Source organism: Pelagibius marinus (assembly GCF_014925385.1).
GTDB classification, from domain to species: domain Bacteria; phylum Pseudomonadota; class Alphaproteobacteria; order Kiloniellales; family Kiloniellaceae; genus Pelagibius; species Pelagibius marinus.
The window spans coordinates 224,395-319,896 of record NZ_JACSDK010000016.1; the positions used below are offsets into that span (position 1 = coordinate 224,395).

Consider the following 95,502-nt stretch of genomic DNA (forward strand, 5'->3'; position numbering starts at 1 on the left):
CCGGTGAAGCCCAGCTTCTCGGTGGTGGTCGCCTTCACGCTGACCCGGTCGGCCGGCAGATCCAGCAGCTCGGCCACCCGCGCCACCATGGCGTCGCGGTGCGGACCGACCTTGGGCCGCTCGCAGACCAGCGTCACGTCGAGATGCAGGATGCGCCCGCCGCGCGCCGTCACCAGATCGCGGGCGTGGCGGATGAACTTGCCGGAATCAGCGCCCTTCCACTGCGGGTCGCTGGGCGGGAAGTGGCTGCCGATGTCGCCGGCGCCGAGCGCGCCCAGGATGGCGTCGGTCAGGGCATGCAGCCCGACGTCGGCGTCCGAATGGCCGGCCAGGCCGGCGTCATGGTCGATGCGGACGCCGCAGAGCATCACGTGGTCGCCCGGCCCGAAGGCGTGCACGTCGAAGCCCTGGCCCACGCGGGTCTCCGCCCCCCCTTGTCCTGGGGCGCCGCGCAGCCAGCGCTCCGCCGTGCGCAGGTCGTCCTGAGATGTCACCTTGAAATTCTCCCGGCTGCCTTCCACCAACGCCACTTCGATCCCGGCGCGCTCGGCCACCGCCGCGTCGTCGGTCAGTTCCTCGCCGGCCGCCGCACGGTGCGCGGCCAGGATCTCCGCATAGCGGAAACCCTGCGGCGTCTGCGCGCCCCACAGACCAGCGCGGTCCTGGGTGCCCGCGATATGATCGTCCTGGCCCCGCTTCAAGGTGTCGACCACCGGCAGGGCGGCGATGGCGCCGGGGACCTTGTCCAGGGCGGCCAGCACGCGGTCGACGACCGGCGCCGAGACGAAGGGCCGGGCGCCGTCGTGTATCAGCACCCGCGCGGGCGCGCGCTCTGCCAGGCTCTCCAGTCCGCGCAAGACCGATTCCTGCCGGCTGGCGCCGCCGGCCACCGGCTCGGCCAAGTTCAGTCCTGCCGCCGCGGCGTCATAGAGGTCGCGGTCGTCGGGGTGGATCACCGCCCGGACCCGGCCGATCGCCGGGTGCGCGGCAAAGGCCTGCAGGGTGTGGCGCAGCAGCGGGACTCCGGCCAGGCTCGCGTATTGCTTCGGCAGGCTGCCGCCGAACCGCTGGCCGCGGCCGGCGGCGACGATCAGCGCATCCGCCGTCTTCCCGGAAGGGCTAGTCAAATTGCGGGACTCCGCGTGTCTTGCTGTGTTCTCGTTGCGCCGACCCTAGTGTCCTCTGGTGGCGCGGCCAAGAGGTGATATATAGGGGCTCATGAATAGCATGGTTTTGTCGCTCTCCGCCCTGGCTTCACTGCTGCCCGCCACGCTGCTGCCCTTCGTGCGGCACGCGGCGCGCGCTGACGCGGTCTTTTGGCTGCTGCTGGGCGCGGCGCTTGCCGGGACCTCGGCGCTCAGCATCGTTTCCCTGGGCGCGCAGTGGCAGACGGGCCTGGCGGCGGCGCTCTGGCTCGCCGTGGCGGCGGCCCTGGGCCTCTTCGGTCTGCTGGTCATCCTCAGCCGGGAGGCGGCGCGCCTGGCGCCGCTGTTGCTGCCTTACCTGCTGATCCTCGGCGCCCTGGCGACCGCCTTCGGGCTGCTGGCCGGCCCGGAGCCCCTGGCCGCGCGCCTGGACGGCTGGCTGATCGCCCACATCGCCGTCTCGGTGACCACCTACGCGCTCTGCACCCTGGCCGCCGTGGCCAGTTCCGCTGTCTTCGTACAGGAGCGCGCGCTGAAGCGCCGCGCCCCCAATGCCTTCACCCGCATGCTGCCCTCGGTGGCCGACGCGGAGCGCCTGGAGGTGCGCCTGCTGGGCGCCGGCGAGGCCATCCTGGGTCTCGGCATCGCGACCGGCATCTCCGAGCTCTACGTGACTTCCGGCGCGCTCTTCACCTTCAGTCACAAGACCCTGTTCTCCCTCCTGGCCTTCCTGGTCATCGGCGGGCTGCTGCTGCTCCACTACCGCAGCGGCCTGCGCGGCCGGCGGGCCGCCCGCATCGTGCTGGTCGGCTACCTGCTGCTGACCCTGGCCTATCTCGGGGTCAAGTTCGTCACCGATATTCTGCTGGCCTGACCCCCTGCGGCAGCTCCGATCCCGGACGGATACCGCCAATGCGGGCCAAGTCCCGGGGTTGCTCAACCCGCTGTAGGGGGTTCCGTCCCACTTGCCCGTTTTTCGAGCAACTCGGGGCGGGTTTGTACGCGGTCGGCTAATCCTTCGTGACAACGCCTATTTTTTGTGCATCAATCGGCCGCCGAAAAAGGGGTTGGGTACCAATACACAGGCAAACCTCCAACGTGCGCGCGACGGCTGCTCACGAAAGAGGCTCTGTGGTCGCACCTTGGGTTGAATGAGGGATCTGATGAGCATCGTCGTTGGCAAGCTGGAGCTGGAGGCGCCGGTCATCCTGGCGCCGATGTCCGGTGTCACCGACCAGCCGTTCCGCCGCCTGGTGCGGCAGTTCGGCGCCGGGCTGGTGGTCTCCGAGATGATCGCCAGCAACGCCATGATCCGGCAGATGCAGGAGTCCGTGAAGGAGTCCCGCAAGATGTCCGGCGACTGCGCGGCGGAATACCCGCTTTCGGTACAGCTCGCCGGCAGCGACCCGGATACCATGGCCGAAGCGGCGAAGCTCAACGCCGACCGCGGCGCCGCCATCATCGACATCAATTTCGGCTGCCCGGCCAAGAAGGTCACCAACAAGGCCTGCGGCTCGGCCATCATGCAGGACGAGCTGCTGGCGGGGCGGATCATGGCCGCGGTGGTCGCGGCGGTGGACCTGCCGGTCACTGTGAAGATGCGCACCGGCTGGAACCTGGAAAACCGCAACGCGCCGCGGATCGCCCGCATCGCCGAGGACTGCGGCGTGCAGATGCTGAGCGTGCACGGCCGCACCCGCTGCCAGAAGTATGCCGGCGAGGCGGACTGGTCCTTCGTGCGCCGGGTGACGGAAGCGGTCGCCCTGCCGGTGGTGGTCAACGGCGACATCGTCACCGTGGAGGACGCGGCCGAGGCCCTGGAGCGCTCCGGCGCCGACGGCGTGATGATCGGCCGCGGCGCCTATGGCCGCCCCTGGTTCCTGCGCCAGGTGATGGACTACCTGCACGACGGCACGCGGCGGCCCGACCCGGCGCCGGCGCAGCGCCTGCAGGTGATGCTGGAACACTATGAGGCTCTGCTCTCGCTCTACGGAAGCCGCCACGGCGTGCGCATCGCGCGCAAGCACCTGGGCTGGTACGCCAAGGGACTGGACGGCGCCGCCGAGTTCCGCGCCCGCATGAACCGGGAGGACGACCCGGAGCAGGTCAAAGGCATGATCCGCGCGCTCTTCGCGCCGATTCTGGAAGGAACGGCCCCGGCGGGGGCCGAATTGGAGATGGCAGCGGCATAGTATGGCCAAGGTATCTGATATTTTCGCACGCAAGCCCGCGCGCAACGGCACACCGGAACCCGGCTCGATCCTCTCGGCGCTTTCGGTGCCGCTCTTCGTCGTCGACGACCAGGATCAGCTCTCCTTCGTCAACCAGGCCGCCGAGCAGTTCTTCGCCTCCTCGACCACCACTCTGCTGGGCCGGCCCCTGAGTGAAATTCTGCCGGAAGACAGCCCCGCCTTCGGCCTGATCCATCAGGTGCGCGACGGCGGCTATTCGGTCTCCGAGTACGGTGTGACGCTCTCAGGGCCCAAGATCGGCTCGCACTTCGTTTCCATCGACGCCGCCACCGTCGCCGACCGTCCCGGCAGCGTCGTGGTCTCGATCCACGAGCGTTCCATCGCCCGCAAGATCGACCACCAGCTGGTCCACCGCAACGCCGCCCGCTCGGTGACCGCCATGGCCGCCATGCTGGCCCACGAGGTCAAGAACCCGCTTTCGGGCATCCGCGGCGCCGCCCAGCTGCTGGAGCAGAACGCCGATCCCGAAGATCACCAGCTGACCCGCCTGATCTGCGAGGAAGCCGACCGCATCGTCGCCCTGGTGGATCGCATGGAGATGTTCTCCGACAAGCAACCCCTGGCGCGCGAGCCGGTCAACATTCACGTGGTGCTGGAGCGGGTGCGGCGCCTGGCCGAGAACGGCTTTGCCCGCCACGTGAAGTTCATCGAGAGCTACGACCCCTCGCTGCCGCCGGTCTACGGCAACCGCGACCTGCTGATCCAGGCGATCCTGAACCTGGTCAAGAACGCCGCCGAAGCGGTGCCGAAGGAGGGCGGAGAGATCACCCTCTCGACGCGCTATCAGCAGGGTGTGCGCCTGGCCATTCCCGGCAGCGGCAGCCGGGTCGACCTGCCGCTGCAGGTGATGATCCAGGACAACGGCCCGGGCATTCCCGAGGACATCCAGCCGCACCTCTTCGATCCCTTCGTCAGCACCAAGGCGGGGGGCAGCGGCCTGGGCCTGGCGCTGGTCGCCAAGATCATCGACGACCACGGCGGCGTCATCGAGTTCGAGAGCCAGCCGCGGCGCACGCTGTTCCGCCTGATGCTGCCCATGGTGCCACGAGAAACCGGGCTGGAAGAGGAACTCACGGTGGACGGGGACCAGGTATGAGCGGCGCGACCATCCTGGTCGCCGACGACGACCGCGCGATCCGTACCGTTCTGACCCAGGCGCTGGGCCGCCAGGGCCATGTGGTCCGCACCACCGGCAACGCCGCCACCTTGTGGCAGTGGGTGAAGGAGGGCGAGGGCGATCTGGTGATCACCGACGTGGTGATGCCCGACGAGAACGGCCTGGACCTGATCCCGCGCATCAAGAAGCTGCGCCCGGCTCTCCGTATCCTGGTGATGTCGGCGCAGAACACCCTGCTGACCGCGGTCAAGGCGACCGAACGCGGCGCCTTCGAATACCTGCCCAAGCCCTTCGACCTGCGCGAGTTGATCTCGGTGGTCGACCGCGCCCTTTCGGAGCCCGCCGATTCCGAGGGCAAGGCCAAGCTCCAGGCTGACGACGGCGAGGAGCAACTGCCGCTGATCGGCCGCTCCCAGGCCATGCAGGAGATCTACCGCGTTCTCGCCCGCCTCATGCCGACCGACCTGACGGTGATGATCTACGGCGAGTCCGGCACCGGCAAGGAGCTGGTGGCCCGCGCGCTGCACGACTACGGCAAGCGCCGGCGCGGTACCTTCGTGGCGGTGAACATGGCCGCCATTCCGCGCGAGCTGATCGAGAGCGAACTCTTCGGCCACGAGAAGGGCGCCTTTACCGGCGCGACCCTGCGCTCCTCCGGCCGCTTCGAGCAGGCCACCGGCGGCACGTTGTTCCTGGACGAGATCGGCGACATGCCGCTGGAGGCGCAGACGCGGCTGCTGCGCGTGCTGCAGGAAGGCGAATACACCACGGTCGGCGGGCGCACGCCGATCCGCGCCGACGTGCGGATCATCGCCGCCACCCACCGCGACCTGCGCCAGATGGTGCGCCAGGGCCTGTTCCGCGAGGACCTCTACTACCGCCTCAGCGTGGTGCCCATCCGCCTGCCGCCACTGCGCGAGCGCAGCGAGGACATCCCCGAGCTGGTGCGCCATTTCTTCACCGAGGTGCAGGAGGAGGGCCTGGCCGCCAAGTCGCTCGACGCCGAGGCGATGGGGGCCCTGAAAACCTATCACTGGCCCGGCAACGTGCGCGAACTGGAGAACCTGGTGCGTCGCCTGGCGGTGCTCTACAGCCAGGAAACCATCGATCGCGGGGTCATTGAGAGCGAGCTGAGCGAGGGCAAGGCGGCCGAGCGGGCCGCTGCCGCGCCGCCGGCCGAGTCGCTGGGCGGTGCCGTCGAGCAACATCTGCGTGCCTATTTTGCCGCACACGAGGACGGCCTGCCGGCCTCTGGCCTCTACGACCGGATCCTGCGCGAAGTCGAACGCCCCTTGATCGAGCTATCGCTTTCAGCCACAAGGGGAAATCAGATCCGCGCGGCGAAGCTGCTGGGCCTGAACCGAAATACTTTGCGGAAAAAGATTCGGGACCTGGACATCCAGGTGATTCGCGGCCTTAAATAGCCTGTGGCAAATATACAACAGACCGGTGAGATCACTGTCCGAGAGGGCGGCGAGACCCGACCGGGCGAGGCCCCCGCGGACGAGCGGGTGGCGCGCCCGCGCTTCGGTCGTCTTCTCGACTGGTTGCGGCGTATCAGGGCGGAGCGGACGGTCGCGCTGATCCTTCTGGTCGGCGCGCTGGTGAGCGGCACCGCGACCTTCGTCGCCATGACCGGCAACCTCTCCACCACCGCCGATACCGGCCACATCCTGCTGCTGCTGCTGGCCGACCTGGTCATCATCCTTGGCCTTGCCGCCCTGATCACCCGGCGTCTGGCCATCCTTTGGATCGAGCGCAAGAAGGGACGGGCCGGCTCGCGCCTGCACGGCCGCCTGGTCGCCCTGTTCTCGGTCGTCGCCGTGGCGCCGACCATCCTGGTCGCGGCCTTCTCGGTCATCATTTTCGACCTGGGGCTGGAGTTCTGGTTCAGCGAGCGGGTTTCCACGGCCATCAAGAACTCCCGCGCCGTGGCGGCCGCCTATCTGGACGAACACCAGCAGGCGATCGCTGCCGACGCCCTGGCCATTGCCCAGGTGCTGAACCGTGGCGGCCCTTCGCTGGTCTACAACCCTACCGTCTTCAACAACGTCATGACGCGGCAGGCCAACCAGCGTTACCTGACCGAGGCGGCGGTCTACGACAGCTCCGGGCGGATGCTGGCGCGGTCCTCCAGCTTCCTTCTGGCCTTCAACCCGGAGATCCCGGAATGGGCCTTCGAACGCGCCCGCAGCGAAGGCATGGCCATCATGACCTCGGAGGAGGAGGACCGGGTGCGTGCCCTGGTCCGCCTCGACCTTTCCGCCGACGCCTATCTCTACGTCGGCAGGCTGGTCGATTCCCGGGTCATCGGCCACATGGAGAGCACCCGCTGGGCGGTGCAGCGCTATGAAGACCTGGAGGGAAACCGCTTCAGTCTGCAGATCACCTTTGCGCTGATCTTCCTGGTGGTGGCCCTGCTGTTGCTCCTGGTGGCGGTGTGGATCGGCCTGGCCTTCGCCAACCAGCTCACCGGCCCCATCGGCAGCCTGATCGCCACAGCGGAGAAAGTCGGTAAGGGCGACCTCAAGGCCCGGGTCCAGGGACCGCCGCGCCGCGACGAAATCGGCAACCTGTCCCGCGCCTTCAACAAGATGACCGGCCAGCTGGAGCGCCAGCAGGACGCCCTCCTGGAAGCAAACGAAGAACTGGACAACCGCAATCGCTTCATCGAGGCGGTGCTGGGCGGCGTCTCGGCGGGGGTCATCGGTTTGGACGAGCATGGCCGCATCAACCTGGCCAACCGGATGGCCTGCGATTTTCTCGGCAAGAAATTCCAGACCATGCGCGGCCAGACCCTGACCGAGGTCATGCCGGAGATCGACGATCTGCAGGCGCGCGCCCGGCGGCGCCCCCGCAAGCTCGCGGAGCAGCAGCTCACAATCCCCGACTCGAGCGGCTCCGAGCGGGTGCTCCTGGTGCGCATCTCCGCCGAGCTGGAACATGGCGCGATTATGGGCTTCGTCGTGACCTTCGACGAGATCACCCAGCTGCTGGCCGCGCAACGCAAAGCCGCCTGGTCGGATATTGCACGCCGCATCGCGCACGAGATCAAGAACCCGCTGACGCCGATCCAGCTTGCCGCCGAGCGGCTGAAGCGCAAGTACGTGGGCCAGATCACCAACGACCCGGACACCTTCCAGATCTGCACCGACACCATCGTGCGCCATGTCGGCGACATCGGGCGCATGGTCGACGAGTTCTCCGCCTTCGCGCGCATGCCGGCACCCGACATGCGCAAGGAAGACATCGGCAAGCTGGTGCAGGAGGCCGTCTTCCTGCAGCGCACGGCGCGCCAGGACGTGCGCTTCGACTACACCCCGCCGTCCGAAGAAATCCTGCTGGCCTGCGACGGCCGCCAGGTGGGCCAGGCCCTGACCAACCTGCTGAAGAACGCCATCGAGTCCATCGAAGGCCGGCACGGCCTGGAGGGCGAGGCGGCGCCCGCGGGCGTCATCTCGGTGACGATCCGCACCGAGGACGCGCATTGCGTCGTCGATATCTGCGACAACGGCAAAGGCCTGCCGAGGGCCGACCGCTATCGCCTGACCGAGCCTTATGTGACAACGCGCGAGCGGGGCACTGGACTCGGACTCGCAATTGTGAAGAAGATCATGGAGGATCACGGCGGCAATCTCATTCTCCGGGACCGGGAAGAAGGCGGCGCGATCGTCAGTCTCATTTTCCCCTTGCGCGAAGAAGTGGTAGATAGCGGCGCCGGGCGGCCCGAGAACGAAGCCGAAGCGCCGGATGTGAAAAGAGCTGCAGGACATGGCTGACGAAATCCTCATCGTCGACGACGAAGTCGATATCCGAATGCTGATCACCGGCATTCTGCAGGACGAGGGCTACGAAACGCGCGACGCCGGAGACAGCGACACCGCCCTGGAGCTGCTGCGCCAGAAGCGCCCGAACCTCGTCGTGCTCGACATCTGGCTGCAGAACTCGACGTTGGACGGGATGGAGATCCTGGACGTCATCAAGCGCGAGTATCCCTCCGTGCCGGTGGTGATGATCTCCGGCCACGGCAACATCGAAACCGCGGTCAACGCCATCAAGCTGGGCGCCTACGACTTCATCGAGAAACCCTTCAAGTCGGACCGCCTGCTGCTGATCGTCCAGCGCGCCATCGAGGCCGCGCGCCTGCGCAGCGAGAACGAGGAACTGCGCCTGCGCGTCGGCCTGTCGGAGGACATGATCGGAACCTCTTCCTGGTTCCACCAGGTGAGCCAGGCGATCCGCAAGGTGGCGCCGACCGGCAGCCGCGTGCTGATCACCGGCCCGGCAGGTGCCGGCAAGGAAGTGGTCGCCCGGCAGCTCCATACCTGCTCGCACCGCGCCACGTCGCCTTTCGTGGCGCTGAATTGCGCCACCATGCACCCGGATCGCCTGGAGCCGGAGCTTTTCGGCATCGAGCCGGATCCGGACGACACCGAAGGCGGTGGCAAGCTGGGCACCTTCGAGCGTGCCCACGGTGGCACCCTGTTCCTGGACGAGGTCGCGGACATGCCCTTGGAAACACAGGGCAAGATCGTTCGCGTGCTGCAGGAACAGACCTTCCAAAGGGTCGGCGGCAACACCCGCATCGCGGTGGACGTGCGGGTCATCGCCGCCACCAACCGCGATCTGCCGTCCCTGATCACCGAGGGCCAGTTTCGCGAGGATCTTTTCTATCGCCTCAACGTGGTGCCCATCGAGGTGCCGTCGCTGCGCGAGCGGCGCGAGGACATTCCCGCCCTGGTCGCCTATTTCATGGAGCGCGCGGCCGAGAGCGCCGGACTGCCGCCACGCAATCTCAGCGACGACGCCTTGGCCGCCTTGCGCGCCTATGACTGGCCGGGCAACGTGCGCCAGCTGCGCAACGTCATCGAATGGGTGCTGATCATGGCGCCGGGCCGCCCGCAGGACCCTGTGCGGCCGGACATGCTGCCGCCGGAGATCGGCGCTTCCTCGCCGGCCTCCCTGCCGGGAGAGACGGGGGAGGAGATCATGTCCCTGCCGCTGCGCGAGGCGCGCGAGGTTTTCGAACGCAAGTACCTGGAGGCGCAGGTCATGCGCTTCGGCGGCAACATTTCGCGGACTGCCACCTTTGTCGGCATGGAACGTTCTGCCCTGCACCGCAAGCTGCGCTCTCTCGGCGTCGGCACGGTGGAGCGCGCCTGAACGAGCGACAGCGGAGCCATCTAGGATATGAAAGTTATCATTTGCGGTGCCGGCCAGGTCGGCTTCAACATCGCACGCTACCTTTCGAGCGAAAACGCCGACGTGACGGTCATCGACCAATCCCGCGAGCTGATCGAGAAAATCACCGACTCCCTGGACGTGAAGGGGCTGGTCGGCTTCGCTTCGCATCCTGATGTGCTGGAGAGCGCCGGCGCCTCAGACGCGGAGATGGTCATCGCCGTGACCTACGCCGACGAGGTCAACATGGTGGCCTGCCAGATCTGTCATTCGATCTTCGAGGTGCCGACCAAGATCGCCCGCGTGCGCCACCAGAGCTATCTGGAGCCCATGTGGTCGGACCTCTTCAGCCGCGATCACATGCCGATCGACGTCATCATCTCGCCGGAAATCGAGGTCGCCCGCGCCATCGAGCGGCGCCTGCAGTTGCCGGGCGCCTTCGACGTGCAGCCGCTGGCCGACGGCAAGGTAAGCCTCATCGGCCTGCACTGCAGCGAGGAGACGCCGGTCATCAATACGCCGCTGCGCCAGTTGACGGCGCTGTTCCCGGATCTGCACATCGTGGTCATCGGCATCTCGCGCGAGGGCAAGGGCTTCGTGCCGACCCCCGACGACGACATGCGCGCCGGCGACGACGTCTACCTGGTGGCCGACACGTCGCACCTGGCGCGCACCATGGCGGCCTTCGGCCACGAGGAGAAGGAGGCCCGCCGGGTCATCATCGTCGGCGGCGGCAACATCGGCCTCAACCTGGCCCACGCGGTGGAGAAGAACCACCCGCAGGTGAACCTCAAGGTCATCGAGGTCGACAAGCGCCGCGCCGAGACCGTGGCCCAGGCCCTGCAGCGCACCGTGGTGATCCACGGCGACGCCCTGGACACGGAGATCCTGGACGAAGCCAACGCCGCCATCGCCGAGACGGTCATCGCGGTCTCCAACGATGACGAGGTCAACATTCTGACCTCCCTGCTGGCCAAGCGCTACGGCTGCAAGCGGGCGGTGACGCTGATCAACAAGACCTCCTACGGACCCCTGGTCGGCACGCTCGGCATCGATACCGTGGTCAGCCCGCGCGCCATCACGGTCTCCAAGATCCTGCAGCATGTGCGCCGCGGCCGCATCCGCTCCGTCCACTCGTTGAGCGAGGACTTCGGCGAGGTCATCGAGGCCGAGGCGCTGGAAACCTCCAGCCTGGTCGGCGTGCCGATCCGCGATGCGCGCCTGCCCGACGGCGTCATCGTCGGCGCCATCGTGCGCGGCGACGAAGTGATCATCCCGCGCGGCGATACGGTCACCCGGCCCAACGACCTGGTGGTGATATTTGCGCGCTCAGAAGCGGTGAAGAAGGTCGAGAAGCTCTTTGCCGTGAAGCTCGAGTTTTTCTAGGATCGCGACCGAGCTTTCCCGTTTCCCGGAGTCGGAAGCAGAGTCGAAAGGAGAGGCCGCGGATGCCCCGTCAAGCCTACGTCAACGGCCGCTACGTGCCCCATCGCGAAGCCGCCGTGCACATCGAGGACCGCGGCTACCAGTTCGCCGACGGCGTCTACGAGGTCGTGCCGGTCTACAGCGGCATCCTTGTGGACGAGGACCTGCATCTTGACCGCCTCGACCGCTCATTGCGCGAACTGCGTATCGGTGAACCCATGTCGCGGCCGGCGCTGAAGCTGATCTCGCGCGAGTTGATGCGCCGCAACGGGCTCTCCAACGGGTTCCTCTACATGCAGGTAACCCGCGGCGTGGCGCCGCGCGACCACAAGTTCCCCAAGGACGCCAGACCCGCGCTGGTGATGACCACGCGACAGACCAAGCCGCACAGCAAACAGCTGCTGGAGGAGGGACTGAAGGTCATCACCGTGCCGGACCAGCGCTGGGAACGCTGCGATATCAAGTCGGTCTCGCTGCTGCCGAACATCCTCGGCAAGCAGGCGGCGGTAGAAGCGGGGGCCTACGAGGCCTGGCAGGTCGACAGGAACGGCATGGTCACCGAAGGCACCTCGACCAACGCCTGGATCGTCACCCAGGACAACAAGGTCGTGACCCGTGACGCCACCCACTCGATCCTGGGCGGCATCACCCGGCACACCCTGCTGAAGCTGATCCGCGCGGAGGGCTACGACCTGGAGGAACGGCCCTTCTCCGTGGAGGAGGCCAAGGCCGCGAAGGAGGCCTTCCTGACCTCCAGCACCTCGCTGGTGCTGCCGATCACCTCGCTGGACGGCCAGCCCGTCGGCAACGGCCACCCCGGCATCCTGACCGGCAAGCTGCGCCAGGTTTACATCGACTACATGCAGAGCCTGAAGAAGAGCGCGTGAGCCGATGCCCTCGCTGCAACAAGCTCTGCTCGGCGCCGACTATGTCGAGATCAACATCGCCAAGGGCGTCGGTGCGCTGGCGCAGCGGTTGGCGTACAGCGACGAGGAGTTGCTCGTTTCACTCGCCAACTCGCTGAAGCTGCGCGAGCAGGAAATCGCGGACCGCAACAGCCTGACGGGCCGCTTCACGGCGCTGTTCGTCGGCAAGGACGGCGGCACGACCATCAAGTTCGACGGGATGCGCTTGAAACAGCTGCACGAACTGGCCGCATCGCGGCCGCCTCGAGACATCAACCTCAACGCCTTCTATGAAGTCAATCTGGAGTATTCCCGGATTTTGCTGAGCAAGGCACAGAAAGCGGGTGGCCGGACATGACCCTGCCGCCCCCCAAAGCTCTTCTCTTCGACTGGGACAACACCCTGGTGGACAGCTGGGCGATGATCCACCACGCCATGACGGCGACCTTCGAGGCCATGGGCCAGCAGCCCTGGACCCTGGAAGAGACCAGGCGCAATGTTCGCAAGTCCGCGCGCGACGCCTTTCCCGAGCTGTTCGGCGCGCGGGTGGACGAGGCGACGGAGGTCTTCTACCGCACCTACGAGGCCGACCACCTGAAGCAGCTCAGGGCGCTGCCCGGCGCCGAGGCCATGCTGCGCACCCTGGCCGCGGTCGAGGACCTGCTGCTGGGCGTGGTCAGCAACAAGCGCGCGCCCCTGCTGCGCCTGGAAGCGGCCGAACTGGGCTGGGACCGCTATTTCGGCCCCCTGGTCGGGGCCACGGACGCCGCCAAGGACAAGCCGGCGCGCGAAGTGGTCGACTTCGCCCTGGCCGGCAGCGGCATCGCTCCGGGCCCGGAGGTCTGGTTCGTCGGCGATACGGACATCGACGTGCTCTGCGCCCGCAATGCCGGTTGCACCGCAATCCTGGTGCGTGCCGAGCCGCCGGGGGAGGGGGAATTCGGCGACCTGCCCCTCGGCGGCCACGTCAGCGACTGCAGAACCTTCGCGCAGCTGGCCCTTTCAGCCCTTGAAAACGGCAGGGTTGAACAGCAAATAAGGGACTTCTCGTAAGAGAATCCGAGGCTCCCGCTACCCAACAGGATGGTTTTTCATTTCCCAAAAGCCGTGTTAGGAAGGGCTCTCTGGGACGCGCGCTGGAGCGCGGCGCAAGCCTATTGGGTATCTGCACCGCAGAAGGCTTTGCCGGAAGGTTTGCTAGGGCCAGAATAAGAACAGACGACCGTCATTAAGAACAAGAACAAGGTGCGAAAATGGCCGCTGAAAAAAATCAAAGTGTCCAGGACGTATTTCTCAATCACATTCGGAAAAACAAAGTCCCTGTGACTGTCTTTCTGGTCAACGGCGTGAAGCTACAGGGTATCGTGACTTGGTTTGACAATTTTTCTGTTCTCCTGCGGCGCGACGCCCACTCGCAGCTGGTGTACAAGCACGCCATCTCGACCGTGATGCCGGCGACCCCGGTCCAGCTCTTCGATCCGACCAAAGAAGAAGAGGCCGCCGAGGGCTGATCCCAGGACGGTCGGGACCCCCGAAGGGCGTGCATGAGACTGCACCTGCCGGCAAGACAGCCCAGAAGATGCAGGGCCTGAATGAAAGGGGCGGCGCCCGGCGCCGCCAATCCCGATGACCGACCGTGCCTTCGTTGTGCACCCCGACATGATGCAGCCCGGGCTGCGCGCGCCCGCCGCGCGGCTGGAGGAGGCCGTCGGCCTCACCGCGGCCATCGACCTGGAGGTGGTGGCCAGCGAGGTGGTGCCGGTCAAGCAGGTGCGTCCCAACACCCTGATCGGCGGCGGCGCGGTGGAGCGCCTGGCCGGTGACATCCGCCTGCTGGAGGTTGCCGTAGTGGTGGTCGACGCGGCGCTGACGCCGGTCCAGCAGCGCAACCTGGAGCGCGCCTGGGACTGCAAGGTGATCGACCGCACCGGCCTGATCCTTGAGATCTTCGGCGAGCGGGCGCGCACCAAGGAAGGCAAGCTGCAGGTCGAACTGGCGGCCCAGACATATCAAAAGTCCCGCCTGGTGCGCTCCTGGACCCACCTGGAGCGCCAGCGCGGCGGCGCCGGCTTCATGGGCGGTCCGGGCGAAAGCCAGCTGGAGATCGACCGCCGCCTGATCACCGAGCGCATCAGCCGCCTGAAGAAGGAACTGAGCCAGGTGCAGCGCACCCGCAGCCTGCACCGCGGTGCCCGGCAGCGCGTGCCCTATCCGGTGGTCGCCCTGGTCGGCTACACCAACGCCGGCAAATCGACCCTCTTCAACCGCCTGACCGAAGCCAAGGTACTGGCCCGCGACCAACTCTTCGCGACCCTGGACCCGACCATGCGGCGGGTGGTCCTGCCCTCGGGCCAGAACATCATCCTCTCCGACACGGTGGGCTTCATCTCCGACCTGCCCACTGACCTGGTCGCGGCCTTCCGCGCCACCCTGGAGGAGGTCACCGAGGCCGATGTGGTCCTGCATGTACGCGACGTCTCCCACACCGACAGCCTGGCCCAGCAGGCCGACGTCCAGGCGGTCCTGGCGGATCTCGGCATCGACGAAAGCGCCGGCCACGTGCTCGAAGTGCTGAACAAGGCCGACCTGCTGGGGCCTGCCGAGCGCGGCCATCTGGCCCAGCGGGTTGCCGGCCAGGGCGACAGCGTGCTCTGCTCGGCCCTGACCGGCGAGGGCTGCGAGGACGTGCTGGCCTTGATCGAGCGGCTGCTGTCGGCGCAGCGCCGCCAGGTCACCGTCGCGATCAAGCTGGAAGAGGGCGCGGCCCTGGGCTGGCTTTACGACCATGGCGAGGTGGTGGCGCGGCGCGACCAGGATCTCGTCACCGAGGTCGATGTGAAGCTGGCCCCGCGGGACCTGGATCGATTTCTTAAGAAGTTCGGCTCCCGCATTGAAAACGGCGAGATTCTGGCCGCTGAAACCGCTAATGCGCCGGCCGAGGGCAGGAACCTGGCCTCCGGCGGTTGACTCTGCTTCCCCGGGCTTTTATATGCTCGTTAGCACTCGCCGCCGGTGAGTGCTAACAAATACGAACGGCGGGGGCCTCCTGGCGGGCTGTCAGAGCTTATCTTGGGTCCCGCGCCACTCCCATACACACCAGACAGGGTAGAGTTCCATGAAATTCAGGCCGCTGCATGACCGTGTCGTGGTCGAGCCGCTGGAGGAAGAAGAAAAAACCGCCGGTGGCATCATCATTCCCGACACGGCAAAAGAAAAGCCCATGCAAGGCAAGGTCCTTGCGGTCGGCCCGGGCACCCGAGGCGACGACGGCAAGCTGAATGCTCTGGACGTCAAGAAGGGCGACAAGGTCCTTTACGGCAAGTGGTCCGGAACGGAAGTCAAGTTGGACGGCAAGACCATGCTGATCATGCGCGAGTCCGACATCATGGGCGTTTTGCAATAAGGAAGAGAACCAGATATGGCTGCGAAAGACGTTAAGTTTGGCGCCGACGCCCGTACGCGGATGCTGCGTGGTGTCGACATTCTGGCCGACGCCGTGAAAGTCACCCTCGGCCCCAAGGGCCGCAACGTGGTGATCGACAAGTCCTTCGGTGCTCCGCGCACCACCAAGGACGGTGTCACGGTGGCCAAGGAGATCGAGCTCTCCGACAAGTTCGAGAACATGGGCGCGCAGATGGTGCGCGAGGTTGCTTCGAAGACCAACGACATTGCCGGTGACGGCACGACCACTGCGACCGTTCTGGCCCAGTCGATCGTGCGCGAGGGCGCCAAGGCGGTTGCCGCCGGCATGAACCCGATGGATCTGAAGCGTGGCGTGGACCTGGCCGTCGAGGCCGTGGTTGCCGAGCTGCAGAAGAAGTCGAAGAAGATTTCGACCACCGGCGAAGTCGCCCAGGTCGGCACCATCTCCGCCAACGGCGAGGCCGAAATCGGCACCATGATCGCCGAGGCGATGGAGCGGGTCGGCAAGGAAGGCGTGATCACGGTGGAAGAGGCGAAGTCCCTCGAGACCGAGCTGGACGTGGTCGAGGGCATGCAGTTCGACCGCGGCTACCTGTCGCCGTACTTCATCACCAACGCGGACAAGATGGTCTGCGAGATGGAGAACCCCTACATCCTGCTGCACGAGAAGAAGCTCTCCGGCCTGCAGCCCATGCTGCCGCTGCTGGAAGCCGTCGTGCAGTCCAGCCGTCCGCTGCTGATCATTGCCGAGGACGTCGAGGGCGAAGCCCTTGCGACCCTGGTGGTGAACAAGCTGCGCGGTGGCCTGAAGGTCGCCGCCGTGAAGGCGCCGGGCTTCGGCGACCGCCGCAAGGCCATGCTTGAGGACATCGCGATCCTCACCGGCGGCCAGGTGATCTCCGAGGATCTCGGCATCAAGCTCGAGACCGCGAGCCTCGACATGCTGGGTTCGGCCAAGCGCGTGGTCATCACCAAGGAAGAGACCACCGTCATCGACGGCGCCGGCAAGAAGAAGGAAATCGCGGGCCGCTGCACGCAGATCCGGGCCCAGGCCGAGGAGACCACCTCGGACTACGACCGTGAGAAGCTGCAGGAGCGTCTGGCGAAGCTGGCCGGCGGTGTCGCCGTCCTGCGCGTCGGCGGCGCCACCGAGGTCGAGGTGAAGGAGCGTAAGGATCGCGTCGAAGACGCGATGAACGCCACCCGCGCCGCGGTCGAGGAAGGCATCGTCATCGGCGGCGGTACGGCTCTGCTGAACGCTGCCAAGGTGCTCGCCAAGCTGGAAGGCGTCAACGACGACCAGCGTGTCGGCGTCGAGATCGTCGCCCGCGCGCTGCAGGCGCCGATCCGCCAGATCGCCGAGAACGCGGGCCACGAGGGCTCGATCGTCGTCGGCAAGATCCAGGACGCCAAGGACGCGGCCCTGGGCTTCGACGCCCAGAACGGCAAGTACGTGAACATGTTCAAGGCCGGCATCATCGACCCGACCAAGGTCGTGCGTACCGCGCTGCAGGACGCGGCGTCCATCGCCGGCCTGCTGATCACGACCGAAGCCATGGTCGCCGACGCCCCCGAGAAGAAGGACGCCGGTGCGCCGGCTCCCGACATGGGTGGCATGGGCGGCATGGGTGGCATGGGCTTCTAAGCAGCCCTTTCACCCAGGCAGTACGATCAAGGGCCGCGGTTCCGCCGCGGCCCTTTTTCCTTTCCCGTCCGCAGGTTATCTTCCAGCTCCCCGCCAACGATTCGCTGCCCCGGAGCCCCATTGATCGATATCGCCAGAGTTTCCGCCGTCATTGAGGAAATCGCAGCGACGGACGTGCTGCCGCGCTTTCAGGCGCTTGCGGCGCACGAGATCGAGGAGAAGATCGCCGGCGAGTTGGTCACCGTCGTCGACGTGGCCGTGGAGAAACTGCTGACGGCCCGGCTGAGGGATCTGCTGCCCGGCTCCCTGGTGGTCGGGGAGGAGGCCGTCCACCTCGACCCCGCGCTGATGTCGCAGGTCACGGCCGACGCCCCGGTATGGATCATCGATCCCATCGACGGCACCCGCAACTTCGCCCACGGCCGCGAGGTCTTCGCCATCATGGTGGCACTGGTCAACAACGGCGAGAACGAGGCCGCCTGGATCCTGGAGCCGGTCAGCGGCCGCTTCGGGGTCGCCGAGCGCGGCAGCGGCGCCTGGATGGGCGAGCGGCGCCTGCAGGTGGCCGCGCCTGACACGCCGGCCCGCATGACCGGCAGCCTGCACGCTTCCAGCTATGCACCCAAAGAACTGGCGCGCCTGGTTGATCAGCGCCGCAATCGGGTGCAGGCCGTGAAGTCCCTGCGTTGCGCCGGGGCGGAATATCTGCGTCTGGCCGCGGGCGAGATCCATTTCTCGCTCTTCACCCGCCTGATGCCCTGGGACCACGTGCCCGGCACCCTGCTGCACCAGGAAGCCGGCGGCACCGCCCTCTGCTTCGACGGCACGCCCTACACGGCCGGACGCTATAACGACCTGGGCCTGCTCATGGCCCCGGACAGGGCAAGCTGGGACGCCCTGCACGAAACCTTGCTGGCCGGCTGAACAGCACAGGACAGCGCTGTCCTCTGGCCTCACCCACTGAGAAAAACTGGCTCTGGAAGTAGACCAATGAACCGCCTAGGGTGCGGCAGAGCGCCGGGCGGCCAACGCCGTTCCGGCGCGCCTGCGTTATGAATCAAGGCCGGTGGGATACCAGGCTGATAAGACGGAGAGGAAAAGTCAGATGCTGGTCGGCGTGCCAAAGGAAGTGAAGAACCACGAATACCGGGTGGGCCTGGTGCCCGCTTCGGTACGCGAGCTGGTTCACCACGGCCACAAGGTGATGGTCGAGGCCAACGCGGGTGAGGGGATCGGCTTCACCGATGCGGACTACCAGGCCGCCGGCGCCGAGATCGCGCCTGACGCGGACAGCGTCTTCGCCAAGGCAGAGATGATCGTCAAGGTGAAGGAGCCGCAGCCGGCCGAGTATTCCCGCCTGCGCGAGGGCCAATTGCTCTTCACCTACCTGCACCTGGCGCCGGACCTGCCGCAGACCCAGGGGTTGATCGATTCCGGCTGCATCGCCGTGGCCTACGAGACCGTGACCAACGCCCGTGGCGGCCTGCCGCTGCTGGCGCCGATGAGCGAGGTCGCCGGGCGCATGTCGGTGCAGGTCGGCGCCCACTGCCTGGAGAAGGAGCAGGGGGGCTCCGGCATGCTGCTGGGCGGCGTCCCCGGCGTCGCAGCCGCGAAGGTGGTGATCATCGGCGGTGGCGTCTCGGGCACCAACGCGGCGCGCATGGCCATGGGCATGGAGGCCCATGTCACGGTGATCGACCGCTCCCTGGAGCGTCTTTATGAATTGGACCTGCAGTTCGGCCCCATGCTGAACACCATCTATTCCACCGTCGACGCCATTGAGCGCCATGTCATCGGCGCGGACCTGGTGATCGGCGCCGTGCTGGTGCCGGGCGCCGCGGCGCCGAAGCTGGTGACCCGGGACATGGTGCGCCAGATGCGCCCGGGCTCGGCCCTCGTCGATATCGCCATCGACCAGGGCGGCTGCTTCGAGACGTCGCACGGCACCACCCATTCGGATCCCACCTACATCGAGGAGGGCGCGGTTCACTACTGCGTGACCAATATGCCCGGCGCGGTCGCCCGTACCTCCACATTCGCCCTCAACAACGCCACGCTGCCCTTTACCCTGGCGCTGGCGAACAAGGGCTACCGCAAGGCCCTGGCCGACGACCCGCACCTCAAGGAGGGGCTCAACGTGGCCGGTGGCAAGGTCACCTACAAGGCGGTGGCGGACGCCCACGGCATGGACTACGTGCCGGCCGAGGAGGCCCTGGGGCTCTAGGCCGCCAGGCGCAAGCAGGGGGCCCGCCGCTGGCCTCACGAATCACCGCTAATTGGGTCTAGCTGCCCCTTTCCCGGGAGCGCTAGACTACATGATAAGGTTCCGTAGCAACCCGAAAAACCTAGGAAAGCCAGGCCGATGAACGTCATTCCGCCGATTCCGAATTCGCTCGAGCAGCACTGGATGCCCTTTACGGCCAACCGACATTTCAAGGCCAACCCGCGCATTCTGACCGGCGCCGAGGGCATGTACTTCACCACCGACCACGGCGATCAGGTGATCGACGGATCGGCCGGCCTGTTCTGCGTCGCCGCCGGCCACGGCCGCCGCGAGATCGCGGAAGCGGTGAACGAGGCGCTGACCAAGATGGACTACGTGCCGCCGTTCCAGTTCGGCCATCCGGCCTCCTTCGAGGTGGCGCGGCGTATCGCGGCGGTGACGCCGGGCGACCTGGACCATATCTTCTTCTCCAACTCCGGCTCCGAGGCGGTGGAAACGGCGCTGAAGATCGCGCTGGCCTATCACAAGGCCAAGGGCGAGGGGCAGCGCCTGCGCCTTGTCGGGCGCGAGCGCGCCTACCACGGCGTCAACTTCGGCGGCCTGACCGTCGCCGGCATGGTCAACAACAAGAAGGCCTTCGGCCTGGGCCTGCCGGGCGCCTGCCACCTGCGCCACACCCAGCTGCCCGAGCACAAGTTCGTCGTCGGCCAACCCGAGACCGGCGCCGACCTGGCCGACGACCTGCAACGTTTCGTCGACCTGCATGGGGCCGACTCCATCGCCTGCTGCATCGTCGAGCCGATTGCGGGCTCGACCGGCGTCCTGGTACCGCCCAAGGGTTACCTGCAGCGCCTGCGCGAAATCTGCGATGAACACGGCATCCTGCTGATCTTCGACGAGGTAATCTGCGGCTTCGGGCGCACCGGCAAGCAGTTCGGCGCCGACAGCTTCGGCGTCATGCCGGATATGGTGACCATGGCAAAGGCGCTGACCAACGGCGTGGTGCCCATGGGCGCGGTGGCGGTCAACGAGAAGGTCCACCAGACCCTCATGGACGCGGCCCCGGAGAACGCCATCGAGCTGTTCCACGGCTACACCTATTCCGGCTGCCCGGTCGCTTCGGCTGCGGCGATCGCCACCCGCAACATCTTCGAAGAGGAGCAGTTGGTGGAGCGGGCGGCCCAGATGTCGCCGAAGTTCCTCGACGCGCTGTTCTCCCTGCAGGACCTCGCGGTGGTCACAGACATTCGCGGCTACGGGATGATCGGCGGCGTCGACCTGGCGCCGAAGGGCAAGCCCGGCGTCCGCGGACTGGAGGTGATGCAGGAACTCTATGACGCCGGTTGCATGGTGAAGATGACCGGCGACTGCGCCCTGGTCTCGCCGCCGCTGGTGGCCGAGGACCAGCACATCGACGAGATCTTCTCCAAGCTGCGCGGCGTGCTCGCCAAGCACTGATCTCTGCGCCACAGCGCAGGAGAACGGCCCCTGCCGGGCGCAGGGGCCGTTTTCATATCGCCCCGGTCACCGACCCGGCCGTGGCGCGGCATTGATTTCCCCAGCCTGATCGACCATCGTTTGCGGCGATAAATCCGCTGGGGGAACGAGACCATGTCCAACGTAGACGACGCCCGCGCCGAGCTGACCGATCCGTCGACGCTGCGCGTCGGAATCAACCTCGGGAACATCCTGCTGGTCACGGGCAAGAGCGCCGACGGCGCGCCGCAAGGCGTGGCGCCCGACCTGGCCGCGGAGGCGGCCCGACGGCTGGGTGTCGAGGTCTCCTACCACACCTATCCCATGCCGGGCGAACTGGCCGACGCGCTGGAACGCGACGAGTGGGACATCGGCCTCATCGCCGTGGAGCCGAAGCGGGCCGAGACCATCGCCTTCTGCGACCCCTACGTCGAGATCGAAGGCAGCTACCTGGTGCCGCCGGACTCGCCCCTGCAAACCATCGCCGACGTGGACCAGCCGGGCGTGCGCATCGCCGTGGCCAACCGCGCCGCCTACGACCTCTACCTCAGCCGGACCCTGAAGCACGCGGAATTGTGCCGCTCTACGGGTCTAGGCGGGGCCTTCCAGCTCTTCGTCGACGAAAAGCTGGATGCCCTGGCCGGCCTCAAGCCCGCGCTGTTGGAGAATGCCGGAAAAGTCCCGGGTTCCCGCGTGCTGGAAGGCAACTTCTCCACCGTCGGCCAGGCCATCGGCACCAAACCGCGGAATACCGCCCTGAAAGCCTTCCTCGACGCCTTCACGGCCGATGCGAAGGCAAGCGGCCTGGTGGCCGGACTCATCGACAAGCACGGCGTCACCGGCAAGCTGCAGGTGGCAGGCTAGGGCGGCTATTCCGCGGCGGCGGCTATCGCCTCCGCTTCCCGCTCCGCCTTGGCCGCGGCCGCCTTGGCGGCCCATTCCCGCCGCTGCTCGCGCCGCTGCGCGATCTCGATGGCCAAGGCGCCGATCAGGGTGACCGCGATGATCAGAACCGCCAGAGCCGCGAGGTCGGGCTGTGTGCCCATGCGCACCTTGCCGGCCAGCACCGTGGTCAAGGTGCTCTCCGCCTGGATGGTGAAGACGGTGGTGTTGTAGTTCTCGAAGGAAGTCAGAAAGGCGAGGCCCATGGCCGAGAAGATCGCCGGGCGCAGGAAGGGGATCAGCACCTTCCAGAAGACCTGTACGTGGGTCGCGCCGAGGTCCAGGGCCGCTTCCTCCTGCGTGCGGTCGAAGCGCTGCAGCCGGGCCAGGAAGACCAGCATGGTATAGGCCGAAATGAAGGTCGACTGGCCGACGATGGTGAGGAACATGCCGCTGTAGTAGAAGCTCTCGTATTCCGCCTCCATGAAGGTGCCGAGCTTGTCCCAGAACACCAGGGTTGAGATGCCGAGGATGACGCCGGGCATCAGCACCGGCGAGACCACCACGGTGTAGTAGACCGTCTGCAACCGCTTGTGTACCTGGGTCATGACGATGGCCGCCGCCAGGCCGATCGGCACCGAAAGCGCCATGACGCCGATGCCGATCCAGATCGAGTTCACGAAGCCCTCAATCATCAGGTCGTCTTCGAACAGCGACGGGAACCAGCGCAGGGTGAAGCCTTCCCAGGGAACGACCTGCGGGAACTCCACATCGTTGAAGGCCGCTGCGCCCATCATGAAGAGCGGCGCGAAGAGGAACAGGAAGAACAGAAGGATATAGAAGGAGACCATCAGCTTCTGGATGCCCTGGGAGCTCATCGCGCGATCTCCCCCAGGCTGACCTTGAAGACCTTCATGACCGTCAGGACGAAGACCAGGCAGGCGAGCAGCAGCACGATGGCGTAGGCCGAGCCCTGGGCCCAGTTGCCGCCGGTATTGAACCACTGATAGATGATCTGCGTGAACCACAGGCTGGACGGGCCGCCGAGGATCTGCGGGGCGGCGAGGGCGCCGGCCGAAAGCATGAAGACCAGGGTGCAGCCGGAAGCAATGCCCGGCTTGGCGTGCGGCATGACCACGCGCCAGTGGATGCGCCACCAGGGCGAACCGAGGTCGCGCGCCGCCTCCACCTGGTTATGGTCCAGGCTCTCGATGGCGTTGTAGAGCGGGAAGACCATCAGCAGGATGTAGGCGTAGGACAGGCCCGCGTAGAGCGCCACGTCGGCGCGCAGAAAATCGATCGGCTCGTCCAGGATCCCCATGGTCTGCAGGAAAGCGTTGATGACGCCCGAGGTGCCGAAGAGGATGCGGAAGGCGAAGGCGCGCAGGATCTCGTTCACCCAGAAAGGCAGGATCAGCAGCAGGATCATGGAGCGCGCGTAACCGCCCTTGGCGACCTGGGCGATGTAGTAGGCGATGGGGTAGCAGAGCGCGAAGTCCAGCAGCGTGACGAAGATCGAGGCAATGATGGTGCGCAGGAAGACCGTCAGGTGCAGATAGTTGAAAAGCTCCTCGTCGCCGGGCCGCCCGAACAGCAGGTACTCATAGTTGCTGAGCGTGTAGACGTCTTTCGGCCCGCCGATCTGGTTGGGCAGCAGATCGTGGCGGAAGGAGAAGTTCAACATGTAGGCCTGCGGCAGGACGATCATCATGACCACCCAGAAGAAGACCGCCAGCAGCAGGTAGGTCGAGATCACCGCGCCGTTGCGCTGAAAGAAATCACGCATCGGCCGTCAGCCCCCCGCCGCAGCGCAGAGGGAAACGGAGCTGGGGGAAGCGCTATTCATCGGCCACATCCCCCACCGGCAGCACCAATGCCCGCTCGGCCTTGAAGGCGACCCGGGCCGACTCGCCCTCCTGGTACTGCGGCAGGTCCCCGGAGTTGGTCATCGACATGACGATGTCCTTGGCCCCTTCGCCGCGCAGGAAGACCGAGAAGAATGAGCCCTCGAACTCGCTGTGCAGCACCTGGCTTTCAATGACGTTCTCGGCGTCACCGTTGGCGAAGGACATGGACTCGGGCCTGACGAACAGCATTGCCGACTGCCCGGGCTGCATGCCGCGCACGTTGCGGCCGCGCAGCCGCCCGAAGGCGGTGTCAACCAGCGCGTCGCTGCCCTCGGTGCCGACCACCTTGCCGTGGAAAGGGTTGTTCTCGCCCACGAAGGAGGCGACGAAGGCGGTCTGGGAATTCTCGTAGACCTCGGTGCCGGTGCCGACCTGCTGGATGATGCCCTGGCTCATGACGGCGATGCGGTCCGACATGGTCAGTGCCTCGCCCTGGTCGTGGGTGATGTAGATGAAGGTGATGCCGACCCGCTGCTGGATGGCGCGCAGCTCCGTGCGCATGTGCTGGCGCAGCTTCAGGTCCAGGGCCGAGAGCGGCTCGTCGAGCAGCAGCACGGCAGGCTCCACCGCCAGGGCGCGGGCGATGGCCACGCGCTGCTTCTGGCCGCCGGACAGCTCGCTGACCTTCTTGTTGCCCTGGTCGCCCAGGGCGATGAGGTCCAGCAACTCGTCGGCCCGCTTGCGGCGTTCGGCCTTGCCGACACCGCGCACCTCCAGACCGAAGGCGATGTTGTCGGCCACCGACATCAGCGGAAAGAGCGCCAGGTTCTGAAAGATCAGCGCCGTCGGGCGCTTGTTCGGGCCGATGCCCTTCATGTTCTTGCCGCCGATCCGCACCTCACCCTCGGTCGGCTCCAGAAAGCCGGAGATGGCGCGCAGGATCGTCGTCTTGCCGCAGCCCGAGGGGCCGAGGAAGCTGAAGAACTCACCGTCTTCGATTTTCAGATTTGCGTCTTTAACTGCCGTGAATTCGCCGAAGCGAATTGTCATGTGATCGAGCTCGACATCCGCGCTCATTCCAGCCCGTCCCCCTGAATCACTTAGCCCGTGTATTGCCCCTTGCCTCTGCCGCAAGGAAGCCGCCTCGCCTGCGCGTCTCTTGGCCGGACGCTGTCGTCTGGATCCTCCCTTACGGGAAGCGGGTCCCGGCCGCCAGGCCGGGACCCGTAAACATTACACTCGTAACCCGTTCCGAAGATCAGGCCGCAACGAACTTATCGCGGTACTCGGCACGGATCTCGGTGTACCAGGGCTCCGACGGCGGCCACCACCAGAGGCGGTCGAGGGCATCGTCCGGATAGGCCTCGCTGAAGGCCTTCTTGCTCTCCGGCGACAGGTGGTTCTCGGCGCCGATGGCAACCGGGTTGTAGCCTGTCTCGTTGGCGATCAGGCCGTTCACCTCTGCGTCGTAGACGTAGTTGATGTACTCGTAGATCTCGTCGATGTTCTTCGCGCCGATCGGCATCGCAAGACCATCAAGCCAGGTAAGCGCGCCTTCCTGCGGCGCCATGTAGGTCACCGGCTTGCCTTCCTTCTTCAGGCGCAGCGGCGGGCCGTCCCAGGTCTGGCCCAGAACCACGTCGTTCTGCATGAAGCCATTGATCTGCGCGTCGGCGTCGTTCCAGAACTGCTTCAGCCAGGGCTTGTGCTCCACCGCGAACTTGGTGATCTCGTCCCAGATTTTCCGCATGGTCGCCTCGTCCTTGTAGGCGTCGAGCATGCGGTTGGAGGGCATCTTGCCCGAAGAGTCGAGGTAGAGGCCGATGCCCAGCATCATGGAGTGCGGGCGGCCCATGACCTTGCCCTTCAACTCAGGCAGCCAGAGGTCACCGTAGGACAGGTTCGCATAGTCCTGCTCCCACTTGTCGGTGCGCCAGGCCAGGGCCTCGGTGCCCCAGTGGTAGGGCAGGTGGTGGTTGCCGCCGTCCCAGGTCCAGCCGTCGGTCGAACCCTTGAGCAGGCCGGGGACGATCTTGGACGTGTCGATGCGGCTCATGTCGAAGGGCTGCAGCAGGCCCAAAGGCTTCCACTCGCCGGCGCGGTCGACGGTCGGACCGACCAGGTCGAAGCCGCGGCCCTTGGTGGCGCGCATCTTGTTCAACAGCTCTTCGTTGGAGCCGTAAGGCGTATGCTTGATCTTGATGCCCGTCTTCTTCTCAAAGCCTTCCAGGAAGGACTTCGGGAGGTAGTCGGACCAGTTCATGACGACCAGTTCACCGGAGGAGGCAAGCGACTCCCGGCTTACGATCGCGGGTGCGACGGCGGCGATGGCGCCGCCGGCCGCCGCCTGCTTTAGCAGCGTGCGGCGCGAGAAATCCCGCACCGCGCGGTGCGTCTTCTCGCTGTTGGTTGGCTTTCCGGTCCTTTTCACGCGAGTTCTCCCCAATGCGTTGACGTCGAAATGTGGTGCTCTAGGTGACAGATTTTTGTGACGGTTTTTCGGTGGAGCGGTGATGACCGCCCCGCCGGTCCACCGTTTTATTATGAGGGCCTTAGGCCCTAGGGTTAACTCTGGCAGTGGCTTAGAAAGCAAGTCAAGGCCAACTCCAGATCGTGGATGGTGCCAGAAGTGTACGAATGGGGAATCAGGACCTGCCGCGTCATCCTCTTCGCAGTTGCAGCGATAGCTTGCGCGGCGGCTGGCCGAGGCGCCGCGGCCGAGCGCGACCTGACTCGCGCCGTCTACGACTACGCGGTGACCAGCTACTGCGGCACCCTGACGCCCGAGGTAGAGGCGGGTTTCAAGATTGAGCTCGCGGCCCTGACCGTGCGCGCCGGCCTGGACAAGGAAGCCGCCCGGCGCCTGCGGATCCGGGGCTGGGTCGAGGCCGACCGGGAATGGCGCAACCGTGGCCTGGGCGGCCAGCGCGCCTGGTGCCGGGAGGAGGGGCTGCCCGCGGCCCGCCACTTCCGCGCGATCGCAATCGGCGTGAAACAACCGTGAAGTTTCCCCCAAGCCGGGCTTGAGGCGGACCCGGGGGCCTCCTAATCTACCGCCACTCAGTGAGCTTGCGGGCCTGTGCCCGGTTTGGGAGGCCGCGTCCCGGCGCGGGTAAACTTTGCGCGACTTTATCTTTCCGGTCCGCCACGACGGCGACGTGGGCCTGCAGGCACAGCTCCGCCGCCAGCTGATCGACGCGATTCTCGACGGCCGCCTGTCGGGCAGCGACCCCCTGCCGTCCTGCCGCCGCCTGGCGCATTCCCTTGGGGTGTCGCGCAACACCGTCGTCCTGGCCTATCAGGCCCTGGCCGACGAGGGGCTGCTGATATCACGCGAGCGCATCGGCTACTTCGTCAACACCGACATGGTGTTCCAGCAGATCGACGGACAAGCCGCCTCTCCCGAGATCGAGCGCAGCAGCGAGGTCGACTGGTTCAACCGCCTGCGGCTCAGGCCGTCGGAACAGCATCACGTGGTCAAGCCGCGCAACTGGCGCCGCTATCCCTATCCCTTCATCTACGGACAGCCGGACCCCAAGCTGTTCCCGGTCTCGACCTGGCGCATGTGCTCGCGCCAGGCCCTGGGCGTGGAGGCGATCCAGAGCTGGACCGAGGACAATTTCAACGACGACGACCCGCGCCTCATCGAGGAAATCCGCACCCGAGTCCTGCCGCGCCGCGGCATCAAGGCCCAGCCGCAGGAGATCCTCGTCACCCTGGGGGCCCAAAACGCCCTGTTCCTCATCGCCGAGCTGCTGGCCGGGCAGGGCAAGGTGGTCGCCGTCGAGAACCCCGGCTACGTCGACACCCGCAACATCTTCGCCATCAGCGGCACCGAGTTGCGGCCCATCCCGGTGGACCACGACGGCATGGTCGTCGATCAGCGCCTGGACGGCTGCACCTGCGCCTACGTGACGCCCAGCCACCAGTCGCCGACCACGGTGACGCTGCCGCTGGAGCGCCGCATGGCCCTGATGGAGAGGGCGCAGCGCCAGGACTTCCTCATCATCGAGGACGATTACGAGGCGGAGGCCAACTTCCTGCACGCCCCGACCACGGCCCTGAAGGCCATGGACCGCAGCGGGCGGGTGATCTACGTCGGCAGCTTCTCCAAGTATCTGGGCCCGGGCCTGCGCATGGGCTACATGGTCGGCGCCGAGGAGTTCATCCTCGAGGCGCGCATGCTGCGCCGCCTGATGCTGCGCCACCCGGCGACCAACAACCAACGCACCCTGGCGCTGTTCATCGCCGGCGGCCATTACGACGCCCTGGTGCACCGCCTGCAGCGCGACTTCCGCACCCGTTGGGAGCTCATGGGCGACGCCCTGGAGCGCTACCTGCCCGAGTTCACGCGACGGCCGTCCTACGGCGGCACCAGCTTCTGGCTGGAGGGCCCCAAGAGCCTGGACACCGACATCCTGGCGCGCGAGGCGCTGCAGGAAGGCATCGTCATCGAGCCGGGCTCGGCCCACTTCCTCTCCAAGAAGCCGCCGCGCAACTTCATGCGCCTCGGCTTTTCCTCCATAGAGCCCGAACAGATCGGTCCGGGCCTCCAGGCGCTCAGCCGGCTGGTGGCGGGGTCGATGCAGAAGCGGGAGTAACGGACGCGGGAAGGGCGCTCAGGCTTGGCCTCTCAGCCGTTCATCACCTTGTCGATCTGCGCCTGATCGAGGGTGTCCATGTTGCCGTTGATGATCGAGGAGGCGACGTCGACGAAGCTCTGCAGCTTGCGCGTCACGCCCAGGATCCCGGCCTGCAGCGGGCCTTCCTCGCCCGCCTCCACCAGGGCCTTGATCCGGGGCAGGGCCTCCAGCACCAGTCGGTCCATCTGTTCGATGGTGGCGTCGAAGGCCTGGCGGTAGTTCTGCGGCGCGTTCTCATAAGCCAGGATCGCCAGCTCGGCATCGGAAAAGCAGCTGTCGCGGAAGTGGTCGGCATAGCTCTTGGGCTGCCAGGTGATCGCATCCTCGTAGCACTCCGGCATCGAGGGGATCATCTCCAGCAGCATGATGATCTCGTTGAAGTGGTTCAGGTAGTCGGTCGCCAGCAGGGTGTTGCCGTTGATGTTCTTGCCGCGCACGAGCAAGCGATAGGTGCCGGTGAATCCGGCCCCTTTGCCGTCCGGCTTCCTGCCGTCGGCGGCATCGCCCGCGGCGTCGCCCGGCTGACTGTCGTCGGCGGCCGCCACGGCCTGAGCTGACGATGAAACCATACGTTGATCCTCAAGCGCCGGATAAACACCGACACTATCCGCTTCTCGAGACCCGCTATTCAAGCAGGCGGTCGTTTATGTTTCCTTTCTAAACGGCAAATTCACATCGAAAACAGGCCGATAGGGTGACCAAAATGGCGGAGATCTGTATATCTAAAAGAATTTGACTAAAACCTTAGGCGTCAGATGAATAAATCAGCTGAGGAATACTCAGAGATGTTTGTATAGAACAAGGTGATTTCGTCGCCCTCCGCAATATCCGCTATCGCTTCAAGGACCGCCCACAATCCGACCTCATCTTCCTCCCAGTGCACGACAGCATTGGGACTCTCGGAATGGTTGCAGAATGTGAGCTGCCCAAAGACCACGAGGGCGTCATGGTCGCCCGGCGCACCGAAATGCTGGGGATCGGCGAAGTAGTAGGCGAAGAAGGCGCTCTGGTCGAACAGGGCCCGGTCCTTGGCCCCCAGGCGCACCGCCGGCGCGCGCTCCAGGCGGCTGCCGGCGGCGATGGGCCGCTCCGCCAGCAGGCCGCGGCCCTTTCCCGGCACCTGCGCCAACCTGAACATCTCCGCGCGTCCCCTCTGATTCCAGCAAGGACGCATGGTTGCATAGGCCCCCGCTATTTCAAATGGTGGGAACATAGACGGAAGGCTGGGGTGAAACGCAAAGCGGCGCGGAATCGGGCCGCGCCGCTGTGCTGAAGAAGAGGGGCCGACGCCGCTTGCGGCCGCCGGCCCCGGAACGTCCGGTCAGAAGATCAGAACAGATGCCCTTCGAGCGCCTGCCAGGTGGCGCGGGTGATGTCCTGACGGGTCATGCCGCGGGCCTCGAGCTGGCTGTTGGAGAGACCGGAAAGCCGACTGTAGACGTGATAGGCGCTCATGGCAGCGGCCAGCGCCGTGGTAATACGAGCAAACCACTGAGCCAAGCTGTCAATGGTCTGGAAGGACGATGGCTTTGTTGCGGATGCAAACATCTGTCTTCTCTCAATTTGCTGACGTAGGCGTACGTTCTATGATCGTTATGAATTATATATATAATCCGTGGTATACCAGAGCAAGCTGAAAATGGTGCAACGCAATATCTTTTCTGCAAATCTGATATGCCACAGACGCATAAGTGGTCATACCAATTGCCCGACCGTCGGGTTGCCCGCCACCAGAGGTCTCGCCGCCGTACCGCTTGCAGGCCTTTGCCGCTCTCAAGTAGGCTCCGCCCGCACTTCACCGGAGCAGCCGACTCGGCCGCGCCGGAGTCCCTAGAAACCAGCAAGCAGGCGAGATCGATCGAGATGACCAAGGTTGCCTTCCTCGGGCTTGGAGTCATGGGCTTTCCCATGGCCGGACACCTGGCCGCGGCCGGCCATGATGTGACCGTTTACAACCGCACCGCCGCCAAGGCGGAGGCCTGGGCGGCCAAGCACGGCGGGGCCGCGGCCGCGACACCGCGCCAGGCGGCCGAGGGGGCGGAGATCGTTTTCTCCTGTGTCGGCAACGACGACGACCTGCGCGACATCGTCCTGGGCCCGGACGGCGCCTTCGCCGGCATGGCCAGCGGCACCATCCTGGTCGATAACACCACCGCTTCGGCGGAGGTCGTCCGCGAGCTGGGCGCCGCTGGGCAGGAACAGGGCATCGCTTTCATCGACGCGCCGGTCTCCGGCGGACAGGCCGGGGCCGAGAACGGTCAGCTCACCGTGATGTGCGGCGGCGAGGCGGCCGCCTTCGAGCGGGCAAAGCCGGTCATCGACGCCTTCGCCCGGGCGGTCACCCTGATGGGCCCGGCCGGCGCCGGCCAGCTCACCAAGATGGTCAACCAGATCTGCATCGCCGGGCTGCTGCAAGGCCTCGCCGAAGGCATGAACTTCGGCCTCAAGGCCGGCCTCGACATGGATAAGGTCATCGACGTCATCGGTAAGGGCGCCGCCCAGTCCTGGCAGATGGACAACCGCGCCGCCACCATGTGCAAGGGCGAGTTCGACTTCGGCTTCGCCGTGGACTGGATGCGCAAGGACCTGGGGATCTGCCTGGCCGAAGCCAAGAACAACGGGGCACGCCTGCCGATCACGGCGCTGGTCGACCAGCTCTATGCCCAGGTCCAGGCCCGCGGCGGCAGGCGCTGGGACACCTCCAGCCTCATGCACCTGCTGGTCAACGATTGAAGTGCAGACCTGCCAGGCGAAGGCTGGGAGGCCTGGATGCCGTTAGATAGCTTCGTCTTCGTGGCCTGCGTCTCGGGCGTCTTCGCCACGATCGTTCTCGACCTCTGGCAGCGGGTGCTCTTTGTCATCTCCGGCATCCCGCCGACCAACTGGGCACTGATCGGGCGCTGGTTCGCGCATCTGCCACGCGGGCGTTTCATTCACCGGCCGATCGGCGAGAGCGCGGCCGTGCCGGGCGAACTGGCCCTCGGCTGGGTGATGCACTACCTGGTGGGCCTCATCTATGGCTTCGTCTACGTCGGTCTCATGACCTACGGATTCGACCGGTTACCGTCAGTCTCAAACGGTGCAGCCTTTGGCGCGGCCTCGGTGGTGATCCCCTGGTTCATCCTGCAGCCGGGCCTCGGCATCGGCGTCATGGGGCGCTTGGCGCCCAATCCCTTGGTACCCCGCCTCAATGCCCTGGTCTCACACATCATCTACGGCATCGCGCTCTGCGCAGGGAGCTGGCTGGCCGGAATCCTGGTGTGGCCTATGGGGCACAACTAGATCTTCGCCTCGTCTTTCTTCGCCGCCAGCCACAGCTCTTACAGGGCCTCCAGGCTCTGGTCCCCGGCCTTCTCGCCGTGCCCGGCCGGGTCGCCCTCCCTGGCGCGGACGCTGACACATTGCCGTAAATGGTCGATCATGCGGCTCTGCAGCGATCGCGGCTGTGACCGGGCCGTGCGAAGTGACGGGCGGCGCGGGAGAACCCGAAGGCGCGAAAGGGCGGTTCATGTTTCAAGTTTTGTCCGGGGTCTGGGCTCTTCTGCTCGGCATCGTGTTGATCATGCTGGGCAATGGCATGCATTTCACCCTCATCGGCCTGCGCGGCGGGATCGAGGGTTTTTCCGCCGCGGAGCTGGCCGTCGTCACCTCGGGCTATTTCATGGGCTTCCTGTCAGGCGCCCGTCTGACCCCGTTGCTTATCCGGCGGGTGGGGCACGTGCGCGTCTTTGCGGCGCTGGGCAGCTTCATGTCCGCGGGGCTGATCGCGTTCACGCTGCTGGCCGAACCCTGGGCCTGGACGCTGCTGCGGGTGCTGGTGGGCTTCTGTATGTCGGGTATCTATGTCGCCGCCGAAAGCTGGCTGAACGACGCCGCCACCAACGAGACGCGAGGCAAGGTGCTGTCGGCCTACATGATCGCGCAGACGCTGGGAATCATCGGGGCGCAGGGGCTGCTGACGATGGGCGATGCGGGGACCGCCGCGCTCTTCATCGGGGCCTCGATCCTGGTATCGATTTCCTTCGCGCCGATCCTGCTGTCCGTCACCACGGCCCCGGCGGTCGAAGTCGCACGCCCGATGTCCTTGCGGAACCTCTTCGCGAGCTCGCCGCTCGGCACCGTGGGAATCTTTCTGCTGGGCAGCGTATACGCGACACAATCGGGCATGGGCGCGGTTTTCGGCACGCAGATCGGTCTGTCAGCGGCGCAGATCGCGCTGTTCGTCGCGATGTTGTTCGCCGGGGCGCTGGTACTGCAATTCCCTATCGGATGGCTTTCGGACCGCGTGGACCGGCGCAAGCTGATCTTCGGGGCAGCTGTAGTCGGCGCGGCATCCTGTGGCCTGGGTTGGATCACCGGTGGCGGCCTGTGGCCATTGATGGCGGTCGCCTTTTTCGCCGGCGGCGTAACGACGCCGCTTTACGCCCTCTTTCTCGCCTACACCAACGATTTTCTTTCGGTCGAGGATATGCCGGCCGCGTCCGGAGGGCTCGTGTTCACATTCGGACTGGGCGCCATCGTGGGCCCGCTGATTACCGGCTGGGCGATGCAGGGGCTTGGACCTTTCGCGTTCTGGCTGGTGCTCGGCGCGACCTTCGGTGCCATGGCGCTCTATGCGCTCTACCGCATGACGCAGCGCTCGGCCCTCCCGGTGGACGAGACCGAAAGCTACCTGGGTGTGCTGCCCACCGCGTCGCCCTTTACGGTGGAGGCGGCGGGTGCCTGGGCTGCCGAACAGGCCGAGGCCGAACGCGATGACGACGCGCAGTCCTGATCGCAGTGGCCTGCCCGGGCGGCCCGCTGATGGAAGTCTGCCGGTGCCTCTGAAGCGGACACCGGCTGGACTGGGGTTATGAGTACAGGCCCTAGGACGCGCTCTCCGCGCGCTTGGCGGCCTGCCAGAGCTCTTCCAGGGCCTCCAGGCTCTGGTCCTCGGCCTTCTCGCCGCGTCCGGCCAGGTCGGCCTCCATGGCGCGGAAGCGGCGCTCGAACTTGGCGTTGGTCCGGCGCAGGGCTGACTCGGGATCTACCTTCAGGTGGCGGGCCAGGTTGACCGCGACGAACAGCAGGTCGCCGACCTCGTCCTCCAGACGGTCCGGGTCGCCGCCGGCGGCGATCTCCGAGCGGATTTCGCCGACTTCCTCGTCCAGCTTGTCGAAAACCTGGCCGACCTCGGGCCAGTCGAAGCGCACCCGGGCGGCGCGCTTCTGCAGTTTCTCGGCGCGCAGCAGGGCGGGCAGGGCGGCCGTCACCCCGTCCAGGGCGCTCAAGGTTTCACCGTTGTCCCCGGCCTTGGACCGCCGCTCGGCCTCCTTCTGGGCCTCCCAGGTGACCTTCACGTCGTCGGGTGTGTCTGCGTCGTGGTCGCCGAAGACATGGGGATGGCGGCTGACCATCTTGTCGCTGATCGCCTCGGCCACGTCGTCGAAAGCGAAGTGCCCGGCCTCCTCGGCCATGCGGGCGTGGAAGACCACCTGCAGCAGCAGATCGCCCAGCTCGTCGCGCAGGGCCGCCATGTCATTCTGCTCGATGGCGTCGGCGACCTCGTAGGCCTCTTCGATGGTGTAGGGGGCGATGGTCGCGAAGTTCTGCTCCAGATCCCAGGGGCAGCCGCCCTCGGGATCGCGCAGCCGCGCCATGACGGCGAGCAGGCGGTCGATGGGGCGGGGCGGGGACGCATTCGGCGGGAAGGAATCGTCTTCGGTCATGCCCCGCAGATTAGCGCAGATCGCCAGCGGGAAAAGCCCCGCGAGGCCGCAGCCTCCGCAACGTTGGGTAGTTAATGAAAAGCAAACGTTTTCTGCGTTAAGGATGAAGGCATGGGGGAGAACCAAGTGCTTGCCGAAGCGGCGAGGGAAGACATCTTTTTCAGCGGCGTTTCACGCGCCTTCTATACCTACTGGGAGAGCCTGGCCGCGCGCTGTGGCGGCGTGCCCCGGCGCGACGACTTCGACCCCGCGGCCATTCCCGCCCTTCTGCCGCACATCTTCATAGTGGAAAAGATCAAGGAAACCGGTCGCTTCTTCTTCCGGCTGTCGGGCACCGGCATCCGGGAGATCATGGGCTCCGAGAACACCAACCATTTCCTCGACGAACTGCTGCACGGGGAAGATCTGGATGCCGTGGGCGAAATATTCGACCAGGTACTGACCCAGGGGGTCTGCGTGCGCTCCATCGAAGGCCTGACCTACAGCGACCGCAGCTATCTGCGCGTCGAGATCGTCCGTCTGCCGCTGAGCAGGGGCGAGGGAGAGCGGCGCCTGGTGGTCGGCTGCCTGTCGCGCATCGAAAACGGCGCGAGCAGCGGCACACTGGCCACAGTGAAAGACAAGCAGGTGCTGCGCATCGAAAACGACGTGCTGCCCCGCCTGGCCTTCTGAGGCAGCGTCCCGCGCCCCATTATGCCGCTGGAATCAGAAAAGCGGCAGCCCGGGGGCTGCCGCTCCATCTTGAACCTGTCCAGCCGGATCAGCCCGCGGGGCTGACACAATAGCTGTTGTAGGTGTTGGCTTCGCTCCACTCCTCGACCTCGTCGTGATCGTCGAGATGGATCGAGAACTGGCACATTGCCGAGAAGTTGCCGTCGTAGCAGTCCATGGGCAGGTTCTGCGTCACCAGCACCTGGCCGTTGGCCGGCACGTTGACGATGATCTGCGCGGGCGCCGCACCGGCGGTGGGGAAGCTGGGCGTCCACTGGAAGCTGCCGCTGTCGCTGCCACCGGCATTGCGGACCCAGAACTTGATCTGGTTCGGCGTGCCGCCGGTCGGCTTCTTCACGCAGTAGCTGTGCTCGGGGAAACCTTCGGGCAGGCCGACGGCATTGTTGTAGTAGGGGATGACCACCAGGTTCGCCAGCTGGCTCGGGGTGTCCGGGCCGCCCTGGGCGGTGCCGGTGGCGATCTTCTTCACCGGGTCGCCGGCGCGCCGGGCCTGCAGGCGGCGCTCACGGGTCGGGCGAGACGGCTTCACGGGCTTCAGTCGCAGAGGCTCAACCTGGCTATCCTGCACCTGCGCCGGCAGGCGGTGCGAGTGCTCGTTGCGTTCCTGGGCCACGCAGCCGAGGCCGATGGTGCTGCTGATGGTGGTAGCGGCAAAAGCCGCGAGGGCGATCTTCGTGATAGGGCTCTTGCGCATTGGTTTGATCCTTTCGGCGAACTCCGATAAGCCTCGGAGCGTGTTGTGTTACCCGGTCAGTCGCGCCACATGGTTCAACGGTTCACCCAAACTGGTTGATTAGGTCTATGTCCCTAGTTTCCCCGTCGCCGGCGCCTCCAGGCACCGGCCCCCGCGCCATCGTTTTCGATCTGGACGGCACGCTGGTCGACAGTGTCCCGGACCTGCACGCTGCCACCGCGACTTTCCTGGCCGAACGCGGCCATGCGCCGCTGGATCTGGCGACCGTCATCGGCTTCGTGGGCAATGGCGTGCCGGTGCTGCTGGAGCGGGTGCTGCGCGCCGTGGGGGAGGCGGCCGACGCCGAGAGCCTGCAAGCCGCCCTGCCGCGCTTCAACGAAATCTACGGGGCCGCGCCCGCGGCCCTGTCGAAGCTCTATCCGGGGGTCGCCGAAGCGCTGGCGGCGCTAGCCGCCGACGGCCATGCGCTGGGCGTCTGCACCAACAAGCCGGAAGGGCCGGCGCGCCGGATCATCGAGGAAATGGGCATCGCCGGCTTCATCGCAGCCCTGACCGGCGGGGACAGCCTGGCGGTGCGCAAGCCCGACCCGGCGCCCCTGCGCCATACCGCGGGCCTGCTGCAGGCCGAGCTGACCTCCGTCGTCTACGTGGGCGACAGCGAGGTGGACGCCGCCACCGCAGCTGCGGCCGGCGTGCCCTTCGTGCTGTTCACCGAGGGCTATCGCAAGAGCCCGGTGGCGGAGATCACCCATCAGGCAATCTTCGATGACTTTGCCGTGCTGCCGGACCTGGTGGCGGCGCTGTCCCGCGACCTGGCGTCATGAGACCGCGCAAAAAGAACCGCCGGCGGCCCTTCCCGGGCCCCGGCGGGGGGGTGGGTTTAACTGACAGGGAGGGGATCTGTCGCTTAGCCACGCGGCTGCAGGCGCAGCTTGCGCGGTTTCGGGTCCGGATCGGGCTGACCCGGCTTGACCTTGAGGTTGCCGCCGACCGGCTTGCCGGCGATGAAGCCGTCACCGTCGCAATCCAGCTTCACGTTGATCTTGGAACCGAAGGTGTTGCTCTCGTTGCTCTCGGCGACCTGCTTGTTGACGTCCATGACCAGCTTCACGGCGTTCATGCCTTCCTTAAGGTCCATCTGCCAGGTCTCGAAGGGACGCCACGAGCCCGCCGCCAGGTAGCCGGCGGCGAAGTTATCGGTATTCACCAGGGTGTTGCCGCGATAGACCTTGGCCACGGAGGCGCCGGCGTCCGTCAGGCCCTTGTTGCCGGGCTGGTAGTCCATCTGCACGAAGCGGCACATGTCCTTCTTGGGGCCGACCTGGGTGGCGATGACCGGACCCATGTCGTCCAGCACGATGACGCCGCCTTCGGTCCACTTCTTGTTGCCGATGTAGCCGCCCGAGGTGGTGATGTCGGGCAGACCCGGCGTGAGGCCGGTCGCGCCCCGCTGCTGCACCTGGGCAGTCGCGCTGCCGGCCAGGGCCGCGAGGGAGACGGAAAGGACGCTGACCGCCACGAAACCGGCGATATTGCGCTTCATCTGGGTCTTCATACTATTTTCTCCAATATATCAATCAGTTACTGTGGCAGGGATGTCACTCCATGCACGGTAGTCGCGGCCCGCGGGGAAAAGGTTCATTGGAGAAAGCAGGAGGGCTGAGGCCCGTCAGGGCCTAGGGTGCCAGGGGCAGGCGCGCTATACTTGGCCGGCCGGGGGAATGGCGGTCGGGATCTGAAATCAGGGAGTTGCCGTATGAATGCAGGCATCGGCGCCGGATGGCGCGGCCTTTTCCGCCGGACTGCCGCGGCCGCGCTGGTCTTCACAGCCGGCGCCTGGCTGGCCGGCGCACCGCCTGCGCTCAGCGCCGAGGTGGCCGAAGTGGAGTTCCTGGTCTCGGTGTCCGACGGGGAAGGTAACCAGCGCCACATCCAGGCCGACGTGGTGCCCTATCTGCCGGACCGGGCCTGTTTCGGCTGGCGCCTGCGCCTGGCCGGGGGCCAGGCTCTGGTCCGCTACCGGGAGGTCCTGAAGCTGCCGGAAGCGCCGGCCTTCTGGACAGGTGAAGACGACAGCTACAGCCCGCACAAGTACTCGGCCGATCGCACCACGGCGACCACGGAAGAGTTTGCGGCCCCGGACAACAACGGCTGGATCTCAAGCCGCTGGTGCATCGCCGAAGGCGATCCGGTAGGGCCGCACTCCATCGACGTCTATATCGACGACAACCTCGTCAAACACTTCGCTTTCGAGGTGAAGAAGATCAGTGAATAAATTGATATTGCCTGAAAAATCCCGGCCAACAGGGCCCAGGGGACGGCGGCAGGAGAGAAAGCCCGCCGAGAGCGCCATGCCGCTCCTGAGCCCACCCGTTATTCGCATAATTTATATTATGGAAAATATAGAGTAGTTCAAAACGGCGGCCTGCTGCGGTTCCGGGATCCTCGACGTTCCCTGGGCCCCCTAGCGCTGTGTCGTGTCCCCGAAGACGTGCTCCGGGCCCGGAAAGCGCCGCCGGCGCACGTCCTCGGCGAAAGCCGCGATGGCCGCTTCCGCGTCGCGGCCCAGCTCGGCGTAGCGCTTCACGAACTTCGGCTGGAACTCCTGGAACATGCCGAGCATGTCTTCGATGACCAGCACCTGGCCGTCGCAGTTCACCGAGGCGCCGATGCCGATGGTCGGAATGTCGACCGCTTCGGTGATGCGGTCGGCCAAGGACGCCGTGACCTTTTCCAGCACCACCGAGAACGCGCCGGCCTCGGCCACGGCTTTCGCGTCGGCCAGGATGCGCTCGGCGTCGGCGCCGCGGCCCTGGACCTTGTAGCCGCCCAGGGTGTTCACCGCCTGGGGCGTCAGGCCGACGTGGGCCATGACCGGGATGCCGCGCTGGACCAGGAAGCGGATCGTCTCGGCCATCACCACGCCGCCTTCCAGCTTCACCGCCTCGCAGCCGGTCTCCGCCATGACCCGCGCGGCGCTCCGGAAGGCCTGCGCCGCGCTTTCCTCGTAGGTCCCGAACGGCAGGTCGACGACCATCAGGGCCCGCTCCAGGCCCCGGCGCACCGCCTGGCCGTGCAGGATCATCATCTCCAGGGTGACGCCCAGGGTCGACGGCAGGCCGTGCAGCACCATGCCGACGCTGTCGCCGACCAGGACCACGTCGCAGTGGCGGTCGACCAGTTGGGCGATGGAGGTCGTATAGGCGGTCAGGCAGACGATCGGCTCGCCGCCCTTGCGGCCGGCGATCTCCGGCAGCGTCACTGACTTGATATGACCCGTCCCGCTCATCCCCGCGCCCTCTCCCGTTCCGGCGGCGGCCCGTTGCCGGGCCTGAATTGCTTCTGCGGCGCTGTTTTAGAGGGCTACGGCGGGCCTGGCCAGGGCCGCGTCAGCCGGGCGGCGGCGCCCAGACGACAAAGGGCCGCGCAAAGCGCGGCCCTCTTGCCGGGCCGGGGACAAGAAAGGCCCCGGCAGATATTGGGTCAGGGGGCGGCGCCTCCGGCGGCCGCGGCCGTCCGATGATCGTTGTGCGCGGCCGGCGTCGCGGCCTCTTCGGCCTTGTCGAAGGCCTTGGCCAGCGCCAGACGCTGCGTCAGGGCGTCGCCCATGACGACCTCGGCGTCCTGAACCCGCGGATCGATACCGCGCGCCACGGCGGCGATGTCGCTGCGGCCGATGCCGATGTCGTCCAGCTCACGGTCGGTCATGGCGGAGAGCACCTCGTAGGTCCGGCGGTACTCCAGATAGGCCGACAGCCTGGCCGAGGCCGACTTGAACAGGTCCTGCAGCCCGGTGATCGCGTCGATCAGGATTTCGGCAACCGCCTGGGCGCGCAGGGCTTCGGCGCGGGCGATGGGGTCGTGAATGTTGTTGAACTGCTTCATATCCATTTTCTTCATCCTCTCAGGCCGCCCGCCAGAGGCGGCAATCCGATAAAACAGCACGCTCAGAGGCTCGATCTGGGGGGTGTGGTGCCGAGCCGGTGCCGTCGACCAGTTGAATATGGACCGCGGCGAGCCATGCGACGAGCGCATATGTTGCACCGCAGCAATGCGGTTACCTCATGGCATCATGAAGAAAAGATTAAGCCGAAACAGCGACCTACTGGTTTTCGGCAGATTCCCTGGGGGAGCCGCCGGGGCGCCGTAGTGTGCGCTGCGTTCAAGGCTTCCCCTGCCCAGCCGCCCCTGCCCGGCCGCCCCTGCCCGGCCGTGCGCCTTGCCGGGCGCCGGGCCCTGGCCTGTCTGCCTCGGGCCCCTATGCCAGATCGGTCTTGCGGCGGGCCATTAGCCGTTCAGGTTCCGCCGGAATCTCGAAGCCGAAAGGCCGGTAGAGTCCGTGGGCGTCGGCGGTGGCCAGCATCCATCGCCGGAGGCCCTGCAATTCCGGATGCGCCATGATGCAGGAAATCAGCCAGCGGCCCAGGCCGCGCCCGCGATAGGGCTCCAGGACGAAGACGTCGCACATCCAGGCAAAGGTGGCCCGGTCGCTCACCACCCGTGCATAGCCGACCTGGCCGTCGGCGCCGAAGAGCCCGAAGTTCAGGGAGCCGGCGACCGCCCGCTCGACGGTGGCGCGCGGGATGCCCACCGACCAGTAGGCGGTGCGCAAGAACGCGTGCATGACGTCCAGGTCCAAGCGCGCCGGATCGGTGGTGATTTCGAAGCCGTCCTTGGACCAGCAGTGGTTCATCTTGCCTGCTCCTCGCAGCCGCATTCCCCTACGGGCCGCCCTGGCAGCGTTGCGGAACCCACCAGCCTGAAGGGCAAGGCGTGGCGTGCGGCTGATCAACCCCTTTTAAGAGAGCGACAACCCCGATTACAACCACGCATTCGGGTCGCATCATCTTAAATGGCGCTTTCTCCCAAGGCGCTCTATAATCCCCGCTAATTGGAAGAAAACTCCATAATAACAATACGTTCAGGGACCCGCTTGATGTTCTACCAGTTTATGTGGAAGGCCAGAGCCCTGGCCGCCTTTGGGTTGCTCGCTTTCTTCGCCGGCAGCGCCCAGGCCGATATCGTGCGCTACGAAGCGCCGGATGCTCCCCGCGTTGCCGCCTTCAAGGAAACGCCAAAGCTGGCGCCGATGGTCGAGGCCGGAAAGTTGCCGCCGGTGACCGAGCGGCTGCCGTCCGTTCCCCGCGTCTCGATCAGCGGTCCCAACCTCTCCGTCGGCAAACCCGGCGGCGATATCCGCATGCTGGTCGGGCGCGACAAGGACGTGCGGCTGCTGATCGTCTACGGCTACGCCCGCCTGGTCGGCTACAACGAGAAGCTGGAGATTGAGCCGGACATCCTGGAATGGCTCGAGGTGGAGGACGGACGCATCTTCACCATGAAGCTGCGCGAAGGTCACCGCTGGTCGGACGGCGCGCCCTTTACCACCGAGGACTTCCGCTACTACTGGGAAGACGTCGCCAACAACGAAGAGCTCTCGCCTGTCGGGCCCGATGTCACCCTCCGGGTCGACGGGGAACTGCCGAAGGTGGAGGTGATCGACGAGACGACGATCCGCTACACCTGGTCGAAGCCCAATCCATTCCTGATCCCGGCGCTTGCCGGGGCGCGGCCGCTCGATCTCTTCGTGCCGGCGCACTACCTCAAGCAATTCCATCCGAAATACGGCGAGGCGGAGAAGATCAAGGCCGCCATCGAGGCGGCGAGCGCCCGCAACTGGGCCCAGCTGCATAACCGCATCGGCAACATGTACCGCGCCACCAATCCGGACCTGCCGACGGTGCAGCCCTGGCACAACGTGATTGCGCCGCCGTCGACGCGCTTCACCGCGGAACGCAACGCCTACTATCACCGCATCGACGCCTCCGGGCAGCAGCTTCCCTATGCGGACCGCTTCATCCTGGACGTGGTCAACGGCTCCCTGGTGCCGGCCAAGACCGCGGCGGGTGAAGCCGACCTGCAGTCTCGCAGCTTGAATTTCTCCGACTACACCTTCCTGAAGGCCGCCGAGGAGCGCAGCGGCTACGATGTGCGCCTGTGGAAGACCGTGCGCGGCTCGCAGCTCGCGCTCTATCCCAACCTCAATGTCACCGACCCGGAGTGGCGCAAGCTGAACCGCGACGCCCGCTTCCGCCGGGCGCTGTCCCTCGGCATAAACCGCAGTGAGATCAATCAGGTGATCTACTACGGCCTCTGCCTGGAGGGGAACAACTCGGTACTGCCCGACAGCCCGCTCTACGAGGCCGAATACCGCCAGGCCTATGCCGATTTCGACCCCGAACGGGCCAACGCCCTGCTGGACGAAATCGGCCTGACCGAGCGCAACGGCGACGGCGTTCGCCTGATGCCCAACGGCCGGCCCCTGGAGATCATCGTCGAGACCGCCGGCGAGAACACCGAGGAAACCGACGTGCTGGAACTGATCGGCGACTCCTGGCGTCAGATCGGCGTGAAGCTCTTCACCAAGCCGTCGCAGCGCGACGTACTGCGCAACCGCGTCTTCGCCGGCGACACGATGATGTCCATGTGGTTCGGCTACGAGAACGGCATCCCGACTCCCCTGACGAGTCCGGAGGAATTTGTACCGGTCCACCAGCAGAGCCTGCATTGGCCGATGTGGGGTCAGTACGCGGAGACCAGCGGCACCGCCGGCGAGCCTGTCGACATGGAAAAGCCCAAGCGCCTGCTGGAGCTCTACGGCCAGTGGACTTCAGCCAAGTCGGTCCCGGAGAAGGTCGCGGCCTGGGAGGAGATCCTGAAGATCCACGCCGAGGAGATTTACACCATCGGACTCATCGCCGAGGTGCCGCAGCCCATCGTGGTGGCCAAGGCCCTGCGCAACGTGCCGGAAAAAGGCATCTACAACTGGGATCCCGGTGCGCAGTTCGGCATGTACCGCCCGGAGCGCTTCTGGTTCGACAGGTAAAGCGATGTGCAGAACAGTCGCTCGAGCTGCGGCATTCTCCGCTGCTGTCGGGCTGGCAATGGGGTCGCTGCTCGGTCCGGCCAGTGCCCAAGAATGCGATAGCCCAATGCCTTTTGATACAGCCGCTGAAGCGATGAAGAACCTGACCGCCGATCCCCTGGCAATTGGGTCCGTTCAACGTGGGTGGGCTCTGTTTGAGAGGCGCGAGGGCGAGCGCGTCGAATTCTGGACTTTCACCCCGAAAGACCACCCGGCATTTCCAAGCGTCGCCAGGAGAATGGGATGCCGAAATGCCGACGGGTCTTGGAGTGTTAGGACAAATCTGCTCTGCGGATCGACGAAGACTGCCTGCGACGCATTGCTGCAGGAGTACATGCTGCTCGACGAGCAAATGAAGAACAGCATCCAGAAGGAGCACGGGTCTGGCACATAGCCCTTCCTTTGCGAGAGTCTAGGCAGTTCGACCGACCGCCGTGCAGTCCGACCACGCCCGTTACCTCCCGAACTTCTCCGCCGCCGTCGCGCTGTCCACCACCGGCACGACCTCGAAGTCGGCCAGGTCGGCCCAGACCTCGATCCAGGGATCGAGGTCTGCCCTGCGCTCGCACTCCATGATCTGAAAGCAGCGCCCGCCGCCCTCTTCCACCCAGCTGTCGATATAGCGCACGCCCTCGGGGATCATGCGGCCGCGCTCGGCCAGGCGCGCATAGACCGGCGCCGGGTCGCCGCCGCGAAAAGTCTCGATCACCATGAAGCGCATGGTGTCAGACCTCGATCACAAGGCCGTCGTAGCCGGGCTCGACGCCCGGTGGGCAGCGGCTCTTGAGTTCGTCGTAGTCGAGCTGCTCGTTCATGTGGGTCAGGATGGCGCGCCCGGGTTTCACCCGGGCGATCCACTCCAGGGTCTGCTCGGTGTGGGAGTGGGTGGGGTGCGGCGCGTCGCGCAGGCAATCGACGATCCAGAGCTTCACGCCGGCCAGCACCGCGAAGGCTTCCTCGTCCAGGGCCTTGGCGTCGGTCGAGTAGGCGACGTCGCCGAGGCGGAACCCGAGGGAGACATCGGGGCCGTGGTTCTGCACGAAGGACCTTATCTCGATGCCGCCGATCCTGAAGGGCCCGCCGATGACGTTGTCGCGCATCAGCGGCGGGTAGAGAGCATCGGGATCCTGGCTGGAAAGGAAGGCGTAGTCGAAGCGCGCGGTCAGCAGGGCGTGGGTGCGTGCGTCCATGTAGGCGTCGAGAGGCGCCCCGCGGCTGTAGACCAGACCGCGCAGCTCATCCAGGCCATGGGCATGGTCGGCATGGGCATGGGTGAAGAGCACGGCATCCAGCGCGGTGATGTCGTTGTCCATGATCTGGTCACGCAGGTCCGGCGAGGTGTCGATGAGGATGCGAGTGTTCCCCTCCTCGATCAGCAGCGACACGCGCCGGCGACGGTTCTTGGGGTTGGCGGGATCGGCCTTGCCCCAGGTGCCCCCCTTCTCGCGCCCGGCCAGGGGCACGCCGGCGGAACCGCCGCAGCCGAGGACCGTGACCTTCATCTCGCCCGCCTCAGGGCCGCGCGGCGCGGCTGAAGAGACGGAAGAAGTTTTCCGTCGTCTGGTCGGCGAAGTCCGCCGCCGCGACGCCACGCAGCTCGGCCAGGGCCTGCGCGGTATAGACCACGTTGGCCGGCTCGTTGGTCTTGCCGCGCTTGGGTACCGGCGTCAGGTAGGGCGCATCGGTCTCGACCAGCAGCCGGTCGAGCGGCACCTCGCGCACCGTGTCGCGCAGGCTCTCGGCCGACTTGAAGGTGACGATCCCGGCGAGCGAGATATAGAAGCCGATCTCCAGGGCCGTCCGGGCCAGCTCGGGGCCCGCGGTGAAGCAATGGATCACGCCCGGAAAGGCGCCCTTGGCGTATTCGTCCTGCAGCACGGCGACGGTGTCGTCGTCGGCGTCGCGGGCGTGCACGATGAGCGGCAGCCCGGTCTCGCGCGCCGCGGCGATGTGGCTGCGGAAGCTCACCTGCTGCGCCTCGCGCGGCGAGTGCTCGTAGTAGTAGTCCAGCCCCGTCTCGCCGATCCCGACCACCTTGTCGTGGGCCGCCAGCTCGATGAGGCGTGCGGGCGTCTCCTGGCCTTCCTTGCCCGCCTCGTGCGGGTGCACCCCGACCGAGCAGTAGACCCGCGGGAAGCGCCGGGCGATGGCCTCGATACGGTCGAACTCGCTGAGCTTGGTGCAGATCGTCACCATGGTGCCGACGCCCGCGTCCAGGGCGCGCGCCACCACCGGCTCGATCTCGCCGTCCCGTTCCAGGTAGTCGAGGTGGCAGTGGGAATCGACCAGGGGCCGTTCCGCCGTCGCGAGCGCCGCCTCCGTCATCAGGCTGGAGCCTCCTCCTCCACGAAGCGCGGAAAGACGCCTTCAGGCTTGGGCAGCGGCGTGCCGGGCTGCAAACGAGCTGCCAGGCTGGCGAAGTCGCGCGCCTCGGGCGCCACGGCCAGCTGGTCGAGCATCTTCGCCGTGGCGTCGGGCATCACCGGCTGGGTGAGCAGCGCCAGGCGGCGGATGGTCTCGGCCAGGACATAGAGCACCGTCGCCATGCGCGCCGGATCCGTCTTCTTCAGGGTCCAGGGCGCGGCATGGTCGATGTAACGATTGGCTTCGCCGACCACTTCCCAGGTCTTGGTGAGGGCGTTGTGGAACTGCTGGCGGTCCATGTCGGCGCGCAACGCCGGCAGCAGGTCGGCCGCCGCCTTCAGCAGGGCTTCGTCCTCCGCCGCCAGGTCACCGGGCTGCGGCACCTGCGCCTCGCAGTTCTTCGCGATCATGGAAAGCACGCGCTGCGACAGGTTGCCGAACTGATTGGCCAGGTCGTAGTTCATGCGCCCGACCATGGCCTTGTGCGAGAAGTCGCCGTCGTTGCCGAAGGGCACCTCGCGCAGCAGGAAGTAGCGCACCTGGTCCAGGCCGTAGCTGGCGATCAGTTCCGAAGGCACGATGACGTTGCCGAGCGACTTGGAGATCTTCTGCCCCTCGTTTGTCCACCAGCCGTGCGCATAGACGCGCTTGGGCGGCGCTATGCCGGCGGACATGAGGAAGGCCGGCCAGTAGACCGCGTGGAAGCGCAGGATGTCCTTGCCGACCATGTGAACGTCGGCGGGCCAGTAGGTTTTGAAGAGGTCGCAGTCCACGTCGGGATAGCCGACGGCGGTGATGTAGTTGGTCAGCGCGTCGAGCCAGACGTACATGATGTGGCCCGGCGCGTCGGGCACCGGGATACCCCAGGAAAAGGTCGTGCGGCTGATCGAGAGGTCCTTGAGGCCGCCCTTCACGAAACTGATGACTTCGTTGCGGCGGCTGGCCGGCAGGATGAAGTCCGGGTTTTCCTCGTAGAACTTCAGCAGGCGGTCGCCCCAGGCCGAAAGCTTGAAGAAGTAGGACTCCTCCTCGACCCATTCGCATTCGGCCCCGGAGGGCGCGACCTTGGTGCCGCCCGGGCCGTCTTCCAGCTCGCTTTCGGCGTAGTAGGCCTCGTCGCGCACCGCGTACCAGCCGGCATAGCTGCCCAGGTAGATATCGCCCGCCTCGACCAGCTTCTTCCACAGCGCCTGGCAGGCTTCTTTGTGGCGCTGCTCGGTGGTGCGGATGAAGTCGTCGTTGGTGAAGCCCCACAGAGCCGAGAGATCGCGGAAGTTCTGCGACACCTGGTCGGTGAAGCTCTGCGGGTCGATGCCGGCCGCCCCCGCCGACTTCTCGACCTTCTGGCCATGCTCGTCGGTGCCGGTCAGGAAACGCACGTCGAAGCCGTCCAGCCGCTTGAAACGCGCCAGCACGTCGCAGGCCAGCGTCGTGTAGGCGTGGCCGATGTGCGGCGAATCGTTCACGTAGTAGATCGGCGTCGTGATGTAAAAGGCCGGCTTTCCTGCCGTCATCGCGGGTCTCCAACGAGCTCGGCTGCCGCCCCCGGATCATCCGATAGGGGCCCCGACAGCAAAGGCCCGGCGCTACGCCGCGTTCTCCAGGTCCAGAAAGGCGGTCAGCACCACCTGCTTCCGATCCAGATTGGCGGCCTCCGTCCGGGCGAAAAGGCGGCTGATCTTCTCCCATAGGCCAAGCCAATGCGCAAGGGGGCGGCCCTCCAGCAGGCGCTGGGCCAGGGCCGCTTCCCCGGGTACCACCTCGGGCGCCGGGCGGCCGGTAGAGGCGGCCCGGATGAAGCGGCCCAGCCACCAGATCAGAAGCTCCATGCCGGTCTGGAAGGCCACGGGATCGCGCCCCTGCCCCCATTTCTCAGCCAGCTTGTGCAGGCGGGGGACGTCCAGGCGCGGCAGGGTTCCCAGCAGGTCGATCAGCTCCCGGTAGAGGTCCAGGCCGCCGTGGGCGGCCAGGGCCAGGGCCTTGCCGATGCTGCCGTCGGCCAGACGCGCCAGGGCCTGCTGTTCCTCCGGCGACAGCTCCGGGAAATGACCGCTCAACAGCTCGGCCACCACGTCCTCGCTGAGCGGTGCCAGGGGCAGCTGGCAGCAGCGCGAGCGGATGGTCGGCAGCAGGCTACCCGGCGCGTGGCTGACCAGCAGCAGCAGGGAGCGCGGCGGCGGCTCCTCCAGCACTTTCAGCAGGGCGTTGGCGGCGTTGCGGTTCATCTCGTCGACGGAATCGACGATGGCCACCCGCCAGCCGCCCTCGCCGGCGGTCATGCGCGCGAAGGAAAGCAGGCGCCGAACGTCCTCCACCGGGATGACCGTGCGCGGCTTGCCCTTGTCGTCGCAGCCCTTCTCCAGGGTCATGAGGTCGCTGTGGCCGGAGGCCGCAATCCGCCGGAACACGGGATCGTCTTCGGGCACATGCAGGCTCTCGGGGGCGTCCCCGAACAACCCGCCGCCCTGCGCCTCCGGCGACATCAGGAAGCGGGCGAAGCGGTAGGCAAGTGTCGCCTTGCCGACCCCGCGCGGCCCGGAGAGCAGCCAGGCGTGCGGCAAGCGTCCGGAGGCGTAGGCGCGCAGCAGCACGCTCTCGGCCGCCGCCTGCCCGCGCAGCACCGCGCTCTCGCGCGGATGCGGCCAGGCGGCTTCTTCCTTGTCGCTGTCCTTGGCTTTACTCAAGCCGCCCCCCCAATCGCTCCCGCACCACGGCCTGGACCTTCGCGGCCACCGCGTCCTCGTCGCCGGCGGCGTCGACCAGCAGGCAACGCCCCGGCTCGCGCGCCACGATATCATGGAAGCCCTGGCGCAGGCGTTCATGAAAGCCCAGGTCCATTTTCTCGTAGCGGTTCTCGTCGCCGGCCGCGGACCCGTTGCGCGCGTTGGCCCGCGCCAGCCCCTCGGCCACCGGCAAATCCAGCACCAGGGTCAGGTCGGGCCGGAAATCGCCGACCACCAGGTCGTAGAAGGCCGCCACCGTCTCGCGGCCCAGGCCCTGACCGTAGCCCTGGTAAGCCATGGTGGAATCGGCGAAACGGTCGCAGACGACCCAGGCGCCCCGTTCCAGGGCAGGACGGACGGTCTTGACCAAGTGATCGCGGCGCGCCGCGAAGTGCAGCAGGGTTTCGGTCACCGCGTCCCAGCGGCCGGTGGCGCCGGTGACCAGCAGGGCGCGGATCTCTTCGGCGCCGGGGCTGCCGCCCGGTTCCCGCGTCTCGACGACCTCCAACCCGTTTTCACGCAGCCAGGCGGCCAGACGGCGTTGCTGGGTCGACTTGCCCGCGCCCTCCCCGCCCTCCAGGGTGATGAAGCGGCCGGGGGACGCCGGGCCGTCCGCGCTCACGGGGAGCCGAGGAGCAGGAACTTGATGCTGGCCGCGATGCGTCCGAGAGGCCCGAGCTGCTCCACGTCCTCGCCGGCCTGCAGCGGCACCTCCACCGGCACGCCGCCCGGCCAGGACACGCGCAGCTTGGCGATCTCCTGGCCCGCCGGGATCGGCGCCGGGATGGGCGAATCATAGACCACCGAGACCTGCATGCCGTTGCGGTCGCTTCGCGGCAGGGTCACCGTAAGATCATCGGCGACGACCAGGGGCACCGTGTCCTCGGCGCCGAGCCAGACCGCCGCCTCGTCGACAGTGTCGCCGGACTTGAAGAGCGCATAGTTGTTGAACTCGCGGAAGCCCCAGGACATCAGTCGTTCCGACTCGTCGGCCCGCGCCTGCACGCTCGGCAGGCCGTTGACCACCAGAATAAGGCGGCGTCCGTTTTGCGCCGCCGAGGCGGTCAGGCCGTAGCCCGCGGCCTCGGTGTGGCCGGTCTTCAGGCCGTCAGCGCCGATGTTCCTGTAGAGCAGCGGATTGCGATTACCCTGGCGGATGTCGGCCCAGGTGAACTCCTTCTCGGAGTAGTAATGATAATGCTCGGGATGATCGACGATGATGCGGCGCGCCAGGGTCGCCAGGTCGCGGGCGGTGACGTAGTGGTTGTCGTCCGGCCAGCCCGTCGCGTTGACGAAGTTGCTGCCGGTCAGCCCCATCTCTTGCGCCCGGGCCGTCATCTGCTCGGCGAAGGCCTCCTCGCTGCCGGCCAGGCCCTCGGCCAGGACGATACAGGCATCGTTGCCCGATTGGATGATGACGCCGCGCAGCAGGTCCTCTACCCGCACCTGGTTGCCGACCTCGACGAACATCTTGGAGCCGCCCTTGCGCCAGGCCTTTTCGCTGACGGTCAGCTTGTCGTCCAGCGAGAGGCGGCCACTGTCGAGGCTTTCGAAGACCATATAGGCCGTCATCATCTTGCTCATCGACGACGGCGGCATGCGCTGGTCGCCGTTCTTGTTGAGCAGCACGGCCCCGGTATCGAAGTCCACCAGGAACGCCTCTTCCGCTTGTGTCTCGATGGTCGCGCCGGCAGCCGGGGCAAGGACCGGCAGACTGGCGGCGGCGGCGAAACCAAGGGTCAGGAACAGCTTTCTGAGGCGTTTCATCGGTTGACTTACTCCGGTGAACCTAAGGACGAGGCGCGGTGAAGGCCGCAGCCTAGGTCAAGATTTTGCCGAAAAGATGTCGGCGGAACAAAACACAGGTTTCTGCACACTCAATCGACCACTACCCGGGCGTCGTTGTAGCCGTTTCTGAGCAGCAGTTCCAAGGTCCGGTCGGCCTGATCGACGTTAGGCATGGGGCCCAGACGGACCCGGTAGAAATTGGTGTCGCCGACCAGCGCCTTGGCGATCTGCACGTTGCCCAGGGACGACAGCCGCGCCCGCAGCCGCACCGCGTTCGCGACCTGGCTGAAAGCGCCGGCCTGCACGAAGATCGAGGTGGGCCGCACGCGCTCCTGGGTCACCACGGGTTCCGGCATGGTCAGCGAGGCGGTGCGCAGCGGCGCGGGTTCGCTCACCCCCGCAGTCGGGGCCGCGGCGGTCTCAGTGGCGCCGGTGGGCGCCGCCGCGGGTTCGGGCGACGCCGCGCCGATCGGCGGCAGCTCTTGAACCGAAACGCTCTCCACCGGGGCCGCCTGCGGCACCGTACCGGTTACGGCCTCGCCCGCGCCGGCCTCCAGGGCCGCCTGCCGGCTCTCGATCTCGAGGATCTGCACCCGCACCTTGGCGGTGCCCTGCTTCATGAAGCCCAGCAATTCCGCCGCACGCTTCGAGAGATCGATGATGCGGCCGTGGGCGAAGGGGCCACGGTCGTTGATCCGCACCTTCACCGAACGTCCGTTCTCCAGGTTGGTCACCTGCACCATCGACGGCATCGGCAACGTCCGGTGCGCCGCCGTCATGGCGTTCTGGTCATAGACCTCGCCGTTGGCGGTCGACTTGCCGTGGAAGCCGGGCCCGTACCAGGAGGCGATGCCCGTCTCGTCGTAGGCATAGTCTTCGCGCGGGTAGTACCAGACGTTGGCGATCTGATAGGGCCGGCCGACCTTGTAGTCGCCGGGCCGCGATGGGGCCGGCTCGGGGGTCTGCAGGCGCTTGGCATTGTGCACCGCGAACTCGGTCTCCGCACAGCCGGCCAGAACACTGAGCAGGCCAAGCAGCAGGACGCCAAATGCCAGCCCTCTGGCCATCATCTTGTGCTCCGCATCAAAATCCCCACTCGATGTGGTAGTTTAGGGCGCTTTCCCTGGCGAAACAACCCGACCCCCACCGGCCGCTTGCGGGCCGGACCATCACTGTCCACCCGTGCGCCGCAGCAGGTCGATGACTTCCTTGGTCGGGTAGCCGTCGGCCGGCAGTCCCTGGGCCGCCTGGAAAGAGCGCAGGGCCTCGCGGGTCTTCGGACCGACCAGGCCGTCCGGCTTGCCGGCTTCGTAGCCCCGGGCGTTCAGGAGGGCCTGCATCTCCTCAATCGACTTCAGGCTCAACGGCTCCTCGTCGGGCAGCGAGGCCGCGCTGAGCGCCGGCGCTCCGTCGATGCGGTCGGCCAGATGACCCACCGAGAGGGCGTAGAGGATCGAGCGGTTCCACACCAGGATGGTGCGGAAGTTCTCGTAGACCAGGAAGGCGGGGCCACGCTGTCCCGCGGGCAGCACCAGCGACGCCTCGACCCCATCCACCAGCGGCAGCGGCCCGCCGTCCTGGCGGCGCAGACCGAGCGCCGCCCATTCGCCGAGCGTCTTGCGCTCACCGAGGCTGGCCAGGCTGTAGTCGAAGCTGATCGGCAGGCTCACCTGGCGTCCCCAGGTGCGGTCTCCCTTCCAGCCCTCCTGCGACAGGTAGTTCGCCGCGGAGGCAAAGATGTCCGGAAGGCTGTGCCAGATGTCGCGGTGGCCGTCGCCGTCATAGTCGACCGCGAAGTTGACGAAGGTCGAGGGAATGAACTGCAGCTGGCCCATGGCGCCGGCCCAGGAGCCGGTCATCTCGGCCACGCTGATATGCCCCTCGTCGAGAATCTGCAGGGCGTCGAGCAACTGGGCGCGGAAGAAATCGTGCCGCCGCCCCTCGTGCGCCAGGGTCGCCAGGGCGGCGATCACGGAATAGCCGCCGGTGTGCTGGCCGAAATTGCTCTCCAGGCCCCAGAAGGACACCAGGAAGCGCGGCTGGACGCCGTACTGCGCCGCCACCTTCTCCAGCAGGGCGCGGTTCTCCTCCAGCAGCTGGCGCGCCTTCGCCACCCGGCCTTCGGTGACGGCCCCACGCATGTAGCGGGTAAAGGTCAGGGTGAATTCGCGCTGGCTGCGGTCGCGTTCGATGACCTCCGGCAGGGGCTCCACCCCGGCCAGGGCCGTCTCCACCGTCTCCGCCCGGATGCCGCGGCGGATCGCCTCCTGCTTCAGGCCGGCAAGCCAGGTGTCGAAGTCGCCGCGCTCGCCCTGCGCAACCTGCTTCCCGCCCGTGGCCGGCGCCGGATTTTCGGCGGCATCGCCCTGGGCGCAGGCGGCCAGCGGCGCCATCGAGGCGACTGCCAGAACAAAAGTTCCCGCGCGCAGGATCCGGTTCAAGAAACTCACTTGCTGATCTCCCACGCTGCGAAAAGTCTCCTGGCGCCGAGGGTCGTTAGGAAAGCGGACATCTCTGTCGGGCACTTGTGCCACAAGGCCGTTAACCTTGGCAATCCGCAGTAAAGCTTCGGTAAAGGCCGGGCTCTCCCCCTGCGGAATCCGTCGCGCCCGCCGTGCTGCGGGCGCCCTTCACCCGCCGCGCGGTCACCATGACTCCGCAGGCGGGTTTCGTCGTCTTCAGGGTACTGTGTATCTGTCGAGTCGCGCGTCGACGGGACAGGTCAGTCCTCGGTCGCTTCGATGGTCACGGTGTCGCCGGCCAGGACAAAGACCACGGAGCCGTCCGAGGCCTTGTAGGTCCACTTCTCGATCGGCCCGAACTTCGAGACATCGCTGGGTTCGCCGAGCGCGTCTTCAAGCTCGGCTCGGCTGCTCACCCCTTTTGCCTTCTTCAGCAGGTCCGCCTTGCTGGGCGCAAAGCAGGCCGCCAGCAGCAGCAGGGAGAAAAGGGCGACGGTGGTCCGGATGAATCGCATGATTCGTAGTTCCATTGGCCAAAGGTGGTCCTATCTAGCTCCCGCTCCCCGAAACGGCAAGCCGGGGCGCTTGCGCGGCTTCTTGGGGAACGGAAAGAAAAAGCCCCGCCGGGGAGGGCGGGGCTTTTGAGAGGTCGATGCAATCAATTTCAGGAGACGGTCGATGAACCGTGATTTGAGTATTGCGCCCGCATGGTAAACAAAAGGTTAACGAAAGCTCGAATTTCGGTAAAACTTTCACTTCGTCCGGTGATAGACGCGGCAGTCCGTCGTTCCCTGCCCCCGGAACAGGTAAACCACTTGATTCTCTGCCATTTTTACCCGATCAACGAGACTGCCGTGGCCGCCGACAGCGGCTCCGTAGGTGCGCCCATCGACGATTCCGACGAGAAATTGGTCGCGTTTTTGGCGAAAAAGGCGGCGGTTGCACGCGCGGCTGAGGTCCCTGTTCAGGACCCAGGTCTCCTGCAGCGCGCCCTCGTCGCGCACGATAATGTGAGAACCGGCGCGCGCCTGCTTTGTGCGGTCCAGAATCGACGAGGACCCGCCGCTCATGGCCTCGCCGGGGCTGCGATAATGGCTGGGATGGGTCGACAGCAGCTCGTTCGCTCCCGCTGCGGGAGCGCCGGCAAGCCCTGTCGAGGCCAGCAAAACGAAGAAAAAGAACCACTTACCCATGGCTACCTACCAGGCCGCGGCAACAGACGGCTCATCCTGAGCCGACCCGAGACTAACGCCATTCCGCTAGCCTCGCGTTAAGAGCCATGCTTAAGGCACGTTAACCCTGGGTGAAACCCGTCGCCCCTCAATCACGTAGAAAATGAAGAGACGGCGATCAATGGGCCCTGTCGATCACCGCAGGGAGATGGAGACATTATGCTGGACCTGGAAGCCCCACCGCTAAGCCGCCCGGAACACCGGGCATCCCCCTTACCCCAGGTGGCGGTGACGGCTGTCGCCAGTGCCGTGCCGCCCTACGTCCTGCGCCAGGCAGACGTGGTGCGCCGGGTGCGAGGCCTGTTCGGCGACCGGCGTCTCGACATCGAGCGCCTGCTCCCTGCCTTCGGCAACGCCGGCATCGAGACCCGCCACTCCTGCGTGCCGATCGAGTGGTACCTGACGCCGAGCGACTGGAAGACGCGCAACGACCTCTTCATCGACAACGCGGTCACGCTGCTGGCCTCGGCCGCCGAGACCTGCCTGGCCCAGGCTGGCGTGCCGCTGGAGGCGGTGGACGGTCTTGTCGTCGTCTCCACCACCGGCGTCGCCACGCCCAGCCTGGACGCCCGGCTGATGGAGAAGCTGGCTTTCCGGCGCGACGTCATGCGCCTGCCAATTTTCGGCCTCGGTTGCGCCGGCGGGGTACTGGGACTGTCGCGGGCCAAGGCCCTGGCCCAGACACGCCCGGGCGGCAAGGTGCTCTGCCTGGTGGTAGAGCTCTGCGGCCTCACCTTCCGCGCCAACGATCCTTCCAAGAGCAACGTCATCGCCACCGCCCTCTTCGGCGACGGCGCGGCGGCGGTGCTGCTGGAAGCCGCCAAGCCGGGCGGCGCCGCCGCGGGCAGCCTGCGTCTCGGCGCCGGCGGCGAGCACACCTGGCCGAACTCCCTGGACGTCATGGGCTGGGAGATGGAAAACGACGGCCTGGGCGTCTTGTTCTCCCGCGATATCCCCGCCCTGATCCGCGAGCGGATGCGGCCCGCCGCGGAGACCTTCCTGGCGCGCCAGGGCCTCAGCCACGTCGACATTGACGGCTACATCTGCCATCCCGGCGGCGCCAAGGTGATCGGCGCCCTGGAAGAAGTCTTCGGCCTGCCCGAAGGCGGCCTCACCGAGGCGCGCTCGGTCCTGCGCGACTACGGCAACATGTCGGCGGTCACCGTTCTCTTCGTGCTGGAGCGCATGCGCAAGGCGGGCCTCAAGGGCCGCTACCTCATGACCGCCCTGGGCCCCGGCTTCACCGCCGGCTTCCAGATCCTGGAGGCCTGAGGCCCGTGAGCGTGCTGTGGATCGTCCTGCTGCTGGTGGCCGCGCAGCGCCTGGCCGAACTCGCCTACGCCCGCCGCAACACCCGCCGCCTGAAGGCCGAAGGCGCGTACGAAAGCGGCGCCGGGCACTATCCCTTCCTGGTGGCGGTACACCTGCTGTGGCTGGTCTCCCTGGCGGTTTTCGTGCCGGCCGAGCAGGCGCCGAACTGGGCGCTGCTGGGCGTCTTTCTGCTGCTGCAGGGGCTCAGGGTCTGGGTGCTGGCGAGCCTCGGGCGCTATTGGACCACAAGGGTCATCACCCTGCCCGACGCGCCGCTGGTGCGGCGCGGGCCTTACCGCTTCCTCAGGCATCCCAACTACCTGGTGGTGGCCGGCGAGATCGCCGTGCTGCCGCTGGCCTTCGGCGCCTGGGAGATCGCGGTGATCTTCTCCCTCGCCAACGCCGCCGTCCTCGCCTGGCGCATCCGCTGCGAGGAGCGCGCGCTCAGCGGACGCCCGCTCCCCCAGTGACCCGGGCGTAGACCTCCCCCAGGAGGCCGCGCGGCAGGAAGATCATGCAGAGCACGAAGAGCAGCCCGAGGCCGAGCAGCCAGGCCGGGCCCAGCAGGTCGCCCAGGGCGTTCTCCGCCAGGCGCACCACGATGGCGCCGAGGAAGGCGGTGATAAGCGCGCGGCGCCCGCCGAGCGCCACCCAAATCAGCACTTCGGTCGACAGACTGAAGCCGATGAGCGGCGGCGAGACGAAGCCGAACTGGCCGGCGAAGAGCGCGCCCGCGAAGCCGGCGACCGCGGCCGAGAGCGTGAAGACGGCAAGCTTCACCGAGCGGGTGTCGTGGCCCAGGAAACCGGTGCGCGCCTCATCGGCGCCCACCGCCCGCAGCACCACGCCGCGCCGCGAGCGCACCAGGGCCTCCAGCAGGATATAGACGGCGAGCGCCGCGATCAGCGTGCCGTAGAACAGCGGCAGGGGATCGTAGAGTTCGTAGACCAAGCCGAAGGCGCCGAGGTTCACCGGCGGCACGCTCATCAGGCCGTTCATGCCGCCGGCATAGCCCCAGCGGGTCATGATGCGCTCGGCCACCACCGCCACCGCCAGCATGACGATGGCGAGCTGCGCGCCCTGCAAACCGCGCCCGTAGAAGAGGAAGCGCCCGAGGACGTTGGCGACAACGGCCGGGACGGCGAGGGCCAGGGCCACGCCGAGGTAGCTGGAGGTCCAGCTCTCGAGCCAGCCCGGCAGCATGCCCAGGGTCGTCAGGCTCATGGCGTAGGCGCCGAGGCCGAAGAAGACGGCGTGGCCGAAGGACAGCAGGCCGCACTGCCCCCAGATGAGCGCCAGGCTCATGGCGAAGATGCCGTAGGTCAGGTACTGGGCGATCTGCCCCACCTGCCAGGCGCCCATGAAGAGCGGCAGCGCCGCCAGGCCGCCCCAGACGGCGAGGTCGACGGCGCTGCGCCGGTCTTTCAGCAGGGCCTTCACTTCCGCCCGCCCCCCAGGATACCGGTAGGGAAGATCCGGATGGCGATGACCGCCATGGTGAAGACCACCACCTGGGCCAGGACCGGCGACCAGAGGCTGGCGGTGACGCTGTCGGTCGCGCCGATCAGGCCGGCGCCCAGCACCGGCCCGCCCAGATGCCCGGCCCCGCCGACGAGGATCGAAAGGAAGGCGGGAATGAGGAAGCCGAGGCCCATCTGCGGGTCGACGCTCATGATCGGCGCCATGACGGCACCGGCGAGGCCGGCGAGCGCCGCGCCGTAAGCGAAGGTCGCGCGGTCGAAAGCGCGGGTCGAGAGGCCGAGACAGGCCGCGGTATCGCGGTTGGCGATCACCGCCCGCGCGGCAAGGCCGAAACGGGTGCGGAAGAAGAGATAGAAGGTTCCAGCGACAACAAAAAGCGCCACGCCCATGATGAAGAGGCGGTAGGCCGGATAGGACGAGCCGAGCAGGTCGAGCTGCGCCGTGAAAGGCGCCGTCGTCGACTGCGCGCCGGGGCCGAACAGCAGGATGACACCCTGCTTGATGATGATGGAGAGGCCCCAGGTGGCAAGGATGGTGTCGAGGAAGCGGTGATAGATGTGCCGGATGACGAGCTCTTCCATCAGCAGGCCGACGCCGCCGACCAGCAGCGGCGCGGCGACAAGTCCGACCCAATAGGAGACGCCGGCCTGCTGCAGCATCACCAGGGTGTAGGCGCCGAGCAGGAAGAGCTCGCCGTGCGCCATGTTGATGACGCGCATGAGGCCGAAGACGATGACCAGGCCCATGGCCACCAGCACGATGACCAGCACGTAGTTGGCGGCGTCGAGCAGCAGGAGAAGCGCCTGGTCCATCTTCCCCCGCCCCTCAGATTGCCAGGTGCTTGTGGAGGACGGCCGGGTCGCGGCGCAGCGCCTCGCTGGAGGCCTCGGCGACGATGCCGCCGTTCTCGATGAAGAGGCAGCGCGTGGCGACGCGCAGCGCCAGGTCGACGTTCTGCTCCACGGTGATGAGGGTCAGCCCCTGCTCCGCCGCCTCGCGCTTCAGCGCCGCGGCAACTTCGAGAACGATGGAGGGCTGCAACCCTTCGGAAGGTTCGTCGAGCAGCAGCAGGCGCGGCTTGCCGGCAAGCGCGCGGCCGATGGCCAGTTGCTGCTGCTGGCCGCCGGAAAGCGTGCCGCCGCGCTGCTGGCGGCGCTCCTTCAGGATGGGAAAGCGCCCGTAGATCGCTTCCGGCACCGCGGCGCCCAAACCGCCGCGCCCCATGGCGCCGAGCAGCAGGTTCTCTTCGACGCTCAGCTCGGCGAAGATCTCGCGGCCCTGGGGCACGAAGGCCATGCCGGCGCGGGCGACCTGCTCCGGCCGCCTGCCGTCCAGGCGCTGCCCGGCGAAACGGATCTCCCCCCTGGCCGCCGGCAAGAGGCCCATGAGGGTCTTCAGCAGGGTCGTCTTGCCCATGCCGTTGCGCCCCAACAGGGCGACGCTCTCGCCCTCGGCCACCTCCAAGTCAATGCCGCGCAGCACCCGGCTGCCGCCGTAGCCGCTTTCCAGACCGCGCACCTGTAACATGGTCAGGCGCTCTCCAGGTCCGGCGCGCCGAGGTAGACCTCGCGCACCAGGGGATCGGCCTGCAGTTCCTCGTAGCTGCCGCGCCGCTCAATGCGCCCGCGCACCATGAGCGCCACCGGGCAGCCGAGATCGCGCACGAAGCCCATGTCGTGCTCGATGACCAGCACGGCGCAGCCGACTCGGGCGTGCAGATCACGGATCAGGGCCACGGTGGCGGCGGTCTCGGCCGCGGTCATGCCGTTGGTCGGCTCGTCGAGCAGCAGCAGGCGCGGCCGCCGCGCCAGCACCATGGCGATCTCCAGCCACTGCTTCTCGCCGTGCGCCAGGCTGCCGGCGGGCAGGCCGCGCTTGTCGGCAAGCCGAGCGAGGTCGAGCAGTTCCTGCAGGCGCGCTTCACCCTCGTCGTCGCTGCCAACTAGGGCGACCGTCAGGTTCTCGGCCACCGGCAGGTCGGGATAGATGCCCGGCACCTGGAACTTGCGCAGGATGCCCAGGCGCGCGATCTCGTAGGGCTCTTTCCCGCGCAGATCCTCTCCGGCGAAGCGCAGGCTGCCGCTGTCGGCCTTCAGGGCTCCCGTCACCAGATTGAACAGGGTGGTCTTGCCACAGCCGTTGGGGCCGATGAGGCAGAGCATCTCGCCCTCCCCCAGACTGAGCGACAGGCCCGCGGCGGCGCGGAGGCCGCCGAAATCCTTTTCGACCTCGGCGACTTCCAAAAGGACGGCCATAGAACGTAAATCAGCCGGCCAGGACGACGTCGCCGACGATTTCCGCGCCGCGCGAGGCCATGAAGTAGAGTCCCATATGGTGGGTGAGGTCCTGCGGATGCGCCGCCGTCTCCGGCAGGCCGAGGCCGGCCGCTACATCCTTCGGCAGGTCGTAGGTGGCGCAGGCCCCGGCGTGGACGGAGATGTCCTTCAGGCTGGGCATGAGGTCGTGGTTGCGCGCCGACAAGAGCGTGAGGACAAAGTCCATCACGCAGATATCGGTGCAGATGCCGACCACCAGGAGACGCGCGAGCTTGTTGACGTTGACCCAGTCGACCACGGCGTTGCTGCCGTCCTCCCGGATCGCGCCGACGAAGCCGTTGATGCAGTCCTTGCGCACCAGGGTGGCCTTGCCGTCCTGCTCCAACCACTTCAACTCCGGCACCAACTCCTCCTCGCCGGTGCCGGCCTCGCAGTGCGGCGGATAGGGCGGCTCCGGCTTGCCCGGCACGTGGGTGTCGAGGAAGGCCAGAACCGGCCAGCCACGCTCCGAAAAGGCGCGGGCCAGGCGGTCGGTCTCCGAGACCATGGCGGTCACCTGCGGGTTCTCCACCGGCGGCGCCAGGTTCCCGGCGCCCACGGTGGCAAAGCCGTTGACCTCGTCGACGATCACCAGCCCGACAGCTTCGTCGTCCAGCTTCAGGCTCACCGGGGCCACCGGCAGAGCGGCAGCCACCTGGCGTGTCAGGAGAGGAATATCGGCGCTGTCCGGCATGTCAGCCTCCTTTGGACGGCAAATCCAGTCGGCAGTCTAGCTGTCACCCGCCTAGCTGCAACCGGCCTCGGGCGCGATGCGGCCGAGGTCCTCGACGGTCACCAGCCCGCTGCCCTCGGTCTTGGCGAGGAACATCGGCAGGGTGACGTGATGGTCGGCGCTGCCGATGCTGACCGGACCGGTCGGCGTCGACACGGTCAGGCCCTCCAGGCCGTCGACCACGGCCTCGGGCCCCACCTCGCCCTTGCGCTGCAGGGCGTCGCGCAGCGCGTTTATGGCGTTGTAGTGGGTCATGACGTAGTGGGAGATCGGCACCTCTTCGCCGGCCTGGGCCCGGATGCGGGCCACGAAGTCCGTCACCCCCGGCTGCGCGCCGGAAGCGACGAAGGGCACCGTCACCCACATGTTCTGGCCGCCGCCCGGCCCGAAGGCGCCGAGATAGGTCTCCGCGAAGCCGAGGAAGGCCACCGTCACCTTGTCGAAGAGGCCGAAGGCCTCGGCCTGCTTGATGAAGGTGATGCCGTCGCCGCCGGGCAGCGCGAAGAGCAGCACCTTGGCGCCGCTGTCGGCGATGCGGCGGATGACCGGCGCGAACTCCTTCACGCCCCAGGGCGTGAACTCGACCCCGGCAACCTCGCCGCCGACCTGCTGGCCGATGATGCCCTTGGCCGCCTCGAACATCTGCTGCGGCCAGACGTAGTCGGCCCCGAACATGTAGGTGCTGCCGCCGAAGGTCTCGTGCATGTAGGGCAGCAGCTTGGCCAGCTCCTGGTTCGGCACGGTGTTGAAGGAGAAGATGTAGCGGCTGCAGGCGCCGCCCTCGTAGTTGGTGGCATAGAGCAGCGGCACCTTGGAGCGGTTCACCGTCGCCGCCATGGCATCGCGCGAGGACGAGAGGATCGGCCCGGTCAGCGCCACGGCGCCGTCGCGCCCGATCAGGGTGCGCGCCTTCTCCACCGAGGTCTTGGGATCGGTCTTGTTGTCCTCGTAGAGGATCTCCAGCGGCCGGCCCAGGATGCCGCCGGCGTCGTTGATCTCCTTCATCGCCAGGTCGAGGCCCAGCTTGGCCTGGTTGCCGAAGAGCTCAAGCCCGCCCGAGAAGGGCAGCACCGCGCCGACCCGGATGGGATCGGCCGCCAGAACCCGCGTGGCCAGGCCGGGCAGCGCCCCCGCCCCTGCCGCGGCAGCGGCCGCCGCCGCGCCGGAAGCCAGAAGTCGACGCCGAGAAACCTTATTCATGACCGTACCCCCTGCATTGCCTCGAGTTGCCTTGTAGCGTGTTGTTGTGGCGGAGAGTTTGGCGCGGTTCGTGTTGCGCCGCAACACCCTGGCGGTTCACGGGGACCACATACCTGCAATTGGGGGTTTGCAGCAGGCGGCGGCTTTGCTAACTCTCCGCCGTCTTCCGGGCTCTTCGGGCTCTTCCGGGCCCCTGGGAGGGGTGGCCGAGTGGTTTAAGGCACCAGTCTTGAAAACTGGCATGGGTGGAAGCCCATCGTGGGTTCGAATCCCACCCCCTCCGCCACCCCTGCAGCGACGCCATTTGTTATCAAAGATTTACGCCTGCTTTTGGCTAACCCTTCAGCAAGGTTAGCCATTTTTCTTCGACTTTCGTTCTCTGACCGCGTGGTGCGAGGCGGTGCGGGTAATAGCTGCCTCTGCTAAGCGCGCTTGGTCCGCAGCTGCAGTGTAGCGCGCGACTTCTTTGTCGGTGCGATGCCCCGTCACCGCCTTGATCTCCTGATTGGAGCATCCGGCTTCTGCCAGGCGGCGCGCCGCCGCCTTTCGCAGACCATGCGCGGTGCACCCGCGAAGCCCTGCCTCGTCGCACCGTGCACGGAACCAATTGCCGAAGCCTGCGGCCGTGAAGGGCTTGCCATACTCGGTCACCAGAAATGTCAGGTGATCTCGCGGCGCCTTCGCCAGGACTGCGCGCAGCTGCGCATGCATTTCGATGGACAGCCGCACTCCCGTCTTCTGTTGGCAGACGGCGATGGTCCGGCCGCTCACATGCTGCCAGCCCAGCGTCACGACGTCCGACCTTCGCTGACCCAGGTATAGCAACAGCGCAAGCGCCAGACGCGCTTTGCTGCCGATTGGATGGCGCCTCTCGAATCGCGCGATCTCTTCTTCGCTCCAAGTGTGGAAGCCGTCGCCGGTGATCTTGAAGCCTTTCAATTTGTGGGTTGGATCATCCGTTCGCAAACCCATGTCGACGGCAAACGCCATCAAGATCTTTATACGGTCGAGCAGGTTGTTCGCCGCAGCTGGTGTCGCGCTCATCTTACCGATGACGGCCGCGATATGATGCCGCTCCAACGTCGCCACTCGCTTGTCGCCGTGATGTGCTCGGAACCTCTCCAGGATACCCTTGTAGGTCACTTGGGTGCTCGGCCTTAACCCCAGGAACTGCGGCGATCCATAGTACATGGCAATGAGGGCTGAGATCGTGCCGGCCTTGGTACGGCGTGCGCCAGGCTCGACGGCAGGCGCGGCCCGACGGTCGAGGCAGGCTTGGTATTCCTCCATAAAGGCTGCCGACCAGGCCGTTGCCTTGAAATAATACGTCGCTTGACCCTTGCGGCGGAAGCGAACGCGCACCTTGCCGTGGCGGTCTCTGAATTCGCTGCAATACTTCGGCAGGCGCCGGCGCCTTATTCCAGAACGCTGTCCCATTCGTTTTGGCTCTCCCCGTACCCTTCGATTGTCGCTGGCGCGCCGGCAATAACCACGATCTTGCCATCGCAATCAATTTCAATGCGAGCCACAACTAGGCCAGCCTTCCGCGCCCCTTTCAGGGCACGGCTTACGTCAGCTTCGCGAAAGGTAGCGCGGCGGTTCATATCGGGCGCCATCCAGAATGGGATTGGCAGCGCTGAACTACAGCGACAGCCGCACTCAGATCAGTGGACGGCTCGTTCAATGCGAAATGTTGCCGCCTCTGTAGAACATCCTGTTCTCCATGCATCCTGCACTACTACCTCCAGGACAAAAATCTTGGCGGAGAACTACCGTCTGGGCTTTCTATGTCCGTAGTCAGGCACGCTGGCTGACTGAATTCACTTCAATTGCAGAGGGATCGGTTCCATCCAAGAAAGTCTGTGATCAGTTCCGGATCGCCTTTCAGCAGGGTAGGTTCTACCCCTTAATGAGAAGTTTACAGAATACCATATTTGGTGCCCATAACCGAATTCAAATGCCATATATTGTGTCAGCAACACCGCTGGCTGACTAATTCGGAACGTTGAACCACCGGAGTCATACACAAAGAATCAAATACTTAGAAAGCCCGTGTACTCTTAGGTTCTTTGGCCAATTGGCCTTAAAAGCACATCAGATAATATGCAATTATATGCTTGTTGCATATTATCTGATTGACAGCAATCGTTCATTTGAACATGATCTGATATGCAATCAAGGCCCTCTTGCCCATGAGATGATAGGCAATGAACGTTAAGGACACAGCGAGAAAACAGTATGTGCGGATCGTAGACCGCGCTGCCGCGCAGCTTCGCAATTGCCACCGGCCCCAGGACGGATGGCTTGCCTTGCTGCGCCGGGCGCTTGGGATGTCAGGTGCCAACGTTGCTGCCCGCATGGGCGTCAGCCGAAATGCGGTGTACCAGGCGGAGCGAAACGAACGCGAGGGTGCGATCACAATCGCTCAGATGCGGAAGATCGCCGAGGCCATGGGCGCTGAGTTCGTCTACGCGGTCATACCTAAAAAAGGCAGCGTCGAGGACGTAATCCGCACCCAGGCACAGCGCAAGGCGGAGGCCCGCGTACGGCGAGCTAGCTCCCACATGGCGCTTGAAAGTCAGTCTCTACCAAGCGAACAGACAAGAGGACGGATTGAAGATCTCGCCGAGAAGCTGGTTCGCGATATGCCGCCCGACTTCTGGGAAGTCAAATGACCTTCCAAGAACCTGCCGGCGCAACCCCCCTAGATCCCGATGAGCGGCAAGGTCTCAAATACGATCACATCACAACGCGCGGCGAACTCGACGAGTTAGAGCAGGCAAATATCGAACAGGGACTCGCCTGGGCCTCGAGGCGGCGCAGGCGCGACGTGTTCGATGATGCCTTCATTCGCAGGCTGCACAAGGAACTATTCGGCGATGTTTGGACGTGGGCCGGCGAGTACCGGCAAACTGAGAAGAACATCGGCATTGACCCTCTCCAGATTCCTGAACAGATGCGGGTACTGCTCGGAAATGCACGCTATTGGGCTGAGAACGGTATCTTTTCGCCGCTCGAAGCAGCCGCGCGTTTCCACCATAGGATGGTACAAATACACCCATTTCCAAATGGCAATGGCCGCCATGCCCGCATTGCCGCCGATATCATGCTTGAAGAAGTTTATGAACATCCGCCAGTCGAATGGGCCAACGGTTTTGATCTTCAAGCGGATAATGAACGGCGGCAGGCCTATATCGCCGCATTGCGGGCAGCCGACGGCGAAGATTTCGCACCCTTGCTTTCGTTCGTAGGAACGGTGGAACCCACTAGCTAACGCCTAACATGGACAAAATTGCGGCTGACCCAAATTTCAGCCGCATCAGGTTCCAAAATCTGGCACACGGATCGCCAGCTCATCTTCGATATTGCGCATCAACGCCAGCGAGGCCGCGCAGCGCATGGCTGTCATAGAAGCGACGCGCTATCTGGAAAAGGAGGCGGCCTGGTCCCGGCATGGGCAGGGTGGAAGGTACCGGAATCAGGCCGCCGGGCACCTAACGGCCCAGTTCGATAATTATACCAGCCGTGAGCTGGCGCCGCAGCTTCACGGGCACTCCCCCGGACAGCCACGGCGAATCTTCGGCGTCGAGGCATGGCGGGGGCGCTAGATGCTCGACTTGGTGCATTCTTGGCACCCCAGCTCCCGGCGCGAACCAAGAACCCTAAGGTCTGAAAGTTGGTGCACCCGGTAGGATTCGAACCCGCGGCCCCGTGCTTAGAAGGCCCATGTAAACGGCAGTTTTCTGCGACATTTCAGAATGCTGCCGTGGCGGAAGATGCGCAGAGATGCTGGGCGTGCCACGACGGAGTCTGAAAGAAAAAATGCCACTCATCCGTCATGATCCCTCGCGCGGAGGGCCTGAGGCCTGGTGATGCCGGCTGCGCGGGGGCGCCCTCGGTCCCGCTGCGCTCGTGCCTCGCTTCGCTCCTGCGGGGTCACCGGGAACCCCGCTCCGCCGATCGCCGCTTCCCGCCGCGTGAGGGCGCGGCTCCTGGCAGGCTCCCTTTTCTGGTTGGCTAAGCTCTATTGATGGAGCGCGGTCGCCGATGGCGGCCGCGCCGGTCTTTCAGGGCTGAGGGGGAAGAGGGATTCCGCCCCCCCTTCCCTCGCAAGGGCAATCAGCCGGGCCCGTGTCCTCGCCTGCGGCTGCGGGCCGCGCCACCCCGGCAGATTCCCCTTGCCCCCATCCCCTCCGCTGTTCGCCACGAGGCAGGGGTTGATGCGCGGCATCAACCCCCTTCGGGGATTGAACGACAACGGAGGACAGCGACATGGCGAAACTGACCAAGCGCCAGACCCGCAATCACGAGCAGGCCTGCGCCCTGCTGGAGAAGGACGAACTGACATTCGATGAGAAATGGTTCGTTCTGGGGAACTGGCATGAGGGCGCCAGTCATCTGAACACCGCCGCCGGGGCCTTCTTTACCCCTGTGGATCTCGCCTGCGACTTCAAGCTTGAGATCTGCGGCTCGAAGGTCGTCGACCTCTGCGCCGGCATCGGCGTCTTGAGCTTCATGCATTACCAGCGCCAGGCGCACGAACGGCGGCCCGAGATCACTACAGGCCAGACGCTAGCCTCGAACGTGGTGAAGCTAAAGCCGGCGAGTTAGACGGATATCGCCGCGGCTAGGGTAGCTTCCGAAATTCATTCAAGTAAGCCTGTCGTATTGTCAGATCCTTCCCGAGAGCAGAGCTAGGTACATCAACTCCTCTGAGCAGATATATCTCAGAGTTGCGCTCACGCGGATGGACACGGAGGCATTCCATTCCTACGGAAATATTGCAGAGCAGCTTGCCTTCTTCGCTCGAAGCAATGGCAACAACCTCAGAAAAATATATACCATCATTCGCATTTTCTCTAATGGTTTGAAAAATAGAGTCCCGAATAAGCCTTCTCGTCGCAACATTATTTTCATTAGGATTAATAACTACCGCAGGAAAGTATATACTATAATGACCGGGTGTGTTTGTTGGATTGATCATCTTTATGTGTAGCTCAGAGTCTACCAGATTGCCGGACTTAATTTCTTCAATATATTTAGCCTGCAGGGGTACGAATTGCCAACCGCCCACAATTTTATCTCGCCTCAATATTACACGCCAGAAATCAGGCACAGCCCTAAAAAAAGGTGCCCACCGAACCTCCTCTCCCATGAAATCTTCATCAACGCCCTTTATTGCGTCCTTTTCAACTAAAAATAGATCTTTTACAAATGACTCATAGGCACCGTTATATCGGCGCGATATATAGTCTGTTCCGGCAAGTCTATAGGATTTCTTTTGACTTGAAGATTCGCGCCAATTATTTGCAATTTCAAGCATTTGAGCATCAGAAAGGTCCAATATCTCCTTAATTTGATTGATATACAAATTCGGCCAGGACTCATCCTTCAGCCATCGAGTAACAGTATTCTGTGTCGTTCCAATCTCTTCGGCGAACCACTTTTTTGTGGCGCCCTTGCTCCTAATAAAATCTTCGATCATTTCAGCAAGCAACGACATGGTTATGGCCTCGGCGTTTATTTCTGCTCCTTAGCTTAGATTGATCCGCTGTTTGTGGAACATGGTGATTTTGGGGTGATTTCGCGCTCACGGCGTATCTGCGGCGATGGCCAGGCGTCGCGCTTCAAGGTGGTCAGCGGCTATACAAATGCTGTCCTCACAAGAAGGGGACAATCAACCAAGGAGCTGAGAAACGAGATGTCTACCACGATGAAGGAAACCACGTTCTTCGGACTCTTCAAAGACGGTTACGAAGCGTCAGATGGTCAAGGCCATCGCGGTGAGGGGATTACCCCTCAGCAAGCGCAGGAACGCCTAGAGCATGCTCAGGAGCTTGGGGTTGAGTGGGTCATGCCGCTCGGGACCGGTCCCAAGCTTTGAAGTGCAAGGAGAAGCGCTTAAGCGCTTCTCCTTTTGATCTTGAATCTCGCGAAGGAGCCAACACAATGAAGTGCCAGTGTGTATGGTGTGCCCGCATCTTCAATGGCCATTTCTTCAGCGTCTATTGCAGCCGTAAGTGCCGGGTACAAGCTGAAAGATCCTGATCATGCTGGGGGCCGCGCCAACGCGGCCCTCGGTTTATTCCTGTCTGGCATTGCCCACCGCCGTAGGGCGGGTCGGCTCCTCCTATTCCTCATGCATCACCGCCGCCTTCCGGCTCGATTCAGTCGACCGACAATGCATTCATCGAAGCGTTCAATGGTCGGTTCCGGGCCGAATGTCTGAACACCCACTGGTTTTTGAGCCTTGCGGATGCCCGCGAAAAACTGGAGGATTGGCGTCGATACTACAACGAAGAGAGGCCGCATGGCGCGATCGGCAACAATACCCCGATCACGCTCACGTCCCAAGATAAGCAGGGTGGAAAGCACCGGGAACAGGCCGCCGGGCTCCTAACGGCCCAGTTCGATCACTACACCAGTCGTGAGCTTCACGCGCATTGCTTCACCTTCAATGTAGCGCCGATTCAGGAATCCACCTTGGTTGCGGCAAGTATACAATGCCAAATCATAGCCGGGTCCAGCGGCGTTCCGGTGTCGCGATTTCAAGGCGGCGAGAGCCTTGGTCGTAGTCCAACTTCAACGAGATGGCGGCATCCAATCCCCGTAGGGTTGGTCAGGGTTCCAAGGGGTTCGACGGCTTCTTGGTCGATGGGATGGGTCCAGGGTAAGGGCAGCGCCGAAGCTTAGTTGAAGAGCCTACTTCTCATCGTCGGAGGCTGAGATGCGTGACAAGGAGACAGTTGCTCCAGCCGTTGAATAAGCGACCATGCCTTGAGAAGGTCGCCACTCCGAATCGAATCTGTCCAAATGGAAACAATGATCCTGGTTTGCTCCAGGCACAAATGTCGGGTCCACAAGGCGATCAAGTTTGTACACCAGTTGTGTGAAGCCGTCGGCGAGCGCCTTTAAGTCTTCAACGTCGAATGGTCTACCCTCAGGCGCAAGACACTCCCCATCGCGCGTGCAAAACGCTTTCCCGGATCTTTCATCGACAGCCCAGACGCCGTGAATCACGTCATCGCGGCGATCGTAGTGTTTCTTCCAAGCTCCCAGAAGGCTGTCATATGTGCGCACGATTTCTCGGGTTTCTCCCTCTTCATGCTTGGCAATCGCCCATGACTTGACCGCGCGCCTTACAGCCTTTGTGACGGCATCGCGCCCCCCCTGCAGCACTAGCGTTTTGACTCTACTAATTGCTTCCTCATAGCTCATTCCATCCGTAGCGCGCTTAATCGTCACTGCGAAGAGATGCTCACACTGACCGTAGCGGGCAGCTACCTCGCCCAACGCCAAGAACAGTTCGTCAGGAAGTTGGAGGAGCTCAACAGCGGGCCTATCAGTGTCAGACAACGTGCGGGTCTCCACTACTGATTGTTAGATCACATCTATGTTGCCTGAAACCTTACCAAATCTCCCGTCCGCCCTCGCCTCTTTCCTCGACATCTCAGCAAAGTATCTGGTTTTGATGGTGCGCCCAGCAGGATCTGGACCTGCGACCCCATGCTTTGAAGGTCCATGTAGTCGGCCGTTTTCTGCGACATTTCAGAATACCGCCGTGCGGGAAGATGCGCACAAATGCTGGGAATGCCGCGAAGGAGTCTGAAAGGAAAAATGCCGCTTATCCGTCATGATGCCTCGCGCGGAGGGCCTGCGGCCTGGTGATGCCGGCTGCGCAGGGGCGCCCTCGGTCCCGCTACGCTCCTGCGGGGCCGCCGGAAACCCCGCTCCGCCGTACGCCGCTTCCCGCCGCATGAGGGCGCGGCTCCTGGCAGGCTTCCTTTTCTGGATCACTAGATGGCGCGCGGTCGCTAGCGGCGGCCGCGCCGGTCTTGCGGTGCTGAGGGGGATGGGGGACTCCGACCCCCCTTCCCTCGCAAGGACAATCAGCCGGGGCCGTGTCCTCGCCTGCGGCTGCGGGCCGCACCACCCCGGCAGATTCCCCTTGCCCCCATCCCCTCCGCTGTTCGCCACGAGGCAGGGGTTGATGCGCGGCATCAACCCCCTTCGGGGATTGAACGACAACGGAGGACAGCGACATGGCGAAACTGACCAAGCGCCAGACCCGCAATCACGAGCAGGCCTGCGCCCTGCTGGAGAAGGACGAACTGACATTCGATGAGAAATGGTTCGTTCTGGGGAACTGGCATGAGGGCGCCAGTCATCTGAACACCGCCGCCGGGGCCTTCTTTACCCCTGTGGATCTCGCCTGCGACTTCAAGCTTGAGATCTGCGGCTCGAAGGTCATCGACCTCTGCGCCGGGATCGGCGTCTTGAGCTTCATGCACTACCACCGCCAGGCCCACGACCGGCGGCCGGAGATCACCTGCATCGACATCAATCCGTCCTATGTCGAGGTCGGCAAGAAGGTGCTCCCCGAGGCGAGGTGGATATGCGGCGATATCTTCGAGGTCTGCCGCGACCTCGGAGGCTTCGATGTGGCCATCGCCAACCCGCCCTTTGGCCGCGGCCTCAAGGCACCGGCGGCGCCCCGTTACCGTGGCCCTGACTTCGAGTTCAAGGTCATCGACCTGGCCTCCGACCTAGCGACCTTCGGCGCCTTCATCGTGCCCCAGAAATCGGCGGGTTTCGTGTTCTCCGGTGCCCCCTACTACGAGCGCCGGGAGAGCGAGGAATACCGCCGCTTTGCCCGCCAGACAGGCCTTCACCTGGAAGCCGGCTGTGGCATCGACACGACTGTTCACCAGGACAGCTGGCGCGGCGTTTCTCCCCGTTGCGAAGTCGTCTGCTGCGAGTTCCCCGATCGCGCGCCCGTGCCGGCTACTCCGCCGACGACCTTCCCCGCCCCGGGCGCCGAGCAAAAGAGCCTCCTTTGAGGCTCGCCCGGCACGGCGGCGACAGCAATGGGGCCTTACCCGAATCCCGCTACGGCCTCATTGCTGTTGATTGCTGGGGCTCGCAACCCTCGATGCTAACACTCGCTTGCAGCGCCCGTTTGACTACGATTGCAGTCGTCTAAATCTGATAATTGAGGCAAAACGGACCAGCGTGTCGGGCGCATCCACTTCGGCATCGTGCCACAACCGGACTGCTATGACCCGAAATGCCGGCCCCTTCTCCAACAACAGGCCACCGACCTTCGCCGGGCATTTCGATCTCCCTGCCAAATTCAGTGCGGTCACCGTCGTCATGTCCACTTAAAGCAGCATTGTATCGTCCACCACGAACTCCTGCCACGGAGTACAGCCTTGGTCGCCAGCTAAGGCCATTCGGAAGCCTGCGCATAGCGCCACGATCCTGTCTAATGAGAAAGGCCAAGACCTCATGGTGCGACCCGCACTGCGACCTGTCGACCGAAGCGCACCACACATATGTGCCGATCGGTTCCGGCAGAGCAGACGCCATAATGGAGAGCAGGCGTCATGCTGGAGAAGGGCGACTTGGAGGGCTAGACGACACGGAATTGGATACGGCTGGCGGTCAAGGCACTGCAGGCCGAATCCTCTGAAGACGAATCAATAAATTATGCCGGCGATTTCGGAGTAGTACCTCTTGTCGCCTGGACTCCTCAGAAGGATGAGCATGTAATGGAAGTACCTTGACTGATTAGCTGACAAAGGTCGCTTCAGTGCAAGAGAAGCCAGACGGCAGCCTTCACCGCGGTAGGCGAGTGACAGTTCGGCGTGTCCGTCATCGGTGCCGATATTGACCGCGAACACGTGCGACACTCGATGTACTGGGCTTGGTGCAGATGGCCGGCCCGTAGACATTGCCGTCATCGAAATTGCTGGTAGTCCGGTGCGCTCCGCAGAGGGGCGGATGGTGTTGCCTACTGTCGAAGCACCGACAGTGGAACCGGGAGGATGCGGAAATGAACTGTAGAAAGAACGTGAAGTCGCTGGGCGCCGCGGAGAAAGCCGCCCTCGTCCAAGCCTTCCTTGATCTGAAGAACCCATCCAAGGCCCCGAGCCAAGTTCCCGCAGCACAGGCCCGTGGCGCGACCAGTCGTTACGACGATTATGTCTGGCTCCACACGATCGTCGATACAGGAGCCCATCGCAGACCTGGATTTCTTGCTTGGCACCGCAAGTATATCGAGCTGCTCGAAAAGGACCTGCAGACCGTGTCCGGCAACGCCACGCTCGCCCTGCCCTACTGGGACTGGGCGGACGCGGCGAGCAACCCGTTCACGACTGACTTACTGGGTGGGGAGGGAGACGGGGCCGACAATCGAGTCACCACAGGCGCCTTCGCATACGCTGAAGGGAACTGGACCCTCAACGTTCCGCCCGAAGACGCCGCGAGCGTCCAACCCTATCTACAGCGCGATTCCCCCTTCACCCCCAATTCCGGCGTCGCCGTGCTACCGACCCCACAGCAGGTGTTGGACATGCTCGCCGTCACGCCGCAGGACATGACGCCATGGGACGACTCACCCAGCACCAACGGCTTTCGTAACCAGCTGGAAGGCTGGTTCGGTGCACCGCCGGTCCGCTTCCACAATGCCGGTCACGTTTATGTCGGCGGCTCCATGCTGCCCGACAGCTCGCCGAACGATCCTGTGTTCTTCCTTCATCACGCCAACGTCGACAGGCTCTGGGCGGTCTGGCAGCAGAAGCACGCGCCAGCGCTAGGCCAGATCGCGCCATACGTGCCGGGAGCCGGAGAGTCGGCCTCGCTCGCGGGCCATCGGCTGGGCGACAACATGGCGGTGTTCGGCGCATTTTTTGGCGCCAACTACATTGTCGACAGCGTCCTCGATCACAAGGCCGGCGGCTACATGTACGATACGGACATCCCGTCCGTCACCCTCGATACGCCAAGCGTCGACTTTGGCAACGTGCCCGCCGGCGCCACGACATATCACGCTGTTCGCTTCCGCGTTGAGACGGCGCGGCAAGTCCGGTTTCACATCACCGGCGGGCCATCCGGCAACTTCTCGCAGACGCCGGTCACTACCTTCACTGCGGAGCCCGTTTGCGGGGAGCCGTTCGTCTATGGATATGTCTTCGTCGCCTACACGGCGCCGAATGTAGGCGGGCCACCGGATAGCAGCTCCGTAACGATTGAGGCTTATATCACCGACACGCAGGGCTATTACGTGCCCAATCCCGGCGACGATCTCTCTCTGCTGACCGTGACGGTCGATCTTCTGGCAACACCGGTGCCGGTGCAGAAGACTGCCGTCGCCCTTGTGCTCGATCGCTCCGGCAGCATGGCGGACACGGCCACCACCAGCTCGACTGGCACGCACACGACCAAGGCTGGGCTACTGAAGGATGCGGTCTCGGTCTTCGCCGCTCTGATGCGGCCGGAGGACGGCGTCGGCGTCGTCGGATACGACGATTTGGTCGACCGGCTGCTCGACGTTGCAAAAATGGGTCCCTATTCCCCCGTCGCCGCCGGGTCCGGCCGTGCCGGGATCGATTCCATCCTCGCGGGCGTCAGCCTCGACCCGCGCGGCCTGACCGGCATTGGCGCCGCCATTCTGGAGGCGAACGACGTGCTTGCAGATGGCCAAGCGGCGGCGAGTGCACTCTCGCCACCCGATCCCTACGACGTGCTGGCGATGGTCGTCATGACCGACGGCAACGAAAACCAGTCGCCGACCATCGACAACGTATCCGGCTCGATTTCGGCCAACACATTCGCGGTCGGTCTTGGAACCGCCGGCAATGTCAGCGAGGTCGCGCTGGAGATGATCACCAAGAATAACAACGGCGACTTGCTCATCACTGGTGACATGAGCAGCGCAGTGCAGGAGTTCTTCCTGACCAAACTGTTCATTCAGGTGCTCGCCGGGGTCACCAACCAGGACATCATCCTCGATCCGCGCGCGAACCTTCTGCTGAGTTCCAAGCATCGCATGCCGTTCGATGTAACGGACGCCGACATCGAAATCGACGTCATCGGGCTGAGCCATTACCCGGCGCTCCTGGACTTCGCTCTGGAGACGCCCGACGGAACGATCATTCAGCGCGCCGACGCGGTATCGGCGGTGAACATCACCTATGTCGAGGATCGCCGGACGGCCTTCTATCGGATCAAGCTGCCGGCCCTGCCGGCCGATGCGCAGGGAAGCCACGCCGGACGCTGGCATGCGCTGATGCGATTTGACGAGAAGCGCCTTAAGGAACTTCTGGAGAAGGAGAAGCGATCGGACATCATTGAGTTCCTGCGCTCGAAGCGTCAGTCTCTCGCGTACCAGCTGATCGTGCAGACACGGTCGAACCTGCACATGAGCGCAAGCGTGCAGCAGAGCCACCACGAGCCCGGCGCCACGCTCGAGTTTCGTGCCGCGCTGGTGGAATATAATCAGCCGGTCGACCACCGCGCACAGGTGAGAGGCGAGTTGACTCGTCCGGACGGGAGCGTCACAACTCTTTCGTTTGCGGAATACGAGCCTGGCCGTTTTCGCGCGTCCACGGTGGCGAGCGTCGTAGGTGTCTACACGACGCGGATCATCGCGAGCGGTCGCACGTTGTTCGGCCGGGCATTCACGCGAGAGCAGCTCATCTCGGCCGCCGTCCACCTGGGAGCGGACTCGCCACGCGGTCCTTCGGACGGTGGCACCGGTGGCAGTTTCGACGAACGCCTGTGCAAGCTTCTGGAGTGCATCATGAACAAAGCCATCCAGCCGGAATTCGCGGTCAGGCTCAACGAACTTGGCATCAATCTTGATGCCCTGCGGGTTTGCATCAAGGAGTATTGCGCGGCGAAAGAACGAACCGCCATGCGAGAGCCGGGCGCTCCTGCGGGCGAGCGTACGACAAAGGGCTCCCCGATCGCCCCTTCAGCAACAGACCGGGCCCTCTTTGAGCGCCTCGACAAGATCGAAAACCTCTTTTCGCGGATGGCCTTCGATCGCGAGTCGGAGAGCACCGCATTGGCGATGGCGCAGATGCCGGAGAGTAAAGGAGAAGTGGCGAGTGCCGCCGACCAGGCGATCGTTCATATTCCGAGCGAAGGCTTCTATACGACGCCTATGGCAGGGGCCTCCAAGCGGTCATCGAAGAAGAAATAGCATCCCCACGACCGATCAAAACTAGGTCTTAGCGGAAATCCCGCTCAGGCCTACTTTGCATCTGGAAGCAGAGTGGAAGCAGGAGGCTGGCGTGTTACTGCTGCTGGTCATTTAAGTGAGATAGCCGAGTTGCTCGAGCGCGAGCTTGAGCGAGTACGTCCCCGTTCTGCCGACGCCCGCGCCGATCACCCTGATCGTCATCCGCTTCCTCTCCATTGCAGTTGCGCCCGGTTCCACAGCGGCCGGGTGCGTGATCACCCTGGCAGACCCGCCCTGCGGAGGCCCTCAGACCATCCCGCGAAGTCCTCTGGCCGCCAGGAGGCAAACCAATCTGACAGGTTAGACAGCCTTAAGGCGGGGGCCTGCTCCCTTAGGTGGCCGATCACCAGGGCAGCCTCGGCGTCCCGTCCGGAAATAGCGGCGCTGGCCGCCGCCACGCCCACGGCGATCGGGAAATTCGGCAGTTCGCGCATCGCACCGCTGGCCAGCGCATGCGCCTCCTCCTCGTGGCCGGCGAGGAAATGGCCCAGCACGACCACCGCCTGCATGGCGAAGGTCTGGGCGGCCGGGGGGTTAAGGCGCATCGCCGGCCACGCCTGCTCCACAGCCGTGTCCGGCTCGCCGCAGATCGCCTTGGCGAACCCGCCGCCCCGAGCGCCACTGCATCGTCCCGGCCCGGCTCGCCGCGAGCCGCGCGAGCCGGCGGGCCTCGGCCGCCTCGGCCTGGGGATCCGTTAGCCAACCGAACCCCTTGCGCTGGGCATAGCAGCGCGCCGCCATGCCCAGTGCGGCACCGAAATCGGGATCGAGCTCGAAGGCGCGTGAGAAGCTCCCCAGCGCCTCGCGGTTCGCAGTGCGGTCGAAGCGATGGAACACCACCATGCCGCGCAGGTAACCCAACCACGTCCGCCGCAAGAATCGCAGCGAGCTTCCTGTTTCCGGGCGTGAAAGTCCCTCCGAAGTGGACGCGTACACACCGTTCCGCAAACACGGCAATCATTTTCGCTGCGAACAAGGCGCGCTGCGCAGCGGTCGCTCTGACGAGGACCGCGTCGGGTCAAAAGCTGAGCTTTACATGGCTTCTATCGAAGTCGGTTAGGAGCACCAGAGGCGACATTCGCTGTAGTCGGCCCCTCCTCTCCTCCCCTGGGCCAAATCCAGTGTCTGGAGGCAGGCATCGAACCCTTACAGTCGACAAGAGACGAGAGAACTGGTCCCAGTCCCCTAGGCTGCCGGGCTGCGAACCGCGGGACCTGCAAGGCCAGGAAGGACAGGACCCGTCGGGTGGCGACGCCATCCGCCTCAGAAGCCGCATCCTCGCCGTAGTCTCTCGGGGCTTCTCTGCTGGCCGCCCGCGCCAAACGGCCTCTCCATGGCCTGATCTGACCGAAGGACGGCTGCGCCTCGATCGCCTCTGCCGCAATGGCGCCGGTTACCTTTCTTCCCCTGCCGCCCCCCACCCCACGCGACAGATCGCTTGGGGACCCCGAGGGTGCCGGCATTCCTCGCGCAGCAAGAAAGCTCTCCCGCCTGCCATCCTCCGCTGCGCTGCGGTCGCAAGCGATGCGTCGGCGATCGCCTCCGGCCTCCCGATCGCCATCGAGGCCGCAATGGTGCGGTCTCACCACAGCAGATCAAGGAGACTTAAATCATGGCTACCATCGGCACCTTCAAGAAGGCTGGCACCGAGTTCACCGGCGAGATCGTTACCCTCAGCCTGCAGACCCGTAACGTCCGCATCGTCCCCGACGCCAAGGCGAACGGCGAGAACGCCCCCAGCCACCGGATCTACGTCGGCCGCGCCGAGATCGGCGCCGCCTGGTCCAAGCGCTCGAACGAGGGCCGCGACTACCTGGGCCTCAAGCTCGACGACCCGAGCTTCACCGCCCCGATCTACGCCAACCTCTTCGACGACGAGGACGGCGACGGCTTCACCCTCATCTGGTCCCGCCCGAACCGCCGCGGCGGCGAGTGAGACCGGTGCAAGGCCCCGCCCGGCTCAGCCGGGCGGGGCCTTTCGTGTTCGGTCTGCCCCAAGACTGCCCTCAACAACACCCAGGGTAAGGGTGGGGTCGGGTGTTCAATTCACCCCGGCGGCACCATTTATCCCACTGAAATCACTATAAAAATCGGCGCCACCTCAATGCGGCGCTCTGCGCCGAAATGCGGAACACCGCACGAACATGCACGAAAAACCCGGGGAAAACCCGGGGAGGATGTTTGCTGGGTGTTCTGGATAAACGGTCAGAGCACGAGGGGCCGACTCATGGATTGGAAACTCCCGGGCCCTTGGTCCAAACCAGATAGACAGGTGGCAGATTTGACCAGAGACATGGGTACCAGACTTCACAGTGGCTGCAGGAGAGCGGCCACGCCCACAGCCATGCTGCCAGCTGGGACATGACCTTCAGCGCGCCCAAGTCGGTCTCTGTGCTCTGGGCACTTTCTGAGCTGAAAGAGCGCGCCGTCATCGACGCCACGCAGTGTACGGCTGTCATGGAAGCGATCCGCCATCTGGAAAAGGAGGCGGCCTGCTCCCGACGAGGTCAGGGTGGCAGATGCCGGGAGCAGGCCGCCGGGCCCCTATCGGCCCAGTTCGATCACTATACCAGCCGTAAACTCGACCCGCAGCTTCGCACGCACTGCTTCATCTTCAATATGGCGCCGCAGAAGGATGGTTCGTGAGGTGCCATTGTCAGCAAGTAGCTGTACAAGGCTGAGAAGGAAGTTGGCGCAGTCTATGAACTGTGCTCGCGCATGAGCTGGAGCAGCAGAGACACAGGCTGGAGCGCAAAGGCAACAACTTCCGTGTTGCAGCCATTCCAAAACACATCGAACGAGCATTCTCGAAGCGCCGTCAGGCCATCGAAAAAGCTACCAGCACACATGGCCACAACACCGAATGAGGCATGGAGGTGGCGACACCGTGCACACGCCGGGCCAAGGCAAACGCCAAACTGAGTGGTCTCTTGAACACCTGGTGATCCGAAGCCAGTGCTATGCACTTTCAGTTATCCGCCACCGTCTCGCGACATCATCGCGCAGCGCCTGCACAACAACGGCAGGAACGCCAATCGGGTCCGCCACCCTTAATGCAGCCCGAAAACAGTGTTCCCTCGCACCGGAGCGGAGTACCAACAAGAGCGATCACTTCGGAGAGTGCAGCGCGCCGTGGCGCGCGGGTGAATCGGCTTCTGCAGAGCTTATGCCAGCCCGCAGGCTCAGCTGGTATGAAGCTGAAGCTCCGTAATAAGGATCGCGACGATGAAAGAGATTGATCGCATTGCCTATGGGCAATGCTGAATTGCACCCAGAAATCCTTCTTCCATGGTGCGTTCAATCTCCACGCGAAAGACACTTTTTTTGAAAGATCGACAGCGCTTGTACTCTCGGCACTTCCAAGCAATAACGATTGAACACATTGGTAGAAAGAGGTCAATAGATGGCTAAATCAAGCTCAAAGATTGATGAGAAGGCGCTGACAAAAGGCGAACTTCGCAAGCTGAATGCACTCCGGAAATCGATTGGCGACAAGCTCGCGGAAGAAGCTTTTTCCAAGTGGTATGCCCAACAAGGCAAGGGAAATGAGGCGGAAGATCCCAATATTGAGATGCTCGAAAAGGCGCTCAATCCTCTCATCAAGAAGCTGAAAATTCCGCGTGGTGGCGCCTATGCCGTTCGCCGGGGCCGCGGCCGTTTCATCGTCGAGCCAGTAAAGCTCAAGGACTAGGTCGTGCACTCATGAACGATGATGTGCCTATGACCGCTTTCGGCAGAACATCGGACATCTGCCTGCCGGCCTTGGATGTCCCTGGTGTGCCAGGAGAAGACATTGCGCTGCGTCAAGCTCAGCTCAGAATTGCCGCCGGCAACCCAGCGGGAATTTCAGTCAGAAATTGCACCATGCCGCATCGCTACGACAAGATCCTGGGCGCTCTGGTCCTTCAGTTGCACCCCGGTCAGACCGCGCTTCAGGGCTGCCTCAATGAGCCACGCCAGCTTGGACGCGGCCACAGAATAGCCGAGACCGCCCGGCCGGATGTTGGAGACGCAGTTGCGCTCCGCGTCGTTGCGGCCTATTCGCGGCTCGAAGGTGAGGTAGGCACCGAGACTGTCCGGCGACGACAGCCCCGGCCGCTCGCCGATGAGCACCAGCACAAGCCGCGCCTCCAGGGCCCCGCCGATCTCGTCGCCCAGGGCCACACGCCCGCCGCCGGCAACGGCGACCGGCGCCAGGGACAGACCCATCTGTCGCAGCTGCGGCAGCAGGGCTTCGAGCAACGGCACGACATTGGTCTCGATGGCGGTCGACGACAGTCCGTCGGCGATCACGATCGAGAGGTCGGCGCCCGTCTGGCCAAGATTGCGGACCGCCCGGGCGCTCGCCTCGTCCAGCCGCCGGCCGAGGTCGGGACGACGCAGGTAGACGTCGCGGCGCGTCGCGGGCGTGGCGACGCAGACCGCGGCCAGGCCGAGGCCGGCCAGCTTTGCCGCCAGCGCCTCGCCATCGAAGGGCGTGTGCACCGCATCGCGCGCCTGGGCATGGGCCATGGCTATTTTCAATACCTCGGCGGTCAGCAGGCCCGAGCCGCTGCGGCCCAGCGCGATGCGCGCCGGCGTCAGCCGGCTCAGGTACTTCCAATCCTTCTGCAGAGCGGGGGTTTCCTTGCGCCGGGTCATTCAGCCAGCTCCATCGGCAGCAGCGGCAGCAAGGCGCTGTGCGGCCGAAGCTGCCCATCATGCCCGGTGATGCCCATGCGCTGGAGCCAGGCCTCGAACTCGGGCGCCCGTTTCACGCCCAGCACCTCGCGGATGTAGAGCTGGTCATGGAATGACGTGGACTGGTAGTTCAGCATCACGTCGTCCGCCCCCGGCACGCCGATGATGAAGGTGACCCCGGCAGCGGCCAGCAGGGTGAGCAGCGTGTCCATGTCGTCCTGGTCCGCCTCGGCGTGGTTGGTGTAGCAGATGTCGCAGCCGATCGGCAGGCCGAGCAGCTTGCCGCAGAAGTGATCTTCCAGTCCGGCGCGGATGATCTGTTTGCCGTCGTAGAGGTACTCCGGCCCGATGAAGCCGACCACCGTGTTGACCAGCAACGGATCGAAGGCACGGGCGAGCGCATAGGCGCGCGCCTCGATGGTCTGCTGGTCGACGCCATGATGGGCGGAGGCCGAGAGCGCCGATCCCTGCCCGGTCTCGAAGTACATGACATTGTCGCCGAGTGTGCCCCGCTTCAGCGAGAGAGCCGCTTCCCGGCCCTCGGCCAGTACCGCCAGGTCTATGCCGAAAGAGCGGTTGGCCGCCTCGGTGCCGGCGATCGACTGGAACACCAGGTCAATCGGCAGACCCTTCTCGATGAGCTCGATGGAGGTGGTCACATGGGTCAGGACGCAGGACTGCGTCGGAATGTCGAAGCGGCCGATGATGTCGTCGAAAAGCAGCGCCAGTTCTGCCATGGCGGCGGTCGAGTCGGAGGCCGGGTTGATGCCGATGACCGCGTCCCCGCAGCCGTACATCAGGCCGTCGACCACCGAGGCAGCCACCCCACGCGCATCGTCGGTGGGGTGGTTGGGCTGCAGGCGCACCGCCATGGTGCCGGGCAGGCCGATGGTGTTGCGGAAGCGGGTCACCACCACACACTTCCTGGCGACCAGGATGAGGTCCTGGTTGCGCATCAGCTTGGACACCGCGGCCGCCATCTCCGGCGTGATGCCCGCGGCCAGCGCCGACAACATCTCCGTCGAGGTCTCCTCGCCGAGCAGAAAGTCGCGGAACTCCCCGACCGTCATGTGGGAAACCGGCGCGAAGGCTTTCGCATCGTGGCTGTCGAGGATGAGCCGGGTGACCTCGTCGGTCTCGTAGGGCACAAGCGCTTCCGACAGGAAGGCCTTCAGCGGCACGTCCGCCAGGCACATCTTCGCGGCGACGTTCTCCTCGGCCGAGCCGGCGGCGATGCCGGCCAGCATGTCGCCGGAGCGCGGCGGCGTGGCCTTGGCCATCAGGTCCTTCAGATCCCGGAACACCCAGGTCTGGCGGCCGGAAGAGTTGCGGTAAGCCATCGGCGGTCCTCTCAATAACCGACTTTCTGTCCGGCCCAGCGCCGGCCAGTCCCACCAAGAGAATTTCCCCGATTGCAGGTCCGCCTCTGGAGGTGTCTCGGCCTCCGGTGCCACCCGTCCGTGCGCCTGCTTATGATTTCCGCGGCGAACCTCGCTGAGATCCGCAGGCTGTTGGCGATTACCTAAGCATCCGGCGGATTTCCTTGGCAAGCGCCTCCTAGGCGAAGCGCAGCGGCGAGCAGGCCGGCGGTGCCGGCGTGTTGCTTCGTCCATCCACGATCGCACTCACCAGGCGGGCGGTCACCGGCGCCAGCGTCAGGCCGAGATGGCCATGACCGAAGGCGAGGATGATGTCGCGGCCGCCGCGCGACGAACCAATCACCGGCAGGGAATCCGGCATCGAAGGTCGGAAGCCGAGCCAGCTCCGCTGCGGCGCGCCGAGCCCGGGGAAGAACTCTTCGGCGCCTTGCCTCAGCAGATCGATACGGCGCGGATTGGGCGGCGCTTTCAGACCCCCCAGCTCGACGGTCCCCACGACCCGCAGCCGCCCCCTCAGCGGCACGAAGTAGAAGCCGCGCCCGACCCGGCAGACGGGGCGCGATACCGGCGGCGTCTCCATGTCGTACTCGATGTGGTAGCCGCGCTCGGTGTCCAGCGGCACACGGTCGCCGGCCTGCACGGCGAGATGCCGGGAATGCGCGCCGGCGGCAATGACCACGGTCTTGGCCACGACCTCGGTCTTGCCCCCTTCCGCTGTGTCCGCCGTCACATGGACGCCGCCGTTCCGGCGTTCCAGGGCGCTCGCCGCGGCGGCCAGGATCTCCACCCCGGCGGCCGTCGCCGCAGCGGTCAACCGCTCCATGACGCGGGTCGGATCGGCGAGGCTGGCCGCCTGGGGAAAGAAGACGGCGCCTCCCTCCATTGCCGGCAGGCCGGGTTCGAGGGCCGCCACTTCCGACGGCGCCAACCGCTCCAGCGCAACACCGAGGTCATGCCGCAAGGCGGTGTCCCAGGCCGCCGCGCGCAGGGCCGAAGCCGTCTCGTAGAGATAGAGGCAGCCGTCCCGGCGCAGGAGGTCCGCGGCGCCGATGGCAGTCGTCAGTTCCTCCCAGAGCGGGACCGCATCCGCCAGCAGCTCGGCAATCGCTGCCGCGTTGCGATGCATCCGGCCCGGCGGCGATTGCCAGGCGAAACGCAGCAGCCAAGGCGCCAAGGCCGGCAGGGCGGCGGTGCGGATCGACAGCGGGCTCGCGCGGTCGAACAGCAGGGCCGGCAGGCTGCGCAGCACCGCCGGCGTTCCCACCGGCAGTACGGCGTAGGTGGCGATGGTGGCGGCGTTGCCGTAGGAGGCGCCCGCCCCCGGCACGTTCGGTTCGATGATCAGAACCTCTCGGCCGTCTGCCGCGAGACGCAGGGCGGCAGCCAGTCCGACCACGCCGCCGCCGATAACGGCGACCTCAGTCGAGCGCCGCCGGGGGACGGCGCCAGGGGATGCGGAATCAGACCTTTGCATCGACGTGGAGGTGTCCGTCGACGAGGAGGCTGTGGAGGATTTCGAGGGCGCGGCGCAGTTCCTCGCGCGAGCGGGCGGCCCCGGCATTGATGCGCACCGCATGGGGCAACAGGTCGCGGCCTATGGCGAAGGCCTCGCCGGGCAGCACGCCGACACCGGCGCGCTGGGCGGCGCTGGCGAAGGCGTTGCCGTGCCAGGGCTCCGGCAGAGACAGCCAGGCGTGGGTGGAGGTCGGACTGGCGGTCAACTCGTAGCCGGCCAGCACCTCGGCGATGATCGCCTGGCGCAGGCGCAGCTCCGCCTTCTGCTCGGCGATGACGCTGTCGACGGAGCCGTCCTCGATCATTCGCGTCGCCACCAGGTTGGTCAGCGCGCCGGTGCTCCAGCAGTTGATGCGCAGCATGGCGGCGATGTCGTCCAGCAGCCGCGGCGGCGCGACCACCGCCCCCAGCCGCAGGCCGGGGGCAACGCACTTGGAGAAACCGCTGACGTGGATGGTGATGTCGGGATCGCTGGAAACGAAGGTCGGGGGCGGGTCGTCGGCCAGCGGCCGGTAGACGTCGTCCTCTATGATCGTCACGGCGTGACGCCGGGCGATCTCCGCAATGGCGCGGCGGCGCCCGGCATCCAGGGTGATGGCCGTGGGATTGTGCAGGTTGGGCACCAGGAAGACCGCGCGCGGCGCCTGGGTGGCGCAGACGGCTTCGAAGACATCCGGACGCATGCCGCCGGCGTCCATGGCGACGGCCTTCAGGGGCAATTCCAGCGAGCGGCAGAGCGCGCCGATCCCCTGATAGGTGACGGCGTCGGCAAGGACCGTCTCACCGGGTCGAGCGATGGCTCCCAGCACGCAGGCAAGGCCGTGCTGCGCGCCGTTAGTCACCATGACCCGCGCCGGCTCGGCCGCACCGACCGCCGGGGCCAGCCACTGGGCCAGCGCCTCGCGGGCCCAGTCCGGCCCCTCCGGCGCGTGGAAATCCTGCAGGGCGGAGTAACGGGGATCGGCGGGCAGCTGCGGCAGCAGCTTGGCGAGCACGCCCAGGTAGGCGGGCGTGGCCGGGCGGTTCACCGAGAGATCGGTGAAGCCGGGCGCTTCGCTGGGCGACGACTTGAAGCTGGCCGTCGTCGCGGGGCGCGCGACAATCGAGCCGCGCCCGGGCCGGCTTTCCACCAGGCCACGCTGCTGCAACGTCGCGAAGGCCCGCGTCACCGTCGTGAGGTTGACGCCGGCCATCCGTGCGATGTCGCGCTGCGGCGGCAGACGGTCGCCGGGCACCAGCTCGCCGGAGGCGATTTTGCCGGCGATCACCTCGGCCAGCTGCTGGTAGATCGGCAGATCGCCCTGACTGATCTCGATGCGCTGGAACATGTCTGCGGCCGCCGCTCCTCGTTGTGCCCCGGCGCTTGTGCCACAAGCGGTCCGGCAAGGCAACCCGATTGTCTGACCATTGATCCTGATCCAATGACCGCCGATCGCTCTAATCCGGATATTGCGCAATAATATTTCAAAAAGTCGACAGAATTTTTGTGTTGCCAGATCCGATAGTCGATTTGTATGGTCATATAAGTGATAATAATCAAATTTGTCTGACATACAAATGTCAGGCCCCGAACAGGACGAGGAGAACAACGATGAATGCATCCAAGACAACCGGCCGGCGCGCCCTGCGGCGGATTTCGGCGGCCCTGGTGTCGGCGACCCTGGCCTCGACGCTGCTGCTGGCCGGCGCGGCCCAGGCCGAGACCCTGCGCCTTTCGACCCTGAAGCAGCCCGGCTCGGACGGCGCCAAGGCCGCCGAGAAGTTCGCCAAGCTGGTGGAAGAGCGCACCGACGGCCGCATCACGATCAAGGTCTATCCTGCCAGCCAGCTGGGCGACTGGACCGAGGTCTACGAGCAGGTCCAGCAGGGCGCCGTCGACATGGCCATGCAGCCGCTGGCCACCTCCGACGACAAGCGGCTCGCCATCACCTGGTTCCCCTACGCCTTCACCAACTACGACACGGCCAAGCAGTCGCTCTCTCCGGGCGGCGCGGTCTTCGGCATCGTCAGCGAAGCGATCTCCGAGAAGGGCCTGACGCCGCTCGGCGTCTACGGCGAGGGCATGGGCGGCGCCGGCTTCGCCAAGGCGGTCCAGGACCCCGCCAATGTGCAGCTGGATCGCAACCTGAAGGTCCGCGTGTGGCCGGGCGGCACCACGCACCGCGTGCTGCTGGAACGCTTCGGCTACAACACGGCGACACTGCCTTGGGCCGAACTCTACACCGGCATGCAGACCGGCGTGGTCGATGGCCAGATCGGCGGCACCGCGGGCATGGCCCTTGAGTCCTTCAAGGACATCACCAAGACCTGGGTGCAGTACAACGACCACTTCGAAGGTGACTGGTTCATCATCAACTCCGAGCGCTACGCCGGCCTCTCGGAAGCGGACCGGAAGGTCTTCCTGGACGCAGCGCAGCAGGTGAGCGCCGAGCGCTTCGAGCAGGTCAAGGCGGCCGACGCCAAGCATCTGGATACCATGCGCGCGGCCGGCATCGAGGTCGTCACCTTCGACGACGCGACCCTGGAACAGCTCGCCGCCGTGGCACGGCAGGACGTCTGGCCGAAGATCGCCGACGAACTGGGTGAGGAAACGCTCGCCAAGCTCAAGTCCTCCCTGGGCATGTAGTGGGCGACGACTCCGGGCCGGCCTCCAGAACCTTCCCGGGGGCCGGCCCGGCTTCTTCCCCTCCGCCCTTTCGGGAGACCTCCAATGCCCCAAGACGAGCCCCATGCGGGCGTGGCCGAAAGCGTCGCGGCCTCCGGCAGCTATCATCCCGACGGCGTGAACACGCCGTTCTTCCTGAGCGGCCCGGCGCTGAAACTGTGGAACGCCAAGCTGCGCTTGCAGCGCTTCCTGCTCCTCCTCTGCGGCGCTTCGCTGACGCTGCTGGTCACCGTTCAGGTCTTCACCCGCTACGTCCTCGGGATCTCGCTCTTCGGCATCGAGGAACTGGTCAGCTTCGTGGCCGTCTACCTCTACTTCATCGGCGCCTCCCATGGCGCCTGGGAGCGCGGACATATCTCAGCGAGCCTGGTCGAGCTGGTTCTGCCGCCGGGCAAGGCCCATGAGGCGGTCGCCGCCTTCAGCAGCCTCGTCACCCTGGTGCTTTCGGGCTGGATGGCGGTCTGGGCGTGGCAGTACCTGGCCTTCACCCTGAAGCGCGGCAGCATGTCGCTCGAAACGGGGATTCCCATGGCCTGGATCCACGGCATCATGCCGCTCTGCCTGTCCCTCATGACCCTCTACTTCGCCGCCGAGGTGCTGCAGCACTGGCACCGCCTGCGGACCGGGAGCGACAGATGAACGTCCTGGTCGTCATCGATGCTGCCGTCCTGACCCTACTGCTGATCATCGGTGTTCCCGTCCCGATCTGCTTCGCCGGGGCCGTGCTGGTGCTCATGCTGTTCGGAGACTTCGGCAGCGCTACCTTCCTGATCGGCGCAGGCTACGGCAAGCTGTCCTCCATCGTGCTGGCGGCCATCCCACTGTTCATCCTCGCCGGCGGGATCATGAGTCACGGAGGCATTGCCGCGCGGCTGGTCGACCTGGCCGACAGTTTCTTCGGCCGGGCGCGCGGCGGCCTCGGCATCGTGGTGATCATCGCAACGGCCATCTTCGGCGCCATTTCCGGCATGGCCTCCTCGGCGGTGGCCGCGATCGGCACCATCATGATCCCGCGCATGGAAGAGCGCGGTTACGACCGCGCCTACGCCACCGCGCTGGTCTCGGCCTCCGCGGTTCTGGCCCTGATGATCCCGCCCAGCGCCTCGATGATTCTTTATGGCTGGGTGACGGGCACTTCCATCCTGGCCTGCTTCCTGGCGCCGGTGATACCCGGCCTCCTGCTCTGCTGCTTCCTCGCCTTCTGGAACTTCGTGCTCACCCGCCGCATGCCCCTGGTCATGCCGGAAAAGACGACGGCGCGCCACTTCGGCCGCGAGGTGATGCAGCGGACCCGGCGCGCCGGCTTCGGCCTGGCCATGCCGCTCATCATCCTCGGTTTCATCTACGGCGGCGTTACCACGCCGACGGAGGCCGCTGCCGTCGCCGTGGTCTACGCCATCCCGGTCAGCATCTACCTCTACCGCGACATCAACTGGCGGGAGACCGGTGAAGTTTTGTGGCGCGCCGGACAGACCACCGGCGTGCTGATGGTCCTGATCTTCTTCGCCGCCATGCTGGGGCGCGTCTGGACGCTGGAGAACGTGCCGCAGCAGATCCTCGACAGCTTCCTGACGGTCAGCGAGGACCCGGCCGTTCTGCTGCTGCTGGCCAACCTCTTCCTGATGATCGTCGGCATGTTCATGGAGGACGTCAGCGGCATCCTGCTGGCCGCGCCGCTGCTGATGCCGGTCATGTCCCTAGCCGGGGTCGACCCGGTCCACTTCTCGGCCATCGTGGCGACAAATCTGGGTATGGGGCTGATCACGCCGCCGACGGCGCCGATCCTCTATTTCGCGGCCCTGATAGGCAAGGTGCCGCTGGCGCGGATGCTCACGCCGACGCTGGTCTTCGTCTTTCTGGCCTACCTCCCGGTCGTCCTGCTCACGACCTTCATCCCTGCCCTGTCGATGACCCTGCCGAGGCTGATTCTCGGCCTGCCGTAACCTGCCGGACCGTAACGATTTCAGGAGCAACCATGTCCATCCAGCGCTTTCCTCACGACTCAACTGCGGCCGGCGGCGGGCCGCCCTATTCCAAGGCCGTGCGCGCTGGTGATCTTTACTTCCTGGCCGGCCAGGTCGGCGTCGATGCGCTGGGGCGGCTCGCCGAAGGCGGCATCGCCGCCGAGGCCCGCCAGACGATCGAGAACATCGACGCGGTGCTCGCCTCCCTGGGCCTCGGCCTGGAGGACGTGGTGAAGGCCACCGTCTGGCTGACCGATCCCGCCGATTTTGATACCTTCAACGCCGTCTATCGCACCTACTTCGGGGCAGAGCTGCCCGCGCGCGCCTGTGTGCGCGCTGAGCTGATGGGTCCCTACCGCGTCGAAATCGAAGTTATCGCAGCAGCCCGCCAGGAGAAGTGAGCCGGCGCGCCGACCAAGGCTGCTACGATAACTGGTGGCGACCTGTGCAACGTCTCTTCTGGGTCAGAACCCGAATTCGAGCTGGAAGCGGAAGACGTCAGGTACTGGTTACTAAGCTGAATAAGCCAGCAGTCGTCGCCGTTGGATGTGCTCGCCGCATGTTGGATTCGGCGGCAGGGTTTAAACCCGCGCAGTCTGCGCGCAGGCTGTTCGCCCATGTCCGGCCTCAATGCCAAAAACCTTCTCCCGGAATGCTTTATTCGCGCCCTTAGCCTTCAAGTTTATGAGCCTGACGGTCGCGTCCCCTTCCATCAAGCGGTCCGGCTGACAGTCTTGCCACCCTCTCCTCCGCCAAGTCACCGCATGCCAGCATTGCTGGCGAGCTTGGCGAGGTGCTTGTGGCAGGCGGCTTCGACCAGCTTGTGGAGGCGCCGCGTGCGCCCGCCACCATATCGCTGCACGTACACAAGATTTGTTGGACGAAAGACCGGCAGGCGGCGACCAGGCCGCTCCCGAAGGGTGCATTCAATAGCTTGCCTCCGGCAGACGGAGGTTGCCGGCCAAGAGAGCAGCGACAACAAGAGAAAGCCCGATGCCGCCAACGCAGGCTTCCCAGCCGAACCGTTGGAAGACCTGGCCCAGCACGGCACTGCCCACCAGCCCGCCGAGGAAGTAGCTGGCGAGGTAGAGGCCGCTTGCAGCAGCGCGGTCGGCGGTGGCGGCGCGGCCGACGAAGCCGGTTGCGACTGCCTGGGCGAAAAAGGTGCCGACCCCAACCAACGCGAGGCCGGCCATGACCGCCTCCAGGCGCGGCAGCAACAGAAGCGGAAGCCCGAGGCCGGCGATCGCGAGGGCGGCCCAGAACGTCGGCCGTGCGCCGAAGCGCAGGGCCAGCCGCCCCGCAAAGGGCGTGGTGAGGATCGACGGCAGAAAGACGACATAGACGAAGCCGAGGCTCATCTGGCTGATGGCGATGGGCTCGCCCACCAGCACGAAGTTCACATAGGTGAAGGTGCCGATGAAGGCGAAGAGGATGCAGAAACCGATAGCGAAGCTGGCGCTTAGCGCGCGATTGCGCAGGTGCACGCCCCAGACCGCGAAGGGTGAGGCGGCCGGCTGGCCCGTGGCGGCCATCGGCTGCGCCTGCTTCAGGGTAACGTAGACCAGCACGGCGCCGGCCAGATTCAGCAAGGCGAAGAAGTAGAAGTTGGCGGCCAGCCCGAAGTGGTCGGCAATTCCGGCCGAGAACAGACGCCCGATAAAATTGCTGGCGACGTTGCCGGTGATGTAGGCGGCAAAGGCGCTAGCCGAGTCGGCCATGCTGCACCGCTCGGCCAAGTAGGCGAGCGTCAAGGTGAAGGCGGCCGCCATGCAGAGCCCCTGGGCCACGCGCAGCGCGGCAAAGGTCGCCAGGTCGGGCGCAGAGGCAAGAAGCACCGTCGGGATGGCGAGGACCACCAGGCTGAGCACGACCCCGCGGCGACGGTCGATGCGGCGGCTGAACAGGGCGACGACAAGCCCGGCAACCGCCATGCCGAAAGTGCTGGCGTTCACCGCCACGCCCATCCCCGCTGGGCTCACACCGTAGGCCCGCGCCAGCGATGGCAGGATCGCCTGGGTCGCGAAGAGGTCGACCACGGTGAGAAAGGCGGCAAGGCCGATGACCAGCAGACGCAGGGAGACCGCGGCGCTGCGGCGGCTTTCGGCGATCATCTCGGGATGGGCATGCATGACGGCAGGGCCTCTCGCAGGCAGGGCGACACGGTGTGTGGCGCCCCCGGAAGGGAGGCGTCACACCCCGGTCGGACAAGCTGGGATCACATGACGTGTTCGTCTTTGGCTTCGGTGTGGAAGAGATCGGCGGAGATCAGGACAGCGGCCTCCTTGCCGGTGTTCTTCCACCAGTGGGTCAGGCCGATGGACTCCATCGCCGCCTCGCCCGCCTTGTGGACAATCGGCACCGAACACCTGCTGCTGTACTCGGTGACCGTGCCGGAGATGATGTAGATCAGGGCGGGACGGTCACCGTGGGCATGCATCGGCACCACGCCGCCCGGCTGCACCTCCAGGCGGCGCAGGCGGAACAGGCGGTCGTTCAGCTTCACCGCTTCCTCGGAGAGGTCGATGGAGGTGAGCACCGTGTCGGTCACGCCGGCCGGCATGGTGGCGGCATCCTTCAGGGGATTGTCGGCGACCTTGTCGGCGGGGCAGCCGCCGGCGTTGGCGGGCGGCGCGGGCCGCATCCCCCCGCCCGCCGCAAAACCCGCGGAGGTCTTCCGGGCAGGAAACTCATTCATCTTTGCAGCTCCTTATCTGATGGCAGGGCACCGCGGCATCCTCCGCCGCAATGTCGACAGCGAGGATGGGGCCTGGGACTTGCGAAGAGAAATGCCGCCTGGCTGTGGTTTCCATAGCCCCCGCTTATCGCCCCCGGCCGGCGAAGAAAAGGCCCCGCTGCGGACGGGCAGCGGGACCAGTCGGGGAGGCAAGGCGGGAACAATCAAAGGTAGGAGTCGCGGATTTCGATCGAGGACTCGACACCGAGCTTGCCGAAGGCCTCGGCCAGCCAGGTCTCGGCATGGGCCCGGCCGACGTCGCGCAGATGGGTCAGGAACTCCCAGTCCGGGTTCAGCTTGCTGGAGACGCTGAGGTCACGCATGAACTCCTCGGCGGCGATGGCGTGGATGCGCATACGTTTTAGCGACCCGTCGCAGATCCTGCCCTCGTCGATCAACCGGGTGACGAAGGCGACGGCGCGCATCTCGCGCATCAACGAGGAGTTGAAGCTGATTTCATTGATACGATTGAGGATGTCGCGCGCGCTACGCGGCACGCCGCTGCGGCCGATGGGGTTGATGTGCACGATGACGACATCGGCGCTGTCGCAGTGATAGATCAGCGGATAGATCGCTGGATTGCCCATGTAGCCACCGTCCCAATAGTGCTCGCCGTCGATCTCCACCGCCTGGAACATGAACGGCAGGCAGGCCGAGGCCAGCACGGCATCGACGGTGATCTCCGGATTGGTGAAGATCTTGACCTTGCCGCTGCAGACATTGGTGGCGGAGAGGAACAGCTTCATCGCGCAGTCGCTGTGCAACCGTTCGAAATCGACGGTCTCCGCCAGCGCCTCTCGCAGCGGATTGACGTTGAACGGGTTGAACTCGTAGGGCGAGAACAGCCGCGTCATGAGGTCGAAGGCCAGGAAGGCGGGTGAGCTCTCCAGGGCGTGATTGTGCGTCAGGCGGTCCCAGGGCGTCGGCTGCAGCGGGCTGAACAGCGAGCTGTGGCTGATGCGGCGCCAGAAGTTGGTCAGCGCCGTCTTGGCGCCCTCGCGCCCGCCCTCGGTAAGGCCGTAGGCGAGAACGGCCGCGTTCATGGCACCGGCGCTGCAGGCGCTGATGCCTTCAAAGGCAATGCGCTCGTCCTCCAGCAGGCGGTCCAGCACACCCCAGGCAAAGGCGCCGTGGGCGCCGCCCCCCTGAAGGGCCAGGTTGACACTCTTCACCTCGGCCGAGGCGGACTTTGGTGATCTGGAGGCGGCGCCCGAGGCGGTACTGCGGTAGCGGGTGGCGGTGACCATGGCTCTTCTCCCGGTTTCAGTGGGCGGTCCAGCCGCCGTCGACCGGCAGTGCCGCACCGGTAATCGACTGCGCCGCCGGCCCGCAGAGGAAAGCGACCAGCGCACCGATATCGTCGACCGTGGCAAAGCGCTTGTCCGGCTGCTGGGCCAGCAGCACGTCGCGGACGACCTGGTCGCGGGAAATACCATGCGACTTGGCCTGATCCTCGATCTGCTTTTCCACCAGGGGCGTCCAGACGTAACCCGGGCATATCGCGTTGCAGGTGACGCCGCACTCGGCGCCCTCAAGCGCGACCACCTTGGTCAGGCCGACAAGCCCGTGCTTGGCCGCCACATAAGCCGCCTTGAAGGGCGAGGCAATGAGGCCATGCGCGGAAGCCACATTCACGATACGGCCCCAGCGGCGTTCCTTCATGCCGGCGAAGACGGCGCGAATGGCATGGAAGGAGGAACTGAGGTCGATCGCCAGCACGGCGTCCCACTTTTCCGGCGGAAAGGATTCGATCGGCGAAACATGCTGAATGCCGGCGTTGTTCACCAGGATATCGACCTGGCCGAACTCTCCGGCCGCAGTCTCGATCATCTCGGCGATCTTTTCGGGCTGGCTCATGTCGGTGCCGGAATAGAGCACCTCGACGCCATAGTCGCGGGAAATCTCACTGCGCAGCGCCTCGATCTCCCGGGCCGCGCCGAAGCCGTTGATCACGACGTTCGCGCCTTCGGCCGCGAGCGCCTGGGCAATGCCCAGGCCGATGCCGCTTGTCGAGCCCGTGACGATGGCGGTCTTGCCGGCCAGCACCGAGAGGCTATGCGGTACAGCGGATGCGGTGGTGTTCAACATGGGAAGCTGGCTCTCCTGAGGTCGGGGGTCTCTGTCGGATCCAAGGATGGCGGGGTGGACGCAAGACCGGAAATGCCGTCTCGGCAACGATTCCATGTGGCGAGCCTATGGTGACCCGGCATACCTCGGGAGCTGCTACCCCAGCGGGTTTCAGGCAATTTGATTTCACCCTGGAATTGCCGGCCGCCAAAGCCCTGGAGCCGCCGCGGTAGCCGCCGCCCTGTGCCTTGTCTTTGCCTCCTATCCTGGAGGTCCTTTGGTGTGATCGTGATAGTTGCGGAGGCCCCGAGCCGGGTATCTAATGTGGCGATGCGGCAGGACTATTGGAGGGTGATTCGGTGGAACTCCAGCAGGTGCGCTACTTCGTGACCCTTTGCAAGACGCTGAATTTCACCCGCGCGGCAGAGCTCTGCAACGTGACCCAGCCGTCCCTTACCCGGGCCATCCAGGCACTGGAGGCCGAGTTCGGCGGCCCCCTGCTGCACCGGGAGCGCAATAAGACCCATCTGACCGACCTGGGGCAGATCGTCCGCCCCTATCTGGAGGGCCTGCTGGATCAGGCCTCGGCGGTGAAGAATCGCGCTAAGGAATTCACCCAGATGAAGGACGTCTCCCTGTCGCTCGGTCTGATGTGCACCATCGGTCCGCACCGCCTGATCGGCCTGATGCGCAACTACCGTGAACGCTATCCCGGTGTCGAACTCACCCTGCGGGACGCGACCGCCGAGACGCTTCACCACATGTTGGACGAGGGCGAGATCGACGTCGCCCTGCTTGCCTTCCCGGGAGAGACGCCGGACCGCTTCCACGCGCTGCCGCTTTACGTGGAGCGTTTCGTTATCGCCTTCGCGCCGGGCCACGAGTTCGAAAGCCTGAATGCGGTACGCCTCCGCGACCTGCACCAGAAACTCTACCTCAGCCGGGTGAACTGCGAGTTCGGCGACCAGATGCTGGAACTCTACGCGCAGAGGGGCATAGAGCCGATCCGGCCCTACCGCAGCGAAAGAGACGACTGGATCATCAGCATGGCCGCCGCCGGCCTGGGCTTTTCCTTCATTCCGGAGTTCTCGGTGACGGTTCCGGGGGTCAAGACCCGGCCGCTGGTCGATCCGGAGGTTGCTCGCACGGTTTCCCTGGCGACCGTGCGCGGCCGCCCGCACTCACCGGCCGTGGGCGCCTTCGTGCGCGAAGCCCGGACGACGCAGTGGGACGAAACCACCGTTCACTAGTTCGGCTGCCTTGAAATCGCTGCCCCGCGCGGCGCCGTGATTTCAGAAGCCGGGCCGGATTCCTCCCCCTCCACCTCGCCGCCCGTGATCAGCCGCGCGCCGCGCTGGAAGGTGACGTAGTTCCACAGCCAGGTCAGAGCCACGACGAAACGGTTGCGCAGCCCGATCAGGAAGTAGACGTGGACGAGGCTCCACAGCAGCCAGGCGAAGAAGCCGCTGAATTGCAGCCGGCCGAAGTCCGCCACCGCGGCCTTGCGGCCAATGGTCGCCAGATTGCCGAAGTCGCGATAGCGGAAAGGCGCCGGGGGCTTCACGCCTTCGACCCGCGCCCGGATCCGGTCTGCGACATGGCGCCCCATCTGCTTGGCCACCGGCGCAACGCCCGGCAGGACCCTGCCCGTCGCATCGACGGCGGCGGCAGTATCGCCAATGACGAAGACCTCCGGCCATCCCGGCAGCGAAAAGTCGGCTGAAACCTTTACCCGGCCGGCGCGGTCACAATCCGCGCCCAGCCACTTCGCCGCCGGCGAAGCCATGACGCCCGCGGCCCAGATCACGTTGCGCGCCTCGATGCGCGCGTCGCCGACGGCGACACCGGCCGCATCGCAGCGGCTGACCGCCGAACCGAGACACACCTCGACGCCGAGGCTTTCAAGGGCACCTTTCGCTTTGGCGGCGAGCGACTCCGGGAAGGCCGGAAGCAGCCGCGGCCCCGCCTCGATCAGGACGATGCGGGTGGTCGCGGGGTCGATCACGCGGAAGTCCCGGGCCAGGGCGCGTCTGGCCAGCTCGGCGATGGCCCCGGCCATCTCGACGCCGGTGGGCCCGCCGCCGACCACGACGAAAGTCAGGAGGCGCGCCCGTTCTTCGGCATCGCAGCCTTCCGCCTCCGCACGCTCGAAGGCCATGAGGATGCGCTCGCGGATGTGGGTCGCGTCGGCGATCTTCTTCAGGCCGGGCGCCACCTCCTCCCATTCCGGGTGGGCGAAATAGGCATGGCGGGCGCCGGTCGCCAGGATCAGGAAATCGTAGCCGACCCGGCGTTGGCCGATCAGGACCTCGCGGCGTTCCCTATCTATTCCGGTGACCCGGCCCAACTGCACGGCGGCGTTGTCCTGGCCGCGCAGGATGCCACGGATCGGCCAGGCGATATCCGCCGGCGAGAGGCCGGCCGTGGCCACCTGGTACAGCAGGGGCTGGAACAGGTGGTAGTTGCGCCGGTCGATCACTGTCACCTCGACGGGAGCTCCGGCCAGGGCCTGCGCCGCCGCAAGGCCGCCGAAGCCGGCCCCGACGATGACGACGCGCGGCACCTGCCGGCGTCCGGCGGCCTCCTTGTGTATCGGCGGCATGGCATCTTCCCAGGCTCAGCGCGCCGCCGGAGCGAACAGCCGGCGGGCGACCAGGTGGTCGAAGGAGAGCGAACCCGCTCCCTGTGTCAACACATAGGTCAGAATCGAGGCCCAGAGAAGGTGTTCGGACCAGTTATCCGGATAGACGAAAGCCTGGATGACGAAGGTGACCCCCAGCAGGGCCGCGGCGCCAAAGCGGGCACCGAAGCCGGCGACCAGCAGCACCGGACAGGCCAGCTCGGCGCTAGCGGCCAGATAGGCGGCGAGCTCCGGCGGCAGAACCGGCACCTGGTACTCGTCGGCGAAGAGCTGCACGGTCAGATCCCAGCTGGCGATCTTGGCCATGCCGGATTTCCAGAACACCAGGGCGATGCCGAAACGCAGGAGAAAGTCGAGCAGAGGCCGGGGAAAGCGCCCCAGCAGGTCACGCAGGTTCTTTGCCTGGGCGGCCAGGCCGGAACGTGGGAAAGCATGAAGATGTATCGTGCTCATGGGACGCACCTCTAAGCTTGAGTTGTCGGAAAGCGGAAATCGGCCAGAACGCCGGCGGCCAGCAGCCCGGAGAGCGTGCGACCACCGTCGAAGGAGGCATCAGCCCGGCTCGCGGCCCCCCAGGCGCACCCCAGGGGTACGCCGGCGCGCAGTGCCTGCAGGAAATCGAACTCGCAGGGCGACAGCGGGCACCAGACGACATCATCGTCGCCATCGCGATGGATCAGCAGGCGGGTGCCCCCCTCGTCGAGCCCGATGGTGGTCTCGGGATCGGCACCTGGCTGGTTGGTGCGCCAGATGCGGTCGATCGGATAGGACGAGGTGACGAGCCGGCTGGAGGGGTGCAGCGTGAGGACCACCTCCGCGAAGCAGCAATCCTGCAGCAGCGCCAGGGCCGCCGGCGGCAGGGCCGCGGCGTCGGCCGCATGGCGGGCCTCGTTCAGCGCCCACTCGAGACGAGCGACATCCGGCAGGTAGGGCAGTTCCATCAGCAGGGGCACGGCGTCCAGGTAGTGCGCGAAGCCGCCGCCGTATTCGAAGAGGCAGGGCGACGTCGGCGGCGACAGCTGAATGAATTCGCGGGCCAGGCCGGCGAAGCAGGGCTCTCCGAGCAGCCGCGCCACCACGGGATAGGTGGCGGCCAGAGCCTCACTCAGGGTGATCCGGTAGTGGTTGGCGTGGATACGCAGGCGCTGTGCCGGCGGCAGGCCGAGCGGCCGGATGGCGGTGTGAGACGCCCGGCTGTCACCCGACAAGATGGCCCGGCGCAGATCCGACTGGAGGGCGCTAAGCTGCTGCATTGCAGGGGCTCCCGAGCGCGGCGGCGTGCCTCGCATCGGCCAGCGCCGCCTCTTCAAGCAACCTCGCAAGCGCGGGCAGCCGATTGTCCCACTCCAGCAAGGCAGGCGCCTGGGGAAAGCGCGCGACGGCATGGCCGTAGAGCGCCCAGACGGACTCCGCCACCGGCGATCCGTGGTCGTCGATCAGCACGACGCGGCCACCGGCAGGATTGACCGCATGCCCGGCGAGATGGATCTCACCCACCGCCTGCGCCGGCAGCGCGTCGAGCCAGTCGCAGGGATTGCCCGCTGTATTGGCGCAGGTGACCTGCACGTTGTTGACGTCGCACAGCAGGCCGCAGCCGCTGCGCCGCGCCAGCAGGCCAAGAAACTCGGCCTCCGGAATCGTCGACGCGCTGAGGGTCAGATAGGCCGAGGGATTCTCGATCAAGATGGGCCGCTGCAGGAAGTCCTGCGCGATGGTCACGTTGCGCGCCACGATGTCGAGGCTCTCGCGGGTGTAGGGAATCGGCAGCAGATCGTTGAGATAGACGCCGCCAAAGGACGACCAGGCGAGATGTTCGGACACCAGGCAAGGCTCGATCAGCCCGATCAGGTCGCGCAGGCGCTGCAGGTGCTTTACATCGGGGCGCTCCACGCTGCCCAGAGAGAGCCCGACGCCATGCAGACTGACGGCATAGCTTTCGCGGATCCTCTCCAGGTCGCGCAGGGCCTTGCCGCCGCCCATGTAGTTCTCGGCATGGACCTCGACCCAGGCGATGTCCGGACGGGTGGCCATGACTTCCGCAAGGTGCGCGGCGCGCAGGCCGATACCGCAACGGGGGAAGACGGTATGGAAATTCCTCGGGAAGGTCATGGCGGCACCCCTCCGGTCTCGCGCGGCCGATGTCAGCCCTTCTTGGGCTGAATGCTGCCGCCGGCGATCTTGGCGCAGGAGCCGGCCGGCAGATAAATCCAGGCGTCGGCCTGGCCGTCGCGCCGGGACGTTCCGGCGCAGGAGGATGTGGCGGTCTGGCAGTCGTTGCTGCCGGCCTTGACCACACCGAAGCACTTCTCGAACTTGAAATCGGGCTTGGCTGCTGGCCCGCCCTGTGCTTCCGAAGTGAACACGGCAGGCAGGGTCGCGGCGCCGACGAGGGATGCGGCCACCACGAGAGTCGCGGTCTTCATGAGACATCTCCGTTGGTTCTGTGGTTCTCAGCAAGGACCAGCCGGCTGTCCGTTGCCGTCACTCTTGGCCCTTACCTGTATCGGGAGCATGCCTGCGGCGCCGCGCGGGCGGAAATGCGGAAAGGGCATAGGATCGATACGCCGACTGAAAGTCAGGGTAGCGCTCAACTACCCTCCGACTGCAGCACCGTCCCGGTTTGAGCCGCCGGAAATGTCCGGTGTGGGTCAAAAACCGAACTTTACATGGCACCTATCGAAGTCGGTTAGGAGCGCCAGAGGCGACATTTGCTGTAGTCTGGCCCCTTCTCACCCCGAGGAACCAAATCCAATCTCTGAAGGTGGGCACTGGAGCCTCGCGGCCGATCAGAGGCGAGAGAGCTGAATGCCGTCGCAAGGCTGCCGGGCCGCGAGCCGCGGGGCCTTCAGGGCCGGGACGGAAATGGTGCGCCGGGTAGCGATGCCAGCCTCCTCAGGAACCAGATGCTCGGTACCGTTCCTGGCTTCTCTGCTGGTTGACCGGACCAAACGGCCTCTCTCTGGCCTGATCTGGCCGAAGGACGGCTGCGCCTC

The 95,502-nt window shown here is 65.5% G+C and carries 96 protein-coding genes, 2 tRNA genes and 2 pseudogenes (1 of these 100 only partly in view); 49 read left to right on the forward strand and 51 right to left on the reverse strand.

The window, feature by feature from the left end; all coding sequences use genetic code 11:
* Positions 1 to 1,127, reverse strand: partial view of a bifunctional 2-C-methyl-D-erythritol 4-phosphate cytidylyltransferase/2-C-methyl-D-erythritol 2,4-cyclodiphosphate synthase gene (locus H7X47_RS20585; protein WP_193370627.1) — the 5' portion only. Its footprint begins 61 nt before the window's first position; only the first 1,127 of its 1,188 coding nucleotides appear in the window; the start codon lies at positions 1,125 to 1,127; the stop codon falls past the left edge of the window.
* Positions 1,128 to 1,218: 91 nt separating this feature from the next.
* On the opposite strand from H7X47_RS20585, the gene H7X47_RS20590 reads away from it, so the two are divergent.
* The 18 genes from H7X47_RS20590 (at position 1,219) to H7X47_RS20675 (ending at position 21,657) form a co-directional block, all read left to right on the forward strand.
* Entirely contained in the window at positions 1,219 to 2,019 is an 801-nt protein-coding gene (locus H7X47_RS20590) for a cytochrome C assembly family protein (protein WP_193370628.1), read from the forward strand.
* Between the two features lie 289 nt (positions 2,020 to 2,308).
* On the forward strand, positions 2,309 to 3,337 hold the full coding sequence (dusB, locus tag H7X47_RS20595) for a tRNA dihydrouridine synthase DusB (protein WP_193370629.1): 1,029 nt from the start codon (positions 2,309 to 2,311) through the stop codon (positions 3,335 to 3,337).
* A 1-nt stretch (position 3,338) separates the two neighbouring features.
* Positions 3,339 to 4,493, forward strand: a complete 1,155-nt coding sequence (gene glnL, locus H7X47_RS20600; RefSeq protein ID WP_193370630.1) for a nitrogen regulation protein NR(II) — start codon at positions 3,339 to 3,341, stop codon at positions 4,491 to 4,493.
* Entirely contained in the window at positions 4,490 to 5,938 is a 1,449-nt protein-coding gene (gene ntrC, locus H7X47_RS20605) for a nitrogen regulation protein NR(I) (protein WP_193370631.1), read from the forward strand. The genes glnL and ntrC overlap by 4 nt, the downstream gene beginning before the upstream one ends.
* Before the next feature lie 3 nt (positions 5,939 to 5,941).
* On the forward strand, positions 5,942 to 8,293 hold the full coding sequence (locus H7X47_RS20610; protein WP_319633646.1) for a sensor histidine kinase NtrY-like: 2,352 nt from the start codon (positions 5,942 to 5,944) through the stop codon (positions 8,291 to 8,293).
* Complete coding sequence (gene ntrX / locus H7X47_RS20615; protein ID WP_193370632.1) at positions 8,286 to 9,677, forward strand: nitrogen assimilation response regulator NtrX; 1,392 nt, start codon at positions 8,286 to 8,288, stop codon at positions 9,675 to 9,677. Before H7X47_RS20610 ends, ntrX begins: the two co-directional genes overlap by 8 nt.
* Positions 9,678 to 9,704: 27 nt before the next feature.
* The gene (gene trkA / locus H7X47_RS20620) at positions 9,705 to 11,081 is read left to right on the forward strand and encodes a Trk system potassium transporter TrkA (protein ID WP_193370633.1); all 1,377 of its coding nucleotides are present in this window, start codon (positions 9,705 to 9,707) and stop codon (positions 11,079 to 11,081) included.
* A 62-nt stretch (positions 11,082 to 11,143) separates the two neighbouring features.
* Entirely contained in the window at positions 11,144 to 12,007 is an 864-nt protein-coding gene (locus tag H7X47_RS20625) for a D-amino-acid transaminase (RefSeq protein WP_193370634.1), read from the forward strand.
* A 4-nt stretch (positions 12,008 to 12,011) separates the two neighbouring features.
* Complete coding sequence (locus tag H7X47_RS20630) at positions 12,012 to 12,383, forward strand: hypothetical protein (RefSeq protein ID WP_193370635.1); 372 nt, start codon at positions 12,012 to 12,014, stop codon at positions 12,381 to 12,383.
* Entirely contained in the window at positions 12,380 to 13,078 is a 699-nt protein-coding gene (locus H7X47_RS20635; protein WP_193370636.1) for an HAD family hydrolase, read from the forward strand. Before H7X47_RS20630 ends, H7X47_RS20635 begins: the two co-directional genes overlap by 4 nt.
* A 200-nt stretch (positions 13,079 to 13,278) precedes the next feature.
* Entirely contained in the window at positions 13,279 to 13,536 is a 258-nt protein-coding gene (hfq, locus tag H7X47_RS20640; RefSeq protein WP_193370637.1) for an RNA chaperone Hfq, read from the forward strand.
* A 115-nt stretch (positions 13,537 to 13,651) separates the two neighbouring features.
* Positions 13,652 to 14,992, forward strand: coding sequence for a GTPase HflX (gene hflX / locus H7X47_RS20645; protein WP_193370638.1), 1,341 nt, complete (start codon positions 13,652 to 13,654; stop codon positions 14,990 to 14,992).
* 148 nt (positions 14,993 to 15,140) lie between these two features.
* Positions 15,141 to 15,428 carry a co-chaperone GroES gene (gene groES / locus H7X47_RS20650; RefSeq protein ID WP_193370639.1) on the forward strand — a complete coding sequence of 96 codons (288 nt, stop codon included), beginning with the start codon at positions 15,141 to 15,143 and terminating at the stop codon, positions 15,426 to 15,428.
* Positions 15,429 to 15,443: 15 nt separating this feature from the next.
* Positions 15,444 to 17,093 carry a chaperonin GroEL gene (groL, locus tag H7X47_RS20655; RefSeq protein ID WP_193370640.1) on the forward strand — a complete coding sequence of 550 codons (1,650 nt, stop codon included), beginning with the start codon at positions 15,444 to 15,446 and terminating at the stop codon, positions 17,091 to 17,093.
* A 120-nt stretch (positions 17,094 to 17,213) separates the two neighbouring features.
* On the forward strand, positions 17,214 to 18,017 hold the full coding sequence (locus H7X47_RS20660; RefSeq protein ID WP_193370641.1) for an inositol monophosphatase family protein: 804 nt from the start codon (positions 17,214 to 17,216) through the stop codon (positions 18,015 to 18,017).
* A 181-nt stretch (positions 18,018 to 18,198) separates the two neighbouring features.
* Positions 18,199 to 19,317: an alanine dehydrogenase gene (ald, locus tag H7X47_RS20665; protein WP_193370642.1), complete on the forward strand. Its 1,119-nt coding sequence runs from the start codon at positions 18,199 to 18,201 to the stop codon at positions 19,315 to 19,317.
* Between the two features lie 138 nt (positions 19,318 to 19,455).
* Positions 19,456 to 20,775, forward strand: coding sequence for an omega-aminotransferase AptA (gene aptA, locus H7X47_RS20670; protein ID WP_193370643.1), 1,320 nt, complete (start codon positions 19,456 to 19,458; stop codon positions 20,773 to 20,775).
* 153 nt (positions 20,776 to 20,928) lie between these two features.
* Positions 20,929 to 21,657, forward strand: coding sequence for a transporter substrate-binding domain-containing protein (locus H7X47_RS20675; RefSeq protein WP_193370644.1), 729 nt, complete (start codon positions 20,929 to 20,931; stop codon positions 21,655 to 21,657).
* A 5-nt stretch (positions 21,658 to 21,662) separates the two neighbouring features.
* Here the strand turns inward: H7X47_RS20675 and H7X47_RS20680 are convergent, their stop codons facing one another.
* The 4 genes from H7X47_RS20680 to H7X47_RS20695 form a co-directional block, all read right to left on the reverse strand.
* On the reverse strand, positions 21,663 to 22,553 hold the full coding sequence (locus H7X47_RS20680) for an ABC transporter permease (protein WP_193370645.1): 891 nt from the start codon (positions 22,551 to 22,553) through the stop codon (positions 21,663 to 21,665).
* Positions 22,550 to 23,461 (reverse strand): ABC transporter permease, encoded by a 912-nt coding sequence (locus tag H7X47_RS20685; RefSeq protein WP_193370646.1) that lies wholly within the window; start codon positions 23,459 to 23,461, stop codon positions 22,550 to 22,552. The genes H7X47_RS20680 and H7X47_RS20685 overlap by 4 nt, the downstream gene beginning before the upstream one ends.
* A 52-nt stretch (positions 23,462 to 23,513) precedes the next feature.
* Positions 23,514 to 24,599, reverse strand: coding sequence for an ABC transporter ATP-binding protein (locus tag H7X47_RS20690; RefSeq protein ID WP_193370647.1), 1,086 nt, complete (start codon positions 24,597 to 24,599; stop codon positions 23,514 to 23,516).
* A gap of 181 nt (positions 24,600 to 24,780) precedes the next feature.
* Positions 24,781 to 25,953 (reverse strand): extracellular solute-binding protein, encoded by a 1,173-nt coding sequence (locus H7X47_RS20695; RefSeq protein WP_319633647.1) that lies wholly within the window; start codon positions 25,951 to 25,953, stop codon positions 24,781 to 24,783.
* A 198-nt stretch (positions 25,954 to 26,151) separates the two neighbouring features.
* Between H7X47_RS20695 and H7X47_RS20700 the strand changes: the two genes are divergently transcribed.
* A complete protein-coding gene (locus tag H7X47_RS20700; protein WP_193370648.1) occupies positions 26,152 to 26,526 on the forward strand; it encodes a hypothetical protein in 375 nt (124 codons plus the stop codon).
* Between the two features lie 115 nt (positions 26,527 to 26,641).
* Complete coding sequence (gene pdxR, locus H7X47_RS20705; RefSeq protein ID WP_227010654.1) at positions 26,642 to 28,123, forward strand: MocR-like pyridoxine biosynthesis transcription factor PdxR; 1,482 nt, start codon at positions 26,642 to 26,644, stop codon at positions 28,121 to 28,123.
* A gap of 32 nt (positions 28,124 to 28,155) precedes the next feature.
* Here pdxR and H7X47_RS20710 read toward each other — a convergent pair whose 3' ends face one another.
* From H7X47_RS20710 to H7X47_RS20720, 3 genes are all read right to left on the reverse strand, one after another.
* Entirely contained in the window at positions 28,156 to 28,734 is a 579-nt protein-coding gene (locus H7X47_RS20710; RefSeq protein WP_227010655.1) for a hypothetical protein, read from the reverse strand.
* Between the two features lie 182 nt (positions 28,735 to 28,916).
* The gene (locus tag H7X47_RS20715) at positions 28,917 to 29,285 is read right to left on the reverse strand and encodes an SET domain-containing protein-lysine N-methyltransferase (protein WP_319633653.1); all 369 of its coding nucleotides are present in this window, start codon (positions 29,283 to 29,285) and stop codon (positions 28,917 to 28,919) included.
* Positions 29,286 to 29,494: 209 nt separating this feature from the next.
* Positions 29,495 to 29,713 (reverse strand): hypothetical protein, encoded by a 219-nt coding sequence (locus H7X47_RS20720; RefSeq protein WP_193370650.1) that lies wholly within the window; start codon positions 29,711 to 29,713, stop codon positions 29,495 to 29,497.
* A gap of 126 nt (positions 29,714 to 29,839) precedes the next feature.
* On the opposite strand from H7X47_RS20720, the gene H7X47_RS20725 reads away from it, so the two are divergent.
* From H7X47_RS20725 to H7X47_RS20735, 3 genes are all read left to right on the forward strand, one after another.
* Positions 29,840 to 30,898: an NAD(P)-dependent oxidoreductase gene (locus tag H7X47_RS20725; protein WP_193370651.1), complete on the forward strand. Its 1,059-nt coding sequence runs from the start codon at positions 29,840 to 29,842 to the stop codon at positions 30,896 to 30,898.
* A 36-nt stretch (positions 30,899 to 30,934) separates the two neighbouring features.
* Positions 30,935 to 31,447, forward strand: coding sequence for a DUF2938 family protein (locus H7X47_RS20730; protein ID WP_193370652.1), 513 nt, complete (start codon positions 30,935 to 30,937; stop codon positions 31,445 to 31,447).
* Between the two features lie 226 nt (positions 31,448 to 31,673).
* Positions 31,674 to 32,939: an MFS transporter gene (locus tag H7X47_RS20735; RefSeq protein ID WP_193370653.1), complete on the forward strand. Its 1,266-nt coding sequence runs from the start codon at positions 31,674 to 31,676 to the stop codon at positions 32,937 to 32,939.
* Between the two features lie 91 nt (positions 32,940 to 33,030).
* Here the strand turns inward: H7X47_RS20735 and mazG are convergent, their stop codons facing one another.
* A complete protein-coding gene (gene mazG, locus H7X47_RS20740) occupies positions 33,031 to 33,873 on the reverse strand; it encodes a nucleoside triphosphate pyrophosphohydrolase (protein WP_193370654.1) in 843 nt (280 codons plus the stop codon).
* Positions 33,874 to 33,984: 111 nt separating this feature from the next.
* On the opposite strand from mazG, the gene H7X47_RS20745 reads away from it, so the two are divergent.
* The gene (locus H7X47_RS20745) at positions 33,985 to 34,545 is read left to right on the forward strand and encodes a PAS domain-containing protein (protein WP_193370655.1); all 561 of its coding nucleotides are present in this window, start codon (positions 33,985 to 33,987) and stop codon (positions 34,543 to 34,545) included.
* An 88-nt stretch (positions 34,546 to 34,633) separates the two neighbouring features.
* Here the strand turns inward: H7X47_RS20745 and H7X47_RS20750 are convergent, their stop codons facing one another.
* The gene (locus H7X47_RS20750) at positions 34,634 to 35,299 is read right to left on the reverse strand and encodes a hypothetical protein (RefSeq protein ID WP_193370656.1); all 666 of its coding nucleotides are present in this window, start codon (positions 35,297 to 35,299) and stop codon (positions 34,634 to 34,636) included.
* 107 nt (positions 35,300 to 35,406) lie between these two features.
* Between H7X47_RS20750 and gph the strand changes: the two genes are divergently transcribed.
* On the forward strand, positions 35,407 to 36,123 hold the full coding sequence (gene gph, locus H7X47_RS20755) for a phosphoglycolate phosphatase (RefSeq protein ID WP_193370657.1): 717 nt from the start codon (positions 35,407 to 35,409) through the stop codon (positions 36,121 to 36,123).
* A gap of 83 nt (positions 36,124 to 36,206) precedes the next feature.
* Here the strand turns inward: gph and H7X47_RS20760 are convergent, their stop codons facing one another.
* Positions 36,207 to 36,854: a CARDB domain-containing protein gene (locus H7X47_RS20760; RefSeq protein ID WP_193370658.1), complete on the reverse strand. Its 648-nt coding sequence runs from the start codon at positions 36,852 to 36,854 to the stop codon at positions 36,207 to 36,209.
* 201 nt (positions 36,855 to 37,055) lie between these two features.
* Here H7X47_RS20760 and H7X47_RS20765 point away from each other — a divergent pair, with 201 nt between their 5' ends.
* Positions 37,056 to 37,574 carry a PM0630 family protein gene (locus H7X47_RS20765; RefSeq protein WP_193370659.1) on the forward strand — a complete coding sequence of 173 codons (519 nt, stop codon included), beginning with the start codon at positions 37,056 to 37,058 and terminating at the stop codon, positions 37,572 to 37,574.
* 189 nt (positions 37,575 to 37,763) lie between these two features.
* Here H7X47_RS20765 and panB read toward each other — a convergent pair whose 3' ends face one another.
* The 3 genes from panB to H7X47_RS20780 all read right to left on the reverse strand — a co-directional run bounded on the left by panB (position 37,764) and on the right by H7X47_RS20780 (position 39,992).
* A complete protein-coding gene (gene panB, locus H7X47_RS20770; protein ID WP_193370660.1) occupies positions 37,764 to 38,588 on the reverse strand; it encodes a 3-methyl-2-oxobutanoate hydroxymethyltransferase in 825 nt (274 codons plus the stop codon).
* A 194-nt stretch (positions 38,589 to 38,782) separates the two neighbouring features.
* Complete coding sequence (locus H7X47_RS20775) at positions 38,783 to 39,190, reverse strand: DUF1127 domain-containing protein (RefSeq protein WP_227010657.1); 408 nt, start codon at positions 39,188 to 39,190, stop codon at positions 38,783 to 38,785.
* A 367-nt stretch (positions 39,191 to 39,557) separates the two neighbouring features.
* Entirely contained in the window at positions 39,558 to 39,992 is a 435-nt protein-coding gene (locus H7X47_RS20780; RefSeq protein WP_227010658.1) for a GNAT family N-acetyltransferase, read from the reverse strand.
* A gap of 243 nt (positions 39,993 to 40,235) precedes the next feature.
* On the opposite strand from H7X47_RS20780, the gene H7X47_RS20785 reads away from it, so the two are divergent.
* A complete protein-coding gene (locus H7X47_RS20785; RefSeq protein WP_227010659.1) occupies positions 40,236 to 42,185 on the forward strand; it encodes an ABC transporter substrate-binding protein in 1,950 nt (649 codons plus the stop codon).
* 133 nt (positions 42,186 to 42,318) lie between these two features.
* A complete protein-coding gene (locus tag H7X47_RS20790) occupies positions 42,319 to 42,618 on the forward strand; it encodes a hypothetical protein (RefSeq protein ID WP_193370662.1) in 300 nt (99 codons plus the stop codon).
* A gap of 60 nt (positions 42,619 to 42,678) precedes the next feature.
* Here H7X47_RS20790 and H7X47_RS20795 read toward each other — a convergent pair whose 3' ends face one another.
* From H7X47_RS20795 to H7X47_RS20845, 11 genes are all read right to left on the reverse strand, one after another.
* Positions 42,679 to 42,945 (reverse strand): DUF3303 domain-containing protein, encoded by a 267-nt coding sequence (locus H7X47_RS20795; RefSeq protein WP_193370663.1) that lies wholly within the window; start codon positions 42,943 to 42,945, stop codon positions 42,679 to 42,681.
* Positions 42,946 to 42,949: 4 nt separating this feature from the next.
* Complete coding sequence (locus H7X47_RS20800; protein WP_193370664.1) at positions 42,950 to 43,726, reverse strand: MBL fold metallo-hydrolase; 777 nt, start codon at positions 43,724 to 43,726, stop codon at positions 42,950 to 42,952.
* A 10-nt stretch (positions 43,727 to 43,736) separates the two neighbouring features.
* The gene (locus H7X47_RS20805) at positions 43,737 to 44,549 is read right to left on the reverse strand and encodes a TatD family hydrolase (protein ID WP_193370665.1); all 813 of its coding nucleotides are present in this window, start codon (positions 44,547 to 44,549) and stop codon (positions 43,737 to 43,739) included.
* Positions 44,549 to 46,102: a methionine--tRNA ligase gene (gene metG / locus H7X47_RS20810; RefSeq protein ID WP_193370666.1), complete on the reverse strand. Its 1,554-nt coding sequence runs from the start codon at positions 46,100 to 46,102 to the stop codon at positions 44,549 to 44,551. The genes H7X47_RS20805 and metG overlap by 1 nt, the downstream gene beginning before the upstream one ends.
* A gap of 72 nt (positions 46,103 to 46,174) precedes the next feature.
* The gene (locus H7X47_RS20815; protein WP_193370735.1) at positions 46,175 to 47,272 is read right to left on the reverse strand and encodes a DNA polymerase III subunit delta'; all 1,098 of its coding nucleotides are present in this window, start codon (positions 47,270 to 47,272) and stop codon (positions 46,175 to 46,177) included.
* Positions 47,265 to 47,933, reverse strand: coding sequence for a dTMP kinase (gene tmk, locus H7X47_RS20820; protein WP_193370667.1), 669 nt, complete (start codon positions 47,931 to 47,933; stop codon positions 47,265 to 47,267). Before tmk ends, H7X47_RS20815 begins: the two co-directional genes overlap by 8 nt.
* Positions 47,930 to 49,078 carry a D-alanyl-D-alanine carboxypeptidase family protein gene (locus H7X47_RS20825; protein WP_193370668.1) on the reverse strand — a complete coding sequence of 383 codons (1,149 nt, stop codon included), beginning with the start codon at positions 49,076 to 49,078 and terminating at the stop codon, positions 47,930 to 47,932. The genes tmk and H7X47_RS20825 overlap by 4 nt, the downstream gene beginning before the upstream one ends.
* Positions 49,079 to 49,188: 110 nt before the next feature.
* Positions 49,189 to 50,169 (reverse strand): septal ring lytic transglycosylase RlpA family protein, encoded by a 981-nt coding sequence (locus tag H7X47_RS20830; protein WP_227010660.1) that lies wholly within the window; start codon positions 50,167 to 50,169, stop codon positions 49,189 to 49,191.
* 99 nt (positions 50,170 to 50,268) lie between these two features.
* Complete coding sequence (locus H7X47_RS20835; RefSeq protein WP_319633648.1) at positions 50,269 to 51,549, reverse strand: lytic murein transglycosylase; 1,281 nt, start codon at positions 51,547 to 51,549, stop codon at positions 50,269 to 50,271.
* A 272-nt stretch (positions 51,550 to 51,821) separates the two neighbouring features.
* On the reverse strand, positions 51,822 to 52,076 hold the full coding sequence (locus H7X47_RS20840) for a hypothetical protein (RefSeq protein WP_193370669.1): 255 nt from the start codon (positions 52,074 to 52,076) through the stop codon (positions 51,822 to 51,824).
* A gap of 237 nt (positions 52,077 to 52,313) precedes the next feature.
* Entirely contained in the window at positions 52,314 to 52,754 is a 441-nt protein-coding gene (locus tag H7X47_RS20845) for a hypothetical protein (protein WP_193370670.1), read from the reverse strand.
* A gap of 198 nt (positions 52,755 to 52,952) precedes the next feature.
* On the opposite strand from H7X47_RS20845, the gene H7X47_RS20850 reads away from it, so the two are divergent.
* Positions 52,953 to 54,065, forward strand: coding sequence for a type III polyketide synthase (locus H7X47_RS20850; protein ID WP_193370671.1), 1,113 nt, complete (start codon positions 52,953 to 52,955; stop codon positions 54,063 to 54,065).
* Between the two features lie 5 nt (positions 54,066 to 54,070).
* Positions 54,071 to 54,574 carry an isoprenylcysteine carboxyl methyltransferase family protein gene (locus tag H7X47_RS20855; protein ID WP_193370672.1) on the forward strand — a complete coding sequence of 168 codons (504 nt, stop codon included), beginning with the start codon at positions 54,071 to 54,073 and terminating at the stop codon, positions 54,572 to 54,574.
* Here the strand turns inward: H7X47_RS20855 and H7X47_RS20860 are convergent.
* From H7X47_RS20860 to H7X47_RS20885, 6 genes are read right to left on the reverse strand one after another with little or no spacing between them, the layout of a single operon-like run.
* The gene (locus tag H7X47_RS20860) at positions 54,549 to 55,544 is read right to left on the reverse strand and encodes a branched-chain amino acid ABC transporter permease (RefSeq protein WP_319633649.1); all 996 of its coding nucleotides are present in this window, start codon (positions 55,542 to 55,544) and stop codon (positions 54,549 to 54,551) included. The two genes, H7X47_RS20855 and H7X47_RS20860, sit on opposite strands and share 26 nt — an antisense overlap.
* Positions 55,541 to 56,398 carry a branched-chain amino acid ABC transporter permease gene (locus tag H7X47_RS20865; protein WP_193370673.1) on the reverse strand — a complete coding sequence of 286 codons (858 nt, stop codon included), beginning with the start codon at positions 56,396 to 56,398 and terminating at the stop codon, positions 55,541 to 55,543. The genes H7X47_RS20860 and H7X47_RS20865 overlap by 4 nt, the downstream gene beginning before the upstream one ends.
* Before the next feature lie 13 nt (positions 56,399 to 56,411).
* Positions 56,412 to 57,113, reverse strand: coding sequence for an ABC transporter ATP-binding protein (locus H7X47_RS20870; protein WP_193370674.1), 702 nt, complete (start codon positions 57,111 to 57,113; stop codon positions 56,412 to 56,414).
* Between the two features lie 2 nt (positions 57,114 to 57,115).
* On the reverse strand, positions 57,116 to 57,841 hold the full coding sequence (locus tag H7X47_RS20875; RefSeq protein WP_193370675.1) for an ATP-binding cassette domain-containing protein: 726 nt from the start codon (positions 57,839 to 57,841) through the stop codon (positions 57,116 to 57,118).
* A 10-nt stretch (positions 57,842 to 57,851) separates the two neighbouring features.
* Positions 57,852 to 58,595: an isochorismatase family protein gene (locus H7X47_RS20880; protein WP_193370676.1), complete on the reverse strand. Its 744-nt coding sequence runs from the start codon at positions 58,593 to 58,595 to the stop codon at positions 57,852 to 57,854.
* A gap of 51 nt (positions 58,596 to 58,646) precedes the next feature.
* On the reverse strand, positions 58,647 to 59,834 hold the full coding sequence (locus H7X47_RS20885) for a substrate-binding protein (protein ID WP_193370677.1): 1,188 nt from the start codon (positions 59,832 to 59,834) through the stop codon (positions 58,647 to 58,649).
* A gap of 196 nt (positions 59,835 to 60,030) precedes the next feature.
* On the opposite strand from H7X47_RS20885, the gene H7X47_RS20890 reads away from it, so the two are divergent.
* Positions 60,031 to 60,120: transfer RNA gene (locus H7X47_RS20890), tRNA-Ser, on the forward strand.
* Positions 60,121 to 60,185: 65 nt separating this feature from the next.
* Here H7X47_RS20890 and H7X47_RS20895 read toward each other — a convergent pair.
* Positions 60,186 to 61,271 (reverse strand): tyrosine-type recombinase/integrase, encoded by a 1,086-nt coding sequence (locus H7X47_RS20895; RefSeq protein ID WP_227010661.1) that lies wholly within the window; start codon positions 61,269 to 61,271, stop codon positions 60,186 to 60,188.
* 770 nt (positions 61,272 to 62,041) lie between these two features.
* Here H7X47_RS20895 and H7X47_RS20900 point away from each other — a divergent pair.
* From H7X47_RS20900 to H7X47_RS20915, 4 genes and pseudogenes are all read left to right on the forward strand, one after another.
* Positions 62,042 to 62,509: a mobile mystery protein A gene (locus H7X47_RS20900; protein WP_193370678.1), complete on the forward strand. Its 468-nt coding sequence runs from the start codon at positions 62,042 to 62,044 to the stop codon at positions 62,507 to 62,509.
* Positions 62,506 to 63,108, forward strand: coding sequence for a mobile mystery protein B (locus H7X47_RS20905; protein WP_193370679.1), 603 nt, complete (start codon positions 62,506 to 62,508; stop codon positions 63,106 to 63,108). Before H7X47_RS20900 ends, H7X47_RS20905 begins: the two co-directional genes overlap by 4 nt.
* A 61-nt stretch (positions 63,109 to 63,169) precedes the next feature.
* Positions 63,170 to 63,442 (forward strand): annotated as a pseudogene (locus tag H7X47_RS26570) (relaxase domain-containing protein); the annotation flags it as partial.
* A 664-nt stretch (positions 63,443 to 64,106) separates the two neighbouring features.
* Positions 64,107 to 64,445, forward strand: a complete 339-nt coding sequence (locus tag H7X47_RS20915; RefSeq protein ID WP_193370680.1) for a class I SAM-dependent methyltransferase — start codon at positions 64,107 to 64,109, stop codon at positions 64,443 to 64,445.
* Between the two features lie 16 nt (positions 64,446 to 64,461).
* Here the strand turns inward: H7X47_RS20915 and H7X47_RS20920 are convergent, their stop codons facing one another.
* Positions 64,462 to 65,337, reverse strand: a complete 876-nt coding sequence (locus H7X47_RS20920; protein WP_193370681.1) for a hypothetical protein — start codon at positions 65,335 to 65,337, stop codon at positions 64,462 to 64,464.
* A gap of 54 nt (positions 65,338 to 65,391) precedes the next feature.
* Here H7X47_RS20920 and H7X47_RS20925 point away from each other — a divergent pair, with 54 nt between their 5' ends.
* Together H7X47_RS20925 and H7X47_RS20930 are read left to right on the forward strand one after the other, a co-directional pair.
* Positions 65,392 to 65,718: a hypothetical protein gene (locus H7X47_RS20925; protein ID WP_193370682.1), complete on the forward strand. Its 327-nt coding sequence runs from the start codon at positions 65,392 to 65,394 to the stop codon at positions 65,716 to 65,718.
* A 290-nt stretch (positions 65,719 to 66,008) separates the two neighbouring features.
* Positions 66,009 to 66,185, forward strand: a pseudogene (locus H7X47_RS20930) (integrase core domain-containing protein); the annotation flags it as partial.
* Positions 66,186 to 66,536: 351 nt separating this feature from the next.
* Here H7X47_RS20930 and H7X47_RS20935 read toward each other — a convergent pair.
* Positions 66,537 to 67,190, reverse strand: coding sequence for a hypothetical protein (locus H7X47_RS20935; RefSeq protein WP_193370683.1), 654 nt, complete (start codon positions 67,188 to 67,190; stop codon positions 66,537 to 66,539).
* A 686-nt stretch (positions 67,191 to 67,876) separates the two neighbouring features.
* Between H7X47_RS20935 and H7X47_RS20940 the strand changes: the two genes are divergently transcribed.
* A complete protein-coding gene (locus H7X47_RS20940; protein ID WP_193370684.1) occupies positions 67,877 to 68,674 on the forward strand; it encodes a methyltransferase in 798 nt (265 codons plus the stop codon).
* Positions 68,675 to 69,669: 995 nt separating this feature from the next.
* Entirely contained in the window at positions 69,670 to 72,822 is a 3,153-nt protein-coding gene (locus tag H7X47_RS20945; RefSeq protein ID WP_193370685.1) for a tyrosinase family protein, read from the forward strand.
* Between the two features lie 111 nt (positions 72,823 to 72,933).
* Here the strand turns inward: H7X47_RS20945 and H7X47_RS20950 are convergent, their stop codons facing one another.
* From H7X47_RS20950 to H7X47_RS20960, 3 genes are read right to left on the reverse strand one after another with little or no spacing between them, the layout of a single operon-like run.
* Positions 72,934 to 73,023, reverse strand: coding sequence for a sulfotransferase (locus H7X47_RS20950; RefSeq protein WP_227010663.1), 90 nt, complete (start codon positions 73,021 to 73,023; stop codon positions 72,934 to 72,936).
* Between the two features lie 53 nt (positions 73,024 to 73,076).
* Positions 73,077 to 73,406, reverse strand: a complete 330-nt coding sequence (locus tag H7X47_RS20955) for a hypothetical protein (protein WP_193370686.1) — start codon at positions 73,404 to 73,406, stop codon at positions 73,077 to 73,079.
* Complete coding sequence (locus H7X47_RS20960) at positions 73,396 to 73,722, reverse strand: hypothetical protein (protein ID WP_193370687.1); 327 nt, start codon at positions 73,720 to 73,722, stop codon at positions 73,396 to 73,398. The genes H7X47_RS20955 and H7X47_RS20960 overlap by 11 nt, the downstream gene beginning before the upstream one ends.
* 751 nt (positions 73,723 to 74,473) lie before the next feature.
* Between H7X47_RS20960 and H7X47_RS20965 the strand changes: the two genes are divergently transcribed.
* From H7X47_RS20965 to H7X47_RS20985, 5 genes are all read left to right on the forward strand, one after another.
* Positions 74,474 to 74,797 carry a DUF736 domain-containing protein gene (locus tag H7X47_RS20965; RefSeq protein WP_193370688.1) on the forward strand — a complete coding sequence of 108 codons (324 nt, stop codon included), beginning with the start codon at positions 74,474 to 74,476 and terminating at the stop codon, positions 74,795 to 74,797.
* Between the two features lie 17 nt (positions 74,798 to 74,814).
* Positions 74,815 to 74,924, forward strand: a tRNA-OTHER gene (locus H7X47_RS20970).
* 253 nt (positions 74,925 to 75,177) lie between these two features.
* Positions 75,178 to 75,507: a relaxase domain-containing protein gene (locus H7X47_RS26185; protein WP_193370734.1), complete on the forward strand. Its 330-nt coding sequence runs from the start codon at positions 75,178 to 75,180 to the stop codon at positions 75,505 to 75,507.
* 62 nt (positions 75,508 to 75,569) lie between these two features.
* Positions 75,570 to 75,728, forward strand: coding sequence for a relaxase domain-containing protein (locus tag H7X47_RS26575; RefSeq protein ID WP_193370689.1), 159 nt, complete (start codon positions 75,570 to 75,572; stop codon positions 75,726 to 75,728).
* Between the two features lie 536 nt (positions 75,729 to 76,264).
* On the forward strand, positions 76,265 to 76,552 hold the full coding sequence (locus H7X47_RS20985) for a hypothetical protein (protein WP_193370690.1): 288 nt from the start codon (positions 76,265 to 76,267) through the stop codon (positions 76,550 to 76,552).
* 155 nt (positions 76,553 to 76,707) lie between these two features.
* Here the strand turns inward: H7X47_RS20985 and eutC are convergent, their stop codons facing one another.
* The 4 genes from eutC to H7X47_RS21005 form a co-directional block, all read right to left on the reverse strand.
* Entirely contained in the window at positions 76,708 to 77,502 is a 795-nt protein-coding gene (eutC, locus tag H7X47_RS20990; RefSeq protein WP_193370691.1) for an ethanolamine ammonia-lyase subunit EutC, read from the reverse strand.
* Complete coding sequence (locus tag H7X47_RS20995; RefSeq protein WP_193370692.1) at positions 77,499 to 78,881, reverse strand: ethanolamine ammonia-lyase subunit EutB; 1,383 nt, start codon at positions 78,879 to 78,881, stop codon at positions 77,499 to 77,501. The genes eutC and H7X47_RS20995 overlap by 4 nt, the downstream gene beginning before the upstream one ends.
* Positions 78,882 to 79,098: 217 nt before the next feature.
* Positions 79,099 to 80,496: an NAD(P)/FAD-dependent oxidoreductase gene (locus H7X47_RS21000; RefSeq protein ID WP_322096521.1), complete on the reverse strand. Its 1,398-nt coding sequence runs from the start codon at positions 80,494 to 80,496 to the stop codon at positions 79,099 to 79,101.
* Positions 80,381 to 81,763, reverse strand: a complete 1,383-nt coding sequence (locus H7X47_RS21005) for an aminotransferase-like domain-containing protein (protein WP_193370694.1) — start codon at positions 81,761 to 81,763, stop codon at positions 80,381 to 80,383. Before H7X47_RS21005 ends, H7X47_RS21000 begins: the two co-directional genes overlap by 116 nt.
* A 263-nt stretch (positions 81,764 to 82,026) precedes the next feature.
* On the opposite strand from H7X47_RS21005, the gene dctP reads away from it, so the two are divergent.
* From dctP to H7X47_RS21025, 4 genes are all read left to right on the forward strand, one after another.
* Entirely contained in the window at positions 82,027 to 83,061 is a 1,035-nt protein-coding gene (dctP, locus tag H7X47_RS21010; protein ID WP_193370695.1) for a TRAP transporter substrate-binding protein DctP, read from the forward strand.
* A gap of 84 nt (positions 83,062 to 83,145) precedes the next feature.
* A complete protein-coding gene (locus tag H7X47_RS21015) occupies positions 83,146 to 83,739 on the forward strand; it encodes a TRAP transporter small permease (protein WP_193370696.1) in 594 nt (197 codons plus the stop codon).
* Complete coding sequence (locus H7X47_RS21020; protein ID WP_193370697.1) at positions 83,736 to 85,043, forward strand: TRAP transporter large permease; 1,308 nt, start codon at positions 83,736 to 83,738, stop codon at positions 85,041 to 85,043. Before H7X47_RS21015 ends, H7X47_RS21020 begins: the two co-directional genes overlap by 4 nt.
* Before the next feature lie 32 nt (positions 85,044 to 85,075).
* Complete coding sequence (locus tag H7X47_RS21025; protein WP_193370698.1) at positions 85,076 to 85,465, forward strand: RidA family protein; 390 nt, start codon at positions 85,076 to 85,078, stop codon at positions 85,463 to 85,465.
* A 525-nt stretch (positions 85,466 to 85,990) separates the two neighbouring features.
* Here H7X47_RS21025 and H7X47_RS21030 read toward each other — a convergent pair.
* From H7X47_RS21030 to H7X47_RS21045, 4 genes are all read right to left on the reverse strand, one after another.
* Positions 85,991 to 87,196, reverse strand: coding sequence for an MFS transporter (locus H7X47_RS21030; RefSeq protein ID WP_193370699.1), 1,206 nt, complete (start codon positions 87,194 to 87,196; stop codon positions 85,991 to 85,993).
* Positions 87,197 to 87,282: 86 nt separating this feature from the next.
* Positions 87,283 to 87,762: a cupin domain-containing protein gene (locus tag H7X47_RS21035; protein WP_193370700.1), complete on the reverse strand. Its 480-nt coding sequence runs from the start codon at positions 87,760 to 87,762 to the stop codon at positions 87,283 to 87,285.
* Positions 87,763 to 87,965: 203 nt separating this feature from the next.
* Positions 87,966 to 89,048, reverse strand: a complete 1,083-nt coding sequence (locus H7X47_RS21040) for a patatin-like phospholipase family protein (protein ID WP_193370701.1) — start codon at positions 89,046 to 89,048, stop codon at positions 87,966 to 87,968.
* A gap of 16 nt (positions 89,049 to 89,064) precedes the next feature.
* A complete protein-coding gene (locus H7X47_RS21045; protein WP_193370702.1) occupies positions 89,065 to 89,889 on the reverse strand; it encodes a 3-hydroxybutyrate dehydrogenase in 825 nt (274 codons plus the stop codon).
* 338 nt (positions 89,890 to 90,227) lie between these two features.
* Here H7X47_RS21045 and H7X47_RS21050 point away from each other — a divergent pair, with 338 nt between their 5' ends.
* Positions 90,228 to 91,118: a LysR family transcriptional regulator gene (locus tag H7X47_RS21050; protein WP_193370703.1), complete on the forward strand. Its 891-nt coding sequence runs from the start codon at positions 90,228 to 90,230 to the stop codon at positions 91,116 to 91,118.
* On the opposite strand, the gene H7X47_RS21055 is transcribed toward H7X47_RS21050, so the two are convergent.
* The 6 genes from H7X47_RS21055 to H7X47_RS25915 all read right to left on the reverse strand — a co-directional run.
* Positions 91,115 to 92,470, reverse strand: a complete 1,356-nt coding sequence (locus H7X47_RS21055; protein ID WP_193370704.1) for an NAD(P)/FAD-dependent oxidoreductase — start codon at positions 92,468 to 92,470, stop codon at positions 91,115 to 91,117. The genes H7X47_RS21050 and H7X47_RS21055 overlap by 4 nt on opposite strands.
* A 15-nt stretch (positions 92,471 to 92,485) precedes the next feature.
* Positions 92,486 to 92,962, reverse strand: a complete 477-nt coding sequence (locus tag H7X47_RS21060) for a DoxX family protein (protein ID WP_193370705.1) — start codon at positions 92,960 to 92,962, stop codon at positions 92,486 to 92,488.
* A gap of 11 nt (positions 92,963 to 92,973) precedes the next feature.
* The gene (locus tag H7X47_RS21065) at positions 92,974 to 93,762 is read right to left on the reverse strand and encodes an HvfC/BufC N-terminal domain-containing protein (RefSeq protein ID WP_193370706.1); all 789 of its coding nucleotides are present in this window, start codon (positions 93,760 to 93,762) and stop codon (positions 92,974 to 92,976) included.
* Positions 93,749 to 94,618: an MNIO family bufferin maturase gene (gene bufB, locus H7X47_RS21070; RefSeq protein WP_193370707.1), complete on the reverse strand. Its 870-nt coding sequence runs from the start codon at positions 94,616 to 94,618 to the stop codon at positions 93,749 to 93,751. The genes H7X47_RS21065 and bufB overlap by 14 nt, the downstream gene beginning before the upstream one ends.
* Positions 94,619 to 94,650: 32 nt before the next feature.
* Positions 94,651 to 94,932, reverse strand: a complete 282-nt coding sequence (locus H7X47_RS21075) for a BufA1 family periplasmic bufferin-type metallophore (protein WP_193370708.1) — start codon at positions 94,930 to 94,932, stop codon at positions 94,651 to 94,653.
* A 363-nt stretch (positions 94,933 to 95,295) separates the two neighbouring features.
* Positions 95,296 to 95,502: hypothetical protein (locus H7X47_RS25915; RefSeq protein WP_227010644.1), on the reverse strand; the 207-nt coding region annotated here is incomplete at its 5' end.

Bases quoted from the DNA above. Each gene is read 5' to 3' on its own strand.
- H7X47_RS20590 (WP_193370628.1), top strand. From the start codon at position 1,219: ATGAATAGCATGGTTTTGTCGCTCTCCGCCCTGGCTTCACTGCTGCCC.
- dusB (WP_193370629.1), top strand. From the start codon at position 2,309: ATGAGCATCGTCGTTGGCAAGCTGGAGCTGGAGGCGCCGGTCATCCTG.
- glnL (WP_193370630.1), top strand. From the start codon at position 3,339: ATGGCCAAGGTATCTGATATTTTCGCACGCAAGCCCGCGCGCAACGGC.
- ntrC (WP_193370631.1), top strand. From the start codon at position 4,490: ATGAGCGGCGCGACCATCCTGGTCGCCGACGACGACCGCGCGATCCGT.
- ntrX (WP_193370632.1), top strand. From the start codon at position 8,286: ATGGCTGACGAAATCCTCATCGTCGACGACGAAGTCGATATCCGAATG.
- trkA (WP_193370633.1), top strand. From the start codon at position 9,705: ATGAAAGTTATCATTTGCGGTGCCGGCCAGGTCGGCTTCAACATCGCA.
- H7X47_RS20625 (WP_193370634.1), top strand. From the start codon at position 11,144: ATGCCCCGTCAAGCCTACGTCAACGGCCGCTACGTGCCCCATCGCGAA.
- H7X47_RS20630 (WP_193370635.1), top strand. From the start codon at position 12,012: ATGCCCTCGCTGCAACAAGCTCTGCTCGGCGCCGACTATGTCGAGATC.
- H7X47_RS20635 (WP_193370636.1), top strand. From the start codon at position 12,380: ATGACCCTGCCGCCCCCCAAAGCTCTTCTCTTCGACTGGGACAACACC.
- hfq (WP_193370637.1), top strand. From the start codon at position 13,279: ATGGCCGCTGAAAAAAATCAAAGTGTCCAGGACGTATTTCTCAATCAC.
- hflX (WP_193370638.1), top strand. From the start codon at position 13,652: ATGACCGACCGTGCCTTCGTTGTGCACCCCGACATGATGCAGCCCGGG.
- groES (WP_193370639.1), top strand. From the start codon at position 15,141: ATGAAATTCAGGCCGCTGCATGACCGTGTCGTGGTCGAGCCGCTGGAG.
- groL (WP_193370640.1), top strand. From the start codon at position 15,444: ATGGCTGCGAAAGACGTTAAGTTTGGCGCCGACGCCCGTACGCGGATG.
- ald (WP_193370642.1), top strand. From the start codon at position 18,199: ATGCTGGTCGGCGTGCCAAAGGAAGTGAAGAACCACGAATACCGGGTG.
- aptA (WP_193370643.1), top strand. From the start codon at position 19,456: ATGAACGTCATTCCGCCGATTCCGAATTCGCTCGAGCAGCACTGGATG.
- H7X47_RS20675 (WP_193370644.1), top strand. From the start codon at position 20,929: ATGTCCAACGTAGACGACGCCCGCGCCGAGCTGACCGATCCGTCGACG.
- H7X47_RS20680 (WP_193370645.1), bottom strand. From the start codon at position 22,553: ATGAGCTCCCAGGGCATCCAGAAGCTGATGGTCTCCTTCTATATCCTT.
- H7X47_RS20685 (WP_193370646.1), bottom strand. From the start codon at position 23,461: ATGCGTGATTTCTTTCAGCGCAACGGCGCGGTGATCTCGACCTACCTG.
- H7X47_RS20690 (WP_193370647.1), bottom strand. From the start codon at position 24,599: ATGAGCGCGGATGTCGAGCTCGATCACATGACAATTCGCTTCGGCGAA.
- H7X47_RS20710 (WP_227010655.1), bottom strand. From the start codon at position 28,734: ATGGTTTCATCGTCAGCTCAGGCCGTGGCGGCCGCCGACGACAGTCAG.
- H7X47_RS20720 (WP_193370650.1), bottom strand. From the start codon at position 29,713: ATGTTTGCATCCGCAACAAAGCCATCGTCCTTCCAGACCATTGACAGC.
- H7X47_RS20725 (WP_193370651.1), top strand. From the start codon at position 29,840: ATGCCACAGACGCATAAGTGGTCATACCAATTGCCCGACCGTCGGGTT.
- H7X47_RS20730 (WP_193370652.1), top strand. From the start codon at position 30,935: ATGCCGTTAGATAGCTTCGTCTTCGTGGCCTGCGTCTCGGGCGTCTTC.
- H7X47_RS20735 (WP_193370653.1), top strand. From the start codon at position 31,674: ATGTTTCAAGTTTTGTCCGGGGTCTGGGCTCTTCTGCTCGGCATCGTG.
- mazG (WP_193370654.1), bottom strand. From the start codon at position 33,873: ATGACCGAAGACGATTCCTTCCCGCCGAATGCGTCCCCGCCCCGCCCC.
- H7X47_RS20745 (WP_193370655.1), top strand. From the start codon at position 33,985: ATGGGGGAGAACCAAGTGCTTGCCGAAGCGGCGAGGGAAGACATCTTT.
- H7X47_RS20750 (WP_193370656.1), bottom strand. From the start codon at position 35,299: ATGCGCAAGAGCCCTATCACGAAGATCGCCCTCGCGGCTTTTGCCGCT.
- gph (WP_193370657.1), top strand. From the start codon at position 35,407: ATGTCCCTAGTTTCCCCGTCGCCGGCGCCTCCAGGCACCGGCCCCCGC.
- H7X47_RS20760 (WP_193370658.1), bottom strand. From the start codon at position 36,854: ATGAAGACCCAGATGAAGCGCAATATCGCCGGTTTCGTGGCGGTCAGC.
- H7X47_RS20765 (WP_193370659.1), top strand. From the start codon at position 37,056: ATGAATGCAGGCATCGGCGCCGGATGGCGCGGCCTTTTCCGCCGGACT.
- panB (WP_193370660.1), bottom strand. From the start codon at position 38,588: ATGAGCGGGACGGGTCATATCAAGTCAGTGACGCTGCCGGAGATCGCC.
- H7X47_RS20775 (WP_227010657.1), bottom strand. From the start codon at position 39,190: ATGGATATGAAGCAGTTCAACAACATTCACGACCCCATCGCCCGCGCC.
- H7X47_RS20780 (WP_227010658.1), bottom strand. From the start codon at position 39,992: ATGAACCACTGCTGGTCCAAGGACGGCTTCGAAATCACCACCGATCCG.
- H7X47_RS20785 (WP_227010659.1), top strand. From the start codon at position 40,236: ATGTTCTACCAGTTTATGTGGAAGGCCAGAGCCCTGGCCGCCTTTGGG.
- H7X47_RS20790 (WP_193370662.1), top strand. From the start codon at position 42,319: ATGAAGAACCTGACCGCCGATCCCCTGGCAATTGGGTCCGTTCAACGT.
- H7X47_RS20795 (WP_193370663.1), bottom strand. From the start codon at position 42,945: ATGCGCTTCATGGTGATCGAGACTTTTCGCGGCGGCGACCCGGCGCCG.
- H7X47_RS20800 (WP_193370664.1), bottom strand. From the start codon at position 43,726: ATGAAGGTCACGGTCCTCGGCTGCGGCGGTTCCGCCGGCGTGCCCCTG.
- H7X47_RS20805 (WP_193370665.1), bottom strand. From the start codon at position 44,549: ATGACGGAGGCGGCGCTCGCGACGGCGGAACGGCCCCTGGTCGATTCC.
- metG (WP_193370666.1), bottom strand. From the start codon at position 46,102: ATGACGGCAGGAAAGCCGGCCTTTTACATCACGACGCCGATCTACTAC.
- H7X47_RS20825 (WP_193370668.1), bottom strand. From the start codon at position 49,078: ATGAAACGCCTCAGAAAGCTGTTCCTGACCCTTGGTTTCGCCGCCGCC.
- H7X47_RS20830 (WP_227010660.1), bottom strand. From the start codon at position 50,169: ATGATGGCCAGAGGGCTGGCATTTGGCGTCCTGCTGCTTGGCCTGCTC.
- H7X47_RS20840 (WP_193370669.1), bottom strand. From the start codon at position 52,076: ATGCGATTCATCCGGACCACCGTCGCCCTTTTCTCCCTGCTGCTGCTG.
- H7X47_RS20845 (WP_193370670.1), bottom strand. From the start codon at position 52,754: ATGGGTAAGTGGTTCTTTTTCTTCGTTTTGCTGGCCTCGACAGGGCTT.
- H7X47_RS20850 (WP_193370671.1), top strand. From the start codon at position 52,953: ATGCTGGACCTGGAAGCCCCACCGCTAAGCCGCCCGGAACACCGGGCA.
- H7X47_RS20865 (WP_193370673.1), bottom strand. From the start codon at position 56,398: ATGGACCAGGCGCTTCTCCTGCTGCTCGACGCCGCCAACTACGTGCTG.
- H7X47_RS20870 (WP_193370674.1), bottom strand. From the start codon at position 57,113: ATGTTACAGGTGCGCGGTCTGGAAAGCGGCTACGGCGGCAGCCGGGTG.
- H7X47_RS20875 (WP_193370675.1), bottom strand. From the start codon at position 57,841: ATGGCCGTCCTTTTGGAAGTCGCCGAGGTCGAAAAGGATTTCGGCGGC.
- H7X47_RS20880 (WP_193370676.1), bottom strand. From the start codon at position 58,595: ATGCCGGACAGCGCCGATATTCCTCTCCTGACACGCCAGGTGGCTGCC.
- H7X47_RS20885 (WP_193370677.1), bottom strand. From the start codon at position 59,834: ATGAATAAGGTTTCTCGGCGTCGACTTCTGGCTTCCGGCGCGGCGGCG.
- H7X47_RS20895 (WP_227010661.1), bottom strand. From the start codon at position 61,271: ATGGGACAGCGTTCTGGAATAAGGCGCCGGCGCCTGCCGAAGTATTGC.
- H7X47_RS20900 (WP_193370678.1), top strand. From the start codon at position 62,042: ATGAACGTTAAGGACACAGCGAGAAAACAGTATGTGCGGATCGTAGAC.
- H7X47_RS20905 (WP_193370679.1), top strand. From the start codon at position 62,506: ATGACCTTCCAAGAACCTGCCGGCGCAACCCCCCTAGATCCCGATGAG.
- H7X47_RS20915 (WP_193370680.1), top strand. From the start codon at position 64,107: ATGGCGAAACTGACCAAGCGCCAGACCCGCAATCACGAGCAGGCCTGC.
- H7X47_RS20920 (WP_193370681.1), bottom strand. From the start codon at position 65,337: ATGTCGTTGCTTGCTGAAATGATCGAAGATTTTATTAGGAGCAAGGGC.
- H7X47_RS20940 (WP_193370684.1), top strand. From the start codon at position 67,877: ATGGCGAAACTGACCAAGCGCCAGACCCGCAATCACGAGCAGGCCTGC.
- H7X47_RS20945 (WP_193370685.1), top strand. From the start codon at position 69,670: ATGAACTGTAGAAAGAACGTGAAGTCGCTGGGCGCCGCGGAGAAAGCC.
- H7X47_RS20950 (WP_227010663.1), bottom strand. From the start codon at position 73,023: ATGACGATCAGGGTGATCGGCGCGGGCGTCGGCAGAACGGGGACGTAC.
- H7X47_RS20955 (WP_193370686.1), bottom strand. From the start codon at position 73,406: ATGCGCCTTAACCCCCCGGCCGCCCAGACCTTCGCCATGCAGGCGGTG.
- H7X47_RS20965 (WP_193370688.1), top strand. From the start codon at position 74,474: ATGGCTACCATCGGCACCTTCAAGAAGGCTGGCACCGAGTTCACCGGC.
- H7X47_RS20985 (WP_193370690.1), top strand. From the start codon at position 76,265: ATGGCTAAATCAAGCTCAAAGATTGATGAGAAGGCGCTGACAAAAGGC.
- eutC (WP_193370691.1), bottom strand. From the start codon at position 77,502: ATGACCCGGCGCAAGGAAACCCCCGCTCTGCAGAAGGATTGGAAGTAC.
- H7X47_RS20995 (WP_193370692.1), bottom strand. From the start codon at position 78,881: ATGGCTTACCGCAACTCTTCCGGCCGCCAGACCTGGGTGTTCCGGGAT.
- H7X47_RS21000 (WP_322096521.1), bottom strand. From the start codon at position 80,496: ATGCGGTGCGCATCAATGCCGGGGCCGCCCGCTCGCGCGAGGAACTGC.
- H7X47_RS21005 (WP_193370694.1), bottom strand. From the start codon at position 81,763: ATGTTCCAGCGCATCGAGATCAGTCAGGGCGATCTGCCGATCTACCAG.
- dctP (WP_193370695.1), top strand. From the start codon at position 82,027: ATGAATGCATCCAAGACAACCGGCCGGCGCGCCCTGCGGCGGATTTCG.
- H7X47_RS21015 (WP_193370696.1), top strand. From the start codon at position 83,146: ATGCCCCAAGACGAGCCCCATGCGGGCGTGGCCGAAAGCGTCGCGGCC.
- H7X47_RS21020 (WP_193370697.1), top strand. From the start codon at position 83,736: ATGAACGTCCTGGTCGTCATCGATGCTGCCGTCCTGACCCTACTGCTG.
- H7X47_RS21025 (WP_193370698.1), top strand. From the start codon at position 85,076: ATGTCCATCCAGCGCTTTCCTCACGACTCAACTGCGGCCGGCGGCGGG.
- H7X47_RS21030 (WP_193370699.1), bottom strand. From the start codon at position 87,196: ATGCATGCCCATCCCGAGATGATCGCCGAAAGCCGCCGCAGCGCCGCG.
- H7X47_RS21035 (WP_193370700.1), bottom strand. From the start codon at position 87,762: ATGAATGAGTTTCCTGCCCGGAAGACCTCCGCGGGTTTTGCGGCGGGC.
- H7X47_RS21040 (WP_193370701.1), bottom strand. From the start codon at position 89,048: ATGGTCACCGCCACCCGCTACCGCAGTACCGCCTCGGGCGCCGCCTCC.
- H7X47_RS21045 (WP_193370702.1), bottom strand. From the start codon at position 89,889: ATGTTGAACACCACCGCATCCGCTGTACCGCATAGCCTCTCGGTGCTG.
- H7X47_RS21055 (WP_193370704.1), bottom strand. From the start codon at position 92,470: ATGCCGCCGATACACAAGGAGGCCGCCGGACGCCGGCAGGTGCCGCGC.
- H7X47_RS21060 (WP_193370705.1), bottom strand. From the start codon at position 92,962: ATGAGCACGATACATCTTCATGCTTTCCCACGTTCCGGCCTGGCCGCC.
- H7X47_RS21065 (WP_193370706.1), bottom strand. From the start codon at position 93,762: ATGCAGCAGCTTAGCGCCCTCCAGTCGGATCTGCGCCGGGCCATCTTG.
- bufB (WP_193370707.1), bottom strand. From the start codon at position 94,618: ATGACCTTCCCGAGGAATTTCCATACCGTCTTCCCCCGTTGCGGTATC.
- H7X47_RS21075 (WP_193370708.1), bottom strand. From the start codon at position 94,932: ATGAAGACCGCGACTCTCGTGGTGGCCGCATCCCTCGTCGGCGCCGCG.